The following is a 115,343-nucleotide window of genomic DNA, read 5'->3' on the forward strand; positions in this document are numbered from 1 at the left end:
TGCCAACTCTATTGGATGAAAAAGCATAATCGTAACTTAAACTAAGAGAATCAACTCGACCAAAATCTACCAATTCATTATTTCGTTCATGAACTAACCGCCTTGCATCAATTGAGGTGTAACTAAAGTCATAATTCAATTCTAATACTCCGCCCTTGTCCACTGGCTCTATAATAGATAGCGAACTTTTAATATCTTGATTTTTGTTTTCACTTTTCACAAATTGATTTAAGAAACTATCCTTAATTTGCACTTGATTAAACGCACTATCTATAATCTTATTCCGGTCAACTATATCCTCTTTTTTATCGACTGAATTATATCCCAGATGTAAATTGTACACTAATTTCCGTCCTGGCTTCTTAAAACTTTTGGCATATAAGATGTCTACTTCAGCATTTGGACTCGTACTACTGTTGTCAGAAGCATATTCCCCATCGTTTGTGATCTGTCTATTCTTAATATATCGATCTCTAGATTCATTACCTTTCGATTTATTCCATGAAAAAGTTGGAGATATTTTTAAAAGATCTGAATCAGATAATTTTATATCAAACCCCCAATTCATATGATGCGCATTATCAACAGTCTTTGTTACATAATCCTCTTGGTTGGTTATAATGTTATTACCATATACAGACTGTAGATAGGAATTCCCCCTCGTCGTATTCTTTGTATTTGTATAGCTGTAACGTCCAAAAGCACTAATTTTATCATTCAAATTAGTGGAAAAACTTGTTCCCAAGGACCCAATAGCATTAAAACCATCAGTAGGGTCGGCAAAGTCTGCCAATTCGCCCATTACACGATCCCTGGAACCTCCTCCATTTGGAGAACCGAAAGAAAAAAGATTCGTATTTGTATTATTAACAGATCCTACAAAAGATAGTTCCTGACCATCATTGAATTTATTGAGACCTGCACTCGCGAGGTATCGTTCTTGATCACCTAAACCACCTGTAACCTGTCCAAAACTTATTTTTTTCTTGTCATCTTTCAAAACAATATTTAGAATTTTCTCAGACTCACCAGTTTTTGTTCCCTTAGCACTTGCTTCATCTCCGAAAAAATCAATAACCTGAATATTTTTAATAAAATCCGCAGGAAGATTTCGAGTAGCGGTAAGCACATCTCCTCCAAAGAATTTTTTACCATCTACTTGTACAGAAGTAATCGGTTTACCAAAAGCATATACAGAGCCATCACGAGAAACCTGGAAGTTCGGTAACTGTTTAAGCGCATCCTCCAGCAGTGTGCGTCGATCAAACTGGAAAGCTCCCATATTAAATTGAACCGTATCCTCTTTGAAGACGATTGGTTTATATTTCTTAATAACAATTTCTTTGAGCACTGAAACCTGCGGTTTTAAAACAACAGTCTCCGCAATAACACGATCTGTTGTATTATACTGAGGGTAAGAACGATCAACAATCTGTAAGCCTAAAGAACTGTAGTTTAAACGGATATTACTTCCTTTAATTTGGTAAAATTTGTAGAAACCTGTTTTGGAAGAAATTGCCATGACGGTATCCAAAGAAGTTGTCAGACGCACATTGACGCCAGCAAGCGGTTGTCCATCGATATCCACAACAAATCCGTACACCTCCTTTTTCTGGAGTTGGGCTTGTGCATTACCCACAACAAAAAAGAAGACGATAAGAAAGATGACCCTATGAGTATTTCCTGATATTTCGAATTTATCCGACATCAAAACAACTTATTCTATTTGTATCTCAATATACATAATAATTTACACAACCATAACGCAAAATAATGAATAGTTGTATATAAAAAAGGCGGCTTATTTGAAATAAGTCGCCTTTCATTTTATTTATAAGAATAAATTAATTATTCACCAGCAAAAGTAACTTTAAGTAAGTGTTTATCAATTTCCCAACGTCCAGTACCATCTTCTCCAATTACATCAAATAATTCTAAGATTCTTCTCGCAACAAATTCCTCTTCAACTTGCTCTGCTAAGAACCATTGTAAAAAGTTAAATGTTACGTAATCTTTAGCTTTCATACATTTGTCTGCGATGTTGTTAAATTGTTCAGTAACGAACATCTCTTGTTCCAATGCTGATTCGAAAATCCCACGGAATGAATCAAAATCTGAAGGAATACCTGTTACTTCTGGTGAAATAGCACGACCGCCTCTATTGTTAATATAATTGAAGATTTTCAACATATGCTCACGCTCTTCATTGGACTGTTTTGCAAAAAAATCTGCTGCATTCTCCAAACCTTGATCATCACACCAAGATGACATCGCTAAGTATAGTGAAGAAGAATGTGCTTCAACTTTAATTTGAGCATTTAATATATTTTCGATCTCTTCTGTTAAAGAAGATTTTAATTTTAATAAATCTTTCATATCTGTAAGTTTTAATACTAATTATAATAATCAAGTTTCAAATACTTGACTTACTTGAACACTACAAATATAGGGGACATTACAGATTTTTGTATAAAAAATTTGCAATACGAATTCAGTCTAAATTAGCGGAAAAAAGGTTAAACTGTTTAGAATCAGTATAATTACAAAGAATGGAAAATTAAGCTAACACAGTAATCTGAGAACTACGTAAACAAGCCTTAACAATACTATTTAATTCGATCATAAATTTAGCTCCATCTAACAAATCTCTTAAATTCAAAACATCTTGAACTGCCAGGAGAAAGCAACGTTCTGTTCGAAAAGGCATTACCAATGTAAAATCCGCAGAACGTGCAGTGTCTGTTAGCATTTTCTCGACATCAATATTATCTATTGATTTCTTAAATTTAAAAAAGTCTGACACCGAAAAAGATGTCGTTGAACCCGCAAATTCCATCCAATAGCAGTTTTTACGACTACACTGATATATGGCACCAGTTTCAGTTTTAAAGACCTCTTCTACATTTGTTAATGGACAGATTTTGTTTGACATTTCTTAATTCATTATGATGAAGCAAAAATAATCATTATTTATAATCAATCCAAGTAAGTTTTAAATTATTTTGAACAATTATAAATAGTTGTCTTTAGCATAAAAAGAAGCCCAGATGCGCATTGTTAACTCCTTGTTTTACACAAAAAAAGACTAATCATAATGATTAGTCTTTCATTTATTAAACTATTATATACTAATATTCTTCTTCTTCAGTCGTCAAGATCTCTTTATGATTACTGGCCTGTGTTTTAGTTTTGGTCTTATGTTTATTAATCTGTCTCCTTAAGGATTCTACTGCAATATCAGTTGCTTCTTCAAAACTCTTAGCTTGTCCTTTTGCAAAAAGTTGACTCCCTGGTATATTTATTTTAATTTCCGATACCTTATTAGATTCATCATCTACATTCTCTAAACGTAAATAGCATTCTCCACCAATGATTGAGTCTAAAAACTGATTCAATTTACCTGTTTTTCTTTGGATAAACTCAATTAGCTTTTGATCAGCATTAAATTTAATTGATTGCACAGTAATGTTCATTTTTCCTCCTTTTTTTAAGCTTTTGGATGAGCTTGTTTATAAATAGACTTTAACCGCTCCGCAGAATTATGCGTGTAGACTTGTGTTGCCGCAAGCCCCGCATGCCCGAGGAGCTCCTTTATTGCATTAAGATCTGCACCATTGTCCAATAATGCTGTCGCGAAAGTATGTCGCAAAATATGCGGACTTCTCTTCTGTTGTGAAGAAACCATCGACAGACATTTATGCACAATTCTATAGATCAATTTCTCGTAGGCCGGTTTTCCCTCTTTAGTAACGATTAAGAAACTTGATTTATTATTTTCAATGTATAAACTTTTAGCGTGTAAATAAAGCTGTAGCTCTTTTATTAATGTCCCATTAATAGGAACTAACCTTTCCTTACTCCTTTTACCGAATATAAGAATATTTTTGTTATAATAATCAATATCTCTATCCTGAATTTGTAATAATTCTGCAAGTCGAATACCTGTACCAAATAAAAGTTCCATCACCAATTTATTTCGACGACTTTCAAAATCATGCACGTTCTCTTCTAAGTGGTCCAGCAACAACATCAATTTATCCTTCTCAACTACCACTGGTAACTTCTTAGGCATTTTCAGAGCTTTCACTTGTATCGGATTATCTTTCACAATATCCTCTCGCTGTAAGAACTTATAATAAGTCCGTAATGCCGAGATGCTTCGATTCACTGTCGTAGCCGATTTATTCGCTTCTGTCATCATGGCGAAATAATGACGCATATCACGATGGCCAACCTCTTCGAATGGAAGATGTTCATTCTCTAGAAACACTAAAAACAGACTAATTTCATGTAAATAAGCTATTAAAGTGTGTTTAGAGTAGCGCCTTTCATATTGAAGATACCGTTCAAACTCTTTTATATACATAATCCATTCTATTTGTAACTAATTTACCGAATTAAAGCGCATAAAAAAAGGGAAAAGTAAACTTTTCCCTATTTTATATCTTTTTAGAAACCTTAGATTGAAACCTCTTGGTTTAATCCTTGTTTGTAGATCGCTTTCTTAACTTGAATACGACGAGTTACAGATCTCTTTTCATAAGCTTGACGAGAACGTAGTTCTCTTAAAACTCCTGTTTTTTCGAATTTCTTCTTGAAACGTTTTAATGCTCTATCTAAAGATTCTCCTTCTTTTACATTTACGATAATCATGCTCTGTATATACCTCCTTTCGTAGCCTTTTAATTTTTAAAGTGATGCAAAGGTACAATTATGATTGAGATATACAAAAAGAATCTCACTATTTTTTCAATAAGCCTTCACGATAAATTAAATCATATAAGGTATCAGGTTTAGTGAGCAAATAAGTTTTTAATCCCAATTCACTCGCAGTCTTTAAATGCTGTGGACTGTCATCTATAAAAACCGTCTCATCGGGGACCAAACCATTTTCCTTTAATACAAATTGGAAAATCTCAACATTAGGTTTACGCATACCCATTAAATGTGAATAATAGTCTTTTTCAAAAAAAGCTGTATTATCATCGAGGTCAAAATTATTTTTTAAATAATCCATAATCCAACCATAATGAATTTCGTTATTATTGCTCAATAAAAATAAGCGATATTCATTTTTAAGATCGAGCAATAATTCATGATTTCCATCCGTCACACCAATTAACATAGCATTCCATGCAGCATCTATTTGTGTATCCGTCAAAGAATATATACCGGAAATTTCACGAATTCCATCTCGAAATGCTTTTGCGGGAATTTTTCCTTGTTCAAAATCATCAAAAAGTTTTGTTTGTGCTCGGTGACCATAATAATCTCGTACATTTTTGATTCCCAACTCACTAAAGGCAGACTCCATCCTCAAAAAGTCGATCATAAAGACCACATCTCCATAATCGAGGATAATATTTTTAATTTTTTTCATCTTTTTATTTTGAAATATCAATACAAATATCAATATTTGCATCGTCAAAACGCGGTAAACGTTACATTTTGACAAAATATAATAACCGCTCCTATAGCTCAGTTGGTTAGAGTAGAAGACTCATAATCTTTTGGTCACTGGTTCGAGCCCAGTTGGGAGCACTGTTTAGAAAGCCTTACTTTTAGTGAGGCTTTTTTGTTTATGGCGGAAGAAACACGATATTGATTAAAATTAAAACTGTAATGTTGTAACAACTATTTGGAGTTTATTTGAAGCAGCTTTAAATTTCAAGATCTCCATTTAAATCCTTCCACTCCGCCTCTTGCAAAGCTATTCATCTCATTTCTCTAAAAGCAAATATACAGGACTAATAGTGTTATCAAAAAAATATTGAGTAAAATTAGATATGTTGAATAAACAATTTTCAAAACTATTGATAAATAAACATGCGCTTATTATTTATAACAAATCTATCGATGGAAATAAAAAAAGGTCGTGTTAGACTTAACGCGACCTTTTCATCTACCTATGAAAAACATGCCCTTTTGGGATGGGCTTCACAAAGCTAAAATTTTTTTTTCACAAATAAGGGAAAATACCAAAAATAATGCGCAAACTACTGATTTTCAGATCATTTTTTTTCACAACAAACAATTCAAATGTATTATTTTTTAAAATATTAATCCATTAAAAGATGAATCAGGCACTGTTGTAATAATAAATTATTGGAGACAAAAAAAATGGTTAAGCACTTATTGTACTTAACCATTTTTTATGCTATATAAAACTAAAATTTACTATTTCAATTTATCTAACCAATCTTCTACCTCTTCCTTAGTTTTTCCGGTTTTCTTTTGAAGTTTACCTAATAATTCATCTTCTTTTCCCTCGGCGTACAATAGATCGTCATCCGTTAGATCTGCATATTGTTGTTTCACTTTACCTTTTAGTTCGTTCCAACGACCTTTCCATGTTAATTCGCTCATAATAAAATCTCCTTTTTTAAAGTAAATACTATAGATATAACACTTAGGAAGTGAAATTGTTTTCATGCGCTGGATAATTTGATTCGATTAACAAATATTTAACAGTACGGTAAAAAGAAATTTCTATTGTTGATTTAAAAAGAAGTACCTTCAACAATTCAAAAACATTCAACTTTTCTAATTTCTAATTGTTTAGTATGTTGAATATGGGCAATTCACTAATATTTATTCAGAACCTATACTTTCAATAGCTCTCAAGCCAAGCACAACAGCCATGAAAAGCTATCGCGCCTAGCTTGAGGATCAAATACATATATAAATAATTTTTTTAACACCATGTACATTCCTTAAAAAATAAATACGATCATTCTTAATAAACTCATTAAAAATAACAATGATCACCGAATACCATTATATCAACCTGTTTCAGTCATGAAACATAAATAAGGTAAATTCATCAAAAACAGCTGAACTAAAAAATCAGGCATATCAAATCATTTAATTATTTAAAAAATTTAAGAATTCAACATGAAAATAGCCTACATCAGTACTTATTTGCCAAAACAATGTGGAATAGCAACTTTTACCAATGATTTACTACAATCCATAGACCATCAGGATTCAACTATTACCCAACATATTATTGCTCTTTCAGACCGATCTTATTCTTATAATGAGGAAGTTGTTTTCGAAATTAACCCCCAACAGCAATTAGATTATATCCAAGCAGCCAATTTTATTAACGAGAATAAATATGATTGTGTAGTGCTGGAACATGAATATGGTATTTTTGGAGGTAATAGCGGTGTTTACATACTCTCTTTGATCAATTTACTTCATATGCCCTTATTGGTCAACTTACATACTATATTAGAAAAACCAAATATTGATGAAAGAGCAATATTGATTGAAATTGCAAAAAGAGCTTCTATCATAGTAGTCATGAGTTCCTATGCAATTGGACTTCTCCAAAAAATATATCATGTACATGAAAACAAAATACGTTTAATACCTCATGGAGTTCCAGCCTTTGATTACCAACAGAACGATGCAAAAGAAAAACTACAGTTGACAGATAGACGCATCATCCTTACTTTTGGCTTTATAGCTCGTAACAAAGGAATTGAAACAGTTATACATGCACTTCCAAAGGTCGTACAAGAATATCCTAATACTGTTTACCTTATTGTAGGAAAAACGCATCCAAACGTTTTATTGGAATCTGGCGAAGAATATCGGGAGTATCTAACTGCCTTAATAAAACAAATGGGCTTGGAAAACAACATCATTTTTGTCAATGATTTTGTCAGTAACGAAACCCTAACCACCTACTTAACGGCATGTGATATCTATATTACTCCCTATATTAATGAAGCTCAGATTACGAGTGGAACATTATCATTTGCTGTAGGGGCTGGAGCGGCTGTATTATCTACTCCCTATTGGCATGCGAAAGATTTATTGGCAGATGGAAGAGGCATTTTATTTGATTTTAAAAATCATAAAGAATTAAAGAATATTCTCATTGACCTATTTGATAACCCTAAAAAACTAGAAGAACTTAGAAGTAGGGCTCGCCATCATGGTGAAAAAATGACCTGGAACAAATTAGGCGGATCATATGTCAAGTTACTCCAAAAGCTCTCCTCTACACAAGTAAATCTCGACACCGATATAAAAATAACGATGTTAGAGCGTTTTCCAAAATTCAGATGGGATCATCTTGATCGATTGACAAATTATGTAGGAATTATTCAACATGCCACATTTGCAACACCTAACTATCGAGAAGGATACTGTTTGGATGACAACGCGAGAGCACTTTTGGTTAGCCTCATGCAATATGAAGCCTTTGGAGAAAAGGATACTAGAAAGAGAATCTCGACCTATCTTAATTACATTTACTATGCTCAAAGAGAGGACGGACTATTTCATAACTTCATGAATTTTCAGAATGAATTTTTAGAAGAAGTCGGATCTGAAGATTCTTTTGGTAGGGCTATATGGGCATTGGGATATCTATTTAATACAGCACCTTTTGTTGACTTCTATCAGTTAGGATCAAATATGTTTTTTAAAGCTATGCCACACTTTGAGAATTTAAAATCTATACGTGCTATCGCTTATACGATGATGGGTATTGCTGAATATCTAAAACAACAGCCAAATGATGAAAGAGTCACAGAGTTACTCCGTAAACTGGCTTTTAAATTAGTACATGAATATGATTCCAGTGCTGATGATGAGTGGAAATGGTTTGAACCCGTTCTGGCATATGACAATGCGATTATCCCACTGGCAATACTCATGTCAACCAAATATTTAAATGATGATAAGCTTAGAAAAATAGGATTTTCAAGCTTTTATTTTCTCGAAAATATCATTATGCAAAATGGGTTTTTATCTATTATTGGCAACCAAAAATGGGCAAAACAAAATCAGAATATAAGCAAATTCGGGCAACAGCCCATTGATGTTACAGCCACAGTACTTTTATTTAGGGAGGTATTTGAAATCACTAAAAATGAAGAATATTTTGAAAAAATGATTCGATCTTTTGAATGGTTTTTAGGCGAAAATGACCTTAAGCTCCCGCTATATGATCACAGCACCAAAGGATGCTGTGATGGGTTAGAAACTTATGGCATTAACCGCAATCAAGGAGCAGAAAGTACGTTATGTTATTTTATAGCCTACTTAACTGTTTATAAGTCTTTAAAAATCAAATTTCAGGTTGAAGAATAGCCTGAATCAACTCATTCAAGTTAATGGTCGCATAAGTCGAGGCATAGTCCGACATGGCGTAAGGCATAATTAACTGATCATTATGAACTATAGCACCACATGAATAGACAACATTTGGGACATACCCTTCTCTTTCCATATCATTAGGGGTTAAAATGGGGAGACTAAGGCGTCCAATTTCTATATGTGGATTTTCCAAATCTAATAATGAAGCCCCAATTGAATACTCGCGCATAGGGCCAACAGAGTGTGTAATAATTAACCATCCGGCTGCGGTTTCAATTGGGGAACCGCAGTTTCCGATCTGTATAAACTCATATGGACTTTCAGGTTCTTGCACTAAATGAATAGCTTCATTCCAAATGTTGATATAATCGGAATAGGCGATATAATTATTTTCACCATCAATACGACATAGCATAGCATATTTCCCTTTGATCTTTCGCGGAAAAATCGCGGCACCTTTATTTGCAATTTCTCCATGGATGGGCTTGACTGTAAAATGATAAAAATCCTTAGTTGTCAATAGTTTTGGTAAAATACTAAATCCGTCATATGCAGTATAAGTTGCATAATAGATAACCTCTCCCTTCGGTGTTATAAAACGAACAAATCTCGCATCTTCAATCCCCCTTTTTTCAGTATCAGAAATTGGAAAAATAACCCTTTCAGATATTGAAGTATCCAAAGAGAAAGTCATCTCATAATGCGATGAAGCGAGCCATATCGCTTGTTTCAATATACTATCATTATCCTCTGTATGCTCTATTTCAGCACGTATTCCCTCCACATATCTCTTCAGCTCCTCATATGTAAATGTTTCTGTTAGATTTTCGCTAAGCTTTTGCATAGCCGTCGCATCTTTTGGATGCAACTCAACCAATTTAGAAATGAAGCTATTTTTATTATACCGATGATTCTTAATATTGATAGGCTTGTCCAACAATGTTCCCACAACATCTAGATGAATATTATTTTCCGTATCAATATAACCAGAGCGGAATACGATCGAAGATACATGCCCCTCACCGGTTGCTCTAAAACTGATAATAACCCTCTTCTCCCCTTTATAAAGCTCGCTCTGATCTGGATGCTCAACAATAGATGGATTAAACAAAGCTGCCGATTCTATGGAATATTCCATCGTAAAATAAGAACCAATTAATAATTTGGCTGTCATCGATATTTTATCCGTCGGCATTTCTAATCTTTCCAATAGATGTCTTATGCGATCAAAATTACGCTCAAACACCTTCACAATACTGCGGTGTCGCTGAGAATAACTTCGCAAAACCTGTCCAAAAACTTCCTTTTGTTTTTCATCCGATAATTGTAGTACCCGACGAATTACTTTAATGGAACGTTCATCACCTAGTGAAAAAAAACGAGCAAGGACACGTTTGGTATCAGGCCTAAAATAAATATCTTTCCGATTAACTTGAACGGGTTTATACATACATATCAACAATAAAAGTGACTAATAAATTCTTTTTATAAAACACATCAATGATCACATTGTTATACAATTTAAGCACAAAAGATTATTAACAGTAATAAAAATCTTATTTTTAATTATTTAGAAGTACCTTCTACAGAGAAATATCATTCAAATTATAACGATTGTATGGTAAGTATAAAACACGTATTCGCTAAAAAACGGACCATTTATAAGCAATTTCGCAAAAAATTAATCCAGTTCAAATGTGCTATTTTATCTAAAGCATCCTCACTATATCCCCTTTGTGACAATATATCAAAAACCAACTGCATATCAGCAATAGTTTTCAGGTCATATGGACATTGTTCTTTACCAAAAGCGCCGTCAAGATCACTTCCTACACCGACATGATTTGTATTACCGGCCAATTGACAGATATGGTCAATATGATTGGCCATTACCTCTAATGAACAATTCATTGTCTTAGGGTCAGATACGCCTCTTACCCATCTGGGAACCATCATCCAGGCATCTAAAGCCACCCCAATTACTGCTTTTTTCGAAATCAAGATTTTGATCATATCATCGCTAAATTGTCTGTTATGGTCGACAAGTGCGCGACAATTGTTGTGACTAGCCCATATTGGACCATTAAATCTATCCATAGCATCCCAAAAAGCATCATCATTAAGATGAGTTGCATCTAAAATTACATTAAGGCGTTCCATCTCCCTTAATAACGCTATTCCCTTTGCATTTAGTCTCCCATTTGAGTCCGTACCATTCGCATACCTTCCTGGCCCATAATGAGCTGGCCCAACCGCACGTAATCCCTGCTCATAAGCATATTCGAGATAAGATAAATCAATTAAAGAATCAGCTCCCTCTAAACTTAGCAGAAAACCGATTGGTTTATTTGATTTATTGGTCTCATCATTCCAAAGAATGATATGCTCTTCTAAATCCGTTTTAGTTTTGATCATGCGCATATGCCCATCCTTTTCCATTGCTCTATACCAAGCTAATTGCCCTTGTGTTTGTGCCCAAGCTTGTTCTGGAGAATACCAACCAGGCAAAGAACTTCCCTTCTCCACGTATCTTGCAATTTGAGTAGCGACAACTAGGCCAATATTCCCCCTTTTCAGTTCACCAAAAGAGACTGTTGCATTTCCACGATCAGGTTTATCGTTCATCCCCTGCTCTCTACTATTTAGTTCAGCAATCGGAAGTCTTAAATCCCGATTCCATTCCATTGCATTCATACTAAGATCTAAATGCGCATCAAAAATCAATCTTTGTTTTTTCATCCTTTAGAAATTAATCTTTCTATCTCTAGCGGTTACATACCAATAATTATCGACCTCTCCATCAGTGATGACCACTAATTTTTCGTACAATGCCACAGTTGGACATATATGCTTTGGTACAGCATAGAAAGCTGCACCTATTTCGTATACTTGTGCATTTGGAACCTTTACGACCATATGTTCTTCACTTTGGCTTACGACTTCAAGATCGGGTTGATCTAAAAATTTGACACGCGGTAAAGCTGATTCACTTGCGACAGCTTTATATCCCAAATCCAAACAAATATGATGCTGATCAACAATACTTATAACACGGGTTAACAGTAATGCCGCATAATCAAAAGGTTGCTCTTTTAGCGTTTCTCCATAACCATAGTCCCAAAATACAAACGTTCCTGGACTACAAATCACATCAGTTCTATCTGCGTGAAAAGTAAAAGAAGGTGAACCTCCGATAATCATCCTTGATATTGAGCTACATAATTGGTTTAATAATAAATGTGCTTTACTTAATAATGCATATGATATAGCACTTTGTTCTTCTCTGATTTTGAGATCAGGGTCATGGATATGACCATCATATCCATGTACCCCCATCAAACGAAGCCCTGGAAGTGACAGTATGGTCACGGCTAACTTCTCGACCTCTTCCAATGCTACCCCCGTCCTATTCATCCCAATATTTACATCAATATACACATCCATAGAGCAGTCTGCTAAAACACATGCCCTATTTAATGCCCGAGCGCTCTCATTATGATCGATTAAGCACGAATAATTGGTTTTACCATAATGTTTTTTGAGCTTAATCAGACGCTCAATCTTAGGACCTGTTGGCTGATAAGCCAATAGGACGTCTTTAGCTCCTACATCTCCCAAAATTTCAGCTTCAGCTATAGTAGCACATTTAAATTGATTTATACCAGCTTTCCTTAAAGCAATACAGACATCTGTCGATTTATTTGTTTTGACATGTGGACGAATCCGGCTACAATCGCCCCCGACCATCTCAATAGCTTTTTGAATATTATCGACAACCCGCTCTTCATAAACCAGGAGTGCGGGAGAGTCTACTTCAGAAACATCATTTAATTCATACCAATGCTTAATCATACTGTTTCATGTAATTCAAACAAAGCTTCTATTTCTACAGGAATATTATCCGGAAGTGATCCAAATCCAACCGCACTACGCGTTCCGATTCCATTCTCAGTTCCCCAAACAGCAGCAAACAATTCACTGCAACCATTAATAATAGCTGGATGTGCTTCAAAATCAGAAGTACAATTGACCATTCCCAACACCTTGATTACACGTTTTATACGATTAAGGCTACCTAGATTAGTTTTTATAGTAGAAAGCATTGTTAATCCGACCTGTCTTGCGGCAAGTTTACCTTCCTCAGGATTAATGTTTGCTCCTATTCGACCGATAATTAATGATGCATCATCTTGTACAGGCCCATGACCAGATAAATAGAGATATTTACCATCAATTACAAAAGGTTTATAAACACCCTTAGGTGCAGGTGCCGGAGGTAATGTTAAACCTAATTTTTCAAATTGTTCATCTGCGTTATAATTCATAATATGTTATATATTTTATGTTATTCAAATTATTATTTAAGGTAATTAAATTTTAAGTAATGATCATATCCAACGCTAGGACAGCAAGTAAACCGACAACAGACACTATAGCTTCCATGATTGACCATGATAGAAGCGTATCCTTAACACTCAACCCAAAGTATTCTTTAAATAGCCAAAAACCAGCATCGTTAACATGTGAAAACATCAAACTGCCTGCTCCAATTGCGAGAACCATCAAACTTGGGTGAATATGCCCACCTGTAGCTAGTGGCAATAACACACCAGCCGCTGTTAACGCAGCCACTGTTGCAGAACCGATACATCCTCGTATCACAGCAGTTATCAACCACGCTAAAACCAATGGATGAATGGGTAAGGTTTGTAAATAATTAGCGAGTGCCAAACTGACCCCACTATCTTCCATTACTTGTTTGAACACACCTGACCCTGCAATAATAAATAAAATCATTGCTATATCTCTCACAGCTCCATCAAAGATCTCCATAATTGACTTGATACTTCGCCCCTGTTTTATGCCCAAGCTATATCCTGCAAATAAAATAGCCAGTAACATAACGAGGGTTGGATTTGAAATGAATTTCACCCAAGACAATAATTTTTCATTATCCGTATCAATTACATAAGGAAGAACTGTACCTATAATCAATAAAAAAACTGGAAATAGCGAGGCCAAAAAACTAATCCATGCACTGGGCACACTATAATCACTACCTACTTCAGTACCAACCGGTTTAAAAAACAGCTCGTGCTTTGGTCTTATATTTCGTAGTGTCATTCCAAAAATAGGACCTCCTATAATTATTGCAGGAGTTGCAATTAGCAGCCCGTAAATCAATGTTACTCCCATATCGGCATGAAATAATGCCACTAGTGCCACAGGAGAAGGATGCGGGGGTATGAATCCATGTGTCACTGATAATGCGGCAAGCATAGGAAGACCAATATATACGGCAGGAAGTTTATAGCGATAGGATATTGAAAATATCAGTGGCACTAACAGGACAAATCCTACTCCATAAAAAAGAGGGATTCCGACTATAAAACCAGTCAACATCAAACCCCATTGGATATACTTCTCTCCCATTAATCGTACCATGACTGCCGCTATACGCTCGGCGGCTCCACTATCTGCAACAATTTTCCCAAGCATAGCACCTAGTACCAAAATTAACATGAGGCTTCCCATTACTGAGCCAATACCTTTTTCAATAGCGAGAATAAGACGCTCCAAAGGCATGCCTAGCAAAATTCCAGAAATAACAGAAACTATTAAAAAAGATAGAAAAGCATTTATTTTTGCCTGTGTAATAAGAACAATTAGCAAAAACAAGCTTAATACAATGACGGTCAAGATCATTAGAGCAAGTTTAGGTCTATCCCAAAAGCATGTTTGCTTCAGAATATTGGTTCAATAAATCATTTTTTTCAATAATGAAGTTAGTGAACTAAACTCATAACTCCTAAAAAATATAAAAATAAAATCCTTTCAAACCTCTTCCCCAGTACAATAATGAAAAACTATATCAATCGTAATTTATTACAAGAAACCATTAATTTAATATATGTTGATGATTATTTTTATATCATAAAATTTATGACAAAAAGAACAATAGCTATTTTAAAACGAATAAGAAGGATGAAAAATAATTATCCGACAAAATTGAATGACAAATATTAGTGATTGAAACGCTTATTTGCATATCCATCTACAATTATACGAAGTTCATCACCTAGACTTGGATGTATATGAAAATAACCAGAAGGTTTACCTTTAACACGATAACTATTTAGTTTTTCATTCACACGCTTACTTCTAATATTATGTAAATTTCGATCGATGGCGGGATTTAAAACAACATAATTATCTTCAAAGTTAAAAATATACACTTGATCTATCCTAAAATATAAAGCTATATTAATATGTAAAAAGTGACACTCTGCTAATACTATTTCCGGATTTTCATCACCAAAGATAAACGGAATATCCAATCCGGAATCTAACAAACAGTAATCAAAGCCATCACCGTAAACATAAATTACGATATTAAAATTAACATCTCCAATGGGTTCAACTTCCAACTCTTCTGTAGAATTAATTAACTTCTCAACCCTTTTAATCAATTCGTCATTTGGATTTTCCTCACACTTTGGCTCTTCATTTTCTTTTATTGGAAGCTTTCTAAAATCATCTAAACTAAACTGATCTCCAGCTTTACCATAACTTTGATTATAGGCAAAAACCATCGCATTTTTAAAAATAGACTGAAAACCTTTTATAAAATGTAAAACAATAACACCAGCAATCAATACAGTGACTCCAGACAATATTATATAAACAGTATCTATCAAACCCCACTTATCCTCACTAGTAAATTCATTATAGCCAGGTCCAAATAAAAGAAAATATATACAAAATACACTAACCATAGGCAAATAGGGTAACAATTTCACCAAAGCATAATCAACATTTTCATTTTGTAGATATTCAAAAAAGAATATGGGAGAAACAAAAAATGTCGTTACAAGAGTTAATGAACTTATTACAAGCAAAGAGTAAAGAATATAAGTCCCATTTATAGAAGCTTTATCTAAAGCATTTATAATTATGAGTTTATGATATTGAAGAAAAACAACACTGATAACGACAACGAGTATACATAGCAGAATGTACAATACTATAGATCTTAGTCCAAGATTATTTTGAAATAACTTTCGCATAAGCTTTGATTTTATTGGTTATATAAATTTATTAATTTTTTATTTAAAAATCAAATATTAAACATGAACACAGCAATCTTACATGATAGTCAAAAAAAACAAAATAAAAATTAACTACTTAAGAGATATTTTTTTGATCTGTAGTTTTTAAAAAGTAATGCTTAATGTTACAGGCTGCAAACCCTAATAAATTATCAATGTAAATAGTATATTCAATTCTTATTGAAAGTATTCAAGAATCTGCTACTAAATGTTAAAAGCTCAAAAAATCTATTTTTAAATGCAGTAGGATATCTCTATATTATAAATAAATTAATTTAATCTAACATTAAAACAATAAATAAAAACAACAACACCAAAGATTAACCACAAATCAAATGCATAAAAAAGGTCAGAACTAAAACTTCTGACCCACCTCTATACTGCAATACAAAGTAAAACAATTTACCTTTAAACATTATTACTAATTTTATAGATAAAAAAACTCGCTAATATTAATAACACCAGTCTTTCCATCAATACCAATTAAATAATTCTGAGGAATTGCTTTAATACCCTATAGTTTTGATGCCTCATTATTGCATCCTTTCAAATCCGACACTTGAAGAAAAATTAAAAGCGTTTTTTTTAAACTCCTCCCTTATAATTAAAGCCAATTCACCTCAAGTACTTTTTAAAAGCACCACCATAACAAATATGAATAAATAGCTATAACCATATGTAATACCCAATAACAAATCGCCATTTCTATTAAGATTTTGTGTTTACGACATTTGTACCATTCAAAAATACAAATAAGAGAAGGATTAGTAACGAAAGGATAAGGATGGAAATAAAAGACAAAATAGTACTTCGAAAGAATAATCGTCTCCAACAAATTATATTTGTAACAATAGCTATCTCTTGCTGTATACCAGCACTCATCTCACCTCCTATAGCGCTCCTACTAGGAATAATTATTGCCCAAACAGTTGGGCATCCTTACCTCCATCTCAATCAAAAAGTAACACATATTTTATTACAGGCTTCTGTGGTGGGCTTAGGTTTTGGTATGCAAGTAGACAAAACGCTAGAAACAGGAAAAACAAGTTTTCTATTTACGTTGACCTTCCTCTCATTCACATTAATTATTGGTTATCTCCTTGGTAAACTTTTGAAAATAGAAAATAAAACATCTTTCCTAATAGCTGTCGGCACAGCTATTTGTGGTGGAAGCGCAATAGCGGCTATTTCTCCTGTTATCAGAGTACAAGAGAAACAACTTTCTATTGCATTAGGGACTATATTTACCCTTAATGCTGCTGCACTGTTTATATTTCCTGCAGTTGGACATGCGCTTGATCTTTCGCAACTTCAATTCGGAATATGGAGTGCTATCGCTATTCATGACACCAGCTCGGTAGTCGGCGCAGCCAATAAATATGGTCCTGAGGCATTAGCAATAGCAACAACAGCTAAATTAGGTAGAGCATTATGGATCATACCTGTTGCTTTTTTAGCAGCTTATTTGTTTAAAACCAATGGTCCAAAAGTAAAAATTCCGTGGTTTATAGGACTTTTTGTAGTAGCCATGTTGGCAAATAGTTATATACCAAGTATCCATAACTATCAGCATATCATTACTTCTTTTGCAAAAACAGGTTTAACACTAACTCTTTTTCTAATAGGTTGTGGACTAAGCCGTAAACTCATTATCGAGATGGGTATCAAACCATTACTTCAAGGAATAATACTTTGGGTCATCATTTCCCTGCTTTCTTTAGGGGCTGTACTTTACTTTTTTTAATTTTTTCCATCATAAATGACGAGAACAGTAAATCTAAATTTCTTAAAAAGGAACGCAGAAGATTATGTACGGTATAAGCATTGTTCAACTCTTTTCATTTATCGAAACAGCCTAAACCGATTCTTATCGATTATGCTTTTACCTGCCATTCCATTATTCAGTCAGTTCCCTTATACTGCTCAAAATCTTCACATATACCCATCGATACTATACAAATTATTGTCTAGTATTTTCGCGACATTTAGAAGATAAATAATTGTAAATTTTTATAAATACCATCTTTAGTTTAGTAAAACTTTTACATCAAAATAATCCGTAAAACAATTTAAAAATAACATGTTAAATTAAAACCATTTACAGATCAATATGTTATATATTTAAAGGATAGCAGTTATCATTTATTTAAAGCTATACCAAATCAGTCAACAACGAAAAACATCAATATTTAATTTTAAAGCTATGAGCAACACTGACTTAGATTCTGTACAAATGCCAGAGGGTTATCTTGAAAAAGTATACCTTTCGGCGCTAGAAATTGCACGAAGAGAAGGATTTATAGAAGGCGAACGACACCTAAGAGAAGCCTTAACGCAATTTCCGGAATACATCGATCAAGTATTAAGGAGGCTAAAACAGACTTGCTCCCTATAAACTGGAGATAAACTTTTAAAGAATTTAATTCCTAGTTGTAAACAGTAAAAATCATTCACTATGCGCGCTATTTGGACGGGAGCTATAGGATTTGGGCTCGTTAATATTCCAGTAAAATTATACAGTGCTACGGAAAGTAGCAGTCTAGATCTGGATATGCTCGATCGTAAAGACCAAGCTAATATTAAATTTAAAAGAGTAAACGAAAAAACCGGAAAAGAAGTTGTTTGGGAAAACATTGTGAAAGGATATTTTCTTAAAGATCATTATGTCATCTTAGAAGATGCTGACTTTGAAGAAGCGAGTCCAGAAAAAACAAAGATTATTGGCTTACATGCTTTTGTACAACTCAACGAAGTTGATAGCATCTATTTTGACACTCCTTATTACCTTGAACCTCAAAAAGGTGGCGAAAAAGCGTATCAATTACTCACAAAAGCACTTGAAAAGAGTAAAACTGCTGGACTTGGATCATTCGTCATGCGCAATGTTGAACACCTTGCCATAGTCAGACCCTACAAGGGCACATTATTGCTTAATAAGATCCGATATGAGCAAGAGATTAGGGCTATTTCTGAGTTAAAGTTGCCCACTACAATCAAAATTCAGAAGAATGAAATGGATATGGCTCTTCAACTCATAAAACAACATAGCAAACCATTTGACATCAGCAAATACAAGAATGAATATACTGAAGATCTGCTAAAAATAATCAAACAAAAAGATAAGGGAAAAAGAGCAACAATCAGAAAAATTAGTATAGACAATACGAAGGCCAGCGATCTACTCGCCAAGCTAAAAGCAAGTCTCGCATAAATGACCATATTTTACGAAAAGAACTTTTGAATAAAAAATACAGGTTATCTCAGCGTAAGAAACGTCTTATCAATAAATCATAATTTCACAAGCATTCTCAATCATCTATAAAAGACAATTTCTAGAATTAGGTAAAAAAGACTTATCTTACATCTGTTTATTGTTTGTGAATCAATAGGCCATAATTTTGGATTAAAGATCAAGCATCAAGCATTTTAAATAGATATTTTTAGGATTTACCCCAATTGATTTATTAAACATGATACATCTTGAATCTAGTTTTCATGAGATTACAGATACCATAGGCGGTACACATGACATCTTTAAAACTCTTTACTTCCCCACGGAAAAAAAAGTCAAAGCAACAATACTCATATTGCACGGCATGCAGGAACATAGTGGACGTTATGATGATTTTGCAAGATTTCTCGCAACAAACGGCTTTTTAGTAATGACCTATGATCATCTGGGACATGGTCGCTCCGTTAAAAATAAAGATGCATTAGGATTTATACAACGCGAAAATCCGGGAGTTAGATTAGTAGACGATGGTATTGAGATGGCAAAATTAATTGCAAAACAGTATCCCGATTTACCACATTTTATTATAGGACATTCTATGGGTTCTTTTATTACCCGTTGTGTTTTACAAGAAATTGGTGATCTATTCCATGGAGCCGTACTCATCGGTACAGGTACAATGGATAAATCAGCTGTTGTAGGAGAAAGACTACTCGCTTTATTGAACAAAATGTTTCCTAAAACCAGATCAAGTTTTATTAACTATTCATTTGGTGCATTTAATAATAAAAAATTTAAAAATGAACCTAACCAAAAAAATAGCAACTGGTTGAGTTTAGCAAAAGAAAACCGTGACCATTTTTTAGCTGATACACTATGTGGAATTCCATTTTCCAACAACGCTTTTTATGCGACTGCATATGTTGCCAATCGTGGTTCCGGTCCAAACTGGACGGATGGCATTCCAAATCAACTTCCATTTCTCTTAGAAAGCGGTGAAGAAGATCCTATAGGTAATTTTGGAAAAGGTGTTATTAAGACCGCTGAAGACCTTATTGATCACGGCAATCTGGATGTAAAATACCATCTGCATCCGATGATGCGTCATGAACTTCTCAATGAATCGATCAAAGAAAAGGTATACATCGAAATCTTACAATGGCTTGAAAGTAAATTGCCAAATAATATCAAGGATTAAGTATTAATGATCATTATTCCAAAAATAGAAAAGATTCAAAATTTCTACAGAATTAAAGTTTAAGATTACATGATTTAAAGTAATAGTACTTGCGATTTCAAACTAAATTAAAGTGCAATTCAAAAACGGATTTGCTCTTTTGACAATAGTAGATCACATATTTTCCAAGTTACTAGACATACTTTTCGTCCATTTTATACAAAATGTTACTGTTTAAATATTTGATATTTTAAGAGAATGCACTTGATACTTAATATATGAAAATTCTGATTATAGAAGATGAAAACGAACTGGCCGAAAGCATTGCAACATACTTATCTCATGAACAATATTTATGTGAATTTGCCTCTTCTTGTTCTGAAGCTTTGGATAAAATCCAATTGTATGATTATGCGTGTATATTATTAGATATAGGCCTACCCGATGGCAGTGGATTAACTGTATTAGAAAAACTTAAATTTCAGAACAAACAAGATGGTGTCATCATCATCTCGGCAAAAAACTCCGTAGATGACAAAATTAAAGGGCTTCAAATCGGTGCTGATGACTATTTGACAAAGCCCTTCCATCTGTCTGAATTAACTGCTCGTATATACTCTATCATTAGGAGAAAACAGTTCAACAACTCAAATATTATCAAGCAAAATGAATTAGAAATAGATCTTTTAGCCAAAACAGTTACTGTCAGTAAAGATCAAATTTTACTTACAAAAAAAGAATTTGATCTTCTTATGTATTTTGTTGGCAATAAAAATCGAGTGATTTCTAAAAGTACATTGGCAGAAAACCTTTCCGGCGATATTGCCGATATGCTTGACAATCATGATTTTATATATGCTCATGTGAAAAATTTAAAAAAGAAATTAACTGAAGCCGGTTGTGGATCTTATATTAAAACCGTTTATGGAACAGGCTATAAATGGGAAAATAATGATCAAAATATATCATGAAAGCACTATTGACTAAAACGACTAGACCATTTCTTATTTACGTATTGATTGTACTTGGTATAAGTGTTCCCGTTTATTATGTGATTATCGACAATATATGGAAAAGTGAACTGGATGAACATAATCAAATTATTACCGACCAAACAGCTTTTGAGCTAAACAGACTTAACCTTTCTGATAAAGAACTTTCAACTGGTATTGACCTATGGAACAAGATCCAACCAGGTACTAATATACAGCGTCCAAGACATGATGATGCATTAGATAACCGCATCTATACAATCGACAAACAAAAATCTTATGATAGGAAAGTTAACATAGATCGATTCAGATGTCTCTCAACGATCATCTACATAAAAAATAAGCCATATCGATTTACAATTGAAACCAATATTGAAGAATCACAAGAAACAATTGCTGCTATTGCGGCAACAACGCTATTTTTCTTTCTTATATTAGTAATAGGTCTTATCTATTTAACCAGAAAACTATCTCGCACCGTTTGGAGACCTTTTCAAGATTCAGTTGAAAAGCTTAAAACATTTAATCTTAACCATCAAACAAACATTACGTTTGCACCAACAGATACAGTTGAATTTTATGAATTGAATCAATCATTAAATAAATTGATTTCACAAAATATATCAGTTTACAAAAATCAAAAAGAATTTACCGAAAATGCTTCACATGAATTGCAAACACCTCTCGCAATTCTAAAAAATAAATTAGACATTTTATTACAAAATAAGGATTTGACGATAGATCAGTATGAAATAGCTGAAGATATGCATCGTGCACTCAGCAGAAGTGCACGGATTAATAGAAATCTTCTTTTACTTGCTAAAATTGACAACAGTCAATTTGATAATTCGGAGTATTTGATCTTAGACACTTTAGTGTTACAAACTATCGCAGCGCTACAAGAGCATGTTGAACAGAAAGATATAAATCTTGAATTGAATATACACGAGAATGTGCACGTCAATGGTAACAAAAGCCTAACAGAAATTTTAATTAACAACCTACTATTGAATGCTATACGCCACACTCCTACAAAAGGAATTATCGTAGTTACGTTAACTGACTCTCGATTTGAAATCGCAAATACAGGAGTTAAGCCACTGGACAGTGACAGTCTGTTTAAACGTTTCTCAAAACTCTCCAAAGAAACTAATGGCAGTGGATTAGGCTTAGCGATTGTTTCAGAGATCTGTCGACACCAAAACTGGGCAGTCCGTTATTTTTTTGAAAATAACATGCATATTTTTTCGCTTCACTTCTAAAATTCTAAAAGTCTTCTAAATTCATTAACAGCTTTGCTTATAAACTACTATAAGCGATGCAAATACGACGAAATTATATCATTATCTTATTTCTATTCTTGGTAAATTATACCGTGACATTTGCTCAGGTTACAAAAGTATCCTTATCAGGTATCATCAAAAATCACGGGGATAAAACAGTTCTTTCATATGTCAATATCCAGTTGCTAGACGAATCCGACAGCACTTTTATCGTAGGTACTGTCAGCAACCATGAAGGCCGATATATAATTGCCTCCATACCTCCGGGGCATTATATATTAAAATACTCTTATCTTGGCTATGATGATCTAAAAAAGGTACTTTTTGTTGGAAGCCTATCCCCTAATCTTGAAATTCCAATTGTAGAACTCACCGAAAAAAGTACCATACTGGAGGGTGTGCTTGTAACCGGAAGCAAAGCTGAAATCAGTAATAAATTAGAGAAGAAAATATATTCAGTTGCTAGCAACATTACACAAAGTGGGGGTTCAATCCTACAAAGTCTACAAAATTTACCAGGAATCACTGTTCAGGATAACAAAGTACAATTGCGAGGAAGTGATAAAATTACAATCTTAATCGATGGCAAACAAACAGCTCTAACGGGTTTTGGCAATCAATCTGGGTTGGACAATATACCTGCATCTGCTATTGAAAAAATAGAAATCATTAATAACCCTTCTTCAAAACACGATGCCAATGGACATGCTGGTATCATCAATATCATGATGAAAAAAAATGATCAATCGGGTTTTAATGGTAAAATTGGTTTCACAACTGGGATTGGATCTCTGTGGGAGAAAAAGAAAAACTTACCTGACATCAGACCACAATACACTTGGACTCCCAAAATTAATCCATCACTTTCTCTCAATTTTAAAAAAAATAAAGTTAACCTTTTTCTACAGGCAGACAACCTCTACACTAAAACGCTTAATAAAAATGAATTTGTCTCCAGAACCTACAATAACGCCACAGAGATCAACTCTCAACTCAAGCGTAATCGAAACACTAACTTTCTGAGTACAAAAACAGGACTTGATTGGTATATCAGCGATCGGCAGACACTAACCTTTTCAGGAATGTTTGGGAGTGAAAAAATTATTGACCATGGAGACCAACCATTCTTTAATAGCGCAACCAAGGAAAGATATCGTTTATGGCAATTTTTAGAAGATGAACTCAAAACAACTGTAATGGCGACTGCACAATATCAGTTCAAATTTAAAGAAGTCGGTCATTTACTCAATACCGATTTCAACTACACCTTTCATCGGGAGAATGAAAAATATTTTTATGACAACATCTTATCGACATCAAAAGGTACAGATGCCTTTAAATTATTATCAGACGAACAGGTATATGACTTCAATCTTGATTACATCAAACCTCTTAAGTATGGCCGTATTGAGACCGGTATAAAATTACGGCATAGAAGCATCCCTACCAATATGAAATTTATGCCTGGTATCTATTCCGTTATTGATAGTAATGCAGGCGGTTGGGCTAATTATAAAGAATTCATACCAGCAGTATATGGTAATTATGTTTTTGAGAATGAAAAATGGGAAGCAGAACTAGGACTTCGTATAGAATACGTCGATATAAATTATGATGTAAATCCTAATCACAACACTTATCAAAGTAGTGGCTACAATTACACACAGCCCTTTCCAAATGTTCGTTTGGCCTATAAATTAAATGCAACTAGTAAATTTTCCCTATTTTACAACCGCAGAGTTGACCGACCAAATGAAGTAGATATCCGAATATTTCCGAAATATGACGATGCGGAGATCATTAAGGTCGGTAATCCAGCGTTACGGCCACAATTTACCAATTCAATTGAATTGGGCTATAAGCACAATTGGATTAATAGTTATTTTTATAGTGCGCTTTATCATCGTTTTGCAACAGGGACGATTAGTCGTATTTCAAGTACAGCATCAGGTAATAATTGGATTTATGCTGTATTTCAAAATGCTGGAAGAAGTTATAATACAGGATTGGAAGCGATCTGGAATCAAAAAGTGTCAGAGTACTTTTCTTACAACATCAATGGTAACCTGTATCGAAATCAGTTCAATGCCTTTACCGTACAAAACCTGTACCCCATTCCAACAGTATTTAGTGCGGACAAGCAAATTGCGCTATCCGGTAACTTAAAATTGAACAACAACTTTAATTTTTCTTCTGGTTTTATTGTACAACTGAGCGCAGTATATTTAGGTCCAGATCTCGTCCCTCAAGGAAAAATTGCCTCTCGATTTTCTATCGATGCAGGATTAAAAAAAGCCATACAAAAAAGTAAAGGAGAAGTATTTTTTAATACGACCGATCTACTCAACACTTTAAAAAATAAAAGAACTATACAAGGCACTGATTTTCATTACACAAGTACTGACTATTACGAAACACAGGTTATTAGACTGGGTTACAGTTATAAATTTTAATTTTCATTTTGAATTGGACTCATGGCATCTAAATCATTTTTTCTTTTTTTATTATTACCGCTCTATACCTATTCTCAAACAACAATTGAACAATACAGTAGCAGTAATAAGATAGAAATTTCATATTCTAATCAAGATTCCATTCCTCTTGAATATCATATGTCAGATAAGCTCCATTATAAAAATTTTATTGTGCCAGCTGTATTTATCGGGTATGGTATAGCTAGCTTACATTTCGATGGATTAAAAAAAATCAATAGCTCTACAAGAGATGAAATTTTTGAACATCAGCCTCAAAATATGACTTTAGATAATTATGCGCAATATGCACCTGCAGTTATCGTTTATGGACTTAATACATTAGGAATAAAAGGTAAACATAACTTCAAAGACCGGACTATGATTTATTTTACATCTCAATTGATAGCTGCAGCTCTTGTTACACCTATCAAACACTTTGTCAAAGAAGAACGCCCAGATGGTTCTAATTCCCTCTCCTTTCCATCAGGCCACACCACTACAGCCTTCTCTTCAGCACAGTTTATGTATAGAGAATATCGAGACACAAATTTCTGGTTAAGTATTTCAGGATACCCTTTTGCAGTATTTACAGGAGTATATCGAACGATCAATGATAAACATTGGGTAGGTGATGTCGTTGCAGGAGCGGGATTTGGAATCTTATCAACAGAACTTGCTTATTGGTTACATCCTAAAATCAACAACTTGCTATTTGGAAGTAAAACCGCCCCATCGACTATGGTTATGCCCTACTATCAGGGTAAGAAAATTGGAATAAGCTATGTCAAGCAATTCTAAATTTTAGGAAAAAACAAAGATCGCTGTATATATAGCGATCCTTATTTGATTAGAGCTTTACTTATTTTTGATTTCTCACAAATGCTGTGAATTTATCTTTGTAATCCAAGAAAGTAAACTCTTCTAACAAGGTTGCATAATTACGTTTATCTATACAATTCGGATACAGCTTTTGTGCTGCAGATAGCTTTCCCTGATCCCAACTTAGTTCTTTGAGAATTCTTTTAATCGAAGCAACAGGAAAAGCGACCTTTCCACTTACAGTTCCGAGTACTTTAAGTTTATCGTCATCAAATCCATTCTGTCTCATTGCTTTAATCAGATCATTCAGCTCAACCTCAGTCATTCTCTCCAGATAATCACGATCGACAGGTTGATTTTTTATAAAATCCATCAATTTATTTTTACTATCTCCAAAAGCAAGTTGATCAGTTAAGGTCATATAGTTTCTTTTTTCCGGGCAATTAGGATAGGCCATTTTTGCAAAAGCAATCTTACCCTCATCCCAAGAAAACTTCTTAAGTACCTCTCTGATTTGATTCACCGAAAATGCAACCTGAGGAGCAGTCATACCAGCTATTTTCAATTTGTCATTATCGAATCCAGCTTGATCTATCGTTTTCAAAAAAGCATTAAACTCTGCATTCGTCATGTGTTCTCCATAATAATCATCACCACCAGATCCTGGATCAAACTCTCCCTCAATCATTTGCTTAGGGCGACCGTAAATAAATACATGTGCTGTACGCGAGTCAGGCATATCCTCTTCTGCAGGAAATAAAGCATACAAAGTCAAACTACGAGTTCTGTTACTTCTGGAAGCATTAGCCAAATAAGTCAAATCCAAAAAAGAACCTTCTTCATTAACCATTGAAATACCCCTTTTTAAAAGTGTCGATTTTTCTCTTCCGACAAAATCAACCTGAATATCGTAGCTATGGTCTTTCATGCGCTCCACTCTGATTTGTTTCGTGGGCCGTTCGTTATACTGAATTCCATTGATGTATAAGTAGAATGCTTCCCGATCCGAAAATACAGTTACATTTCCTCCTCGACTACTTCGATTTTGACCGTGAACAAGGCAAAAGCAAAACAAAAAAACAGCAATTAAATAAGATTTCTTTAACATAAAAAAGGATTGATGGTGTCTATATTCGACAGACATAAATATAAAAGGATTAACGCAAGTAACAATTTATTTTAATAAAGACGTTTTACTGAAATTCTACTAATTTTATAATAAAATCTCTCTCACAACTTTAAGGACATTCTAAAAATTATATTTAAGAAAACTCATCAATATTTCAAAATACTGATCAGTCATAGTTAAGAGCTATTAAAAAAATGCTTCCATCTTTTCTTTTTTATAATTTCATTTTTAATGAAATAAAACACTTTGTTTCACTATATTTGACATAAAGTAATAAAAATCATTTAGCATGAAACACTTTATATTGATGAGCGATGTGATTGGAAGCGGTCAAAAAAATCAAGCATTGCTGATGCAAAACTTTAAAGAAACAGTAAGTAAAATCAATCATGATTATGAAAACAATCTATTATCTCCGCTTACCATCACCCTAGGCGATGAATTTCAAGGTCTAACAAAGGATTTAGAAACAGCATTAAACATCATTATAGCGCTAGAAGAACAAATTATCATACAAGGATTTGATTTTCAATTGCGCTATGTGCTTATTTACGGTGATATTGAAACCAACATTAATAAGAGAATCGCCTATGAAATGTTAGGTGAAGGATTACGCGATGCACGTTACAAACTCAACAGTATGAAGTCCAATTCTCAAAGATTTTACATACAGATTGAAGATATTAATCTAGACTCTCTTCTAAACAATACATTTCTCATCTTCGAAAATATCATTGACAAATGGAATCCCGAGAAAGATTATGATTTAATCTCTGCATTTATTAAATTTAAAGATTATAAGATTGTTGCAGAAAAAATAAATAAAACAAGATCTCAGATTTGGAAACGTGAGAAAACTTTAAATATTTCATCTTATGAAGCAACTAAAACAATTTTAAAATCCATAAGTAAACTACCCCATGCCCTTCGTTTATAAAACAATAATTATCCTTTTTTCAGAAGTCATACTTAGTTTATTATTTTGGCTTTTCACACCTAAATCGGTCAATAACAAAAAGTTTGACCCTAAATCAACAGTAAAAGGTATTTTGGAACGTCTATTTATGACTTATAGTTTATGTCAAGGTTTTCCACATGTACTCACGCTCTTTGGTGCTTTAAAATTAGGAACGAGGCTTAAACGCGCGGATAAAGAAGACACTCCTGAAAACATCAAAAAAGAAGCGGCTTATAATGACTATTATTTGATCGGAAATTTAATTTCCGTAGCCCTAAGCATATTCTATTATACACTATTTAAGTAAAATGGATCATTGCACTGCCATCCAAATCTAAATAGAAAAAGAAAAAAATCACACAGTCGCCAGAGAACTTACTTTGCTAACATGAAGATAGGCATTTATATAAGCTTTTGGTGATTGCCCAACCACACTTTTGAAAGCCCGGTTAAAATTTGTCAAGCTATTAAATCCCACTTGATATGCAACGCCAGATATACGGTCCTTATGTTTCCCTGTCAGTAAGCTTTTGCAGGCATCATTAATTCTGATTTCATTAAGAAAGGTAACAAAAGTATTTCCGGTATGTTTTTTAAAATAACGGCAGAAAGCCTGAGGTGTCATATGTGCCTCATTTGCAACATCCTCTAAAGTAATCTGACTATTAAAATTTTGCATGATATAATTGATAATAGCATCAAACCGAACTCCTTCATTCGCATTAAGATCAGACGAATACACATCGGTACTTAATGGTAACAAATGAGGTGACATTTCTTTCAATTGGTTCAATAAGCTTAGTAACTGTAACAGCACATCCACACCGCTAGCATTGTGAAGTTGTAGCATTAGATTTGCAATTTCGACCGTATACCTGCCCGGTATCTGAAAGCCTTGTTTATTCTGATTTAAGAAAGAACGTAACACATGCATCTCTGGCAATTGGAATAAACCCGATAATATACCCGAAAGGTTAAAATATAATGAACATGCTTTCACTTTTAACCGATCTTTCATTGTGAAATATTCCGGATTGGATTTAAATACATGAGGGACATTTGCTCCAATTAGAAAAATATCTCCTGAACGAAAACTATGCATATTATTTCCAACCAGTAAAGTTCCTTCACCTTGTTCTACCCAAATAATTTCGTATTCATTATGATGATGCATATGCTGATAGAAATGTGGCAATTCAACTCTTTCCGATAGCATACTCTTACCATCAGGTATAAGCAAAGTAAATGGAAGTACTTTCATATTAATTGATCTTATTGGTGGTTTAGTTGGTGATTAAATTCCCTATTTACAATCACATGTTGCACATTATTCCTCTTTATAATTTCTATCGACTTATCACGTCACTAAACTAAAGAATAAAAAAAATGTATTGACAATGCTAAAAATAGCACTAAAAAACATGCAACATGTTTAATATATACCGTTGTTGAATAATGAACATATTTCCATTCTTCAAAACCACCATTTCGCTTTCACAAAAAGAAATCAGAATTTAAGCAGTCTTTCCCACATATCCATTTCTAAATCTGCTGCGGTATTCGCTCGGGCTGCATTTATATCTTTTTTTAAAGGCAGTAGCAAAATATTGAGAACTAGTAAAACCACAAGAATAACCAAGGTTGGTTACGTGTTCTTCCTCCTGATCAATCAGCATTTTTGCCGCAGTTTCCAATCTGATATTAATTAAATAATTGACAGGAGTCATATTTGTTAAATGCTTACAATATTTAGAAAGACTCGTTTTTCCAAGTCCACAGTGTTCTGCCATATCTTCAAGTGTCCATGATTTTTCAAAATCGGTACGCAAATGGTTTAAAAAGATTTCAACAGTTCTTAGATTATGTGTTAACGATTGGTCAAACTCAATATCACCCTTTTTAAAAAGACTTAATATTTCCAGCAGTAAGCTGTTGATTAAGATATTAAGCCTAGACTGCGGAATTTCTATTTCCGCATGATCCAGGCACTTCCCTATCTCAATAAAACATTCTTGTATTTTCTTATCCGATTGCCAAACCCTAACATCATTCTCACGTAAGATTTTTGTCAGATATTCTAAATCTTCTTTTGAAAGAATGATCCAGTCAGGCCACTTCCATTCTTGATGAGGCTGTCTCACACCAACATCAATAATAATCCAGTATTGTTTACCTATCGTTACGATCGGATTACCGACCTTATGCAATTGCCACGGTTTAGTTATGGTTAAGCTACCGGGGTGAAGATGAACAGTTTCATTTTCAGTAGAAAAATATAAACTACCAGACTCCATAAACGAAAATTCTATTCCTTCATTCCTATGCCAGTCCAATCCCCAGTTCTGATCAGTTTTAGCATCCCAATAACCCATACTATAAATTCCCGGCAAAATAGCATCTGGTAATTCCAGTCCTGGATAATCATATCGACTAAGACCTTTCATCTGCACAACCCCGTTCTTCGAAGCATGAATTAAAGGTTCACAACGATCAGGCTGATAGTAATCATAAAAATTCTTTACTTGCTTTTTTCTCATAAATTAATTCAATTGGCGTCGATCTTCTAATTTAATGATCATTTGACCATCATTCCAAAAATGCGACGATAATTTTACACATCGTCACTTAAAAAACAATTAAAGGAATATAAATTAAGGGGTGTCTATTAAAAATAATAGACACCCCTTATTAAACATTTATATAAGAAAATATACTAATCCAATCCAATCAATTTTCTATTGTATGCTTCATCACTCCCTGTTGAAGCAAAATCGTCAAAAGCTTTATCCGTTACGTGAATAATGTGATCGGCAATAAATTTAGCACCTTCTATTGCACCATCCTCAGGATGTTTAAGTGCACATTCCCACTCCATCACAGCCCATCCTTTGTAATCATAAGCTGCTAGTTTACTGAATATCGATTTAAAATCCACCTGTCCATCACCAAGCGAACGAAAACGACCTGCACGATCTATCCAGTTGGAATATCCGCCGTATACACCCTGCTTACCTGTAGGATTAAACTCAGCATCTTTGACATGAAACATCTTAATACGCTCATGATAATGATCGATATAAGACAGGTAATCCATTGCTTGTAAAACAAAGTGTGAAGGATCATACAATAAACAGGCCCTCGCATGGTTACTTACCTTTTCAAGAAAACGCTCATAACTTACACCATCATGTAAATCTTCTCCAGGATGGATTTCATAACAAAGATCAATCCCGTGATCCTCGTAAACATTTAAGATTGGAAGCCAACGCTTTGCCAATTCATTAAAACCGGTTTCAACTAATCCCGTAGGACGCTGAGGCCAGGGATAAACTGTATGCCATAACAAAGCACCACTGAAGGTCGCAACGGCATCTAAACCCATATGCTGAGAAGCCTTAGCGGCATATTTCACCTGCTCTACTGCCCATTCTGTTCTTGCCTTAGGATTTTTATGATACTTTTCCGGAGCAAAACCATCAAACTGATCATCATATACCGGATGTACTGCAACCAATTGTCCTTGGAGATGTGTACTCAACTCTGTTACTTCGAGTCCATAGCTATTGACAATACCTTTTATCTCTTGTGCATAATCCTTACTTTCAGCTGCAAGTTGTAAGTCAAAATAAGAAGTTGCCCAAGTTGGTATCTGCACGCCTCTAAATCCAATCTTTTGCGCCCACTGACAAATGGATTCTAAATTATCAAATGGAGGATTTTCTCCCAAAAATTGGGCTAAAAATATACCAGGTCCTTTAAGTGTTTGCATTTTTTAATTATTTATTTCAAAAACAGTCCATTTTTCATTACTATCACCACTTTTAATAACGGTATCAATAAAAGCCATTCCTCTGATGCCATCATCGACTGAAGGAAAATCCCATAAATCAGAAGAACTCTCACCATCCAATCGCGCCGATAAAGTTAAAGAGAAACTACGATACAAATTTGCGAACGCCTCAAGATACCCCTCTGGATGTCCGGCAGGTGTTCTGCAATTAAACTTCGCAATATCAGACAGAAAACCATTTGTTCCTGCCCGATACGTTTGGGCAGGTTCAGCATGCCATTTTACAAGTAAAGTATTTGGCTCCATCTGGGCCCATTCAATCCCGCCTTTTTCACCATATATACGAATCTTTAATGCATTCTCTTCTCCAGCAGCTACCTGCGAAGCCATAAGTACACCAGCGGCACCATTGTCAAATTTCAATAAAACATTTCCATCATCTTCCAATCTTCGTCCTTCTACCATCGTGTTCAGATCTGCACAAAGGTGTGATATTTTCAAACCAGAAATATACTCTGCTAAATGTGCTGCATGGGTACCGATATCACCCATCGCTCCGCTTTTTCCTGATTTTGCAGGGTCAGTTCGCCAAGCGGCACCCGCATTACCTTCACGTTCGGTCAACGTACTCAGCCATCCTTGCGGATATTCCACATAGATTTTACGGATTTTACCAAAAGCACCATCTGTCACCATCTGCTTAGCCTGCTTAACCATAGGGTATCCAGAATAAGTATGTGTCAACATCAGAAGCAATCCCGTTTCTTCTACTTTCTTTTTCAATTGTAGAGCTTCTTCTAGATTAAAGGCTATCGGTTTTTCAATAACGACATGGAAGCCATTATCCAATGCTAACATAGCAGGCGCGAAATGCGCAAAATTAGGTGTCACGATCGTCACAAAATCCATACGTTCATCAGCAGGTAGTTGCCGCTCCTTCTCAATCATTTCTTCAAAATTGAGATAAGTTCGGTTTTCAGGAAGAAATAACACTTTTCCACTCTCCTTTGCTATTTCAGGATTAATACTTAAAGCTCCGCACACCACCTCCACTAGTCCGTCCATATGAGCCGCAATTCGATGTATTGCACCAATGAAAGCATCCTTGCCTCCACCGACCATTCCCATTCGTAATTTTCTATTCATTTTATTGGTTTATTGGTTTAATATTTTTTGATATATTGATCCTATTTATACTCTTAATCTTCAACAGATCTTATTTTTACCACAGGTTTAGTCTCATTTCTGAAAGACTATTTTTCACAGCCTCTACAAAATAAATGATGGTTTTGATTGATTAAACAAACTATAAAAATAAAGATACCGCTAAACAGCATGCAATTAATTCATTATTTTAATAGAAAACAGGCAAATATTAACCTAAATAAATTTCAACAAATAAGTTACAAACCTAAACATGGGCTTTAAATAAGTTTCAACCCACTATTGCAACACGATCTCCCAAGTATGTTCATATAACATTAGTTTGGGGTAATATTGAGTCAGATTCTCCAATTTCATCTGATTAAATTTGATTAAACCAGTGATTTATAAAGGTCACCAATTATAAACTAGCAAACGAAATGCGTATCACACGCACGTACTAACAACTCGTAAATATGTATCGAAGACCTATTTATTCTATCCTTGTGATCTTCGCTTGTATATATATGATACAGGCATGCCATAGACCGCCCTCAAATCAGATGAGTGAAGACCCTATACCTGACAGTATCAGCTATAATTTTCATGTTAGACCTATTCTTTCCGATAAATGTTTTGCATGCCATGGGCCCGATGCAAATAAACGCGATGCAGATTTACGTCTCGATATACCTGAAGAAGCCTACAAAGCATTAAAGAGTAATGCCACAGCGCATGGTATTGTACCCTTTAAGCCTAAAAATTCTGAAGTTTTTTTGAGAATATCATCAAAAGACACATCCTATATCATGCCTCCTATTGCAACCAACCTCACTTTAACTGCAACAGAGATTGCTATTATTGAAAAGTGGATCAAGCAGGGGGCGAAATATGAAAAGCATTGGGCTTTCACTGCACCCAAAACTCCCACCATTCCCAAAGTAAAAGATACCAAATGGATAAAAAATGAAATTGATTATTTCGTACTTGATAAACTAGAACATAAAAAAATAGCACCAAATCCTGAAGCTGAAAAGGAACGGCTACTGAGAAGGGTTAGTTTGGATATCACGGGATTGCCTCCCTCATTACAGATGATGGATAAATTTATGGCAGATAACAGCCCTAATGCCTACGAAAAGGTAGTAGAAAGTTTAATGGGAAGCCCAGCGTATGGTGAACGGATGGCCTTACATTGGATGGATGTTTCCAGATATGCAGATTCACATGGCTATCAGGACGACAATTACCGCAGCCAGTGGCCATGGAGAGATTGGGTCATTCATGCTTTTAACAACAATACTCCTTACAATCAATTTATAAGCTGGCAACTCGCAGGTGACCTGATGCCTCATTCTTCTAAAGAACAGCTTTTAGCAACAGCTTTCAACCGAAATCATAAAATAACAGAAGAAGGTGGTGTAATCGATGAAGAATACCGTGTAGAATATGTAAAAGATCGAACAAATACCCTGGGAAAAGCAATTTTAGGAATAACCCTGGAGTGTGCACAGTGTCATGATCATAAATATGACCCATTCTCACAAAAAGAATATTTTCAAATGACCGCTTTCTTCAATAATGTCAAAGAAGTTGGACTCGAATCAACTGTTGGTGGACCAGAGACATTCGCTAAAAAACCATTAATGGAAATCAGTAATGCTGATGTCCAAGATATTCTAAAGTTTGTCAACAAACAGGACACGAATAAGTTAATCGTATCAGTTATGGGCGATCAAGATACCCTCCGTAAAACCTATGTACTCAACAGAGGTGTCTATGATGCGCACGGAGAAGTCGTGCAGGCAAGCACCCCAAAGTCAGTATTGGGATTTAGCGAAAAATATCCTAAAAATAGGCTTGGTTTAACGCAATGGTTATTTGACAAACAAAACCCTCTCACCTCGCGTGTATTTGTTAATCAAGTATGGCAGGAATATTTTGGTAGAGGTCTGGTTAAAACATCAGGCGATTTTGGAATGCAGGGAGAATTACCTTCACATCCAGAATTATTAGATTGGCTAGCAGTTGATTTTATGAATCACGGCTGGGACATCAAGCGACTAGTCAAACAGATCGTCCTCTCAGCAACATATAGACAATCTGCGGTGATAGATTCTGATAAATTCAGCGTTGACCCGGACAATATATTTCTCGCTCGTGCTCCTCGTTACCGTATTCCGGCGGAACATGTTCGCGATGTCGTGTTATCCAGTAGCGGATTGTTGGTTCCAACCATCGGTGGTCCAAGTGTCAAACCCTATCAACCAGCAGGGTTATGGGAAGCAGCCACATCAGGTCGTGGATTATTAGCCTCATACCGACAAGACCACCAGGCGAGTTTATACAGAAGAGGTTTATATACATTCATAAAAAGAACGGTACCACCTCCAGTGATGGCCATTTTCGATGCCAGTAATAGAGATCAATGTGAAGTTAAGCGACTGAATACCAACACTCCACTTCAAGCACTTGCGATGTTGAACGATCCTACCGTGCTGGAAGCTTCTCGAGTTCTGGCCGCTCGCTTACTACAAGATAAAACAACTCCTGAAGCCAAAATAACAACCGCATTCCGTCGCATTGTCAGTCGTAAACCTAAGGTACAAGAAGTAAAACAATTAACAGCCTATTATGCCGACCAGCTAAAGGCATTCAAACAAAATGCAAATGCTGATAAAGTCTTAACAGTCGGAGAGTTTCCTATAGATCAGAAAATCAATAAGACGCAACTTGCCGCATTAATGGGCGTAATTACCATTATATACAATTTAGAAGAAACCATTACAAAATCCTAAATTATGGACAAAAATATTTTAGAACATGGTCTTAATTTCAATAGACGTCGATTCCTTTCTAAACTAAGTTTAGGCTTAGGCAGCGTAGCATTAGGGTCTTTGCTCATTCCCGATCTATTTGAAGGTGGATTTGAACAAACAGGACTTCCTTCTGGTATTCCAGATTTTGCTCCTAAGGCAAAGCGGGTGATTTACCTCTTTCAAAATGGAGCTCCATCACAACTCGAATCTTTCGATTATAAACCCAAACTCAGAGAAATGATGGGGCAAGAGCTTCCTGAATCCATACGGGGAGCACAAAGGCTTACCGGTATGACTGCCAATCAGGCGTCCTTCCCTTTAGTAGGTTCTTATTATGATTTCAAGCAATATGGAGAATCGCGTGCATGGATCAGCGATTTATTCCCACATACAGCAAAAGTCGTTGATGATATCTGCATCATTAAATCTATGTTCACAGAAGCGATCAATCATGATCCCGCATTGACATTTTTTCAAAGTGGCGCGCAACAAGGAAACAGACCCAGTATGGGTGCTTGGCTTAGTTATGGTCTAGGAAGTGAAAATAAAAACCTCCCAGCGTACACCGTATTATTATCACGGGGAAAAGGTAATGGTCAGGGTGTTTATTCCAAATTATGGAGCAACGGTTTTCTAGATTCGACCCATCAGGGTGTTCAGTTCAGCAGTGGTGAAGATCCCGTTCTTTACCTAAAAGACCCTGATGGCTTAAATCGTTTTGAACGCAGAAAAATGCTTGATCAATTAGCCGAAATGAATGAGCTTTCCTATCAGGAATTTGGCGATCCTGAGATCAATGCCAAGGTACAACAATATGAAATGGCCTATCGGATGCAGACCGCAGTTCCTGAAGTCACGGATCTTTCTAAAGAACCCGATGATATCATCAAAATGTATGGCGCAGATTGTCTTAATCCCGGTACTTTTGCGGCCAATTGCTTACTCGCAAGAAAACTGAGTGAAAACGGAGTTCGCTTTGTTCAGCTTTATCATCAAGGGTGGGATCAACATGGTAACCTCCCATCAGAAATGGCTGGTCAGGCAAAAGATGTAGACCAAGCATCGGCGGCGTTAATTACAGATCTCAAACAAAGAGGTTTATTGGATGAAACACTCGTCATCTGGGGAGGAGAATTTGGACGGACCAATTATAGTCAAGGCGCGATGACCAAAGATAATTATGGCCGTGATCACCATCCCCGCTGTTTCAGTATCTGGATGGCAGGTGGAGGAGTTAAACCAGGAATTGTATACGGTGAATCTGATGAATTAGGGTACAACATCATCAAAGACCCTGTCCATGTGCATGATTTTCATGCCACAATCCTGCATCAACTTGGATTAAACCATGAAAAACTCACCTATAAACACCTCGGTAGACGGTACAGATTAACCGATGTAGCAGGAAAAGTAATCAATGACATATTAGTATAACCTTATTTTTTATGGAAAGAAGATCATTTATTAAAAATACAGCAACTTTATCTGCAAGTTTTTTCATTATGAAAGACCTAATGGCTAAACCAAAGGGTCCAATATACGGACATCATCACATGCGTTACACCCTTGATAACAAATGGGGACAATTAAATCCGCTCAAAAACCCCGTAAATGACTGCCATGAAATGGTCCAAGATAAAAAAGGGCGTATTATACTATTAACCAATGAAACTAAAAACAATATATTAATTTATAACAAATCGGGTAAATTATTGAGCTCCTGGGGGCATGATTTTCCAGGCGCACATGGATTGACCATCGCCAATGAAGGCAAACAAGAATCGTTATTTATTACTGACACTGATAGACATCAGGTTTTTAAAACCACTTTAGATGGCAACATATTAAAAACCATCGATTGTCCTATGGAAACTGGGTTATATAAAAAAAAGGAAGAGTTTGTTCCAACTGAAGTCGCTGTTGCAGACAATGGCGATTTCTACATTGCCGATGGTTATGGCTTGCAGTATGTCTTACACTATAATGCTGACGGTAAGCTACAGGGCTATTTTGGAGGAAGAGGAAAAGATTTAAAACATTTGGACAATGCTCATGGGGTTTGCGTGGATAAAAGAAGTGGAAATCCGACCTTACTGGTTACTGACCGCACACGCAACTGCTTTAAACGTTTTGATATGAACGGCAATCTCCTAGAAGTCATCGCATTGCCAGGAGCATGCATCTGTCGCGCAGTCATTAAAAATGAAAACCTTTATGCTGCTGTTTTAAGATCCCCCGATCTCAATAAAGCAGACAGTGGTTTCGTCACGATTCTAGACAAAAACAATAAAGTAATATCCAATATTGGAGGTACTGTCCCAGTATACACCGATGACACTTTACAGCCTATGGCTCAAGAAACACCAATATTACATAACCCACATGATGTTTGCATCGATAACGACGAAAATATCTATGTAGCACAATGGGCATCAGGAAAAGTATATCCCTATAAATTTACTCGAGTCTAATTTTTATATGAAAATTACCTTCAAAGGATTTACAGAACATGCATTGTTTGCGCTAAATATCTTTATTATCTTTATATTAATATTTGGAAAGCAGATCTCGGTACCACTATGGCTCCAATCATTTGGAAGATTGCATCCCATGTTACTACATTTTCCAATCGTGCTATTGCTATTAGTGATGATACTTGAAATTTTTCGTTTCAATAAATCATATGCTACTTTAACTATCTATCACAAATTTACATCGGGACTACTACTGGGCGGTATTTTCTTGGCAACTGTAACTGTTATTATGGGTTTATTACTATCACAAGAAGATGGTTACAGCGGAAGTACTTTACAGTGGCATAAATGGACCGGAGTAAGTCTTGTCTTTATATCTTCTTTCATTTATTGCATACGCGAAAAATCGTGGTACAATTCTCCACTTTCAAAAACGTTTGCCGTGCTCACCATTATTTCACTCCTTCTCACTGGTCATTATGGTGCCATATTGACCCATGGTGAAAATTTCGTACTAGCTCCTGTCACACCTGCTCCAGAGAAAGTTTCATTAGAGCAGGCGCTGATCTATCAAGATGTGGTTTTACCTATTTTTACAGCCAAATGCGCCAGTTGCCATAATATGGAAAAGGCAAAAGGAAGTTTAAACCTTACCGATGCGTCATCTATGTTAAAAGGTGGAAAAAACGGAAAACTATTTGTGCCCGGCAATCCCCAAATCAGTCTATTATTGCAACGCCTGCATCTTCCAATTGAAGATGAAAAACGGATGCCCCCAAAAGGAAAGCCCGAGCTTACTGCCACAGAAATAGCGATACTTACACTCTGGATAAAAGGAAATGCGCAATTGGATAAAAAAGTAATCGATTTACCACAGCAAGATTCTTTACGTATTCTGGCTTCTACAACTTTAGCTCCATCAACTTCAATAGCTCAACAATATGATTTTGATGCGGCATCAGAGGCAACGGTCAAAAAACTTAATAATGATTATCGGGTTATTTCCATCTTAGATAAAGGCTCCCCTGCTCTATCAGTTAATATTTATAACAAAACCATTTACAAACCAGAAGCACTAAAAGAATTGACAGAAATAAAAAAACAGATCGTGTTTCTCAACTTAAACGGATTACCTGTCCAAGACGAAGACTTAAAAACGATTAGCTCATTTGAAAATTTACGCAAACTGAATCTCAACTTCACTGCTATCAAAGGAGACGGACTGAAGCATTTATTTATATTAAAAAAGTTAAATAGTCTATCACTATCTGGTACATCTGTAAATTTTAATACCGTAAAGCAGCTTGTTACCATGAAAAACCTAAAAGAGTTAGCATTATGGCGAACGGGCATAAAGGAAAATGAAATTGCGAAATTGAAGCAATTAGCGAAAGATATTCATATTATTACAGGCTTTCAAGACGACGGAAAAAGTCCTATAAAGCTAAACCAGCCACGTTTAAGCACAACTATTTCTATTTTCAAAAATTCATTACCATTACAAATCAAACATCCCATCAACGGTGTAGAAATCAGATATACAACAGATGGAACCGAACCCGATAGTTTAAAGTCACCTCTATATGACAAAGGAATTGAAATCAAAGAGTCTATCACATTAAAAACTAGAGCTTATAAAACTGGCTGGTACGGTAGTGATGTCTTAAGTTTTAACTTTTTTCAAAGTCGCTACAGTCCCGATAGTATTGCATTTGTAGTAGCTCCAAGTGAAAAATATAAAGGTGACGGACCGAAGACATTGACAGATTTACAACTCGGTACCTTTGACATTCAGAATGGCAAATGGATCGGTTACAATGAAAACATGGCAATAATGCTATTTTTCAAAGAGCAGTTACCGCTCAAGTCTGTATCGATCAACTTGATGAGAAAAATTCCAACACATATCCTTCCGCCACAGGAACTTGAAATATGGGGCGGTACTAACGAAAAAAACATGCACTTATTGCAACGTATAAAAAATCCAATGCCCCAAAAAGATGAAGCGGACGCTTTTATTAAGATGGAATTGAAATTTAAATCGCAGCCAATCTCCTGTCTGAAAATTGTTGGTAAAAATTTCAAAAAACTTCCAGAATGGCACGCCGGAAAAGGACAACCAGCTTGGATATTTATGGATGAAATACTTTTAAACTAATCAATTTAAACTAAAAAAAATGCATAAAATTCAAACAGCTAAACTATTTTGGGCAAGTTGTCTAGCTCTTCTAGTCACTTCGCTTTCTTTCGGTATCCGTGCGGGTATGATGGATCAACTCGGCATTGATTTTCAATTAAATGCGACACAGTTGGGTACTATCACAGCAACAGCTTTCTGGGGATTTCCACTTGCCATCGTTATCGGTGGGTTTATTGTTGACATCATCGGAATGAAACGTCTTTTAGTGATGGCTTTCCTTTTTCATTTGATCGGAATTATGTTGACCATCTTCGCTCAGGGATATTGGAGTCTTTTCTTCTCCACATTATTAATTGGCATTGCAAATGGTACCGTAGAAGCCGCCTGTAATCCATTAGTGGCCACACTATATCCGCAAGAAAAAACAACTAGGCTCAACTATTTCCATCTTTGGTTTCCAGGAGGTGTTGTTATCGGTACTTTATTGGTCACGCTATTTATCTATCTGGGTATCGGATGGCAATTCCAAGTTGGGATCATGTTAATTCCAACGGTTATTTATGGTTATATTTTCTCAAAGCTTAATTTCCCCGTTACAGAACGTGTATCCTCAGGATATTCCACTGCAGACATGTACAAGGCAGTAGGCTCCCCTTTATTTCTATTCCTATTTCTATGTATGTTTATGACCGCTATTACTGAACTATTTACCGGGCAATGGATTAGTTTATTGCTTAAAAATGTAACCGATAACGCCATTTTACTACTTACGATCACCACTGGAATTATGGTAATAGGCCGTGCATTCGCAAAACCAATTGTTCAAAAACTTGCACCCCAAGGTGTACTCCTTTTTTCAGCAATCTTTGCCGCTGCAGGTCTATATATGCTTGGTAGCTTTACAGGTAACGCTGTTTTCTTTGCTGCAATTATTTTTGGTATCGGTGTGTGTTACTTCTGGCCTACTATGATCGGTTTTGTTGCTGAGAATATTCCACAGTCTGGAGCTTTGGGTTTAAATCTTATCGGTGGGGCTGGTATGTTTGCTGTTTCCATCTATACAATGATTATGGGTAGCTATTATGATGGTCTAATAGTCAAACATTTACCTATTGGATCCAATATCAATCTGTATAGCACTGCAACAGAGGGAACAGCGGAAGCTTTAGCATACGCAACCGCTAAAAATCTGGCCGGTCCGGAAGTATTGAAGATCACATTAATCCTTCCTATCATATTGATTTTTGCTTTTGGAGGATTATATCTTTATATGAAAAAAAAGAAAGAAGTGGTTCCTCTAAGCAGTGTGGTGAATTAAATATTGAATAAAACGCAAGGACTATAGTTGATCATAAATAACCGTATTTTAATCTACAACATTTCAGGTCGTATCATCTTGTTTTACATTTATTTTATATATATTTGAGTTAAACCGAACGGCATAACAAACTGGTTTCTAAAGCACTCTTTGTTCCTCGTTTATACAATTAAACCTAATTATAAAACCATAATGAAGCATCTAAAAAGCATTATATGTTTAATTACAATAGGCATACTGCTATCAAATGTATTCCCATCTGCTGGGCAAAGTAAAAATAACACAGTCAAAAAAACCCTAGTTGTATTTGTAACGGGCGACCACGAATACAGTGGCGAAGAAACCCTTCCTATTATAGCTGCCGAACTGGAGAAAAACTATGGCATGCGAACTTTGGTATTAAAAGCAAGTCCTGACTATAATTCGGAAGAAAATATCCCAGGATTAGAAGCGCTAAAAAATGCCGATCTAGCTATTTTCTACCTCCGTTGGAGAAGATTGCCAGCTGATCAGGTTAAACATATCGACGATTATTTAAAATCTGGCAAGCCGGTTATTGGTTTCCGAACAAGCACACACGCCTTTAATTATCCTACTGGACATCCCCTAGAAAATTGGAATGCTTTCGGTGAATTTGCTTTAGGAGGCCCTCCGGGATGGGGCAAAGGTGGTCATACGCATTACGGTCATAATTCCAGTACCGATGTATCCATTATTCCCACACAAAAAAATAACCCGATCTTGACAGGAGTAGATCCAAACTTTCATGTACGCTCTTGGCTGTACCATATTGTACCCGATTATCCATCAAAAGGATCAACTTGGTTATTAATGGGAAAAGCTGTAGATCCAGATAAAAAAGCAGTTGAAAATCCTGTGGCTTGGACTTGGAAAACCGCTGCTGGAGGAAAGGTTTTTACAACAACACTCGGTCATCCCGATGATTTTAATGTAGCAAGTTTTCAGAGGTTACTGATCAATGCCATCCATTGGACTGTAGGAAAACCTATCCCTAAGAAATGGGCAGGAAAAATAGATATTAATGTTCCGTACAGACAACAATAGCTTTAATACTCACGATATACTATATCCGAAACATTATATACCCTATGGAATTATCGATACATAACTGGATGCGAGCCGAAACAATAGAAACAACAATTCGCAGAGCCTCCAGTTTAGGCTATACTAAAATTGAAATTGCTGGTAGTCCAGAACATTATGACACGAAAGAGGTCAGAAAACTCTTAAAACAATATGGATTATCATGTTGGGGCTCTGTCACATTGATGTTAGGAGACCGGAATTTACTGGCTAAAGATGAAGCTCAGCGCTCTAAATCCATACAATATGTCAAAGATGTAGCTCGTATGGTTAAAGAACTCGATGGCCACATGATCTCTGTTGTACCGGGTACAGTCGGTAAGATCATACCCGACGGCAGACCCGAAGAAGAATGGCAGTGGGCCGTTGACTCGCTACAGGACGTATATCACTACACAGAGTCATCAGGCATATTGATTGGTATTGAACCCATCAATAGATTTGAAACTTATTTCGTTAACAGGGGTGATCAAGCGCTAGCACTTGCTGCGGCCGTAGGTCCCGACTGCGGTGTATGTCTAGATACGTTTCATATGAACATCGAAGAAGATGATCTCTATGAAGCGATCAAAAGAGCCAAAGGAAAACTTGTTGGATTCCATGTTGCCGACAACAATAGGATGGCCCCAGGAATGGGCATGCTGAATTGGAGTAAAATACTTGAAACACTCGATCAGATTGGTTACAACGAAGTGCTTTCTGTGGAATTTTGTTCACCTTTGGACCGTACTCCGGCTAACCCCTATCCTAATTCTATTGATGAGCATCCCGAAAACCTCTCTCCAGAGCAAAAGAAATTTCTTGAAGACCATGGCAGTGCATCAGTTTCGGAAGAGTTTTATACAATGCTCACTCAGAAATCATTCGAGACTTTATCCAAACTTATTAAGTAGCTGTTAGAAAATCTGTTATACACTATTTTCAGCATGCGAACATGAGTCAGCAGTATAAAAATGAGCTTTTCTCAGAAAAATGCAATTGAATAATTCATGGGACTTGATACCATATACATGGAGTAACCAATATTAAAATTCGGTAAAATAGCTTTACCATATTATAAACACTAATAACAATGAAGATAACAAACGTAGAAGCATTCTGGCTTCGATGTCCTATACCAAAAGAAAAACAGCATTTTTCAGATTATGGTCTGCTAACTAATTTCGACATGACGCTCGTAGTCGTTACCACTGAAGATGGTCTTCAAGGTTTTGGGGAAGCAAAAGCCGCTGTCGGATCATCTGGAGTGTGCGCATCCATCGTAAGTTGTATTGAAAATGAATTAAAACCCATTCTAATTGGTAAAAATGTAAAAAATATAAACCGTCTTTGGGAAGAAATGTATAACGGTACACGTGATCATTATGCACTCACGAGAGGTCGAAGATTTCCCATCCTTGGTCGAAGAGGATTGACAGTAGCGGCAATGAGCGGTATCGACACTGCTTTGTGGGATTTAAAAGGTAAAGCTTTGGGAGTACCCGTTATGGATCTTCTTGGCGGAGCCTGTCGCGAACAGATGCCTGCATATGCCAGTGGTGGCTGGGCACCTGTTGATCATATAGGTGAACAGCTTAATGGTTATGTTGCTAAAGGATTTAATGCTGTAAAAATGCGTGTTGGTATTATGGATCAAACTGTCCAAAACAGTATTGACCGCGTCAAAGCAGCAAGAAAAGCACTGGGTCCTCACATTAAACTCATGACAGATGCACACGGTACTTTCAGTGTACCTGAAGCAAAACAGTTTTGTCGAGGAGTAGAAGATTGTAATTTGTACTGGTTTGAAGAACCAATTAGTCCCGACAATAGACATGGTACAGCAGAAGTCCGCGCTTCCACTACAATTCCCATCGCTGCAGGAGAAAGTGAATTTACAAGTTTTGATATCCGTGATTTGCTTGAAATCAGAGCACTAGATGTCATACAGCCCGATGCCGCGATTATTGGAGGTATTTCCGAAACCATGCGAGTTGGACACCTAGCAAATGTTTATCAATTAGAACTTGCTCCACACTGTTGGGGTTCTGCTTTCTCATTTATGGCCGGGCTGCATGTCGCATTTGCATCCCAGGCAGCGACCATTATTGAATTTTCACTTGGAGGAAATCCTATGATGTATGATCTGGTTCATGAGCAGATTACAGTTACCGATGGTGTCATCGCTGCGCCAGTGGCACCAGGACTGGGACTAACACCCAACTGGGATTTTATCCACGAGTTTAAACAGAAAATATAACCAACAAAATAAATTGAACTTATAAATCAATAGATATGGCACGTGCAATCAAAATCAACCACGTTACACTTATCGTAGACAATCTTGAAAAGGCAGCAGCATTTTATCAAAACGAATTGGGTCTGGAACCCCTTGCTGCCTTTAGATTCGATTACCCTGTGATGTTTTTTAAATTTAATGATGAGCAACAGCTTCATCTCTCGGAATGGGAAGATACGCCTTCATTTCGCGGACATATTTGCGTTCAAGTAGATGATTTTAACAAGATCTTTTTCCGTATGAAAGAACTCCAGGTGATCGATATTTCACCCTGGGGGAAAGTAAGAAAATTACCGGATGGTGCCATGCAGCTTTTTCTGCGTGACCCAGCAGGCAACCTCGTTGAAATATCATCAGCACCGGGCAGTGAAATCGATCCACTTATTCTAGAAGACGAACTCTATGAAGAAGGTATCTATGTTTCCAATAGAAATGATTTCAGAGGATACAAATCGGATAAAGCGACCTTATACCATAAATAAATTCCAATAAAGAGAACTGCGGGATCCCATCATATGGCTATCAATAAAAACGTTTTACTACTGGAAACTATAGCTGAAGAAGCCTTAGTAATGCTTCAAGATCAAGTTAATGTACGGACGGGATACGATCGTATTTCATTGCAGAAAGCAGTTGACAAATACCCCATCCATGCCATTATCACCCGAGGAAAAGGCCAGATCAACAAAGCGCTACTGGATGCCTGTCCTGCCCTACAGACGGTCGCTCGATGTGGTGTAGGCCTTGATAATGTTGATGTACATGAAGCGACAGCTCGCAATATCAGTGTCATACATGCTCCTGCATCCAATGCGGCAACAATTGCGGAACATACGCTAGCGCTCATGCTTATGCTCGCACGCAACCTGTACGAGTCCATGCAGCAGGTAAAAAACAACAACTGGAACTGGCGTAACCAATATAACGGCGATGAGCTCCATGGGAAGACCCTTGGAATTATCGGCATGGGCAATATAGGTCAACGTGTGGCTAAACTAGCTGATGCATTTGGTATGAACGTCATATATTCAAGCCGATCTGCCAAAGATGTTCCTTATTTGCAGGTTACACAAGCTGAACTCCTACAGCAGGCCGATATTGTCAGTCTCCACCTCCCTTACACTGCTGTTACCGGAGCCTTATTGGGTACAGCGGAACTGGCCTTGATGAAGCCTACTGCTTTACTCATTAACACTGCCCGCGGAGCATTAATCGATCATGAAGCGCTTGCAAAGGCGCTAAATACAAATACTCTTGCAGGTTTTGCCGCAGATGTATTACCAGAAGAGCCTCCAAAACATCCGGATGCAGTAGTCGATCATCCACATACACTCATTACTCCGCACTCCGGTAGCCTTACTGCTACGACCTATAGACAAATGTGCGAATATACCATCACTAATGTACTGGCGCTTTTACGGGACGAAAAACCAGAAAGTAGAAGTATCTATAATTTTAGTGCCCTGCAGAAACAAGCTTAAGGGTATCGGCGGTATAAAAAAGGTTAAGTAGCATAACACTACTTAACCTTTAGTATCAAGTAACTTCGTGACATTACTTTTCTAATGGAAACTCCTTCAATAATTCCGTTGGAGCATAAAAACCCTTTTTACTTTCTGAGGCTGCCCTGACTGCTTTTACTTTTTCTTTGGAAACTGCAGAAGCTTTGTTTCCAAAGGAATTGCGCACGTACGTTAATACTGCGGCTACCTCCTCATCACTTAACATACCTTCAAAAGGAGTCATCGGTACCTGACCCGGAAATTTTGTTCCATTGACTTCCATTGGACCATGTAAACCTTTAAGTACTATTTTAATTAAACGATCTTCACTACCTGTTACCCATTTCGTTCCATGAAGAGGTGGAAAACCTGACATCGGTAAACCATTACCATCAGCTTGATGACAGGTGATACAGAATCCTTCTTTTGCAAAAAGTGCCTTACCCTTAATAAACTGATCACGTTCTTTGCCGGTAAGAGAAGTTTTGACTTTATCTGGACTATCCTTCAATTCCTCCCTCCCATTTAAATTGGCAACAGCCATCGTGTATGCAGGCTCAATCCAATCATCAACACCCTTTTTAGCGATTACCTGCATGATCTGCAAGCCTTTCTCCTTTGGCATCCAAGATGCAGCGGTAAGCACCTCAAGACGTACACGGCCATGCGGATCAGATGCGGCCTGCATCAGCAGCTTTTCCTGATCTTTTACCTGATGCCCCGTATAGCGCAATACCCGTACTGCAGCAGCCCGAGCATGATAATCATCTGATTTCAACACCTTACTCAGTAACTCTTGATCAACCTGATTTAAACCCCAACTTACCCATAATGCTTCAACCAGCTGATGCTCATATTTCGGATTACTTTTATCCAATTGCGCTACCCAGGCTTTTAATTGTGGTAGTACTTCTGAGGATTTCCGCCCCCTAAGTTCAGCACGAGTACGATAACGGGTACGATATTCTGGTAATTTCAAGTTATCTAGCAGTTGAGAAATAGAGGCTCCAGAAATTTGAGCCGGTTTTAAAAGTGGTCTTGACGGGTAAGTTATCCGATAAATACGTCCGTGCACATGATCGCGCAACGGATCACGGGCATTATGCTGCATATGCCCGATTAAGATATTGTGCCAATCCGCTATATATAGAGATCCATCCGGGGCAAATTCCAGATCCACAGGCCTAAAATTCTTATCTGAGCTCTGCAGTAAGTCCTGTCGATGTGTACTCTTATAACCTGTCCCATCATCGGTCAACCGATGTTCTTTCGTTCCTAAAAAGCCGATGGTATTATTGATTAAGAAATCTCCTTGCAGTGAATCTGGAAAATGGCGGCTTGAAACAAACTCAAGACCAGAAGTCGGACGCACACGATGTTCATCCTGTACCAGATTCCGCGATTTGGTTGTTGCTACACCATATTTAGGTTTTATAGTCACGGGCAACATCCAGCTGACATCAGGCCCTGAAGTTTCAGCATAAAAATTTTGCCCCCATTCATCAAAAGCTATACCCCATGGGTTGGGTACATTAGGTTGCGCCATCCGTTCCAAATAGCGACGTTGAGGGCTATAACGGTAAAAACCACCATTTGTACCACGAACGGGCCCATAAGAGGTTTCTATATTAGAATGTAAAAATACTCCTTCTCCCATTATGATCGCTCCCGACGGATCGACCGTAAAGGCATGAATATTATGATGGGTATCATGATCATCAAAACCACTCAATAAAATCTCTCTGACATCAGCTCGATCATCACCATCCGTATCTTTCAAAAGCATAAAATTAGTTCCTTGAGATAGATAAACACCATCAGCAGTAATTTCAAATCCTACCGGGAGATGTAGTCCGTCTGCAAAGACAGTCTGCTTATCTGCTTTACCATCTTGATCAGTATCTTCGAGTATGATTAACTTATCATTAGGTTTCGAGTCCCCTGGTTTATAATGTGGGTAACTCGGCATTGTAGCTACCCATAAACGACCTTTATTATCAAATGTAATTTGACAAGGATTAGCCAAATCTGGAAATTCCTTTTCTGAAGCAAAGAGATCAATCTTAAAACCTGGAGCGACCTTCATAGTTGCTAATGCATCATCTCCATATAAATAAGCTAAATTACCATTCTTCCCGGGGTCGTAGTTTGTTTTTATTTCAGGTACAGGGGTTGTCTTTTTATCCGCTGAAGCAATATCCATTTTCTCCCCATGCGCCGCCAACCAGATGGCCGTATCTCTGATAGCGGTCATCTCACGGATTTTCTTAATTTCAGCAGGGTAGTTATCAGGGCCAAATGGATCATATCTTCTACCATAAGCATGTACCCCATTCGGAATTTTTATATCATTGTGCCACATCCAATTTTTTTCAAGAACAGCATGACGTACAAGATCTCGGTTAGCTTCAACTTTACCATCGACCTTTCCAAAAATAAGATCTGCCAATAGAGGCGCAAAACGCGCATAACCAGCATCTGTCAATTGCGACCCATCGATCGTTAAGGGCTCTTTTGTCCAGAAATACCAACGTTTTGTAGGACTGTATACATCGACAAAATGTACCTTATTCTTCGCTGCGACATCTTTCATTGCAGATGCATATAATAACAAATTCTGATTTTCTTGCTTCCCGTCTGGCAGATCATATTGCTTAGAGAGGTTTTCAAAAGCAATAGGAGAAACTAATGCTAGTTTCACCGGAGATGTACCGTTATACTGCTGTTTAAGCGTATGTTTGATAAAAGCATCCAGTTCCAATTTATAATTTTCCAACCCCTCAGCACCTTGGAACGATTCATTATAGCCAAAGAAAGCGATGATGATATCAGCTTTTAAACGAGACAACCATTGATCTTCCGTTTCAAAAAAACCTTCACTTCCAGAAGATTGAACAAGATCTGTTTGAAAATTTTCTGCTCCAGGAAAAGCCCAGGGCGATTTCCTGCTCGCATGTGGCCTAAAGCCTGGAGTGTTGCCCCCATCGCACATGTTTCGGATATAGAGATTCGAGTCCGGATAACGTAATTGAAGCTCTGTTTCAAAATGCCCATAATTCATCATCCGAGATCCCAAATTATTCCCAATAAGCACAATGTGTGCTCCTTTTTTTAATGTTAAGATGGGTTGTTTTGATCGTACTAGAAAAAGAATTACGCCAACTGCCACGGCAGCCACGATAATAAAAAGAACCCACGTTCTTTTCGTTACAATTTTCATCATTTTGTCATTTAGGTTATCGCTCAATATTCATTAAGCTTGGTTGCGTCTATGTTGCAATATAACAAATTATCAAGCAATTACATTTCCAAAACAATACTCTTTTGTAAAAAAAACGTTTCAAAAAAAACTCGAGATCAGATAAAAATACACTCTTATTAGTACTGCATGCCGAAAAACATAGAAAATGTCACAAATTATTCTTTTGTATCATTATTGAAACATAAAAATATAGAGAGGTAAAAATAAAAGATATAATCATCCTAGATATTCTATCTGATTTTCATAAAAAGAATATAGATCAATAACCAAAATAGATCAAGGACTGCATTCCAGAATACTCTCTTTAAGATTTTGAATGACGACAATACGAAAAGACTTTTACACCGGAAGCATTTCCACACTGTAGTTTTGCGAAATCATTTTGCGTGCTGGCAATGAGACATTGCGTTATGGCCGAATGATTTCCCACTCTTGACAACTCCTATAGCAATATGGTCGAGTGTCTTCACGTTGTTACTTAATCATTTTACGCCATGGCGGATCAGCTATTCGCTACGGTCAATTGCTTCTTTACCATCGCCATAATAGATTGCTATGAGGCGATATATCTTTGTACTTCAGGTAGTTCATATGGTGATATGGTTTATTAACAATGCTGAATGGCCATTAACCATGGCTACGTAACATGCTTTAAAGGAAATAGTATTTCATTATTAAGAATAATTAATTACTTAACATGTAAAACAGAAGTGTTATCTCGTCTATTGTCAAGATCAAAAGAACTTCTCGCAGCCCCCCTATCCAGCTAGGGGAAGTCTAATTTTTAATTGAATCTGTTAGAAATCATCTCGGGGATCTTATTTTTCCTGCTGTCGTAACGAAAAACCCATAGGACAACTTTGCATTGCGGTACGGCGAAATAAAATAAGTATAAGGATTTGTGCATAGGCCATACCGCGACAAGATAAACCACATGCGCTCCCTGTTCATGTTACGTAGAAAATTAAGTAAATCTTAGTCTAGAACCAAAGAAACTATTTCGTGATTTTTATTTGGAAAAAGCACAATTATGAAGATCAACCTATCTAGTATCAACAATCTTTCTAAAATTGTTTTTAACAAGAAAGGCTGTCTCATCATAAATGTGACAGCCTTACAGTTATTGGCTCCAAGTTAATAATGCTACCTATTCTCCTTACGCTGGATGATTAGCGAAGTGTTTGCAAGCCATGGTGCTGAAAATTGAACAGAAACATTTCCTTGCCCAGGATTCAATTGAATGTAAGCAATCATTTTGCCATGATATACGCGATGTCTATTATCAGTATAGTCTGTCATATCACTGTTGTTTCCAGCCTCCAGTCCCAAAAGCCTAGCGGCACCTACGATCCTGCAGGTAACCTCATCATCTGCCAGCACAACAGGTCTGTTGTTTTTGTCAACCACCTGCAGTTCCACTTGAATCACGTCGCCAGTTCTTGCCGAAACAGAAGATTCTGAGATGATCTTTAAGGCATAAGAACGATCGGATGTTTCTAAAACTTGACGTACCAGCTCCTTTTGTTCCTTGTCAAATCCAATAACTTCCAATCTCCCTTCTGCATACGGGATATCCCAATAAACAATGCCCTGTTCTTCATTATACGATTTGATATCACCGACAACTTTACCATTTAGTTCTAATCTTGCAAAAGCTGTATTTGTGTAGCAGACAACACGTATCAATTGACCTTCCCGATAGTTCCATATAGGCCAAGCATCCATCGATGGAGCTTCATTTTTCCGTTGCCCCCTTTCAGTTTCGAGATCCGACCACACATCAGTTTTACCAACCTCACCTTTCAAGGCATAAGTTCCTAAGTAAGCCATTGGTTTTTCTGACCATAAGGCTTGACGAAAATATCCTCTCGGTTTAATAAATCCCGCAAAATCTAATAAGCCAGAATAAAAGCCTCTTGATGGCCAACGACCAGACTCGCCCAAATAATCAATTCCTGTCCAAAGAAACTGACCAAAAATATGGTTATTGTCCCGGACAGCTTTCCAGGCAGGCAGATCATGTCTATTCTCGCTACCAAATATCACCCGTTTAGGATAGTGGGTATGATCTTCTTGATAACGACTCTCCGTGTAATTGTATCCTGTCATATCCAGAGCATCTGGATATTCGGTTTCATTGGACATGGCAACTCCTGCTAATCCACCTGTAACAGGTCTGCTCCTATCATATTTCCGCACCACAGTGGCTAAACGCTTGGCAATATCACCCAATCTCATTGCATCTGGTGCATCTTTTTTAAAGCCACCAAAGATCGGTTGAGTAAAACCACTACTTTGTTTTCCATCAAGTATCGGATGAGAATAAGGATCATTTGGATAATCCACTTCATTCCCGATACTCCAGGCAAAAATAGAAATATGATTCCGGTCTCTCTTCACCATATCTGCAAGATCACGTTCGCCCCATTCTTTGAAGAATTTGTAGGATCCCTCAAATCCCGGTGTTCCCACATTCCAACCTGCCAGCCATTTACGCTTGGGGTATTCCCATTCATCATATGCTTCATTCATCACCATAAGACCTAGTTCATCACACAGATCATATAACGAGCTTGCTTGTGGATTGTGACTGGTACGGATCGCATTGACACCTAATAACTTTAAAGTCATCAATCTACGCCTCCATATTTCAGGATAAAATTCGGTTCCAAGTACACCAGCATCATGATGAATACAGACCCCCTTTACTTTTGTCCACTTACCATTTAACGCAAAACCTTGATCGGGGTCGAACCTTAGGCTTCGGAAGCCCGTTTTTATTTCGGATCGATCAATCTCCTGACCATCTTGTAACACTAAGGTTTTTAAAGTATAACGATTTGGTTGTTCCAAACTCCATAATTTTGGGTTTTTAACTCTCATTTTCATAGGAATTGTCAGATGGCCATTTGCAGTTATAATAATCTTCTTCGCATTCTTAGCCACCACATTTCCCGATTCATCGATCAACTGTTGCGTAACCGCTACAACAGTAGATCGACTTGTTTCATTAGCAAGTGCGACTTCAACATTTAAAGTTCCTTGATTTCCATCAATTTCAGGATAAGCATATACCCCCCATTGTTCTAAATGAATAGGACTCGCTTTGATAAACCAAACATCGCGATAAATCCCGGATCCAGTATACCATCTCGAATCAGCATTATGGCTATGATCCACTTTGACTGAAATGGTATTTTCCTGGCCAAAGTTGACGAAAGGTGAGATATCGTAAGAAAAAGAAATATACCCATTTGGACGCTTTCCAACCGATTTTCCATTGACAAATACCTCACTATAATTGTAAACACCCTCAAAATACAGGTATATTTTTTTTCCTTGATCTGCAGTCGGTATCAGCAATTTCTTTTGATACCAGCCGATTCCTCCCGGCAGATAACCGGTGGCACTAGCAAGATTTGGACTTAACGGATACTTCACACTCCAATCATGTGGAAGTTGCACCGATCGCCAATTTTGATCGGCCTGTGCATTGATCTTTGCACCATCTAGATCTCCCAGATGAAACAGCCAGTCTGTATTAATTTTTTCAGCGCTTCCAAATCCAGCCTGTGCAAATAAAGATTTTGATCCCAGCAATAAAATTGGGATAATTAAGCGGATAACTTTTAATATTTTCTGCATTTTAAACCAAACTACTTCAATATATATGCGTTACTCTCCAACGATCAAAAACCCACCATCGGGTTGAAGCGTCACTTTTACTAACTTATTTTTTCGGGCAGATACTTCCTTATATTGTGCTGTTCTATCCTTATTATCAGCATACAATTCCACCTTTTTTCCCGAAAGCATAGGTAAATGAATCGTTAACTCCTTTTCCTTTTTCTCTGCATTTATTCCTACGATGTACCAACGGGCAGCATGTCTCCGAGCTAACACCACATACTTTCCAGGATATCCATCTATCAAGACCGTTTCATCCCATGTAGTTGGTACTGCTTTCATAAAATCAATAACATGTTTAGGCATCTCCGTAAGATTGTTAGGTGTAATTCCAAAGTTCTGAACCGGTGTCTGAAACAGAACAGCTGTAGCCAACTGAAATGTTTCAGTTGTTTTTCTGATCATCCCACCGTCGTTTTCACGATTATGCTGTTTATTGAGTAGAACGGGGCCGAAATCCATTGATCCTACGGCATTCCGAATAAAGGGATGCAAACTCGCATTAAAAGCCTCATTATCATTCGCATGTTGTGTAAAGATCAAATTCTCTGAAGCCAGTACAGCCTCGCTCCCCACAAAATTGGGATACATACGTTCCCACCCCCTCGGCAAAGTACAGCCGTGAAAAATAACCGATAGACCATAATCATTCGCATCCGATAAAATATCTTCATAGAGTTTCATGGTCTCCTGTTTGTCGCCACCGAAAAAATCAACCTTTATACCTTTTATACCGACACTTTGCATCCAGGCCATTTCCTTTTTTCTTGCCGTGTTAGTATTCATCATATTTTTCGGAGTTTGTGGTGCATCATTCCAAAAACCATTGGAGTTGTACCATAAACAGATACCAACACCTTTGTCTTTTCCGTAGGCAATCAAGGTCTCCATTTTATCTCGTCCGATTTTACTATCCCACCAATTATCAACTAAAACAAACTCATAGCCCATAGCTGCCGAGAGATCTATAAATTTTTTCTGATCTTCAAAATTAATGCTTCCATCTTGCCACTCTAGCCAACTCCAAGTTGAGCGTCCATAAGAATACTGTTTCGATGCCTTATATACAGGCTCAACCACATCAAATGCGATCGTAGTTTCTACAATGGGCTTTAGCGTACTTCCAACAGTCAGTGTGCGCCAAGGTGTATTACCCGGCAACGCGATTGCTGGTTGCGCATTCCCTATCCCGTTATTTTCGCCGATATCTGGAAATGCAACCTTAAATTGACCGTCCTGGGTTCCTTCACTTAACTTAGACCCACAGTACAGTGCGCCAACACCAGTTTCAGAAACAAGTACCCAGCCACGATCACCAACACGAAATAATCCTGGAAAGGTATAGCCATAGCCATACTTCGAGGGAACTCCCAGTTGAGCATCCACCGTATACTCCTCTTCATAACTTGGTTTCGTTTTCATCCAACCAGACATGGGAGGTGCTTGAGGAGTCAGAAAGGTGGTTGTCAGATTCGGGAATTTAAATGCACTCAATTCCTCTTCAATATATAGATTGGCGGCTTCACCAACCTGTGGCACATGATACCGAAAAGCAATATCATGATCACTAACCCGAAACACCACATGTAAAGCTTTTTTATCGCTATTTTCTAATTTACAGATCAGTTCATTTGCCTGGTAATGTACCTGTTTACGTTTTATTTTGTGCTCCTCATACTGCACATCAACTTGGTTATATATCTGATCAACTAATTTCAAATTAGCAGATAGATCAACATGACGTCCTTTTAATCCGAGTGCAGATCTTTCAAGCATTACCTTTCCATCCAATTGGACATCATAATAAAGCTTCCCTTTTTCCAAAAAGATATTGACCACTAATCGTTTATCAGGCCCAGAAATAGTCAGATTTTGCGCAAAAATCAACAATGAGCTCAAGCTAAGAACAGTGACGATAAGTAAACGTTTCATTATAGTGTAAGTTTTTTGTATAAAAAATTATAAAGAAAGCAAACCTTACTCGTGTGTAGGAATTACTTTTTTAATAGTTCCATCCGTGTTAAATTCCAGCTTATCCATACATACTTCCCGATTGTAACCTGCTGCATTGCCCATATGTATACCATTAGGATAATTAAATCGGTGATAGACGATATACCATTCATCAGTACCCGGTATTTGCAATACAGAATTGTGTCCAGTACCATAAATTCCTTTTGCAGGATCTTTCTCAAGAACAATATTATTCTCTGGAATATGGATCTCTCCCATTGGTGATGATGAAGTACCATAACGTACCCGATAGTTCTCACTTCGGGTATCATCCTCAGACCAGAAGAAATAATAGGTTCCATTTCGGTAAATGACATAAACACCCTCACGAAATGTACCATCTATCTTTAATGTTTTCATTGTATTTTGTTTGATTGATACCATATCCTTGTTCAATTCTGCAACAGCGAGATAACCATTGCCCCAATACAAATAACTTTTACCAGATTTCGGATCGTTAAAAACTGCTGGATCAATTTCCTGTCCACCTTTAATACCATCAGGTTTAAAATCGATCAAGGGTTTTCCTGAATCTTTAAATGGACCTGTAGGCGTGTCAGCAACAGCAACGCCGATCTTTTGCGCTGCTGTGAAATAATAGTAGTATTTATAATCGCCTTTGATCTTTTTTTCCGTTATGGCAGGAGCCCAGGCGTTACGGGTACCCCAAGACACGTCTTTTTTCAAATCTAAAATAACGCCTTCATCTTTCCATGTTTTCAAATCATCTGAAGAAAAGGTCTTAAAATAATAACCACCCCAACCATCAAATCCATCACTCGTTGGATAGATATAATACTTTTTCGTTTTATGAGAATAAAGAACATCTGGGTCTGCATAGAACCCATCCAATACCGGATTTTTCCGATTTGGTATTGTAATGTCTTTTGGTATACCCCAACGTTCTGTCACTGCTTTTAATTCACTTCTTGACAAAGGAATAATAGAACCGTGTCGGGGATGAAAATCCATGTTAACCTCATGATCAATCACCTTGAAACGATCCAGATCATCCGATTCACAGAACTGATACTTACCTTTCCCATATACATCGTACATTAAAATGTATCGATCGGATTGATTAAGTTTAAACACACTGGATCCTTCAACAGCATCAGTAGTTTGTTGTTTATAACCAGGCTGTTCGATCCATTTTCCAGAAGTAAGAGAGTCGGTTAAAGCCAATTTAAGACCGTTACCATGTCCTTCTGTTTTGTAAAACATATAGAATAACCCGTTCTTATTGATAATATCACCATCGATACAAGATTTACCATTTTTAGGAATAAACAGTACTTTAGGCTCAGATTCAAAGTCAGTAAAGTCGTTATTAGCATAAGCATAATAAATGATATCAGGACCATCACCATGCTTCATCGACCAATAAACCATATATTTATTAACAGCAGGGTCATATATGGTTTGTGGAGCCCAAACGCGCTTCAAATTTTCGTGACCTTTAAATCGATCTTGAATATTAATTACGCGATGTTTCCAATGAGTAAGATCATTCGATTTTAACAATATCAAAGCACGATTAGAATCCCAACCTTTCGATGAGGTCATATCGGTCAGCACCATCAAGAAAGACTGACCGTCCTCTCCTCTCAAAATATGCGGATCGCGTACTCCACCAGTTGTACTAATGAGCCTTGAGTCCAAGATAGGTTGATTGTTGTTTAACGCGCGATAGGTATAACCATCGGTGCTAACAGCAAAGCACACAGATTCATCAGCTACCGCATTACCTTTAAAATAAGCAAATAGGTAACCGATAAAGTCCTTTTCGGCAGGACCGTATTTATATTCTTGACCGATGGCCTTACCGATGATGTTAATAGCAAAAAAAATAATTAAGATTTTGGCTAACGGCCATTTTCTCTTCTTCATGTAAAGTTTAAGTTATGAGGTTTATAGAATAAGGTTGAGCATGTTTTTTACGAATTTACAAATAGAACCGCATAAATTACTTGAGGACTACCTTTTGTACAGGAGTATAAGTATACTCTTCCGATGAGGAAGATTTCACACCCACACGCGCAAAAATATAATCTTGGTCTTTCAATCCTGTAGACAACTGAGCAGAAATACGTGTTTCCGTTCCTATTACGATGTTGTTAAGATCAATTTTAATCTCCTGATCAAAGACAACATGATCGGTCAACATAGATTTACGTAAGAAAACCTTTACTTGATCCAGATTGGAAGACTCAGCGGTCTTTCTGATGGTAAAGTTTGCCGCTATTTGACCGTTTGTTGCCTGAAAACTTTCATTTCCCACAGAAAAATAAGGGATAACGGGTACATCAAGAACTGTATTTCCATCCACATTTACGAAGATTGTGTCAGTAGATTGCCGTAACCAAGGTGAATTTCCTTTTCGGACTAATTTATACTTGCCTTTAAATAAACTGGCAGAAAACTCCCCTGCTTGATTAATATATACCGGAATCAATGATTTTAAAGGATAACCGTCCTGCCATAACTCCAGTTCAGGACCATTATTACGTACACCGACAGCTTTACCCTCAAAAACTACTTTTCCGGTTAACGAATCTTTAGGTGCTTCAAAATTATCATATTCACAACCAACCACTAAAAGACCTAGTGTAGCGGTTAGTACTGTTAAAAATTTTATGTTCATAATTCATTAGATTATTGCAGTGGATTTCTAACAATCTTTGGATTATTGTCCAGTACCCTTTGCTCAATAGAAGAATAATAATTTGCTAAACGGAAAAAACGAGCTTTGCGGAAACGACTAGGTTTCATGCGTGCATAGATAAATTTACCATGGTCCACATGTCCTGGACGTACCACACGATAACCATACAGACCGCGCACCACAGCATTGCTGTCATTTTCAGCCCCATTCCATACTGTATGCGCTAAACGCCATCGTTTCAAGTCAAAAAAGCGGTGATCTTCAAAAGCGAGTTCTACCCTACGTTCATTACGAATGATGTTCATGGTTAATGTGCTGATACTATTGGCTGGAAACCCAGCACGTTCACGTAAAGTGTTGATGTATTGAGTCGCATCACCGATTTGTCCAAGTTCAAATGTTGCTTCAGCCGCATTGAGGTAGATTTCGCCAAGACGGAACCAGGGCCACCAATTAGCAGCAGATGTCCCTCTGGCACTAGCAGCAGGAGCATCACTCACAAATTTACGTATGTAAAATCCCGTATTACTCACATCCTGTGCATCATCCTTTGGCCCATCAAAACCAGTCCACAACCCACCTGCATTTACTTGCCCAAGTTGATTTCCTAATTGTTGTCCCAATTCTGGAGCTGTTGAAAGCTGGTACGTTCCGTTTTGCCATGTAGCAACACCTGCCTGTATACTCACACCACTATTTCGGAAAGAACTTCCTGGATAAACCACAGTACCATATAGACGAGCATCCTTATTCTTAAAAATATCATCAATACCAGTATAAGTGATGTAATTTCCATTCGCATCACGATCTTGAAGCGTACCTTTTCGTCCATCAATGTAGTCGAAACTCTCGACTAAGCTGAGTGAAGGAGAAATCGTAGATGAGGATTCGTTATCTTCTGTCAGGCTCTTGACAATATTATCATAGGTAAAGCGATGAGTTTTAAGACCAACTGCAAAATCCTTTGCAAAAATCACTTCAGATCCTGTTTTTTTATTCAACATTTCATAGAAATTAGCGCCCTTATCTGGATTTTCATTAAACAGACGATAAGGACCGCTCATCAACTCTTTTGAAGCAGCTAATGATTTACGATAATAATCATTGGCCATAGCCGCAGGGATTCCTACTTCACCACCCGCCGTAACAATAGGTTCTGTCATCAAACCATTGTATTTAGCTAAGGATGCCGCATACAACATTGCTCTACTTTCCAAAGCAAGAACAGTATATTTATTAGCCCTTGTCTTACTCGTACTATTACCTGCGAGATCCTCTTTTATTGCTTCCATTTCCTGGTATATAAAATCGTAAACCTCATGTTCTTTAGCCCGTGGCACTTGAAGCGGCGTTGGATCACCACTAAAATCATAGATGAGTTGCGTCGTCACCAAAGGAACTCCTCCCATACGTTTTACCATTTCAAAATAAACCAGTGCCCGAATAAATCGAAGCTCCGCCAAATATTGCTTCTTTGTTACTTCCGTTAATTTGATGCTTAATGTTTCTACGTTTTCTAATGAAAGGTTGATATCACGAATTAATCCATAATCCCAATAACGGCCGTAGTCATCACCAAATTGAAAATCATTACGCCAATTCTGATCACGGTGCCCGGACCACATCGCATCATCCAGCTCACTCATACCACCAGTGTTAAAAACACCATGAAGAGTTGGTAATCGGTTATAATAATTTGCCAATAGTGAAGTCAATAATTTTGGATCGTTCCAAAGCTGATCATCCGTGATCATACTTTTGGAATCCCGATCAAACCAATCGTCGTGTTTACAGCCTCCAATTCCAAGGCATACAAACAGAGCCAAACATGTATATAGCTTTTTCATTCTTGATTTTCTTTAAAATGTAACATTAAACCCAACCATAAATACACGCTGTTGCGGATATACTACGGCCGCTGCTGCTTCGATCTCTGGATCGATCTGAAATCTTTTCACATTATCAAAAGAAAACAGATTAGACCCATTGGCGTAGATACGGATTTTCTCTGCTTTGATTTTTTTTACTAAACCAGTAGAAAAGTTGTAACCAAGCTCTAGATTTCTGATTCTTAAATAACGAACATTGGTTAACCAAAAGTCACTATTTCTACTATTGGGACCAGAGTTTCCATTTCGAAGTGCCGGATAGTAACCTGCAATCCATTCGCTTTTTGGATCATAAGGATCGGCTCGGTGCCAGCGATCTTCCAGTAGATATGCAGGAGAATTACCACCTCCGTGAAAGGCATTACGCAGTTCATAATCCTGAAACCAAGACTGTACCGCCCCCCCAGAAAAATCAACATTCATATCGATGCCTTTCCAGTTCAATCCTACTCTTCCACCAAATGACATAATTGGAGCCCAACCTGTTGGATAACCAATAGGACGTTCGTCCATACCATTGATCACACCATCACCATTGACGTCTTTATAGATAAAATCTCCAGGCAGTTGCGTACGATTATTGGCGCCATCATTATTGATCGGATGGTTATTAATTTCCTCTTCTGACTGAAAACGACCAACAACTTGATAACCCCACCATACACCACCCCAACGGTCTTCGGCCGAACTCCGGTATTCATTCCACGAATTACTGAACCTTGGTTTATAAGACTCTAGATTCTTAAAGCGTGAATAAGTCAGATTAGCACTCACCACATAGTTCAATTCCCCGATCTTATCCGTATATGTAATGATACCTTCAGCACCGTAATATCCATTTTTACCCAGATTTTCATTAGGAAGATCATAGCCAATTTCTACAGGAAGTAGAACATCGTATTTCTTTCCTGGAAATCCGGTTCGGATTATCTTAAAGGCGTCGGCCGTCATTGTCAATTTATTGTCCAACATGCCCACATCTACGCCAATGTTATAATTGGTGTTTTTCACCCAAGAAAGTTTCCTGACCGGCAAACCGCGAGGCTGTAAACCGGGTACGTAATCCCCGTCCAGTACTGCATCGCCTGAAGCCCAATTATAACCAGCTAGGTACCCGTGCATACCTACGCCTTCTTCCAGACCGGTCTGTCCAATAGAAGCGCGGATTTTAAAGTCATTAACAACACTTTTTAATGGTTTAAAGAAGTTTTCATCGGAAATCCGCCATCCTAGGGAAGCGCCAGGAAAAAATCCCCAGCGGCGATCTTTATAATACAAATACGAACCATCGTATCGGCCTAATAATTCAAGTAAATATTTTCCTTTATAATTATAATTCAACCGACCGATATACCCAGCACGAGCTTGATAATCCCAGTTATCCCCAAGCTCATTTAATTCAGAAAGACGCAACAAAGGGATATAATTATTAGACGGATTTGCGCCAAGCGTCTTCATCGTTCTCTCCCAATCGGAACGTTCGTACCCGAGTGTAGCGGCGAAAGAATGATCACCGATCTGCTTATTATAATCCACTAAGAACTGCGCAAAACGAGAAACAATATCCCTATTGGTATCATAGCGCCATCCTGAACGACTTCCTCCGGTAGCTTTATATTCATTATCTTCAAAACGGTATACATCATAGGTATATTGAAATCCATCGAACTTATTATTCGTATAATTATAAGAAACAGTTCCTTTAGCTGATAGACCGAACTTGGTTTTATAAGAAGCAAATAAATTTACATTTCCAGCTAAGTATCGATTGTCTTTGTAACCTGCAATATCACGGTCAAAAACAGCGGGATTATATGCAAAATCATTGGTGTGTGTTGGGTAATCTGGATTATCATTCACATATGGTGACACCGTAGGTCTGTTTTTAAACATGGCCAAAATCGAGGAAAAGTAGCCATCTCCCCCAGGCAAACCAACATCTTGTGTTCCTTCATGTCTTCCTGAAATTTGGGTACCTACTGTTAAACCTTCCAAAACTCGAGCTTCCATATTGGCCTGTAGATTGGTTCTTTTATAATTAAAATCTTTAATCATGGCATCTTGAGTAAGATGCCCTATCGAAAGAAAATAATTAGACTTATCAGTGCCTCCTGTCACGTTTGCACTGATATTACGTTGCGGAATATTCTTGCGAATAATCATATCGTAATAATCATAACTTTTATAACCAGGATCTGTCCCCATTTGCCACTTTGCAAGCTCATCGGGGGTGTAGACCGCATTCGGATCTTTTCCCTCATTTTGGGCAGCTTCCACTAACCCTCGTGTATATTGTGCAGCATTTGCCAGATCAGGAAAACGTGTTAAATTCTGCCATCCCTGATATCCATTGATATTAATTTTTGCCTTTTCACCTTTATTTCCTTTTTTAGTGGTGATTAAAACCACGCCACCAGATGCTCTGAATCCATATACAGCGGCGGCGGCATCCTTCAAAATGGATATACTTTCAATATCCTCTAGATTCAGGGCATTAAAGATATCCGCACCAGAACCATTTTGAGTTCCTACCCAGTCCGTACCTGTTTGACCACCATAAGCTACTCCATCGATGACATAAAGTGGATTACCCATATTACGAATCTCAAGAGCTGCGCCTCTTCCTGGACGAGCATCCTTACCACGTACAGAAATACCCTGCACCTTACCAGCTAATGCGCCGGCAGCAGTTGTTGAAGAAGAACGAACAATATCCTCCGATTTAATATTACTCACGGCTCCTGTAATATTACGTTTGGACTGGGTTCCATAACCTACCACCACTACCTCTTCCAGAGATTGATCACTCGTTTCCATAGTAATAGAAAATTTGGTTTCATTACCGATTGCAACACGCTGTGTTTTGTATCCAACATAGGTAATCAGTAGGAAACCTTTTCCATCATTTAATTGGAAACGACCATCATGATCTGTACTTGTTATTAAATTTGGCATTCCATCAACAAGCACGCTAGCACCAACGATCGGCTCTTTGTCCTTATTTATTACCTGCCCCGTAATTTTAGTTTGTGCATATGTCAATAAGGGTATAAACCACATAAAAACATATAAAAAAAGAATTTTTTTGTTTTTCATAATTTAGTCGTTTTTGATAAATGGTTTCAATTTTTTAAATTCCGTTCAGGTCAAAAGGGTCGCGAGCAAAATCAGATAACATAAGTATCTGAACTTATAAAAAAATTAAATATAAAAACCATTATTATTAAATGTTAAAAATACACTTAAAAAAATGTGACAATTTTTTTTATCCTTGATAAAAAATTCAAGCATAGTATTAGGAATCCATAGTCGCTAATTGAAGGTAAAAAAACTATATTGGTTATAATTGTAAAACAAATATAAAAAAATAAATGTAAAACAAACATTTATTTTTTTATATTCAATAAGGGCATTATCCACACAAAAAAAAACAACAAATCAAATACTTAAAAACCTGTAAAATAAACTCATATCCAAAAAAATCGTATTCATTTTTTTTGTATTTTTAACAATACGATTAAGTTATACCCTTTAAAATCCAGAAGGAATTCCAAATTTATCAGTCAGTTTTTGCAGCTCTCCACTGGTTATTGGCATGACCGAACCATGTCTGGGAGTAAACTTACCGAGCAATGGTGTATTTTGAACAAAAGTAAAATGCGATAAATCTGAACTTTTGCAAAACTGATAATAACCCTCCGTATAACAGTCATACATTAATATATACTCATCCGAATCAATCAGCTTGAACACACTGGAACCTTCAACTGGTTTATGCTGATCCGGATTGAGATGACGATATTCGGCGCGATAGGGTCCTGTTAAATTTTTACTTAGTGCCCGTATCACTCCACTCCTCGTCTGTAAACCATTATTGATCGTAGATAAACCTTCATCCTTAAAAAATAAGACATATTCCTTCTTTTTTTTATCAGACACAATATCACCATCAATAGCTGCCGTTCCAAAATCAAATAGCAGTTCAGGTGTACCGAGATCTGTAAAATCTGCATTCGCATACGAGTAGTAGATTTTAAAATAAGGCTGTTTTTTATCTCCTACCGCATACTCCCAGTCGTGTCTACCGATAGAATAATAGATCATGTATTGTTGCTTGTCATTGTCCCAAATGGTTTGCGGCGCCCAGACCGCATGTAAATTATCCTGATCAAATCCTTCCAGATCAGGAAACCGCGTTGGGAAATCAATCGCTTGATGTTCCCAATGGATTAGATCGGTACTTTTCATCAAGATAATACCATCATTGCTTTGCCAGCCCTCACTTGAACGCATATCTGTCAGCACCATATAGAACGTTTTTCCATCTTCAGAACGCATAATATGGGGATCGCGAACACCTTTTTTTAAAGCAATGCTATCAGATGCAATAACCGGTTTTCCCTCATTTAAGGGCTGATAATTTAAACCATCTTTGCTTATCGCATAACGAACCTGTTCGCCTTCTGGACTATTGTCAGAAAAATAAGCAAATAGATAAGCTACTGCTTCAGGTTTTGAAGCTATACTTTGTTGTCCGAATGCTGTGATTTCAATCAATAACGCCATCAATATCAATGGGCATCGGATTATAATTTGTATCTTTTTCATGTTACGACTTATTTTTGAGTAGGTATGCGAAAAACGGTGAACGAATAAGGTGGCAACTGGCAATGCTCTAATTGAAGCGTAGTTGGCATGGGTTTAGCTGTCCGATCTGTCGGTGCACCTGATATGACAGTACCACGTACTTGTTGCTGTGTAATACCAATTGCCGAAAGATCAAGTTCAAGATCAATTTCAACAGGCAACAAATTCACCAGTTTCACGATGATGTCACCCGATTTAGCGTCGCGTACGATTGATTTTCCAACTCGTTTGCGAACCGTTTCATCATGATTAGACAACTGTAAATCACTAAAAAGATAGGTATCGCCAGCATGTTGTCCAAATGCCTGTTGTATATAATAGCCCACGGTAGGCTTTACGGTTGTATTATCAAAATAAATCAGATCTGGAGACCACTGCGTATTACCTTCTTTTGCCAATAGTGGTGCATAAGAAGTCATCGTAACGACGTCGGCATTCCGCTCTACATTACACAAATGCAGTGCCTCTGCCAATGCTGTTTCAATTGTACTGGCTCGATCAGGAAGATGCGCGGCATACTCTCCAAGATATACTTTGGCCTTCTTACGATCATAACGATCGTAAAAGTCTTGATTATGGATGAACCATCCTGGAGGGTTGTAGTAATGCTCATCAATTAAAGGAACCTCCAATTTTGTTGCTAAATCCCATCCTTCCAAATAATCCGATCCTTCATAAAAAGGACCTGCTGTTCCAATAACCTCAACATCAGGATATTTCTCTTTTACTGCTTGATAGATCATAGTAAAGCGTTCTTTGAATATATCAGTAATCAAATCTTCATTACCAATACCTATATATTTCAAGTTAAAAGGAGCAACATGTCCCGCTTCAGCACGTTTCTTACCCCAAAAAGTTTTACTATCTCCATTAGCATATTCTATTAAATCCAAAATATCTTGAATATAATCGTCCATATCTTCCATTGGAATGCCACACTGCTGCCCGCCAAGTTCGTGACCGTGATGTCCTGAATTTTGGCATGGTACACCTGCCGCAACAACAGGCACTGGTGCTGCACCTAAATCTTCACAAAATTGAAAATATTCAAAATATCCTAAGCCAAATGACTGATGATACCCCCAAAGATTGCGTTGTGGCTTTCGTTGTTCCAATGGACCGATCGTATTTTTCCAGTGATAGATATTATCTATTCCATCACCATGAGCTACACAACCACCTGGAAAACGGACAAAACGAGGCTTCATATCTGCAATAGTCGTAGCAAGATCTGCTCTAAGTCCGTTATCTCTATTCCGGAAAGTATTTTTAGGAAATAACGAGACCATGTCCATATCGATTACACCATCGTTTGAGTAAGCAATCACCAATCGAGCATCTGAAACGGTTGCGTTGCCGATCATTTCCAATTTGTACTGTTCCCATTTTTTAGATATTTTTTTTGTTTTCGTTTCACCAATAGTATTCCCCTTCACATCTACTAACCGAATGATCAATTGCCCAAATTGCCCAGATTTTGTTCGAGCATATATCGAAAACTTATAATGTTCACCTTTCTGTATAGAAATACCACCAAATCCTTCATTAACAATTCCTCCTCCATTTTTAGCATGCATGCTCACATAGTGGCGGTTATTTTTGTGTATCGGAGATAACGTATCAATCGAAAGAATCGTTTCACTATTCGTCGTACTCCAGGCAGTCATACTGTTCCATTCTTTTCGGTCCATAGAAGAGTATTCAAATCCCCTATTCTGGATCAATTCTGCATATAATCCGCCATCAGCGGCATAATTGATATCTTCAAAAAATGCTCCAATAAGCAAATCACTAATCTTACGTTCAGCATTATGTTCATCTAATGTTAGTTTTCCTTTCAGAGCCGGCAATTTAGCAAAGCGATACCCATCATCGGCCATACGTTCACTGTTCAACTTCCCTTTGTAAGTATCCAATTGCTGTTTTTTGAGCAAATTTTCAAGTGTTTGCCACGCAACTTTATGAATTGTCCCCTTATGGATTCCATCCACTAGACGTACCTCAACTTTGCTGTTTTCCGTAACCGTTACTTTCTTAGTTGGTGAAAATATTTTAAAATCCTTTGTTTCTACAGCATAGAATCCTTCAACATTACGATCCGTTTTCCAGACGACTTGGTAAATACCTGTCGTTTTGTTGTAATCAATTACAGGACTGAGACAATTTCCTCCAGCAAATACCAAAGGATAAGACTGACTTTCCCATTGAATCAAATCGCGCGAGGCACTGTGTGCAAAGGCACCATCTTCTTTATTCAAACTCCAGACACAATGCCAGGTTCCCGTTGGAGATAAAAACAAGAAAGGATCAATCATCTTTTTTTCCGATCCCCATCGACCATAATCGGAGCGTAAGAAACTTGCTTCAGGGCCAATGGTATTCCATTTCTTATTGTCTAGGCTCCATGCAAAATGCAAACCATTATGGTTATCATTCTTTCCTGAGCTATAGGCAAAAATATATGCCGAATCCGGTTCATTGGCATACAATATTGAATGTTGTATAAGAAAGAAAAGCAATAAGCATATGTAAATAAGCTGTTTTTTCATCAAAATAAAAAATTAATATGAGTTATTTATTTGCAATAACACAACTCAATTATGATATCTTTTATCAATCAATAATTGAGTCATGAATATAAACAATGGAGGTGTACACCTTTTATTTTTATCATAAAATGAAGAGTCCTAGATGGTGCCAAATAGAAATTAAAGTTACATTAGTTTAACAGTCTGCACCCTATCAAGACTGACTGCTTCACCTCCGCCTTTAAGCCCATATTTACACCGTAAATACCTTGAAATAATCCGAAGTAGATAACTTACATCAACCTAAAAGCGCCAACACAACCATATGCCCGCTTCACCTTTCGGTTTAAAGGCTATTTTGATGTAATACCTTTTCTAGATCGCATCGATTTCAAATGATGTCTGCCTACAGTACCAACAAAACCAAGATGGACTGTTTCGCATGGCTTTAAAGACCTTAGTGATGTACTCAATTTTCCAAATGGCACCAAGTAGAACTTCAGATCATATCCCCCTCCTGACTATCTGCATCATGTTCATCACACATCTCCGCAGACAAAAAATATTGGGGTCAAGACATTGATGCGATCACGAGCTTATCGATAAACTGACACCCAGGTGAAGAGGTCAGCTTTTATGATTTAACAGCGTTGTCAAAAACAAAGCTTCGTTTAGTTCATGGTGATTTTGCACTGCACTGCGCCCCATGATCGTATCATTGTAAAATTCATATTATTGAACAGCCAGCTTGATGACCGTTAAGGAATAAGGTGCAAACGTATCTGCTATCTTTTTTCCATTATAATTAACTTGTTCCACTTTGGGCTGTATTTTCAATGGTTCTTCAAAACTTGTTGATATACTCAAGTCCCCATTTGCCAATGTCGTTTTCACAGCAACTTGTTTAAGTTTTTTCTTCGAGTTGATATCAAAGTTAACCTGTACCGGTTTACTATTATAATTCACAAATTTGATGATCAATTCCTTCGTGATACTATTGTAAACAGACGATGCGAATAAACTATCTTTACCTGCTACAGCAGCTCCATTCCATTTAATGGGTACGATATCCGTTCCAGTATTCGTGGAATACAATTTCTGCACCTGATAACTTGGTGTTCCATATGCATTCAAATTATCCACCCAGATCAAATCTGGAGTCCATTGCCAACCATCCACATGTCCAAATAATGGTGCATACGATGCCATGTGTACGACATCGGCATTTCGTTCGAGTCCAGTTAGGAATGCTGCCTCTGATAGTGCTGCTTCCCAAGTACTCCGACCAGGACCATTTGGTCGCGTAGTGTGTGAAGCATATTCACCGGCAAACACTTTAGGACCGTTACGGTCGTAATCATCATAACGAGATACGCTTGACAAAAACCATGATGGCGGTCTATAATAATGTTCATCAATAATATCAATTTTCATCTCCCGTAATTGTTCATCCAAATAAGTAAAACGCTCGCCATCGGGATCTGTTCCTGAACTTGCTATAATGGCGATTTCAGGATGCTTTTCATTTAAAATCTTTTTAAATGCCGCTAAACGCTCTACATACTGAGGTCCCCAATTTTCATTACCTACACCTAACATTTCCAGATGGAAAGGAGCCGGATGCCCCATATCTGCACGAAGTTTACCCCAGGTAGTCGTCACAGCACCATTGGCAAATTCAATCAGATCCAAAGCATCCTGAATATACGTATCCAACTCATCCATCGGAACAAGTTCTGCCGTATTGAATTGGCAAGCCATCCCACAGTTTAAGATGGGAACTGCCTTAGCGCCAATATCTTCAGCCATTAAGAAATATTCATAAAATCCCAATCCAAAAGTTTGAAAATAATCGGGTGCCGGTCTGTGCTTAAATTCAGTATTCCAACGGTTAATGATCAATTCACGTTCCTCGATTGGTCCTACTGTTTTTTTCCATTGGAACCGACTCGCTAGATCCCTCCCTTCCACAATACAACCTCCTGGAAAACGGATAAATCCAGGTTTCATATCTGCCAATAGCTGCACCATATCCTTACGTAAACCTTTAGGTCTATTTTTCCAGGTGTCCGTTGGGAAAAGAGAAATCATATCCACTTCCGCATCGCCCGCTCCTTCGATCCAGACATTCAACTTACCTTTAGCAACAGTCTCTGAAGCCGTAAACTTTGTTGCCCCAGTTTGCCAATCACTTCCACTAGACAACATTAACTCACTTGATCCAATCACTTTATCCTCTTCATTCAACAATTCGACACGAATGCGCATTCCTCCAGAAGCTTCTTTAAAAAGCAGTGAAAATTCATACTGCTCCCCTTTCTTAATTCCCATACCACGGAACCCTTCATTTTGCACACCAAGCTGGAGACCCTTTGGATTACGAATCTTCAATGAGCGTGGATTTCCTTTTCGTTTACTATTGTTTATAATCAGAAAAGTGCCTTCTGGTTCTTTAGTCAGTTTTTTCCATCCCATCCAAGGTTCGTTAAACTCAAAAGATCGGTTTTTAACCAGTTCAGCATATATTCCACCATCGGCACCCATATTAATATCTTCAAAAAATACACCCCACATGCCTTGTGACATCTTTCCTGCAGATTGGTCAAGGTCTACTTTAAAACTTAGAGGAGTTTGTGCAAATAATGACGTAGATCCAACCATCATAGCTGCTAATAATAGCTCAATTTTTTTCATCCTATATTATCTTATGGTAAATCTATATTCAGATTTCGTGCTATAAGTCTGTTCTGGTTTCAACACGGTAGAAGCAAATGCTGGATGGTTAGGTGCATCCGGATAATGCTGTGTTTCTAAACAAAAAGCAGAGCGGAAGGGATATGCCAAACCACTTTTACCTTTTGGATCAGTGTCCTTCATGAAATTGCCACTATAAAACTGTAAACCCGGTTCAGTGGTCAATACTTGCATTTCTATTCCCGTTTTCGGTGCATAAACAGATGCAACCTTTCTAAAACCAGACGCTTTAGACAATTCAAAGTTATGATCATAACCCTTTCCAATTTTTAATTGGGCATCCTCTGTTTCAATGCGATCACCGATGACAAATGCTTGACGAAAATCAAATGGTGTTCCCCCCACTTGAATACTTTTTCCTGTTGGTATCAAAGTGTCATCAACTTCTGTAATTGCCTCGGCATCGATTTGCAGTTCGTGATCCAGTATCGTTGCAGATCCTGCACCACTTAAATTGAAATAAGCATGGTTCGTTAGGTTTAATACGGTTTCTTTATCCGTAGTCGCGTGATAATCCATTACCAGTCCGCCTGTATGACTTAACGTATAAGTTACCTGCATTTTCACTTCTCCAGGATAACCAGCCTCTCCATCAGGAGAAATATAAGTGAATGTGATGGATGTATCCGAACTATTCGCGACATCCCATACCTGATTGTACACACCATGTGTACCGCCATGCAGGGAGTTTTTACCATCATTCTTCTCTAGTTCATATTTGGACCCCTGCAAAGTGAAAGTAGCATCCCCGATTCTATTTCCATAACGACCTACGATAGCCCCATAAAAATTACTCGCATTAGATTTATACGCCGCAGCACTGTCATAACCAAGGATCACATCAGTCAAGTTTCCCGCCTTATTCGGCACCTGTAAATTCACTAATCGTGCACCATAATTAGTAAGTGCAGCTTTAAGCTTTCCATTCATTAATGTATACAATTTAACATCCTTACTATCAATAACCGTATCAAAAGACAAGTCCAAGGAGTCGCGCATGTCAGTCGTATGTTGTTTACTCGAATTCTGTTGACAACCGTAGGCCAATACCGTAGTCAATAAAATACCATTTATAATTTTTATACTCATATTATTATGATTTACAACTAATTAAACAATTTAACGTCTACCAAAAACGTACGTATATGGCTGTTACTAATAAGAGTGTTACCACGATCAATACCAAAATCGATGGCTCCACTTTGAACATCTTTTTGTCCAGTACAAATGCTTTTGGATTCTCTTTTGGTCCAAATAAGCTGACACCGACCATCAAGGCTAAGGTAAAAGCAAAAGCTAGTCCCATACAAATCTGAAATGGAATTTCGTAGTTGCCGCTTTTATTGATGTAGGCTGTGTACAGCCAAGTTTCAGGACCAAATACCTTTGTTGCAAACTCATTGAAAAAGATCGATAAACCAAATCCCGAAATCAATCCCGTGATTGCAGCAGGACCTGTGGTACGTTTCCAGAACATTCCCAATAAGAACATTGCAAATACACCAGGACTAATAAAGCCCGTGTATTTTTGGATGAAAGTGAATCCTCCAGCACCACCAATTCCTAATGTATCATTCCAGGTAAATAGGACAGCCACAAGGATAGAAATGACGATCGTGATTTTACCTACCCACACCATTTTCGATTCCGAAGCGCCCGCATTGATGTATTTTTTGTAGATATCCAACGTATAAATAGTCGCGATACTATTTGCTTTACCTGCTAAACCTGCAACAATAGCAGCCGTTAATGCCGCGAGAGCCAGCCCCTTCATGCCATTTGGCAGATGTCCAAGAATGGCAGAATAGGCATTATCAGCATGAAATACCCCGCCCGGAGCCATCTCTTCTTGCAATGCTCCATTTTTATAAAGTACATAAGCTGCTATACCAGGCAACATCACGATTAGCGGCATTAACAGTTTTAATAGGCCTGCAAATAAAATACCCATACGCGCAGTTTTTAGATCCGCCCCCAATGCACGTTGGGTGATGTATTGATTACACCCCCAGTAATTCAAATTCACAATCCAGATACCTGCCAGGTACATGCCTATTCCAGGCAACATCAAATATTTATTGATCTCCTCTTGTGTCGCGCCGACTCCAGGTTTATCCACGATCATTTCAAAGTGCTTAGGCGAATCTTCCATTAGCTTGTTGAAACCAGCCAATACGTCCTTGCCTAGACCAAAGTGTTCACTCACCAATGTTAATGCAACATAAGTAGTAGCGATACCGCCGATAATCAAGACTACTACCTGGATGACATCGGTAAAACCGATGACACGCATACCTCCTAATGTAATAATCACAGCAAATACAGCAAGTGCCACCATGATCAAGTGAAAACTATCGCCCCCACCGGCCATACTTGATATAGCGATTGCGCCGAGGTATAAAATCGAAGTTAGGTTGACAAACACATATAAGAAAAGCCAGAAAACAGCCATAATCAGACTGGTTGTTTCATTGTATCGATTGTTTAAGAACTGTGGCATCGTAAAGATTTTATTCTTCAGATAAACAGGTATAAACCACACGGCTACAATGATTAATGCTACAGCAGCAATAAGCTCGTAAGCCGCAACGGCAATACCGACCTCAAATCCGTTACCACTCATGCCTATAAATTGTTCGGCAGATATATTGGATGCAATCAATGATGCCCCAATAGCCCACCAGGTCAATGAACCCTCTGCCAAGAAATAGTCTTTACTGCTATTATTAGCTGCTGTTTTTCTGCTGTAAATCCAGAAGCCATATCCGGCTACAATAATGAAGTAGACGACAAAGATGATGTAATCTACCGTTGCAAATTTATCCATAGTTTTGCGACTTGCTTATGATGAAGTCCCTCTGCTAAAAAAAAGAAGGACAATTTCTGTTTATTTCTTCATTAAAAAATAGAGTTCATTCCACTTCAATTGATTTTCCAGATGCGTCAACGTCGTGTTTTCATCAATAACGACGTACTCCAATCCAGCAATCCGCGCAAAATCTTCCAAATATTCTGGCGTCAAACTTAAACTATAAGCGGTATGGTGAGCCCCACCAGCATAAATCCAAGCACTACAGGCAGTTTTCATATCCGGAAGAGGCTTCCATAGTACCCGTGCCACTGGCAATTTAGGCAACTCCTCTTTCACATCGACCCCCACCACTTTATTGACGATCAAACGAAAACGTGTTCCTAAATCAATCAATGAAGCATTCAAAGCAGGACCACTTAAACCATCAAATACCAAACGTGCAGGATCGGCTTTGCCACCAATTCCCAACGGATGTACTTCTATTCGAGGCTTATCAGCTGCTAAAGCAGGATCCACCTCAAGCATGTGCGAACCTAGTACCATTTCATTCGCAGGATCAAAATGATACGTATAATCTTCCATAAAAGCCGTAGTACCCGGCAAACCAGCCCCCATTACTTTACATGCACGAACTAAAGCTGGTGTTTTCCAATCACCTTCACCAGCAAATCCATATCCTTCTGCCATCAATCGCTGTACTGCTAATCCCGGTAGCTGTACAAGCCCATGCAGATCTTCAAAAGTATCAGTAAAACCTTTGTAGTTTCCCGATACTAAAAACTTCCTTAACCCAAGTTCAATACGGGCAGCTTCCACTAAACTTTGACGCTGCTCCCCACCTTCCACTACATTTGGCGCTAAATCGTAAGTCGCCTCGTAATCCGCTAATAGCGTATTGATTTCAGATTCCGTTACTGCATCGACGATCGCAACAAGATCACCAACGGCATAAGTATTCACTGAAAATCCAAATTGTCCTTCTGCAGACACTTTATCACCATCAGTAACCGCGACGTAACGCATATTGTCACCAAAACGAACAAATTTTGCTCCTTGCCAGTCATGCCAAGCAGCAGCAGCACGTACCCATACCATAATTCTTCCTATTACTTCCTCATCCTGCCAGTGACCAGTAACTACTTTTCTACCAATATTCAAACGAGTCACAATATGACCAAACTCACGATCACCATGTGCACTTTGGTTTAGATTCATAAAATCCATGTCCATCGAACTCCAAGGGATATCACGGTTATACTGAGTATGCAAGTGAAGTAAAGGTTTCTGTAAAGCCTGCAATCCTCTAATCCACATTTTGGCAGGTGAAAAAGTATGCATCCATGTAATCACACCTATACAGTTTGCGGCGGTATTAGCAGCAGTTAAAGTACTGTATATTTCTTCACTATTTTTTACAATGGGTTTGTATACTACCTGTACAGGGATATCCCTATGTGCCGAAAAGTATTGTGCCACTTCTTCAGCATGTACCGCCACTTGTTTTAGGGTTTCTTCACCATATAAATCCTGGCTCCCAGTAACGAACCAAACTTCCAATTTATTTAAATCGATATTCATAGTTAATAATTTTTGATTGGCTTTAGATCCAATCTCCTTTCAATTTTATTCGTTTATTTTTGATTATTAGGTATTTTTATTCTTGACCATAATACGCAGCACCACCATGCTTACGTTCATAATGTTTTTTGATCAATGCATCCTTTAGACGTGGGGCCTTCGGATTGATCTGCTCCGTAAGCAAAGCCATTTTTGCTACTGTTTCCAAAACAGCGCTGTTGTATACAGATTTATCTCCCGTTTTCCCCCATGTAAAAGGTGCATGGTTACCAACTAAAATCATCTCCACTTCCTTATAATCGAGCTTATGTTCATTAAAATGATTGATTATCTGAAATCCAGTTTCGTATTCATAATTACCAGCTATCATATCATCTTCCATAGGTGCTGCACAGGGAATATCAGAAGTTAAGTGATCGGCGTGAGTCGTTCCAAAAATGGGAATATCACGCTGGCTCTGTGCCCAAGCAGTGGCATAAGTTGAATGCGTATGTGTAATACCACCCACACCTTCCCAATGCTTATAAAGTACAGCATGTGTTTTCGTATCTGATGATGGCCTCAGCTTACCTTCAACCACACGACCCTCAAAATCAACAATAACCATATGATCCGGTGTTAATTGATCATAAGGCACTCCACTGGGTTTAATGGCAAATACAGCCTTGTCACGATCCGCAACACTTACATTGCCAAAAGTAAAAAGTACCAGTCCCAATTGAGGCAACTGCATATTACATTGATAAGCTTCTTCTTTTATAGATGTATATATCATTATTTTAAATTAAAAAAAATTAAAAAATCCTGAATAACGGTTACAATTAGTAAGGCGTTACGACACTTCGCTTAGTGTTTAGTTTCTTCGATAAATGTACCGAGCTTAAGATACTGTTGGTATCGTTTGGCATAGATGGCGACCATCTCAGCACGGGGTTCGTAAGTTTTTTCAAAACCCTGCCCCATCGCTTCCATGGCATCTTCAACCTTAGCATAAATACCAGCCGCAGTAGCAGCAAACATAGCCGCCCCTATAGCACAAGTCTGTTCAGATTTATGAATACGGATAGGCATATTCATTACATCCGCCATGGTCTGCATGATGTATGGAGATTTTTTTGCTACTCCACCCAAACCAATTAATCCCTTGACTGGAATCCCTTGTTCTACAAAACGATCTGCAATACTTTTTGCTCCGAAACAAGTAGCTTCAACAATTGATCGGAAGATACGTACCGCATCTGTACCAAGATGAAGCCCCAATAAAGCGCCTTTTAAAGTTTGATCAGCATCAGGTGTACGACGGCCATTAAACCAATCTATTGCCAATTCAGAAGATTCTGTGACCGGTAATGCTTCAGCCTTTCGACTTAAGTCCGGAATTAATTGTGTATCAATAAGGTTCGCGATTTTCGATTTATCGGTGTCCGAAATATCATTTGATTGCGCTATTAAATTAGCAACTGGCCATGATAGTACTTGTCTAAACCAGGCATAAGCATCACCAAAGGCCGACTGGCCAGCTTCCATACCAATCATACCCGGGATAATCGAACCATTGACCTGTCCACAGATACCCTTTACCAATGTGTTGCCCACCTCATTTTGCGGAGCTACCAACATGTCACAGGTAGAAGTTCCCATCACTTTACTTAAATAATACGGTTCGATCTGTCCACCTACAGCACCCATATGACAATCGAAAGCACCAACACCAACAACTACATCCGTAGAAAGTCCCAGTCGGTTTGCCCATTCTTCCGAGAGCGTTCCAGCAGGTTCGGCGGCAGTATACGTTTCGGTAAATAAATGATCAACTATACCATCTAAATACGGATCCAGTTCTGCAAAAAAATGATTCGGCGGAAGACCACCAAAATCAGCAGCCCATAAAGATTTATGCCCTGCTGCACAAACACTACGTTTGATATCCTGAGCACGTTTTCCTCCTGTCAATAAGAACGGAATATAATCACAGTGCTCCACCCATGTATATAGTGCCTCGCGAACATCTTGATCATCACGCAGTATATGAAGCAATTTTGCCCAGAACCATTCTGACGAATAAATTCCACCAACATATTTTAAGTAATCCTTATCGCATTTTTGTGCATGCACATTAATTTCCTTCGCTTCCTGAACTGCCGTATGGTCTTTCCAAAGCACAAACATCGCGTTGGGATTGTCTGCAAAACGATCGGATAAAGCGAGTGGTATTCCCTGTTTATCAACAGCTACCGGAGTAGAGCCAGTTGTATCGACAGAAATTGCTTTTACCGCTTTGACAATCTCATCATTATCGGCCTTTTGAAGGCATTCTCGTATCGTTGATTCCAGTCCCTCTATATAGTCTAACGGATGCTGACGAAACTGATTCGTCAGCGGATCACAAAATTTACCGTTGCTCCATCTTGGGTAGTAGAATACAGCACTAGATACTTCTTCGCCATTTGTCGCATCTACTAAAACCGATCGAACGGAATCACTCCCGTAATCTAAGCCGATCACATAAGCTTTACTCATTTATTGATTGATTTGGTTTATAATATTGATTTATAATCAATTACTTTTTAAAACACATTCACGAATCCATCATACGATTCGGCGTCTTTAGTAATTAATGTCAAATTAACATTTATTTTTTTAAATAATGAAATTTTAATTTTTTTTTTCGTTGATTTGTATTGCGGTAGAAATAAAATATGACCTTTTTTATAACGTAATCGCATAAAAATGGTCGAAAATATATTTTTTTCTTAAATATGTTAGATATTATAACAGATACGATACATTTTGTATCTTTAATTAATTATAAAACGAGATTAATCAATTATGGATTTTTACAAGAACGAACCAAGCTTATTATTAGCTGTGGACTGTATTATTTTTGGCTTTAATGGCGAATCACTTGAAATTTTGCTGATAAAACGCGGTTTCGAGCCTGAAAGAAATAAATGGAGCTTAATGGGAGGATTTGTTCAACCTGATGAAAATCCACAGCAGGCAGCTTCCCGTATCTTAAAAAAACTGACAGGTTTAGAAGATGTATATATGGAAGATTGCGGTATCTTTGGAGATCCTGATCGTGAAAAATATGGCCGAGTTGTCAGCATTGCACATTTCGCATTGATTGATACCCACCAATATCAGCATATTATCAGTGAGGAGTTTGAAGCGCGTTGGTTTCCGCTCAAAGAACAACCGCAATTGATTTTTGACCACCCGCAGATGATCGAGAAAGCCAAACAAAAATTGCGCATGAAAGCTGCCCTTTACCCTATTCTGTTTGAGCTCTTACCTGAAAAATTCACCATTCCACAAATTGTTGCACTTTATGAAGGTGTGTACGATACCGAACTGGATACCCGCAATTTTAGTCGTAAGCTCCTGTCTTCAGAACTGATCATTAAACTGAAGGAAAAAGACAAAGAAAATTCAAAAAAAGGAGCCTTCTACTTCCGTTTAAACAAAGATATTTATAAAGAAAAGATCATGTCATTTTTAAGCTACTTACCGAGTTGGTCCTTAAATGGTTAATCAAATGCGCTCACATACATGAGCCATTTTTTTTGCCCAGCTAAATAAATGTATAAATAACATTTAACAATCTATTACAAAAAAGCATTCGTCAACCTGAACTTTTATGAAGCTAAAACATATCCTTTTCTATGCAACTTACGCAGTTATCTGTACGAGCACATTAGTTGCCCAAACGAAACCGCAAATAAGCTATTTTGAACTGAAAGATGTCCGTTTACTTCCGGGTAAATTCAAACATGCTGAGGATCTGGATTTAACATATTTATTAACACTTGATGCAGATCGTTTACTCGCTCCGTTTCTTCGCGAAGCAGGTTTACCTCAAAAAAAAGAATCCTATACCAATTGGGAAAACACAGGATTAGATGGTCATATAGGTGGCCATTACCTCTCCGCTCTAGCACATATGTATGCTTCAACAGGTAACATACAAATCAAAAAAAGATTGGATTATATGCTGTCAAATTTGAAAAACTGTCAAGATGCCAATGGTAATGGATACATCGGTGGTGTTCCCGGTGGAAAAACCATCTGGGAGGAAATCAAAAAGGGGAATATCCAAGCCGGCGGATTCACGTTGAATGGTAAGTGGGTTCCTTTATATAATATTCATAAAACCTATGCTGGTTTACGAGATGTCTACCTCCTTACAGGCAATTCACAAGCTAAGGACATGTTGATCAAAATGACCGATTGGGCTATTGCTCTTGTGCAACAATTGTCTGAGAAGGAGATTCAGGATATGTTGCGCAGTGAACATGGGGGTCTCAATGAAATCTTTGCCGATGTTGCTGCCATCACACAAAACCCTGCCTATCTAACACTTGCGCGTCAGTTTAGCCATCAGGATGTATTAGATCCATTGATCAAACACCAAGATAAACTGACAGGTCAACATGCCAACACACAAATCCCAAAAGTACTAGGATTTAAAAGAATCGCTGATCTTGCGCAGGATGAAACATGGGAAGATGCTGTTCGCTATTTCTGGGAAAGTGTTGTGACGCAACGTTCGATCTCCTTTGGCGGTAATAGTGTTAGTGAACATTTTAATCCTACAGATGATTTCTCAAAGATGGTACATAGTATTGAAGGACCTGAAACCTGTAATACTTATAATATGCTCCGTTTAACAAAAATGTTATATCAGACCGATCCGCAAGGCCGATATCTGGATTATTACGAACGCAGTTTATATAACCATATCCTGTCCAGTCAACATCCTGAACATGGAGGCTTTGTCTATTTTACACAAATTCGCCCTGGTCATTACCGGGTCTATTCACAGCCCCATACCAGCATGTGGTGCTGCGTTGGATCGGGAATGGAAAATCATGCCAAATATGGAGAGATGATCTATGCGTACAACGAGACTGAGCTTTTTGTCAACCTCTTTATTCCTTCTCGTTTAAACTGGCAAGAACAAGGAGTCGAAATTGTTCAGGAAAATAATTTTCCTGAACAAGCAAATACCACATTACGTATTCATCCGAAAAACCACGCAGCGAACTTTACGTTGCATATCCGCAAACCAGCGTGGTTAAAGAAAGAACCAGTGGTCAGGATCAATGGAAAAGTACAAAAGACCAGTCCTAGAGAAACGGACTTTATCACCATCAAGCGGACATGGAAAAAAGCTGATCACGTCGAAATTGAGCTCCCGATCGGTATCCATACCGAACAATTGCCTGATCACAGTAACTATTACAGCATACTCTATGGTCCAATTGTCTTAGGGGCACGTACTGCGACTGAGCCATTACCCGATTTACTGGCCGACGACAGCCGTATGGGGCACGTGGCAAAAGGGATGCAGATACCTTTACGTGATTTACCGATACTGAGCAGTGAAGCAAATGCGATCCCTAATTTAGTGAAGCCCATCGCATCAAAACCTTTACACTTTTCGTTATCCGGACTTCGACTAGGAGAAGAAGAACTAACGATGGAGCTAGAACCATTTTACAAGATTCACGACAGCCGCTATATCATCTATTGGCCTCAAGCGACGGAACAACAGCTTGCTGGTACACAGGAAAAAATGCAACGTGATGAACAAGAGAGTCTCCGTTTAAACACTCTAACTATGGATAAAGTTGTCTGCGGGGAGCAACAACCGGAATCTGATCATTTTATTCAACAGCTGAATAGTCATGCAGGTGTATTTGACGATACCCGTTGGCGTGAAGCCGACGGTTGGTTCAGTTATATCTTAAAAAAGCAAGATGCCAAAAATGCAGACATCTATATCAAATATCTAATGGAAGAAGGTCCAAGAACGACAGAAATCATAGTAAACGATGTTATCGTTGGAAAGTTAGTGCCAGAAACAGCAACATCTGAAATCAAAACAGCACGTTTTACATTGACACAGAGTCTAGAAGCAGAAAAACAATTAAACATAAAAATAAAAGGAGCAGACCAAAATAGAAGTCACAAAATTCTCGAAATTCGTATACTCAAAAATCAATAAAAATTTGAGCCAATTATGTCTATAACTGGCAACAATCTACATTGGATCAGGATATCCTGAGACTCAATACCCAGTCTCAGGGTTCATATTTTTACAGCACTTCGTCGCCTTCAAATCAATGATTTTTTCCATAAGCAATTTCAGTATGGAATCAGCGGCAATTAGATTAAAATTCCATATATCGTCCGTAATAAATACATAATTACCTTCAAAACTGTAAATATAATCCCCACCTTCCATAGCGATAATCCAAACTTCTTTATTCAAGTCTGGAAATCCACGCAAAACCTTCCAACAATATTCCCGAATTTCCTCTTCTTCGTCAAAATCTCCAAAAAAACCAAAAATAGATTCCGCATCTTCCAGCCTGTAAGATAAGCGCATTTCATCGATTTTATTCATCATCATATGAAGTGTTTTATGATATTCAATTCCTTCAACACTTTTATACAGCACATTAATAATATTGTTATTAAATAAGCTTGAGCATCTCGCATACATCTGGATACCATGACCTATTACAATATAAAGTTCATGTCATTAGGTAACACCAACAATCATCATAACAGTTTGTTTTTACCTTATCGGATATAAATGCTCCAATTTTTAAAAATAAAAAAGCTCCAAGAATTTCTTCTGGGAGCCTTCCAATTATAAAGATAATCATCTTACTTCTTTACTTGCTCGGCAGACAAACCTGTTAAGCGGTCACCGACAATTTCAATCTCATTTAGCTTTGCCGTCAAACTAGTCAAATCTGAATCGGAAAATGCATAACCAGCAGTCCAAAGATTCTCCTGCAAATGGGCTAATTTAGTTGTCCCTGGAATTGGTACTATAAAAGATTTCTGTGCTAAGAGCCATGACAGTGCCACCTGTGCAACGGTTAATCCACGGAGATCTCCAAATTCTTTAAGAGTGTCAATCAATTTCCAATTCGCAATTACATTTTCAGGCTGATACCGTGGCAATGAAGGCCTGTTATCATTATTAGGATCGTATATTGAACGCTCATTTAAGTATCCCGTTATCATCCCACGACTTAGCGGACTATAAGGTACAAAACCAATCCCCAATTCTTCACATAGCGGAATCACATCCTTTTCCGGTTCACGTGTAAATAAAGAGTATTCACTCTGCAAAGCTGTTAGCGGTTGCACCGCATGGGCTTTTCTTATATTGTCCACATTCGCCTCACTCATTCCAAAATGCCTCACCTTACCTGTTGCTATGAGATCTTTCACTGCACCAGCGACTTCTTCAATAGGGATATTGGGATCAACACGATGTTGGTACAATAAATCGATGTAATCTGTTTTTAAGCTTTTCAACGAATGCTCGACAACTGCTTTAATACGATCTGGATGACTATCGAGACCTTCAGACGGTTTACCATTTTTAAAACCAAATTTAGTGGCTATAATGATATCCTTACGAAACGGAGCCAATGCCTCCCCAACCAGTTCCTCATTAAACAGGGGACCATAAGCTTCTGCTGTATCGTAAAAATTCAAACCCAATTCTGAAGAACGTCTCAATAGGTCAATCATTTCCTTTCGATCGGGAATAAAACTCCGATGATAACTCATACCCATGCAGCCTAATCCCAAAGCAGATACTTCAAGACGTTGCTTCCCTTTGCCCAAAGCCCTTTTTTCTGATGGAAGATTCAATTTACTTTTGGCACTATTGTTTTCTTTTTCGGATGAATGATTACATCCTACAAGTCCTAAAGAAGAAGTTGCCAGTAAGCTTGTTCCGATAAACGCTCCCTTTTTTAAGAAGTCTCTTCGATTATTCTGTTCCATATCATTTAAGTTTATTCTTTACTATTTAAAAAATCCCAAAAGTCGATTCAAGCTCCAAAGAATCCACGTTCTTGCGCTTATTCAAAAATCGGCACAAATATGTAGCGTTTTAGGATACGAATTACTGTTTAACTTACCATTATTACAGATTACATGCTTTAAGACTCCCATCAGACACACAACATGTTCTTCGATTGCAGAAATCATTATCCTATTCTTCCGATATCGCGAGCAACTCCGCAGATAGGCGTTCACCTTGAATGGATATCCTAGTAAGAGCAACCTCTATTTCGATCAGATCTTCGGCAGTCAACATGACGTTGGGCGCCTGAATATTATCATCAATGTAGTCGAGCTTATCCATTCCCGGGATGGGAACAATAAGACGGTTTTTACTAAGCAACCAAGCTAATGCGAGCTGCACCGTGGATATTCCTTTTTTTAGGGCAAATGCATTTAACATTTTGATTAAAGGCATATTCGCTTGCATCGCTCCTTTGGTAAATCTTGGAAAGCTTGAGCGCAGATCAGTTTCAGGATCAAAGGTAGTTTCTGCTGTTATCGTACCGGTCAAAAAACCAGTACCCAAAGGGCCCCACGGCACAAAACCAATTCCCAGTTCCTCACAAAGCGGTAGCACATATTGTTCCGGCTCACGTGTCCAAATCGAGTACTGGTTTTGAACAGCAGTGACAGGTTGAACAACATGCGCCTTTCTGATAGTAGATGCACCCACCTCAGAAAGTCCGAAATGTTTTACCTTCCCCTCCGCAATTAAATCTCCCACCGTACCCGCGACATCTTCAATCGGAACATTCGGATCAACCCGATGCTGATAAAATAAATCAAGATAATCTGTCCTTAACCGCTTAAGCGAAGCTTCTGCAACCTTACGTATGTGTTCAGGTCGGCTGTTCAAGCCACCTTCTTCCGAGATCATCCCAAATTTAGTTGCGATAACAACCTCCTTGCGAATGGGGATCAACGCCTCACCCACCAATTCTTCATTTGTAAAAGGTCCATAAGCCTCCGCTGTATCAAAAAATGTAATTCCTTTCTCAAAAGCTCCACGTATCACACGAACACCTTCCCGTGTGCTAACTGCCTTTCCAGTACCAAAACTCAGATTCATACAACCCATCCCTATTGCCGACACTTCAAGTCCGCTATTTCCTAAAACTCGCTTTTTCATTTTCTTTACCCATTTAATTTGTTTAAATTCATTAGCCAATCATCATTTGCTAAATGACAGGACAAAATTCCCTAGATTCAGTTGATTCTTGCTTATACAGATTACGGCAATGCTTACCATTATTCCTGTTAACAACCTTAGCCTATCCCGACCTGTGCTATAATTGCTTAATATTGACTTATAAAAAAAAAGAGTTATGGAAGAAATCATCAAAATAGACAGTATTGATGCGTACAATAAAATGCGTGGCATAGAAACCTTGCATCCCTTAATTACAGTAATCGACTTATCGAAAACTAAACCGATGCCTGCACAGACTTTTAACTTTGGCCTTTATGCCATCTTTCTGAAAGAATTAAAATGTGGCGAATTGAAATACGGTCGAAACACTTATGATTTTCAGGAAGGCACATTGGTTTTCATTGCTCCGGGACAAGTGTTGGGCGTACAGCCAAATATAACAACCTTTCAACCCTCAGGATGGGCCCTCTTGTTTCATCCTGACCTGATTAAAGGAACTTCATTGGGAAAGAAAATCCATGAATATAGCTTCTTCTCATATGATGTAAACGAGGCTTTACATCTTTCCGAAAAAGAGCGGCATATTGTTCTAGATTGCTTTACCAAAATTCAATATGAAATGGAACAAAGCATCGACAAGCACAGCAGAACATTGATTACATCCAATATTGAATTGTTCTTAAATTACTGTACCCGATTCTATGACAGACAGTTTGTAACCAGAGACCATTCCACCAAAGGTATACTGGAAAAATTCGAAGATATATTAAACGCTTATTTTACCGAAGATAAATCGCAAACGATCGGACTACCTACAGTCGCTTACTGTGCTTCAGAATTGAACCTATCTCCAAACTACTTCGGCGATATCATCAAGAGCGAAACTGGTATTACTGCTCAGGAATATATCCAAACTAAGGTTATCGATTTCGCTAAAGAAAGAATTTTTGATCACGAAAAATCAATCAGTGAAATTGCCTATGAGTTAGGTTTCAATTATCCCCAGCATTTCACTCGTCTGTTCAAGCAAAAAGTAGGCATGTCTCCCTCCGAATACCGATCATTAAACTAATTATATAATAGTCTTAATCCACAAGTTTCTCCTCAGGACTGTCTTAAAATGTTATTAAGTAAGAAGAAATACCAAAGGAAGTCTATCCAGTTCTTGATCAACCTTGTCGATTTGTTTTAAAGAAGACCGTCTACGATTTATATGCATGATGATAAAATTATTTAGCCAGTTCAATCTCAAACAAATTTCATTAACTTTATAGCTTATTAAGATCGACCATATTACATAAAACAATCTATTGGAAATGAATAAATTTGTTTATTTATCGCTTTGCTTATTTGGATTTCCGTTTGCTTCCTTTGGCCAGGAAACAACGCTGACTGCCGATGAACTTTTTGTTAAAGCACGAACAGAGGCTTTTGATCAAAAAAATTATGCGGAAGCGATAAAAATCAGTAAACAGGCTTTGAAACAGGCTCCCGAATATACGGATATCAGTATCTTTTTAGGACGTCTATACACTTGGTCTGATAAAATAGATAGTGCCCGTACCATATTTTCCAAATTAGAAAGTCAAAATGTACAAGATGAAGATTTGTACATAGCCTATGCTTCTTTAGAGTACTGGAACGATCAAACGGCGAAAGCAATAAACTTGGTGGATAAAGGTCTTTCTTTTCACCCGACCTCAGAAGATCTTCTCCTTTTAAGGACAAAAATAGATTACAGTAATAATGCGTATGAAAGTGCTGAAAAATCAGTAAATAATCTACTAAAAATAAATCCTAAAAATGCTGAAGCAAGAGCTTTAGCCAAAAGTATACAGGAATATACAGCTAAAAATGCTATCGGGCTTAATTATAACTTTGTTCACTTTGACAAACAATTTGACGATAACTGGCATATTGTAGCACTCAGTTATAAAAGAGCAACACCACTAGGATCCGTGATTTTCAGAACAAACTATGCGAATAAATTTGCTGACAATGGACTACAGTTTGAAGTAGAGGCTTACCCAAGATTATCGAAAATGTTTTATCTCTATGTGGCTGGGGGCTATTCCAATAATGTAGGTATATTTCCTCAATACAGAACGGGGGTATCTTTATATGCAAATTTACCGCACAGTTTTGAAGGTGAAGTCGGATACAGACAGCTATATTTCAGTGACAATATCTGGATGTATACCGCATCAATAGGCAAATATTATCAGAATTTCTGGTTCAACCTAAAAACGTATCTGACCCCAAGCAATGAAAATATATCACAATCATACGCTGGTACAGTCCGCTACTATACCAAAGGAGCAAATGATTATTTAGGATTTTTAATTGGTACAGGAATTAGTCCTGAAGAAAACCGGAATAATCTCCTGGATCAGTCCATTTATAAGCTTAAAACATTCAAGGTCGGAGCAGAATATAACTTTTCAATTAACCGTACAAATCTGTTTTCTATTTCTTCTACGTACTTCAATCAAGAGTTTAAACCTAATGAGAAGGGTAATCAGATCGATATCACAGTGGGCTATATCAAAACCTTTTAGGGTTTTGATATCGTTTGCTTAAAATAATTAGTGAAAATACTGTCAGGCAGTAGCTGTTTCTTTGTATGGAATTGCTTATTCTGACGCTTAAACAGGTCGAAACGCTTCATGAGCAGATCACGCTCCGAGCCTTCAGAAAGAGGTTCTTCATTAAGTGTTGCATCTAATTTATACAACTGGCCATCCGAAATATGGAAATCACCATAGACAAAGTCAATCAACTGATTTTTACTTTGCATCATCGCTGCCCCATTTCCTTTAGCAGAAGATCCGATCTCCAGACCACGGCCTATCCATGTTACCTGTCCTGGGGTATTCACCTGATAATTATCACGATAAAAAGCAAGCAGAGAAGGTGTCACATCAAAGTGGCTTACCTTATTACGAAAAGTATGTGCCGTCTTTAGTAATGGTGAATAAATCATTAATGGAACATGATACCGATCAATTTTACTTTCTAAAGGAATCTCAGGCATAGCGTGATCACCGGTTATAATAAAGATCGTATTAGCGAAATCTGCCCGCTTTTGATAATCCCTGAAAAACTGTTGCAATGCATCGTCGAGGTTCAATACAGACACCAGTTGCTTCCGGTTTTGCAAAGCCCATTTTTTGCGATCAGGCGTCAGATCGCCCAGAGCTAACCGCTTATCAAAAAGTTTTTCATAAAAAGCAGCATTATTGATTAGAAAAGGATTGTGGGTAGAGAGCGTTAACAAAAGATGAAAGTAAGGTGTCTGCTGCACTTTCTGTACCTCCAACATTTTTGCGAATACCGCTTGATCCTCATACCCCCAACTTTCTCCCCCTTTTTCGGGAAGCTTTTTATATGGTTCGGCATAAGACCACTGATCGACCAAAGTATCCACTTTACTGTAAGTCATGAATTTTTCCATGAAATCAAACTTTGAATTACCGCCATAGAAAAAACCTGTATTGAATCCATTTGCTTTTAAGATATTGAACAGGTTAAAATGTGCAGGTAGAGTGTCCTGTTCTAAGAAACCATGCGAAGCAAAGGGCAACGATCCTGTCAATGTCGGCAATACAGAAAAAGTTCTGCCTGAAGAACTTAAATTATTCTCCCAATACAAGGACTTCTTCGATAAAGAATCTATAAAAGGTGTAAAATTTCCGATATACCCTGAAGGAGAACTATAGGCATGCCCTAATCCTTCGACCACAATAATGACCAAATTTGGGACAGATGAACTTTTTTGAAAGTAGGTACCTAACATGTCCTTTGTATCTTCATTTCGAAGAAAAGGATAGCTTTGGTTTCCCCCTGATGGCTCTTTTTCTGCTCCAAATGCCAACATTCCCGGATGTTCTTCGATATAATTGGTGACATTAGAATTTAGAAAATAACGCCATTTACTACGGGCAGCATTTTGAGCAAACTCATCACCAGATATCTTAAAAATCTTAAAGCGGTCTACAGGAATAAAACTTACCATAACGCCTAAAAATAGCATACTTAGGCCTACATAGATGCTCTTAATCGTTTTTTTCGACGCTATCCAAAAAGGAATATAGGCACATGCGACGAGCAAGATTAATAAAGCGATATTGGTAAAACTCAGCATACCACTCGCTTCCAAAATTTGCATCATCTCGGCAGTATTATAATAAAACATATCCGCTCCCAACAAATTGCGTGATTCTGCAAAATATAAAAATAAAATATATTGCATCACCACGACAAAAGACAATAACACGATGGATAATATCCTTGCTAAAGAAAGATGAACAAGCTGTACTATCAGATACACAAGACCGCAACCACTTAGTATCTGAAAAGCGAAAATGAGATTATTCAAAAGAAGTGGTATTACACCATTTGATTGACCTAATTGCGGAAATTGCCTGCTATACCACCACCATTCTACAGCGACAGAAAGCATATACAACACTAAAAATACAAGGCTTACAGCTCCATAATTTTTCAATCCTATACGCAACTGTAGACCAATCCGTTTAAAAAATGGTATATCTTCAGCCCCTTGTTGAAAACCCTGACGTTTCATATCGCCCCAGCTGTGCTGTTTACGAAAATAATCCACCACACCTCTTACACCTGCACCGACTACAATTGGATGGAAATAAAAAGGTTCCAAAATAGCTGTAACAATCAATTTGGAAAGATCTTGCTTCTTGGTGTACACCTGGTGACTCACCAAATCGACCAAAATAGCGTAAATAGAATATAAGATCCCCGATGAAATAACCAGCGCAAAGAGTGCAAAGAAAAATGGCCAGTTTATAATACCAAGAAAAAGAAAAATCAGAAAAATAATATATCCAGAAAATTCAATTACAGGACCAAGGAATTCAAAGAAAAACCAATATGGCATACTGATCATTCCTAACCGTCCGTACTTCGGGTTGAACATAAGTTTGCGGTGCTTCCATAGTGTTTCCATGGTACCTCTCATCCAGCGATTCCGCTGCTTTTTCAAAATCTCCTTAGACTCAGGAACTTCTGTCCAACATAATGGATCCGGTATGTTGACCACTTCATAAGCAAGTTTCTGTTCTTCCATATAACGGCGCATGCGTACCACCAGTTCCATATCTTCACCTACAGTTTTACTGTCATATCCACCACAAGCTAGTACAATCTGCTTATCAAAAGCCCCAAAAGCCCCTGAAATCAAGATAAGACCAGAAGCTCGGGACCAAGCCATTCTTCCCAATACAAAAGCACGAATATATTCCAAAGCCTGTGTACGTCCAAGCCAAGATTTAGGAAGGTTAACGTCAACTACTTTACCATTTTCTATACGGCAGTTATTAGCCAAACGGATGACGCCACCACAAGCAATGACCCTTTTATCAGTTTGCTCTAGGAAAGGTTTTGCAAGTTTTAAAAGTGCATCCTGCTCTAGTATACAGTCCACATCAATACAGACGATATAATCGCCCGAAGATATATTTACCCCCACGTTGAGCGCATCTGCCTTCCCGCCATTCTCTTTATCAACGACAATTAGCTTTTTGAAAGCGGCATTTTTACTTTTATAAATACCGCGGATCTCTTTGGTTTCTAGATCACCTTGTATAAAAAACGGAACAGATTCTAATGCATAAGCTTCAATAAGCTTTTCCATAGAATCATCACGACTTCCATCATTAACAATAATAATTTCTAGATTATGGTAGTAGAGAGATAATAACGATCGCACATTTTCGACGACGGTCAAACCTTCATTATAGGCCGGGGCGATTAAGCTAAAACGAGGCGCATTGACATTGGTTGCAATGAGATTATAATCGGTATAGGAATTATCATGCTTATAACGTATTACTGCACCATAGGCATAGATACCCACCCACGCAGAGATCAAAAATATAGCGGCCGAATATAAAAGAAATATCCAGATCACTACTTCGTAAACAATATGTGAAAATTCTAGCATACTTTTTCCTGCAATGCGTGGTTAATAATATGTTTAAACTCATCCGGTGTGTTCTCATCCAAAGCCATATCCCGTAAATACTGACGCTCCCCTAAAGTAACCAACACTTCCGCGGACCAGATTTTGATCGCAACTGCTGGATGCTCCCACAACTGTTTTTTCAAAAACCCATCACATTCCAGACTCTTGGACACCTTCATTGCTTTTAGGATCTCAATCTGAACGGCTAATGTTTCTTCTGGAAAAGCGCTCACCAATTGCTCCATCGTATTATTATTTTCAAAAGCCTCCAGTGTACGCACTACCTGTAGCTTTACAGCAGTATCATTATGCGCTAGTAATTCTAGCACTTCACTATAATAAGACAACATCTGGAATTTCCGCATTAAACGTAGAGTAAAAATAACCACAGATGTATTTTCACTTCGCAACCATAAAGTAATATTGACAATTTGCGGATCGGGAATATCAATAATAGAATTTAGTAAACGAAGCTGTTGCCACTCAGAAAGAGGATGCTTCAGGTTGTCTAAAAAACTTAAACCTTCAGCTCCTTTAAAACTGACTATTCCATACTGTGCTTCTACATATACCTGTTTCTCCCGGTGCTCCAGCAAGGATGTAAATTTAGGTAATGCACGTAAAACACGCATTGCGGTCAGCTCCTGAATCCCTCCTGCTATGTGATATGCTTTCTTTTTAATCAGATTACGCCAGGCCTCATCCTCAAGACTAAACTTATAAAATAAATGTGTAATCTCTTCTCGGGCAACACCAGAGAATTTGCGTTCTGAAGCCACTAAAAGATCTAAAAAAACACTTCTGAACGCTGGTTCCCGCAGATGCATATCAAAGGATTCATCGTTTTCAACAAAATTCTGTCCCATCACTATAGATTCAGTAATCTTATTTTCAATGATCTGTGTCCAGACCTGTCTATTAGATAAAACACGGTATTTATAAAAACTATAAAACAATACCGCAATAATCAATAGCAATACCAGCACAAATACAATGATTATGGCCAATACCAGTTCGTGAAGTGTTATTTTTTGAAACATAGTAATCTTTATTTACCTGTCAGACGTTTGATCCGCAACAGCAGTTCATTTGGACTAAAAGGTTTGACCATAAAATCTGATGCTCCTAAATCAAATGCATCTGTCACAACTTCCTCCTGTCCCATGCTAGAGAGCACAATGACCGGTATTTTTTTTCCTATTGTGTGCATGGCCGACAAAATCTCAATTCCCGATGCAAACGGCATCATGATATCGGTCACAACCAGATCAAGATCCAATTCACTGATCTTTTCAATAGCTTCCTTTCCATTGCGTGTTAAAATGACAGTATGCCCCTCTTTAATTAATTTATGTTCTATTGTTCGTAAAATCAATTCGTCGTCTTCCGCTATTAAAATCAACATGTTACTTTTCGTTTAAAAGGTTTGTGATTAACTGTAATCCTATTTCAATTTCTTGCTTTATATCATCCAGCAAATCCAATCCGGGGTTACTGGACGATAGTTCTTTTTCCAGATTAGATGTCAGCATGCTCAGTTTCTTAAGCCCCGCAGTAGATGCTGTTCCCCGCAATTTATGGAGGATCACTTTCATTCGTTCAATATCTTCCGACTCCCTAACATTTTCCAATTGAAACCATGCTTGCTTAATCTCTTTGATCACAAGATCTAAGAAAAAAGATTTAAAACTAACGTCATCTCCAATCTGTTCCTGAAGTGCATCCATATCTAGATGATCATCAATCACAGCCTCTTCTTTTTGTTCAAGCACCTGTTTCTGAATAAACTGCTGCAATACCGTGTACAGATCATGTTGCCTTATCGGCTTAGGAAGAAACTCAGACATACCGGCCTCTAAACATTTTTCTCTTTCTCCACGGACATTTCCAGCAGTAATACCAATAATAGGTATAGCAGCATAACCTGTTAATAGCCTTATTTGTTTGGTCGCTTCGATACCATCTACACCAGGCATCTGCACATCCATTAAGATAAGGTCAAACTTTGACTGCAGGCATTTTTCGATTGCATCCCCTCCATTAGTAACCTCTATCAGTTCAGCATTAGGCATAATAGTGGCCATCATACGCAGATTGAGTGCCATATTTACAGAATTGTCATCGGCTAAAAGAACCCTAGCCTGTTGTTGATAAACCGTTGTTCCACTATCACTATCCTGTCCCAAATGATTAACATCAGCTTTACTTTGCTGTATAGCTTTACGTAAAGTAAGATAAAGTTCGTCCGATCGAATAGGCTTAAGCAAACAATATGAGCGTTCCTGTTGCCTGAAAGCAGAAATGACCTCATGCTCCTCCGACGATGTATGCAATACAATGAGTGGAATACTTTCCTCCTGTTTATAAAACAATTCCTTTATTTTTTCGATCGTCTCCAATCCGGAGAGAATAGGCATGTGATAATCCATTAAAATAACATCAAACCTTTCACCGCTCATCAGTAATTGTAAAGCCGCCAGACCATTCTCTGCAAGTACTGAATCAACTCCTCTATAAGTCAACATATGCTGTATAATCGTGCGGTTATTGGCATTGTCATCTACAATAAGAACGCGTTTTAAAGGCAGTTCCTCATCCTCTTCGATGCCACCTTCTTCATAAGCGATTTCCAGATCAAAGTAAAAATCAGATCCTTTATTCAGTTCACTTTCCAGACAAAGTTTACTTCCCATGTATTTCAATAAATTATTGGAAATGGTGAGTCCTAAACCGGTGCCTCCATAACGTTTGCTCACAGAGCTGTCTTCCTGGGTAAAGGCATCAAAAATACGTTGCTGTTTTTCTACCGGAATACCGATACCAGTATCACGAACAGAAAAACGTAACTTAATTTTGCTGTCATCACTGGTTCGTTTTTCGATCTTAAGCTCGATCTCTCCCTTTTCCGTAAATTTAACGGCATTTCCTAATAGATTGATCAAGATCTGCTTGATACGAGCCTCATCTACCCAGATAGAAGCAGGTAATCCCTGTTCAATATTTAATAAGAGTTCGACATCTTTGCGCTGAGCTTGGTAAAGTACAACATTGATTACCTGATGCGCCAAATCATATACATTGAATTTATCGATGTACAGTTCCAATTTTCCAGATTCAATTTTTGAAAAATCAAGGATGTCATTGATAATATTCAATAAACTGCTTCCCGACTCGTTAATATAATTGAGGTATTGCTTCTGTACATCGTTCAACGGTGTTTTGAGCAGCAGATCCGAAAATCCGATCACACCATTCAAAGGGGTACGGATCTCATGGCTCATATTAGCTAAAAATTCAGATTTTGCTTTACTCGCTAAGTCCGCAAGTTCTTTTGCTTTCTTCAATTCTAAATTTACAGCGACAGATTCGGTGATATTTTGAGTAAAAATAATAATACCGCCAACACTACCATCAGACAAATTCCAAGGTCTTACTTCCCAATTAAAGTGCTGTGGTTCCACATAGTCATCAACATCAATCAATTCATCGACATTTTTATAAGATTTACCCTCAAGAGCATCATAGTAAATATTTTTTCTATTTTCCGGTATATTAGGAAAGACATCAAACAGATTCTGATCTAGGATATTATCCATATCTTTATGGAAGTCTTCCATCCATTGATGACTGACGGATACATAACGAAAATCCCGATCAAACATCGCTACAGAAGCCGGAACATAATCCACAAATGCTCTGAGCATCGCTTCTTTACGTTCCAATTCCAGGTAAAGGTTTTTACTCGTATCAATATTTTGTATAATACCGAAAACACGCTTACATGTTCCGTTATCGAACTCGGGAATTCCTTTAACACGTACCCAAATGATTTCACCTTCTTGCTGTCTCAATCGCAATTCAACATCAAAAGAACAACCATGCTGAGTTGCTTCCTCAAAAATACCGGTTAGTTTAACCTGACTGTCTTCATCAAAAAATCCGACGGCATGATCAAAGTTAGGAACAAAATCTTTACCCACTCCATGGATCAATTTTGTTGAATCGGACCAAAAAACCTGATGCAGATCCAGATTAACCTCCCATCCACCGACTTGTGCAACAGTATTCGTCTGCTCCAAAATCTGTTTCGTATGCAGGAGGTCATTTTCAAGCTGTATCCGTTCCGTCATATTAAGTGCAGTACTAACCACATAAGGTTTCCCTTCTGGATCCAGCTCGAGCATGTTATGATAAAGCCAATAGATCTTTTCACCATCCTTCGACTTTAGAATCATCATACCTGAATCCTCTCCATTTTGAAGTATACGCTTGAGATAATCATCGAAAGCCTGCAGGTGATGTGTAGGTACAAGTTGCTTTAGATTGAGATGCTTTGCTTCCTCCTCAGAATACTTCAAAAGATTACGGCCTTTCTCATTTACAGCAAGAATATTACCTTCCATGTCATGCATACTCATTAAACCAATAGCATTCTCGAAAAAATTGCGAAACTTGCGTTCAGAAACAGCTAACTTTAATTGCTCCTCCCGTTCACTGGTAACATTTCTCCCAAATCCGAAAATTTCTGACGTTGCCGCATCATACTTGAAGTACCATTCAATCACGACATCACTACCTTCGTCCTGCGATGTAACTGTTGTATATTGTATCCCTCCAGTAATATTTGCGAGATTTTTCAGACGCTCCTGAAAACCTTCATCATGATTATCCAATAAAGTAAAAAAAGAAGCTCCTAAAACCTTAGACTTTTCAATTTTCAGCGCCTCAGAAAAAGCAGGATTTAGTTCTTTTATGCGATATTGGTCGTCCAATACGCAGATCATATTATTGGTAATATGAAATACTTCTTCAAAATATCCCGCTTGAACCTTTCTCTTTTTTCCTAAGAGAATTTTGGCGACAGCTTTTCCAAGCTGTCCTAAAGAATCCACTTGCTTAGCAGATAAAGACTTAGGCTCAAACCCGATGACACAGATCGTACCGAGTGCATTCCCTTCGTCATCCAATAAAGGTACTCCCGCATAAAACCGGATATTTCCCTCTCTGATCAAAGGATTGGTGGCTGATCTTGGATCCTCAAAAGTATCTTCGATGACAAGTACATCTTTACTCATAATCGTATACTGACATACCGTATTACGTCTTTCAACAGTATCCAACTCCATACCGACACAGCTCTGGATCCGTTGCGTGTCTTCCTCCATCATGGCAATAAGTGCCGCCGGACAATCTGTTATAAGACAGGCTGCCTGCGCAAACACATCAAGATCAGGGTCTTTCCCCAATCCCAATAGCTCATAAGATTTTAATTGGCGGATACGCTCCAATTCATTTTCCGGGACCGGGTATTGCTCCATGCCTTTAAATTATATAGTAAATAGATGTGTTCATTGAGATTGTGAAAATAACAAAAATAGTTCTCCTTTTAAATAAATAACAACCGAAAATCGGCAATAATCTTAAATTACAATATCATAAGCATTTATTCCCTAAATTTTCAGATTTTATGCTTTGTACAACTCTTAGATAGCAAAGTTATAAGGTACAATTACACCATTAAAGCTGTGGAAATTGTATTATTCATGAATGATGGGAGAATTACAATTTTGAGTAAAATCTTGCCAATTGACAACTTGATATCAATTGTATAATCTTATTTTTGAAGAATGGAAGACTTGATCAATTATCTGCTCAAATTTGGACATCTCAACGAGGATCAATGTGCTTTAATATTAGCTAAAGCGCAGCATAGGATGGTCAGTAAGGGAGATTTCTTTTCTGAGGCGGGCAAGGTGGCAAGAAATATAGGCTACGTCACCCAAGGAGTCTTCAGAATCTGTTATTACAATAAAGCAGGAGATAGCTTCACTCGTTATTTCGTTTACGAAAATCGATTCGTTGCCGATACGATCAGTTTCATTGATGAGTTGCCTTCAGCAGAATATATCGAAGCCGTAACCGACTGTAAACTGCTCGTTTTCTCTAAAAAAGATTTTATGGAGCTAGCCGCCACCATTCCCGGCTGGTCAGACATCTTTTCCAAAATCACCTCTTATGTCCTCGAAAATAAAATGAGGGCAAGCAGTAATATGTTGGTGCAGAATGCACAGACACGCTATTTACATTTCTTAGCGCATTACCCTGGATTAGCCAACAGGATTCCACAACTGATGCTCGCTTCCTATTTAGGCATTACAGCAACATCGCTTAGCCGCATCAGAAAAACCATTAGCTAAAGGTTTTATTGCCAATTGGCAATTGTAGCCTGCTCCTTTTCCCCGAACTTTGTCGTATTAAATATTTGAACATAGGATTATGCAAGTTGATGTATTATTAGGCCTCCAATGGGGCGACGAAGGTAAAGGTAAAATTGTTGATGTGTTAAGTGCAGATTATGATCTCATAGCGCGTTTTCAGGGTGGCCCCAATGCAGGTCATACGTTAGAATTTGACGGTAAAAAATTTGTATTAAATACCATTCCTTCCGGCATATTTTTCGATCGTACCATGAACCTGATCGGAAATGGAGTTGTTCTGGACCCGATCAGTTTAATCAAAGAACTGGATATGCTAAAAAAAGCCGGCCACGACTTATTGAAAAAAGGTAATCTACTGATTTCAAAAAAAGCACATCTAATCTTGCCATCACATCTTTTGCTTGATGCGGCATCAGAACAAAATCTAAACACAGACAAAATAGGATCTACTTTAAAGGGTATATGTCCAGTGTATATGGACAAAATAGGACGTAATGGGCTCCGAATGGGCGATATTTTGCTCCCAGATTTTAAAGAACGTTATCAAAAATTGTTAACAAAGCATAAAGCAATGCTTGCTTCATTTTATCAAATGGAAGTGAATATAATGGAACAGGAAGCTGCTTTTTTTGATGCAATTGAACACTTGAAGCAATACCCTTTGGTCGATTCCGAACACCTGGTCAATCAGTATCTTCAGGAAGGGAAAAGGGTTTTAGCCGAAGGTGCACAGGGAAGCTTGCTTGATATTGATTTCGGATCCTACCCTTTTGTTACCTCGTCCAATACTACAACAGCAGGTGCTTGCACTGGTTTAGGGATTGCTCCAAACAAAATCGGGGAGGTAATCGGTATCTTTAAAGCATATAGCACCCGTGTTGGCGGCGGTCCCTTCCCGACAGAATTAGCCGATGAAACAGGAACGCAGATCCGTCAAATTGGTAAAGAATTTGGTGCAGTTAGCGGTCGTCCACGTCGTACCGGATGGATCGATCTACCTGCACTAAAATATGCCTTAATGCTAAATGGCGTGACCCAATTGGTGATGACAAAAGCAGATGTTCTAAGTGGTTTAGATCACATCTTTGCTTGCACCCACTATCGCCTTCATGATAAAGTGATCGATTATATGCCTTATGAGCTAATTAATCAAAAAGCAACTCCTATATTGAAGAAAATAGACGGGTGGCATAAAGATATCAGCACAGTCACCGATGTTTCGGATATTCCACTAAAGCTTAAAGCATATATTAATTTCTTGGAAAAAGAGCTGCAAGTTCCCATTAAATTTTTATCTGTAGGCCCAGATCGAAAGCAGACTCTACGGCTTTATTAAGGTTGAAAATACCTATAAAAAATATGTTTTGAATGGTTAAAAGCGGGTTTCCAACAATTTAGGAAACCCATTTTTTCAAATCAGAGCGATTTGAGAACCCAAAGACATCTTTAAATAGTGTATTTCAAATCGATCGTATTTATAAATCAAGCTTGGACAAAAACGATTAATAATAACAAAAGCAGATATCGTATGTTGTAGATATATGAAGATTGCAATGCTTGCGCCAATCGCTTGGCGGACACCTCCTGTTCACTATGGTCCATGGGAACAGATTACCTCATTACTTACTGAAGAACTTGTAAAATTAGGTATCGAAGTCACATTATTTGCGACCGGTAATTCAATTACCACGGCACGTTTACAGGCAGTCTGTCCTTTAGGATATGAAGAAGATCGCGATATCAATGCCAAAGTGTGGGAATCGTTGCATATTTCGGAGTGCTTCGAAAATGCACGCGACTTTGATATTATACATAATCAATTTGATTTCCTCCCACTTTCCTATTCCAGATTGGTGAAGACACCAGTGGTTAGTACGATCCATGGTTTTTCGTCCCGAAGTATCTTACCTGTTTATAAAAAACACAATAAAGACGGACATTATGTATCCATCAGCAACGCCGATCGTGCGGAAGAATTGGACTATATTGCTACCGTTTACCACGGGATTGACCTTGGACAGTTTACGTTTAACGATAAACCTCATGATTATTTATTGTTTTACGGCAGAATCCATCATGATAAGGGAGCTAAAGAAGCTATTGCAATAGCCCAAGCCTTGGGAAAACGTCTAATCATAGCTGGTATTATTCAAGATGAAAATTACTTCAGACAGCATATCCAGCCCCATTTAAAACCCGGTAAAATTGAGTATATTGGTTCCGTCGGACCGGAAAGGCGCAATGAATTACTCTCGAACGCCAGTGTACTATTACATCCCATAAATTTTAGGGAACCTTTTGGTTTATCGGTCGTCGAATCGATGGCTTCCGGCACACCGGTTGTTGCTTTTAACAAAGGCAGTATGCCCGAACTGATCGATCATGGTCAAGATGGATTTCTCGCAGAAAACATCGACGAAGCAATTGAAATGGTTAAAAATATCGGTTTCATCAACCGAAAAGTATGTCGAAAAAAAGTGGAGGATCACTTTTCCAAGGAAAGAATGTGTCAGAATTATTTAGCAGTATATAGACAAATTTTGAATAAATAAATGCTATTGTAAATAAACTCCAGCTTCCACTTTAATTTCATATAGTGAAAGCTGGAGGGATATCTTATTGATTGGAAACACTTATTTTGACCTCGATATTTCCTCTTGTTGCGTTAGAATAAGGACATACTTGATGAGCTTTTTCTGTTAAAACTTCTGCTTCTTCCAATGAGACTCCCGGGATGTTGGCTTGAAGTTCAGCTGCTAATCCGAAACCACCGTTTTCCAGTTGTCCTATACTCACTTTTGCCGTAACAGTGGTCTCCCCTGTCTGCACTTTTGACTGTTTGATCACTAAATTCAGTGCACTGTCAAAACACGCTGCATATCCTGCTGCAAACAGCATTTCAGGATTAGCATAATCGTCATTAGCTCCTCCTAAGGCTTTCGGCATACGCACCTCAAGATCCAACACATTATTTTCACTTTTAACATGCCCATTTCTACCGCCAGTAGCTTTAGCACCTATTGTATACAAATTTTTCATTACTATATATTTAAATTTTTACTCTTTTTTCAATTCGACCAATTCCCTGACTATAAACTTTAAACGCTATATCAGCAAAGATTTTTTGACCCTACTATTTGTATAGTACAAACTTAAAGAAATTATATTGTGCACAATATAATTTTCAGCAAGGCAAACAGATTTTACTCAACATTGACAAATCTTTATTTATATAAAACTGTTATTTGATCGGCATTTTGAAAAAATGTCCTTGCACTTTCAATGTATAATTTGAATCTTGGAAGCTAGCGGATTTTTCGTTCACCACTAGTTGAACTATCTCAAAATTCAACATCTTACTCTGTTTGTAACAAGTGAAGGCTAATACATCCGACTTTTGAATATAATCCAGCGACCTCGATTATTTTGAAAATCTCGTGAGATAATATCGTTTGTAGATCACAAGTGTACAACATATAGCATACTTATAGGTAATAGGACATTTATATCGTAAAAAGGATAAAAACAGCAAAGCCCCCAGGCATGGAGGCTTTGAAGCACAACAAGTTAACTGTGTGCAATTTTATGAAAGGTTATGTGAATATAAACATAAACATCTGATAACAAAAAAAAAGTTTAAAATTTTCCATTATGATTTATACACGATTAATTCCCTATGATGATCTGAAGAACCTAGTGAGTAACGAGAATTAAAAATGATATTTACTCGTTTTGTGGATAATTATTTTAGGAATGATCCATTGCTAAAAAATGTCCTTGTTAAGTTTAAATTGTAAAAATTTGCTTAAAGTACGTGCGAAATCTATTTGGAGTCATTATCGATTATTTATAGTATTCAAATTCCTATTTCAACAAAAATATTTATGATCAAAATGGACAAACGATGGATAAAACTGGAGTTTAAGGACAAACTTTATCACAATATGACATTCCAAAAAGCATATTAGTAAGTCCCAAATTCCAACTATTTCATGATTATATCTGGTAAATTAAAAATCAATATAATCTTGCCATTTAATGCGGTATTATATTTTAAAAACAATATTAAAACAGAATAAAAACGCAATAAAATTCTTATATTAATATTTTAAACCTATATTAGTATTTGTTTATGCATGTTTAGTAATGAACCAAATATTTAAACATGCACAACTAACCAAAAAAAGTACTAACCTATTTTAATTTAATATACCAATTATGAGAAAATCGCTATTGTTCTCAGTTGCTGCAGGCTTAATTAGTTATCCCGACGCTCATGCGATTAGTGTAGCTAAAAATGCCAACCTAACAGTTACTGCCTTCGAATTTTCAGATCGAATCTTTCAAAGTACGGTACAGGGTAAAATTTTGGGACCATCAGGCCCTATTGCCGGAGCCACTGTCACTCTTGCTGGCACAAAGAATTCTACGATGACGGATGCCGAAGGAAATTTTAAAATCATTGCACCTATAGGTGCTACCCTCCACATTTCTATTATCGGTTTCAGGTCTATGGATGTTAAGATAACAGCAAATACCTTATCCGCTACATTAGAAACTAATGAAAGTACGCTCGATGAAGTGGTGATTGTAGGCTACGGTTCTCAAAAAAAATCGAACCTGACTGGAGCAGTATCCACTGTTAATGTTGAAAAAGTTCTGGGCAGTCGGCCAATTCCTGACGCGGCAAGAGGTTTGCAGGGAACCATTCCAGGTTTATCTATTGTAGTGCCATCAGGAGAAGTCGGTTCTGATCCTATAATGAAAATCCGTGGCCAGATTGCTTCGATAAATGGATCTAGTAATCCGCTGATTTTAGTAGACAATGTCGAAATCCCCAGTATTAATCTGATCAATCCGAATGATATTGAATCTGTCACCGTACTTAAAGATGCGGCTTCAAGTTCTATTTACGGAGCAAAAGCTGCTTTTGGTGTTGTATTGATCACAACAAAAAAAGGTGCCAGCACAGATTCTAATGTGGTCACTTACTCGAACAATCTTTCGCTACAGTCCCCGTTCAAACCCATCGAAATTGCCGGAATCGACGGTCTGGAATATACCTTAGAGGCACATGAAAACATGAAAGCAAGCGGACCTGCAGGTGGATTTTGGAGGGTTAATAGAGAAAGCTTTGAAAGAGTGAAAGAATGGCAACAGAAATATGGAGGTACCGTGGGCAACTACGATCCTGTACTTTATGGCCGTGACTGGTACTACGAAAGTGGAGAGAAATACGGACTACGGCTCTATGATCCAGCTGCTGTAATGATCAAAGACAATGCTTTTTCTCAAATTCATAACCTGAGTCTAAATGGAAAAAGTAATAAAACCACGTATAATTTAAGCGCTGGCTACCTTGGACAGCAAGGAATGATGAAGCCTGCCCCACACGATGACTACAGCCGTTTTAATGCCACTTTAAATGTATCCACAAAAGTCAGCGAATTTTTAACGGTGCGGGGTGGAGCCATGTATGCTGATGGAACCAAAAGATACCCTAATTCTGCTACAGGATTCACATCGGATCCATGGCTTTATCTATATCGGTGGAGTCGCTTATTTCCGATCGCAGCCCAACAGGACGGTGTTGATGTCAGAGACCCTTATTTCGATACTAAAAATGCACATGATGCGTTTAAAATCAATCGCTACCTTAATCTAAACTTGGGTTCGACCTTAAATGTCACAAAAAATTGGGACATTCAATTGGACTATGCCTACAGCACGCAGAATAATACTGATAAATCTTCGATGCCTACCGCCAAGGGCGCATGGCATTGGTATGCGCCGATAGCAAGTGTTGATGCTGACGGCTGGCCGATTTACGTAGATGAAAATGGTGTTGCGACCGATACTGGAGGCATTCCTGCTTATCAGTTTCCAATAGAACAATACATCGGAAAAGATCAAACCTATATCTCGAGATCAAATTATTTTTCAAAAAAACATACTTTCAATGCATTTTCAACTTACACCCTAAACATAGCTGATAAGCACGACTTTAAGTTTATGGCCGGGACAAATATTGTCGCAAATTTATGGGAAAGCAATTATGCAAAACGGACTAATTTAATAAATGAGAAAAATCCGCAGTTTAATTTTGCAACAGGTATTGAGACTTCTGGGGGCGATAAATATTGGGAATCTCAGGCCGGATTTTTTGGCCGTTTAAATTATGCATATGATAATAAATATTTGCTTGAAGCAAATTTGAGGTATGATGGCGCTTCAAAATTCCCTACACATTTACGCTGGCGATGGTTCCCTTCATTTTCTGCCGGCTGGGTAATTTCAAATGAACGCTTTATGGAACCATTAAAGCCCGTATTAAGCTTTGCAAAATTCCGGGGTTCCTGGGGAAGTATCGGTGACCAGTCTATCAGCAACTCGATGTATGTGCCGACTATGGCCATAGGGAAAAATAGTTGGCTCAGCAGTGCTGGCAATCAGTTTTACCAACTTGGAACACCTTTAGCCGTTTCCGATGCAATCATGTGGCAGGATATTGAGCATATTAATTTAGGTGCCGATCTTCGTTTTTTTAATAATAAATTGGGTCTGGTTGTCGAACTCTATGAGCGAAGCACTAAAAATATGATAGTAGGCGGAGACGCTTTGCCAGCAACATTTGGTGCCGGCGCTCCACAGGGCAATTATGGAAATTTAAGAACAAGGGGTTGGGAATTAGCATTGGATTATAGCCACAAATTTCAAAATGGCCTGCGATTAAATTTTAATGCAAACATCGCTGATGCAATCTCTGTAGTGACCAAAGGAATCGATTGGCAGGATAAATGGGAGGATAGGAAATTGGCTACTAGTTATTCAACAGGAAGAAGATATGGAGACATTTATGGTTTTGTAACAGACCGTTTATATCAAAGAGAAGATTTTGTCTATGATGATCAAGGGAAGTTTATGCAAACCACCATTGTTCGAGACGGATCTGCTAAAGTCACAAATATGCTGACAGGCAATAATCCTGTTTACCAGACTTATTTTGAAGACGGCAATCAGATCTTACTGATGAGTCCGGGAGATGTGAAATTTGTGGATGTTAATGGCGACGGATACATTGATGCAGGCAAAGGTGTAAATGGCGACATGGGTGACATGGTGGTGATCGGAAATTCGACTCCTAGATATGATTTTGGTTTTCGCTTGGGTGCAGAATATAAGGGTTTTGATCTGTCTTTATTCTTCCAGGGAATCGGTAAAAGAAGTATCTGGGGTGATGGTCAACTGGCAATTCCGGGCTATCATGTTAAAGATGGCGCCATGCCCCAAGCTATCGCAGAAGATTTTTGGAAAGCGGACCGTACCGATGCCTTTTATCCACGCGCATGGAATCTTAATGGGTCAAATTCGGGCTACGTCATGAGACCACAAACACGCTATATGCTGGATATGTCCTATTTCAAAATTAAAAATATAACTTTTGGATACGCCTTATCTCCTTCCGTACTCAAAACGATCCACTTAAAAAATGCCCGTATTTATGTCTCTCTGGAGAATTTTTTCACTTTTGATAATTTAAAAGGCCTGCCGATCGATCCGGAAACAATCTCGGGCAACTCGATGCTGCAATCCGGTGGAAATTATAATCTAGGACGTACCGGAGCTGGAAATCCTTCCTTTAAATCCGCATCGATGGGCATTCAGATTGGTTTGTAATAAAAAAACGTAAAACATCATGAAAAACAACTATAATTTTATTTTAATCATATTGACGCTATCCTTTTCGGGATGTGCAAAATTTCTGGATAGACCTCAGTTAACCAATGAAAATGATGAAACTGCCTGGAATTCGGAAGATAATGTTCGTTTATATGCGAATAAGTATTATACCGATTTCTTTACCGGATATGGCGTAGGCTTTGATAATGCTGGAGCTTTACTCGCCGGTTATACATTTAGCGATGATGTGCTGTTTCAAGGTAATCAATCCAACTTTACCCGGTCAGTGCCCAATAGTCAGATCTGGAGTTACGCTACCGTTCGATCGGTCAATATTATGCTCAATCGAATTGAAAATAGGATGTCTAAAATTTTAAGTATGGAAGCTTATAATCATTGGAAAGGTATCGGGAAATTCTTCCGGGCAATGCGCTACTCGGAGCTGGTCGGTACGTATGGCGATGTTCCCTATTATGGTGACATCGTTAGCGATGTAGACTTCGATAATCTATATAAAACTCGTACACCAAGAAATGAAGTGATGGATGCCGTTTATGAGGATCTAAAATTTGCTCTGGCAAACGTCCGATTGAATGATGGTGATCAGTTCGTAAATCGTTATGTGGTGGCCGGATTTATCTCCCGCCTAGCACTAACCGAGGGCTCCTGGCAAAAGTACTACTATAAGAATCAGGATCGTGCTAAGAAATTTTATGAACTAGCCTTGGAAGCTGCAGAATTTGTTATTTCAAGCGGAAGGTACGATATCGTCACAGATTATAGGTCAATCTTTACGTCCAATGATCTGAAGGGAAATAAAGATGTCATCTTATACAGACATTATGATGCTGCAGTCAATATCAGACATTCTATTGTTTCTATCCATAATTTATCAGAGTCGGTTACCTACGGTCCCACAACCTCTTTAATTAAATCATATGTCTGTAGTAAAGATGGTCTGCCATGGCAGCAATCGGCTGAAAAAAATGCCACCAATTTCTCATTGGACAGTTTAATCGCCAAACGGGATTCTCGATTTGAAGCGACCTTTCATTATAAAAATACTATAAAAAACAAAGCATCATTTCTGTATATAACAAAGTTTTTGCCCCGTCCGGTACAAGCAACTGTAGCCACTGGCGGTGCCCCTGGCATTGATTATTCGGGATCAAATAATGTTACTGACGCTCCAGTCCTTCGCTATGCTGAGGTTTTGTTGAATTGGATTGAAACAAAAGCTGAGCTGGCATCGTTGGGAGGTGTAGCAGTGGACCAATCTGATATTGACAGATCCATTAATAAACTGAGAAACCGACCTTTAGCCACCGAAGCTGAATCAAGAGGTGTAAAGAAAACTGCTCGTTTACAACTGACCAGTTTACCTGTCGATCCTTCTCGAGACGTTCAGGTTTCAAGCCTGCTATGGGAAATTAGAAGGGAACGTAGAATGGAACTGACATTCGAAGAATCCCGTTTATCAGATCTAAAACGCTGGTCAAAATTAGAATATATGGACACAGATCTGAACAAAGATCTTCTTTCGGGTGGATGGGTTAATTTTCCTCAAGAAGCACCTGCAGAAATCAAAGCTGGTATTTCTGTCGTTAAATTGGACGGTCAAGTGGTGGTATTTAATTCTTCTGATGCATCAAGCAGTGCAAAGATGACCGGTTTTTATCGTTACACCCTGAACAGTGGCAGGCAACCATTTCTAAATTTGTCTAATATTAACCCCTATTTAGCCCCTATTGGACGCGTTCAGATAGATGAATATGCTGCAAAGGGCTATGTATTGAAACAAACCGAAGGTTGGCCTCAGAATTAAGATGGATTTTACTTGTAGTTTATAAAAAAAAGAGATGAAAGATATATATAATATTTCAAAAATAGGATTCTGTGCAATATGTATCTGTTGCGCTTCCCTGAGCACCTTATATTCATGTAAAGATGATTTCCCTGTAAATGTTGAATCGGATAAAATCACTGTTTTAAAATCGATAAAGATTGTAAATGCTGGAAAAGCAGGTAATGAAATTATAGAGGGAGTCGTAAATGAAGCTTCTAAAACCGTTTCATTTCCACGGATTGATCCAGAAACAGACTTGTCTGCTATTAAATTTGAAGCAGGGACATCGGATGGCGCTATTTTAGAGCAGGACACTTATGCCATTCCATTCAAAGAAGGTGAAAGTGAAAGTACAGTAGTTATTAAAATAACCAATAGTCCTAGGTATCGGGAATATCTGGTCAAAATACGCTTAAAAATACCCGTTTATGGTGCCGATTTTACAAAATCAGCAGTTTATGATTACACGAACAATGAACTGGGAAATCCGATTTATGAAACTTTTACAGGTGCTTTTACGCGGGGAACTGGTTTTGACGGTGAGCATGTGCTAATTGTCTCCAGGCATGCGGCCGGCTCTCATTTATTAAAAGTAAGTGACCTTAAAAAAAATGTCATCAACAGAATACCCTTGAATATGACAGGAGTGGCTCTGGGTACTTTCACCGTTAACGTCGGCGATATCGTTAATGGCCATACTTACATTGCAAATCTATCAGGTGCCAGTGCTGCAAGTCCTATAAAGATCTACCATTGGACAGATCCTTCCGTACCACCTCAAACGGTAGCAAATATTGATGTCAGTAAAATAACCGGTGCCGGTGTTCGTCATGGTGACAATATGTCGGTTAACCTGGACAAGAACGGTAATGGGTATATTTTTCTTGGGGACAATGCGGGCACTAAAGTATTAAGATTGAAAGTTTCCAATTACACCACTGTTGGCGATCCGTTTGTCATTACTGCCGCTGTCAATGTCGGATCATGGAGTTCATTTAATCAGATCGGTGAAACTGATGATTATCTATTTACCGGTCACGATGCACCTATCATGGCCGTAAACAGCGGTGGTTCTGTTTCGTATACCCTGTCCCGTACCGCAATTCCGGTCAGAAGCTCAGACAGCAGAGTAGTTGAATTTAATGGCGAAAGATATTTACTTACAACCACAGCTGCACGTACAGGTTCTGAACCCACTGCCCTCTCCTTGTATAATATCACAAAAGGAAACAATATTGTGGATGCACTGACTGCTTTCGAACAATCTGATCGAAAGCCCATCTACGATTATCCTTTACTGGGGCCTGTTAATACTTCTCCTGCTACACAAACAGGTTGGTCCGTACTGAAAGATGAAGCGGGTAAGGATAAATCTTTACTAATCTACACTGCGGCCAGTGATGCAGGCTTTGTAATTGTAGAAGTACCGAAAAAAGAACTTGAAGATTAGTTTAAAAGGGACTGCGAATCGATTCTGTTTAGGTGTCGGTTCGCATTAATTGATAATTTTAAATTCCAATATAATCTATTAAATGATGATGAAAAGAAATGCTACATACGCTATCCTACTGCTGTGCTTTACAGCATTGCTGTTTAGCTGTTCCAAAGATTCAGACATAACGGCTGAACCGATAGATCCCCCTATTGAGGAAGGCCCGCTATTTCCCCGGAAAGAAATGAGAGCCGTCTGGATGACGACAGCCTGGGGCCTGGACTGGCCTCAGAGTGTTTACTCGGAGAATGCTCAAAAAGCCCAATATATTGCTTATCTCGATAAATTTAAAACCCTAAATATCAACACCATTTACTTTCAAGTAAAAGGAATGGGAGATGCGTTTTTCAATTCTGCATACGAACCCTGGAGCGCTGCTATCACCGGAACAAGAGGAAAAGATCCGGGTTACGATGTACTCAAATTTTTAATTGACGAAGCGCATGCGCGGGATATTGAATTCCATGCCTGGATGAACCCTTACCGGATAGGTACGAGAGCTGGTGCAGCACAGCCCTACCCTGCACTACATCCTACTATTGATCCGGACTGGGTAATCAGTCATGAAAAGATTCAGATCTATAATCCAGCACTACCCGAAGTACGCCAGCGTTTATCGGATATTGTCAAGGAGATCATTTCAAAATATGATGTTGATGGAATTCACTTTGATGATTACTTTTATCCAGACCCATCTAGTGCTGGAACAATGATTTCTGATGAACAAGATTTTGCTTTATACGGACTCGGAGAGAAAACGATTGGTGATTTCAGAAGAACCAATGTAGACAAAGCGATCAAAGCGGTCTATGATGTAATTGTTTTGACAAAACCAGGTGTAGCGTTTTCTGTATCACCTGCACCAAGTAATGCGTATAATATGAATACACTCTACGCAAATGTAACCAAATGGTGTCAAGAAGGGTGGGTTGATATTGTTATTCCACAGCTCTATCAGGAAATAGGAAATACCACTAACGACTTTAAAACTAATCTAGGCTTTTGGCATCAGTATAATTACAAAGCGGCACTGGTCATAGGACACGGATTCTATAAGTTTGGCGATGCAACAAATCCAATTGCTTTTCAGTCAACCGCAGAATTGCAAAAACAAATTGACCTGACGAAAACTCGGAAAAAAGTCGTTGGCAATGCCATGTACAGTGCAAAGTATATGATAGACAATCGTATTGGGATAACAGATAAATTGGCTGAAATATATAAATATCCTGCTGTTCGCCCATTTGTTGGCAGAGCGGTGACTGCTTTACCCACTGAAGCACAAAACGTAAAAATTGAAGACGGTGTACTGAAATGGACCATATCTGGAGATGTAAAATCTGTTGTTTATTATTTCGAAAATTTAAAAACAGCAGGAGAAGTTGTAGCGATAACAAAAGAAAACAATCAATTGATTTCTAAAAATGGTTTTTACAGTGTAGCAACTTTTAATCAAGATAACCAAGAGAGCAAGCCCTCTCCTTTTGTCGAGAAAAAATAAAGCAATATTAAAATTATGTAAAAAATCCCAAAACACATTTTTCATCATGTGATTTTGGGATTTTTTGTTAACATAATAGGGCCTTCAATCTAACATCATTAATTAACCATCCAATGAGTTGAATTCTTAGTTTTTTTAATGAAAGTATTGACCCTATAAGAAGGTCATAAATCCCCCTCTACATATTATTTTTCTATTCAATTGCATCTTTATATTTAATATTTCTGCTGGAATTAAAAGATTTTGAAATCTATCGTGTCTGTTCAGGACAACCTTGTACATCGATACCAATATGACCTGCTGATCAAATTTTCAAACAGATGAAAATTTATTGATAAAATAAGTAATTACCCGTGTAAGATGTTCATAATTTAAACATTTCCACGAGTGATATTGTGATGTACTAATTTGAGATTAAATTATCTTTCTTTAACTGCTTGGCCATTGCCTTTTTATATCCCGCTAAAAAACTATCCAAAGAACCTGGATTATAACTCTCAGATTGAGTTGACCAGACGAGTTTCCCTGTGCTCACATCGTATAAATTTGTTTCGATGTAATAAGTTTTCTCTGTAGTATAGTAGCCATTGTTATAAAGGTTACCGTACCAAAAATCATAATAACCACCAAACGTTCTATAATAGCCAAAAGTGTTCACAGGATAAACAGAAACATTTGGAATGTATCTGGATTCTGACTTAGAATCAATTAAAGCAATGGTCAATATGGCATCACTATTTGTTCCGGCTACTTTCTGCATAGCTAGATCTGAACGCTTGGGTTCCATACTTGCAAGATTAGGCGGAAAAACATCAATACTCTTTACACTCGTTAAACCGAGTGAAGTGAGTGATGAAGCAATTTCATCTTCCACTTTCTGACGAGCAGGAACATTATCTGTCATAACTGCCACAAATATTCTACTATACTTCTTCAGATCGACAGCGGGATCACGCCAAGACCCTGTAATCATACTGCTGGTTGCACAGCTGGAAAAAATAAGCACTATGGTGCAAATTTGTAAAATGAACTTTTTCATAATTATAAAATTTATTATTTCTTTTGTAACACTAATTCTCAAACTTGATTTCTAACTCATAAATTGGGACAATAGATTAATAATCGACAAACTTCTTTAAGATAAATGCATTATTCAACACTTTTCGACTATTATATTTCAATCTAAGAACATAATTTAAGCCTATTTTGTTTAATAATTTTCATTACTGTTATTAAAATGAAAAAATATCCGTTTCAAAAATGGTATCATGACCCTTTAATTTACTGAGTTTTCTAATAATAGATTTTGTGAAAAATTATATTTGTGTTTGAGTATCACCCTAGAGAAGCTAAATTTACTATAGAAATACCTCTATCTTTTCTTACTGATAAAGTACGGTACCCACTAAACATACTCTTTTAAGGATTTGTTCTATTGGGTACTATTTTTTTTGCATTATCTTAACTCAAAAAAACAGCATTGATACGCTGTACTGAGAACTCTATCCTTACAAAATGGAAGACTAACTAATCGTAAATCATTAATAGAAAAATTAAGTTTTAGGTTGTTTAAGAAAGACAAAGCCTTGTTCCATTTTATTGAAACAAGGCTTTATTTATGATATAATCACAGCTAGAATTATTTTTGATATGTTTTCTTTACAAATGGCGCTTTAAGTAAATAATCTATACTTTGTTTTAGTCCAACTTCTAGATCTGCAGTTGTCTCTTCAAGCTCAACAAATATATTCTCAACACCTGCAATATCGGTATTGGCAAATATCGCATCAAAACCTACCATACCACTCTGACCAATCTCACGGTGATCTTTAATATGCAAAGTAGCATATCTTCCAGGATATTTTTTAAAATAATCTACAGGACTTGCTTTTCCAATAATAGTCCAATATACATCCATTTCAAAAAAGACATTTTCAGGTTTAGTATGTTCAATCATGTAATCAAGCATAACCACTTTTCCTTCTACCTTTTCAAACTCATGGGCATGATTATGATATCCGTACTTGATACCATATTCACGGCAAAGCTGACCAATTTCATTGAGATACTGACATTCAGTATCAAGATCTTTTATTGTCTTTGGTAAATCTAACCATGGGGTAACGATATATTTAATTCCTGCTGCTTTGTGTGCAATGATAGTCTCTTTCCACCATGTTAAGGCTTTGGAAAAATCGCCTGAAGCTAATTCCTCTTGGGTTAAAGTTCTTGACGCATGTGAAGAAAGAACTTTCATGCCTGCTTTTTCCACATTATTTTTGAATACTTGCGGTGTGGTATTATAAAACATACCGTCCTTATATCCTGCAGACTCAACGGATGTATAACCCATTTTAGCAAGTTTTTGTAAAACTGAGAAATAATCAGCATTATACGTATCTGGCTGTACATGACTTCCAATCATACTTCTAACTGAATATAACTGTAACCCAATTTCTTTTTTTAATAATTGTTCCTGCGCCTGTACTGTATTAAAAATGGACCCCATCCCCGCCACTACAAAAAGAAGTGAACAGGTTAAAAATTTAAGTTTCATATATAAGTTTTAATTTCTAATTTTTAAACCAATGTTATCGGTTGTTGCCTGAATTCGTCTAAGCTCTTATCTGTAGTGGCTAAATTGGTTATCAGCACATCGATTTGTTCTACATCACATACTTTAAAAGACTCTGTAACTCTTAAACGATCCTGATTTGCAAGAGCTACTACTTTCTTCGCTGATGCCAGCATCGCCAATTTAACCTCCGCATCTTCTTTAACCACAGCAGATATGCCAAATTTCGAATCAACCCCACATGTACCCATGAAATAAAGATCTGCAATGTAACTTCTTGCCTCATTACAGGTTGTCTGGCCTACCGTGCTTGCTGTTTGTTTATGGTATTTCCCGCCCAACAAAATCAGTTCAATATTGGGATAATTTTCTAGAATCGGAATAAGCATGGCATTGCTTGTTATAATTCTAAGATGAATATCCGCAGGCAGGTAATTAACAATAGCACATATTGTTGTGCCTCCATCCATAAAAAGAGTCATTTCTTCTTTTATAAACTGCTGTGCCTTGAGAGCAATAACATCCTTCTCTCTCTTTAAATAGCTGTTTCGATCTTCGAAAGTAAGCGGGTTTTTAGAACGTTGAATTGCACCACCACGCACTTTAGATAAAAGGCCTATTTTATACAAATGATCAATATCTCTTCTAACAGTATCTTCGGAAACATCGAGCTTTTCTGCTAATGATTCATAGCTGACCATCTCCTCACTTTCTAGTTGATTTAATATAAATTCAAATCGTTTTTCTTTTAACATAGCTACTTACTGATATAAAGATTTGCCTACAGGATTTTCTATTATTTCTAATACAACTTGATTTGCAATATTATGCATTTAAATTTTAATTCGCAAAAAATTGCAATTAATATATTATAAACTTAAACAAAGCCCTGAATCCTCACTTTTTGCAATTCCAACTTTAATGCTATTGAATTTGTAAAATGTATGGCAGCAAATCCAAGCTTTACTGAGGCCTTTACATTTTCAATGTTATCATCGATAAAAATGCATTCTGTAGCCAGTAAATTGTATTTTTGCAACAAAATTTTATAGAGCTTTTCATCTGGTTTAATAAACCCTTCTTCACCAGAAACAACAATGCCATCAAAATCTGCAATAAAGTCAAATCGATTTTTAACCAATGGGAACGTTTCGGAAGACCAGTTCGTTAAAGCATAGACTTCATAGTGTTTTTTTAACTCCTGTAGAATAGCAATAGTACCATTAATTTCACCTTTTAGCATCTCCGGCCATCTTTTCCAAAATACATCGATTTCATTTTCAAATTGGGGATACTGCTTTTTCAGCTTATACATTCCTTCGTCAAATGATCTTCCTTTATCTTGTTGCAAATTCCAATCTGTAGAACAGACATTTTCTAAGAACCACTCCATTTGATCACTTTGAGAAAATATATCCCGATATACATACCGAGGATTCCAATCTAAAAGAACACCTCCGATATCAAAAATTACAGCTTTTATCATTATTTCTATCTTTAAGCCGAAATTTCTAAATAATTCCCCTCCGGATCCAGCACAACACTCTCATAATATCCGTCACCTGTAATACGCGGCTCACTTGCAATTGTAAAACCATCATTTCGAAACCTTTCTGTCAACAGATCAACAGCCTCAGTTCCCCCTATTGAAATAGCAAAATGCGCAATTCCTTTGCTAAAACCTCTTTTTGAAGGTTCATCTACAATATCAGGTCTGTTCATAAGTTCTAAGCGCGTAACGCAAGTACCAAACTTAAGAAAATATGATGTGAAGCCATTTTTTAAATTCTTATATTTCTCACTACATTCTAAGTTGAAATAAGTCAGGTAAAAGTTGCGCATTTTTTCCAAGTCATCTACCCAAATTCCAATGTGTTCAATTTTCATGTTCATCTTATTATTGTTTAATTGTTTTGCAAACATATGCAAATTTATATAAATTTGCATATGTTTGCATAATAATATTAAGTATTAGAAAATTCATTTAGAAAAATAATAATGATAGAAAATCAAACAAAAAAAGCAAAAAGAGCAACCCAATTCATTTTTTTAGTCTGTGGATTAGCAATTTCAAACTGGGCACCAATGGTACCATATGTAAAGGAAAGATTGGATATTAACGAGGCCGAATTAGGATTATTACTTTTATTTCTTGGCTTGGGTGCCGTAATTATGATGCCAATAACAGGTCTTTTATCAAAACGCTATGGCAATAAAATTGTGATTCTATGTACAACAGCAATCATTGCTCTTACACTACCTCTATTACTGATTATTTCATCAGCTTCACTAATGGCATTGTGTATATTTATTTTTGGTGCCAGTATTGGCGCCATAGATGTTGCGATGAATTCGCATGGTATACTAGTTCAAAACAAATATAATCGTCCGATTATGTCTTCATTACATGGTCTTTTCAGTTTGGGAGGCCTATTTGGATCCCTTGGTTTAGGATTTTTAATTAAAATGGGATTGATTCCTCAAATAGCAGCAATTTCAATAGCACTCCTGTTGTGTTTAATTGTACTTAGTCAATTCAACTATTTATTTGATCATGCTACAGAACAAAAATCTCAGATTATACATAAACCAGAAAAACAGCTAGAACACAGTTCAAAAAAACTGATTTTTAATAGAACGGTACTTTTTTTTGGTCTACTATGTTTTGCCAGCTTTCTCTCAGAAGGCGCTATGCTAGACTGGAGTGCTGTATTTTTAAAAGATATCAAAGATATTGATGTCGAATTTACCGGAGCTGGATATGCCACTTTCTCTATTGCTATGGCTAGCATGCGATTAATGGGGGATCGTTTGGTTGAAAAATTAAATACAAAAACAATGGTCATTGGCGGTAGCCTACTAGCAGCTCTAGGGTTGATAATAGCTATTTATTCAATCTGGATGCCTTTCGTTCTTTTCGGCTTTCTATTGTTAGGAATAGGTTCTGCAAATCTTGTCCCCTTGTTTTTTAGTGAGGCTGGCAGAATATCGACAGTCCCTACATCTGTAAGTATTCCAGCAATAACAACCATGGGGTATGCAGGTCAACTTATGGGGCCTGCTATCTTAGGATTAATTGCTCATCAATTCAATCTTGAAGTCGCATTTTTATTTTCCGCTACATTAATGGTATTAATTGCAGTCTTATATTTCTTTCGTAAGTAAAAATGCAAATAGTAATACCTGAATGAATTTGACTTTGGGTTTGAAGTTATTTTAAGACAATCGTTAATTTCTAACCTAAATATTTAAAGAAATTATTTACTGACAATAAGCCCTATGACATTGAAATTAAAAGCTGCAAAAAACCATTGAAAAGAGTTTGTTTAAGAGCATTATCTTAACGTCAGCTTCGCTATTTTTCAAATTATGGGTAACTAAAAAAAGAACGATGAGAAACAAATAAATCACTATACTCTTAAACTGAGAGCATAAAGGGGCTAACGAAAGTTGGCCTTTTTAATTATTGATAATAACTCGCAAAATAATAACTGCAGAAGTAAAGATCCCGATTCGATATTAGATCACGCTATGATGAGACAAATCTCAAATTTTCCATCCGATCAAAGTTGGAAATGACATGAAATTGCCGGTTCAATTTTTGAAATAAAATTATAATGGATATATTCAAACTTAACTTACTCAAAATCAAAATACAATAAGAAACACATCCTCTAAACAAATTCAGCTCATTTATGAAAACACAAGAATTATTAGCAGTGACAACTATCCTCTCTGGTCTAATGTCGGGCTTCTTTTTTGCATATACATTTTCAGTAAATCTGGGACTTGCCAAACTAAATAACAAAGAATACCTCACAACGATGCAAAGTATTAACAAAGAAGTATTAAATCCAATTTTTTACATTAGTTTTTTTGGCACTTTGTTTTCACTTGTTATATCTTCGATCATATATTTCGATATTCATTCGCCTAAATTTTTTCTGATATTTATTTCATGTATAAGTTATATAATCGGTGTATTCGGCATTACAGCTATACGGAATGTGCCATTAAATAATCAAATAGAACTATTTGATATCTCAAAAGCATCGGAAGAATCAGTACAGAAAATGAGAGCTACCTTTGAAAAGCCCTGGTTGTTTTGAAATAATATTAGGACATTAGCTTCATTTGTAACTTTCGCTTGTCTCGTCATAGCTTTAGCTTGCCTAAACCACTGATTTAGATCCGTACAAAAGAGAAATGTACTATCAACAATCATATACTATTTATATGGGAATTAGTAAGATCCACTATTAATAGAAATAGCGACACGAAATATTTTATTTTAACGTATGACCTTATC

The 115,343-nt window shown here is 37.4% G+C and carries 81 protein-coding genes and 1 tRNA gene (1 of these 82 only partly in view); 35 read left to right on the forward strand and 47 right to left on the reverse strand.

All coding sequences use genetic code 11. From position 1 onward, the window contains the following. From JAZ75_RS00570 to JAZ75_RS00600, 7 genes are all read right to left on the reverse strand, one after another. Positions 1–1,708 carry the 5' portion of an outer membrane beta-barrel protein gene (locus JAZ75_RS00570; protein WP_132773530.1) on the reverse strand. 1,046 nt of this gene lie to the left of the window's left edge, so the window shows 1,708 of its 2,754 coding nt (coding positions 1–1,708); the start codon lies at positions 1,706–1,708; the stop codon falls past the left edge of the window. Between the two features lie 140 nt (positions 1,709–1,848). Then, on the reverse strand, positions 1,849–2,376 hold the full coding sequence (locus tag JAZ75_RS00575) for a ferritin (protein ID WP_021190395.1): 528 nt from the start codon (positions 2,374–2,376) through the stop codon (positions 1,849–1,851). Between the two features lie 181 nt (positions 2,377–2,557). After that, complete coding sequence (locus JAZ75_RS00580) at positions 2,558–2,932, reverse strand: DUF6686 family protein (RefSeq protein WP_021190396.1); 375 nt, start codon at positions 2,930–2,932, stop codon at positions 2,558–2,560. A 196-nt stretch (positions 2,933–3,128) separates the two neighbouring features. After that, positions 3,129–3,473, reverse strand: coding sequence for a ribosome hibernation-promoting factor, HPF/YfiA family (hpf, locus tag JAZ75_RS00585; RefSeq protein ID WP_132773528.1), 345 nt, complete (start codon positions 3,471–3,473; stop codon positions 3,129–3,131). A gap of 14 nt (positions 3,474–3,487) precedes the next feature. After that, a complete protein-coding gene (locus JAZ75_RS00590; protein WP_021190398.1) occupies positions 3,488–4,366 on the reverse strand; it encodes a tyrosine-type recombinase/integrase in 879 nt (292 codons plus the stop codon). Between the two features lie 92 nt (positions 4,367–4,458). Continuing rightward, the gene (gene rpsU / locus JAZ75_RS00595; protein ID WP_021190399.1) at positions 4,459–4,653 is read right to left on the reverse strand and encodes a 30S ribosomal protein S21; all 195 of its coding nucleotides are present in this window, start codon (positions 4,651–4,653) and stop codon (positions 4,459–4,461) included. Positions 4,654–4,741: 88 nt separating this feature from the next. Continuing rightward, positions 4,742–5,380 carry an HAD family hydrolase gene (locus JAZ75_RS00600; protein WP_207898588.1) on the reverse strand — a complete coding sequence of 213 codons (639 nt, stop codon included), beginning with the start codon at positions 5,378–5,380 and terminating at the stop codon, positions 4,742–4,744. Between the two features lie 87 nt (positions 5,381–5,467). On the opposite strand from JAZ75_RS00600, the gene JAZ75_RS00605 reads away from it, so the two are divergent. Continuing rightward, positions 5,468–5,541 (forward strand) — tRNA-Ile (locus JAZ75_RS00605). 636 nt (positions 5,542–6,177) lie between these two features. Here JAZ75_RS00605 and JAZ75_RS00610 read toward each other — a convergent pair. Beyond that, complete coding sequence (locus JAZ75_RS00610) at positions 6,178–6,366, reverse strand: CsbD family protein (protein WP_031289203.1); 189 nt, start codon at positions 6,364–6,366, stop codon at positions 6,178–6,180. Between the two features lie 528 nt (positions 6,367–6,894). On the opposite strand from JAZ75_RS00610, the gene JAZ75_RS00615 reads away from it, so the two are divergent. Next, positions 6,895–9,111, forward strand: a complete 2,217-nt coding sequence (locus tag JAZ75_RS00615; protein WP_132773523.1) for a glycosyltransferase family 4 protein — start codon at positions 6,895–6,897, stop codon at positions 9,109–9,111. Here JAZ75_RS00615 and JAZ75_RS00620 read toward each other — a convergent pair. From JAZ75_RS00620 to JAZ75_RS00645, 6 genes are all read right to left on the reverse strand, one after another. After that, on the reverse strand, positions 9,089–10,567 hold the full coding sequence (locus tag JAZ75_RS00620; protein WP_132842510.1) for a glycoside hydrolase family 130 protein: 1,479 nt from the start codon (positions 10,565–10,567) through the stop codon (positions 9,089–9,091). The genes JAZ75_RS00615 and JAZ75_RS00620 overlap by 23 nt on opposite strands. Positions 10,568–10,776: 209 nt before the next feature. Then, positions 10,777–11,856 (reverse strand): dipeptidase, encoded by a 1,080-nt coding sequence (locus tag JAZ75_RS00625; protein WP_208699661.1) that lies wholly within the window; start codon positions 11,854–11,856, stop codon positions 10,777–10,779. Between the two features lie 3 nt (positions 11,857–11,859). After that, positions 11,860–12,969 carry a D-TA family PLP-dependent enzyme gene (locus JAZ75_RS00630; RefSeq protein ID WP_207898586.1) on the reverse strand — a complete coding sequence of 370 codons (1,110 nt, stop codon included), beginning with the start codon at positions 12,967–12,969 and terminating at the stop codon, positions 11,860–11,862. Continuing rightward, positions 12,966–13,442 carry a RidA family protein gene (locus tag JAZ75_RS00635; protein ID WP_208699663.1) on the reverse strand — a complete coding sequence of 159 codons (477 nt, stop codon included), beginning with the start codon at positions 13,440–13,442 and terminating at the stop codon, positions 12,966–12,968. The genes JAZ75_RS00630 and JAZ75_RS00635 overlap by 4 nt, the downstream gene beginning before the upstream one ends. Before the next feature lie 52 nt (positions 13,443–13,494). Further along, entirely contained in the window at positions 13,495–14,823 is a 1,329-nt protein-coding gene (locus JAZ75_RS00640) for a gluconate:H+ symporter (protein ID WP_208699665.1), read from the reverse strand. Between the two features lie 317 nt (positions 14,824–15,140). Further along, on the reverse strand, positions 15,141–16,184 hold the full coding sequence (locus JAZ75_RS00645) for a hypothetical protein (RefSeq protein WP_208699667.1): 1,044 nt from the start codon (positions 16,182–16,184) through the stop codon (positions 15,141–15,143). An 826-nt stretch (positions 16,185–17,010) separates the two neighbouring features. On the opposite strand from JAZ75_RS00645, the gene JAZ75_RS00650 reads away from it, so the two are divergent. From JAZ75_RS00650 to JAZ75_RS00685, 8 genes are all read left to right on the forward strand, one after another. Beyond that, entirely contained in the window at positions 17,011–17,970 is a 960-nt protein-coding gene (locus tag JAZ75_RS00650; RefSeq protein WP_208699669.1) for a YeiH family protein, read from the forward strand. Between the two features lie 459 nt (positions 17,971–18,429). Further along, positions 18,430–18,621, forward strand: a complete 192-nt coding sequence (locus JAZ75_RS00655; protein WP_021190072.1) for a hypothetical protein — start codon at positions 18,430–18,432, stop codon at positions 18,619–18,621. A gap of 60 nt (positions 18,622–18,681) precedes the next feature. After that, complete coding sequence (locus JAZ75_RS00660) at positions 18,682–19,437, forward strand: Ku protein (RefSeq protein WP_021190073.1); 756 nt, start codon at positions 18,682–18,684, stop codon at positions 19,435–19,437. A gap of 259 nt (positions 19,438–19,696) precedes the next feature. Then, positions 19,697–20,656 (forward strand): alpha/beta fold hydrolase, encoded by a 960-nt coding sequence (locus JAZ75_RS00665; protein ID WP_208699671.1) that lies wholly within the window; start codon positions 19,697–19,699, stop codon positions 20,654–20,656. Between the two features lie 257 nt (positions 20,657–20,913). After that, positions 20,914–21,606, forward strand: a complete 693-nt coding sequence (locus JAZ75_RS00670) for a response regulator transcription factor (protein WP_208699673.1) — start codon at positions 20,914–20,916, stop codon at positions 21,604–21,606. Next, entirely contained in the window at positions 21,603–22,889 is a 1,287-nt protein-coding gene (locus JAZ75_RS00675) for a sensor histidine kinase (RefSeq protein ID WP_208699675.1), read from the forward strand. The genes JAZ75_RS00670 and JAZ75_RS00675 overlap by 4 nt, the downstream gene beginning before the upstream one ends. 56 nt (positions 22,890–22,945) lie before the next feature. Beyond that, complete coding sequence (locus JAZ75_RS00680) at positions 22,946–25,363, forward strand: outer membrane beta-barrel family protein (protein ID WP_208699677.1); 2,418 nt, start codon at positions 22,946–22,948, stop codon at positions 25,361–25,363. Positions 25,364–25,384: 21 nt separating this feature from the next. Beyond that, positions 25,385–26,182: a phosphatase PAP2 family protein gene (locus JAZ75_RS00685; RefSeq protein WP_208699679.1), complete on the forward strand. Its 798-nt coding sequence runs from the start codon at positions 25,385–25,387 to the stop codon at positions 26,180–26,182. Positions 26,183–26,243: 61 nt separating this feature from the next. On the opposite strand, the gene JAZ75_RS00690 is transcribed toward JAZ75_RS00685, so the two are convergent. Then, on the reverse strand, positions 26,244–27,311 hold the full coding sequence (locus JAZ75_RS00690) for a DUF4476 domain-containing protein (RefSeq protein WP_208699681.1): 1,068 nt from the start codon (positions 27,309–27,311) through the stop codon (positions 26,244–26,246). Positions 27,312–27,621: 310 nt separating this feature from the next. On the opposite strand from JAZ75_RS00690, the gene JAZ75_RS00695 reads away from it, so the two are divergent. Together JAZ75_RS00695 and JAZ75_RS00700 are read left to right on the forward strand one after the other, a co-directional pair. Beyond that, positions 27,622–28,269 carry a SatD family protein gene (locus JAZ75_RS00695; RefSeq protein ID WP_208699683.1) on the forward strand — a complete coding sequence of 216 codons (648 nt, stop codon included), beginning with the start codon at positions 27,622–27,624 and terminating at the stop codon, positions 28,267–28,269. Beyond that, entirely contained in the window at positions 28,253–28,597 is a 345-nt protein-coding gene (locus tag JAZ75_RS00700; protein WP_183912350.1) for a hypothetical protein, read from the forward strand. Before JAZ75_RS00695 ends, JAZ75_RS00700 begins: the two co-directional genes overlap by 17 nt. Before the next feature lie 48 nt (positions 28,598–28,645). On the opposite strand, the gene JAZ75_RS00705 is transcribed toward JAZ75_RS00700, so the two are convergent. The 4 genes from JAZ75_RS00705 to JAZ75_RS00720 form a co-directional block, all read right to left on the reverse strand. After that, positions 28,646–29,551, reverse strand: a complete 906-nt coding sequence (locus JAZ75_RS00705) for an AraC family transcriptional regulator (RefSeq protein ID WP_208699685.1) — start codon at positions 29,549–29,551, stop codon at positions 28,646–28,648. Between the two features lie 253 nt (positions 29,552–29,804). Next, positions 29,805–30,827, reverse strand: a complete 1,023-nt coding sequence (locus tag JAZ75_RS00710; RefSeq protein WP_183912346.1) for an AraC family transcriptional regulator — start codon at positions 30,825–30,827, stop codon at positions 29,805–29,807. Positions 30,828–31,003: 176 nt separating this feature from the next. Continuing rightward, the gene (locus JAZ75_RS00715) at positions 31,004–32,059 is read right to left on the reverse strand and encodes a sugar phosphate isomerase/epimerase family protein (RefSeq protein ID WP_183912344.1); all 1,056 of its coding nucleotides are present in this window, start codon (positions 32,057–32,059) and stop codon (positions 31,004–31,006) included. A gap of 3 nt (positions 32,060–32,062) precedes the next feature. Then, complete coding sequence (locus JAZ75_RS00720) at positions 32,063–33,226, reverse strand: Gfo/Idh/MocA family protein (protein WP_208699687.1); 1,164 nt, start codon at positions 33,224–33,226, stop codon at positions 32,063–32,065. A 560-nt stretch (positions 33,227–33,786) separates the two neighbouring features. Between JAZ75_RS00720 and JAZ75_RS00725 the strand changes: the two genes are divergently transcribed. The 10 genes from JAZ75_RS00725 (at position 33,787) to JAZ75_RS00770 (ending at position 46,837) form a co-directional block, all read left to right on the forward strand. Beyond that, complete coding sequence (locus tag JAZ75_RS00725; RefSeq protein WP_208699689.1) at positions 33,787–36,021, forward strand: PSD1 and planctomycete cytochrome C domain-containing protein; 2,235 nt, start codon at positions 33,787–33,789, stop codon at positions 36,019–36,021. 3 nt (positions 36,022–36,024) lie between these two features. Then, positions 36,025–37,476 carry a DUF1501 domain-containing protein gene (locus JAZ75_RS00730; RefSeq protein ID WP_208699691.1) on the forward strand — a complete coding sequence of 484 codons (1,452 nt, stop codon included), beginning with the start codon at positions 36,025–36,027 and terminating at the stop codon, positions 37,474–37,476. A gap of 11 nt (positions 37,477–37,487) precedes the next feature. Next, a complete protein-coding gene (locus JAZ75_RS00735; RefSeq protein WP_208699693.1) occupies positions 37,488–38,513 on the forward strand; it encodes a hypothetical protein in 1,026 nt (341 codons plus the stop codon). Positions 38,514–38,520: 7 nt separating this feature from the next. Beyond that, positions 38,521–40,674, forward strand: coding sequence for an FN3 associated domain-containing protein (locus JAZ75_RS00740; RefSeq protein ID WP_208699694.1), 2,154 nt, complete (start codon positions 38,521–38,523; stop codon positions 40,672–40,674). Between the two features lie 19 nt (positions 40,675–40,693). Beyond that, positions 40,694–41,974, forward strand: a complete 1,281-nt coding sequence (locus JAZ75_RS00745; protein ID WP_208699696.1) for an MFS transporter — start codon at positions 40,694–40,696, stop codon at positions 41,972–41,974. 192 nt (positions 41,975–42,166) lie between these two features. Further along, a complete protein-coding gene (locus JAZ75_RS00750; protein ID WP_208699698.1) occupies positions 42,167–43,039 on the forward strand; it encodes a ThuA domain-containing protein in 873 nt (290 codons plus the stop codon). Positions 43,040–43,083: 44 nt separating this feature from the next. After that, positions 43,084–43,971: a sugar phosphate isomerase/epimerase family protein gene (locus tag JAZ75_RS00755; protein WP_208699700.1), complete on the forward strand. Its 888-nt coding sequence runs from the start codon at positions 43,084–43,086 to the stop codon at positions 43,969–43,971. A gap of 179 nt (positions 43,972–44,150) precedes the next feature. Then, positions 44,151–45,317 (forward strand): mandelate racemase/muconate lactonizing enzyme family protein, encoded by a 1,167-nt coding sequence (locus tag JAZ75_RS00760; protein WP_208699702.1) that lies wholly within the window; start codon positions 44,151–44,153, stop codon positions 45,315–45,317. 35 nt (positions 45,318–45,352) lie between these two features. Next, positions 45,353–45,838: a VOC family protein gene (locus JAZ75_RS00765; protein ID WP_208699704.1), complete on the forward strand. Its 486-nt coding sequence runs from the start codon at positions 45,353–45,355 to the stop codon at positions 45,836–45,838. 33 nt (positions 45,839–45,871) lie between these two features. Further along, positions 45,872–46,837 carry a 2-hydroxyacid dehydrogenase gene (locus tag JAZ75_RS00770; protein ID WP_208699706.1) on the forward strand — a complete coding sequence of 322 codons (966 nt, stop codon included), beginning with the start codon at positions 45,872–45,874 and terminating at the stop codon, positions 46,835–46,837. A gap of 73 nt (positions 46,838–46,910) precedes the next feature. Here the strand turns inward: JAZ75_RS00770 and JAZ75_RS00775 are convergent, their stop codons facing one another. The 15 genes from JAZ75_RS00775 to JAZ75_RS00845 form a co-directional block, all read right to left on the reverse strand. Beyond that, entirely contained in the window at positions 46,911–50,081 is a 3,171-nt protein-coding gene (locus JAZ75_RS00775) for a PVC-type heme-binding CxxCH protein (protein WP_208699707.1), read from the reverse strand. A gap of 1,182 nt (positions 50,082–51,263) precedes the next feature. After that, positions 51,264–53,765, reverse strand: a complete 2,502-nt coding sequence (locus JAZ75_RS00780; RefSeq protein ID WP_208699708.1) for a sugar-binding domain-containing protein — start codon at positions 53,763–53,765, stop codon at positions 51,264–51,266. Positions 53,766–53,795: 30 nt separating this feature from the next. Further along, complete coding sequence (locus JAZ75_RS00785; RefSeq protein ID WP_208699709.1) at positions 53,796–55,739, reverse strand: glycoside hydrolase family 97 protein; 1,944 nt, start codon at positions 55,737–55,739, stop codon at positions 53,796–53,798. Positions 55,740–55,784: 45 nt separating this feature from the next. Further along, complete coding sequence (locus JAZ75_RS00790) at positions 55,785–57,710, reverse strand: family 43 glycosylhydrolase (RefSeq protein WP_208699710.1); 1,926 nt, start codon at positions 57,708–57,710, stop codon at positions 55,785–55,787. 76 nt (positions 57,711–57,786) lie between these two features. Further along, positions 57,787–58,464 (reverse strand): DUF3823 domain-containing protein, encoded by a 678-nt coding sequence (locus JAZ75_RS00795; protein ID WP_208699711.1) that lies wholly within the window; start codon positions 58,462–58,464, stop codon positions 57,787–57,789. An 11-nt stretch (positions 58,465–58,475) separates the two neighbouring features. After that, positions 58,476–60,332, reverse strand: a complete 1,857-nt coding sequence (locus tag JAZ75_RS00800; protein WP_208699712.1) for a RagB/SusD family nutrient uptake outer membrane protein — start codon at positions 60,330–60,332, stop codon at positions 58,476–58,478. A gap of 12 nt (positions 60,333–60,344) precedes the next feature. Next, the gene (locus tag JAZ75_RS00805) at positions 60,345–63,470 is read right to left on the reverse strand and encodes a SusC/RagA family TonB-linked outer membrane protein (protein ID WP_208699713.1); all 3,126 of its coding nucleotides are present in this window, start codon (positions 63,468–63,470) and stop codon (positions 60,345–60,347) included. Between the two features lie 435 nt (positions 63,471–63,905). After that, positions 63,906–64,982, reverse strand: coding sequence for a glycoside hydrolase family 43 protein (locus tag JAZ75_RS00810; RefSeq protein ID WP_208699714.1), 1,077 nt, complete (start codon positions 64,980–64,982; stop codon positions 63,906–63,908). An 8-nt stretch (positions 64,983–64,990) separates the two neighbouring features. Beyond that, positions 64,991–67,570: an alpha-L-arabinofuranosidase C-terminal domain-containing protein gene (locus tag JAZ75_RS00815; protein WP_208699715.1), complete on the reverse strand. Its 2,580-nt coding sequence runs from the start codon at positions 67,568–67,570 to the stop codon at positions 64,991–64,993. A gap of 711 nt (positions 67,571–68,281) precedes the next feature. Then, on the reverse strand, positions 68,282–70,243 hold the full coding sequence (locus JAZ75_RS00820; RefSeq protein WP_208699716.1) for an alpha-L-arabinofuranosidase C-terminal domain-containing protein: 1,962 nt from the start codon (positions 70,241–70,243) through the stop codon (positions 68,282–68,284). A gap of 6 nt (positions 70,244–70,249) precedes the next feature. After that, entirely contained in the window at positions 70,250–71,392 is a 1,143-nt protein-coding gene (locus tag JAZ75_RS00825; RefSeq protein WP_208699718.1) for an aldose epimerase family protein, read from the reverse strand. 37 nt (positions 71,393–71,429) lie between these two features. Next, on the reverse strand, positions 71,430–73,130 hold the full coding sequence (locus JAZ75_RS00830; RefSeq protein ID WP_208699720.1) for a sodium:solute symporter family transporter: 1,701 nt from the start codon (positions 73,128–73,130) through the stop codon (positions 71,430–71,432). A gap of 60 nt (positions 73,131–73,190) precedes the next feature. Beyond that, complete coding sequence (gene araA, locus JAZ75_RS00835; protein WP_208699722.1) at positions 73,191–74,693, reverse strand: L-arabinose isomerase; 1,503 nt, start codon at positions 74,691–74,693, stop codon at positions 73,191–73,193. A 76-nt stretch (positions 74,694–74,769) separates the two neighbouring features. Then, entirely contained in the window at positions 74,770–75,468 is a 699-nt protein-coding gene (locus JAZ75_RS00840) for an L-ribulose-5-phosphate 4-epimerase (protein WP_183912300.1), read from the reverse strand. Between the two features lie 71 nt (positions 75,469–75,539). Continuing rightward, the gene (locus JAZ75_RS00845; protein ID WP_208699724.1) at positions 75,540–77,213 is read right to left on the reverse strand and encodes a ribulokinase; all 1,674 of its coding nucleotides are present in this window, start codon (positions 77,211–77,213) and stop codon (positions 75,540–75,542) included. A 309-nt stretch (positions 77,214–77,522) separates the two neighbouring features. On the opposite strand from JAZ75_RS00845, the gene JAZ75_RS00850 reads away from it, so the two are divergent. Together JAZ75_RS00850 and JAZ75_RS00855 are read left to right on the forward strand one after the other, a co-directional pair. After that, positions 77,523–78,227, forward strand: a complete 705-nt coding sequence (locus tag JAZ75_RS00850) for an NUDIX hydrolase (protein WP_208699726.1) — start codon at positions 77,523–77,525, stop codon at positions 78,225–78,227. Between the two features lie 106 nt (positions 78,228–78,333). After that, positions 78,334–80,703 carry a glycoside hydrolase family 127 protein gene (locus tag JAZ75_RS00855; protein WP_208699729.1) on the forward strand — a complete coding sequence of 790 codons (2,370 nt, stop codon included), beginning with the start codon at positions 78,334–78,336 and terminating at the stop codon, positions 80,701–80,703. 63 nt (positions 80,704–80,766) lie between these two features. Here the strand turns inward: JAZ75_RS00855 and JAZ75_RS00860 are convergent, their stop codons facing one another. From JAZ75_RS00860 to JAZ75_RS00870, 3 genes are all read right to left on the reverse strand, one after another. Further along, positions 80,767–81,111 (reverse strand): hypothetical protein, encoded by a 345-nt coding sequence (locus JAZ75_RS00860; RefSeq protein WP_208699731.1) that lies wholly within the window; start codon positions 81,109–81,111, stop codon positions 80,767–80,769. A 260-nt stretch (positions 81,112–81,371) separates the two neighbouring features. Continuing rightward, a complete protein-coding gene (locus JAZ75_RS00865; protein WP_232789323.1) occupies positions 81,372–82,511 on the reverse strand; it encodes an aldo/keto reductase in 1,140 nt (379 codons plus the stop codon). A gap of 211 nt (positions 82,512–82,722) precedes the next feature. Next, a complete protein-coding gene (locus tag JAZ75_RS00870; RefSeq protein ID WP_208699733.1) occupies positions 82,723–83,703 on the reverse strand; it encodes an aldo/keto reductase in 981 nt (326 codons plus the stop codon). Between the two features lie 196 nt (positions 83,704–83,899). Between JAZ75_RS00870 and JAZ75_RS00875 the strand changes: the two genes are divergently transcribed. Continuing rightward, entirely contained in the window at positions 83,900–84,796 is an 897-nt protein-coding gene (locus JAZ75_RS00875) for a helix-turn-helix domain-containing protein (RefSeq protein WP_208699735.1), read from the forward strand. Positions 84,797–85,040: 244 nt separating this feature from the next. After that, positions 85,041–86,282 carry a YaiO family outer membrane beta-barrel protein gene (locus JAZ75_RS00880; RefSeq protein ID WP_208699737.1) on the forward strand — a complete coding sequence of 414 codons (1,242 nt, stop codon included), beginning with the start codon at positions 85,041–85,043 and terminating at the stop codon, positions 86,280–86,282. Here JAZ75_RS00880 and JAZ75_RS00885 read toward each other — a convergent pair. From JAZ75_RS00885 to JAZ75_RS00900, 4 genes are read right to left on the reverse strand one after another with little or no spacing between them, the layout of a single operon-like run. Then, positions 86,279–89,701: a sulfatase-like hydrolase/transferase gene (locus JAZ75_RS00885; protein WP_208699739.1), complete on the reverse strand. Its 3,423-nt coding sequence runs from the start codon at positions 89,699–89,701 to the stop codon at positions 86,279–86,281. The genes JAZ75_RS00880 and JAZ75_RS00885 overlap by 4 nt on opposite strands. Next, the gene (locus JAZ75_RS00890) at positions 89,695–90,762 is read right to left on the reverse strand and encodes a hypothetical protein (RefSeq protein WP_208699741.1); all 1,068 of its coding nucleotides are present in this window, start codon (positions 90,760–90,762) and stop codon (positions 89,695–89,697) included. The genes JAZ75_RS00885 and JAZ75_RS00890 overlap by 7 nt, the downstream gene beginning before the upstream one ends. An 8-nt stretch (positions 90,763–90,770) precedes the next feature. Beyond that, on the reverse strand, positions 90,771–91,127 hold the full coding sequence (locus JAZ75_RS00895) for a response regulator transcription factor (protein ID WP_132773900.1): 357 nt from the start codon (positions 91,125–91,127) through the stop codon (positions 90,771–90,773). Position 91,128: 1 nt separating this feature from the next. Then, complete coding sequence (locus JAZ75_RS00900) at positions 91,129–95,040, reverse strand: response regulator (RefSeq protein WP_208699743.1); 3,912 nt, start codon at positions 95,038–95,040, stop codon at positions 91,129–91,131. Positions 95,041–95,349: 309 nt separating this feature from the next. Here JAZ75_RS00900 and JAZ75_RS00905 point away from each other — a divergent pair, with 309 nt between their 5' ends. The 3 genes from JAZ75_RS00905 to JAZ75_RS00915 all read left to right on the forward strand — a co-directional run bounded on the left by JAZ75_RS00905 (position 95,350) and on the right by JAZ75_RS00915 (position 98,492). Further along, the gene (locus tag JAZ75_RS00905) at positions 95,350–95,919 is read left to right on the forward strand and encodes a Crp/Fnr family transcriptional regulator (RefSeq protein WP_208699745.1); all 570 of its coding nucleotides are present in this window, start codon (positions 95,350–95,352) and stop codon (positions 95,917–95,919) included. 79 nt (positions 95,920–95,998) lie between these two features. Beyond that, the gene (locus JAZ75_RS00910; protein ID WP_208699747.1) at positions 95,999–97,276 is read left to right on the forward strand and encodes an adenylosuccinate synthase; all 1,278 of its coding nucleotides are present in this window, start codon (positions 95,999–96,001) and stop codon (positions 97,274–97,276) included. Positions 97,277–97,481: 205 nt separating this feature from the next. Continuing rightward, positions 97,482–98,492 carry a glycosyltransferase family 4 protein gene (locus JAZ75_RS00915; RefSeq protein WP_208699749.1) on the forward strand — a complete coding sequence of 337 codons (1,011 nt, stop codon included), beginning with the start codon at positions 97,482–97,484 and terminating at the stop codon, positions 98,490–98,492. Between the two features lie 64 nt (positions 98,493–98,556). Here the strand turns inward: JAZ75_RS00915 and JAZ75_RS00920 are convergent, their stop codons facing one another. Continuing rightward, a complete protein-coding gene (locus JAZ75_RS00920; protein WP_208699750.1) occupies positions 98,557–98,979 on the reverse strand; it encodes an organic hydroperoxide resistance protein in 423 nt (140 codons plus the stop codon). Positions 98,980–100,158: 1,179 nt separating this feature from the next. Between JAZ75_RS00920 and JAZ75_RS00925 the strand changes: the two genes are divergently transcribed. From JAZ75_RS00925 to JAZ75_RS00940, 4 genes are all read left to right on the forward strand, one after another. Next, complete coding sequence (locus JAZ75_RS00925; RefSeq protein ID WP_208699752.1) at positions 100,159–103,617, forward strand: SusC/RagA family TonB-linked outer membrane protein; 3,459 nt, start codon at positions 100,159–100,161, stop codon at positions 103,615–103,617. A gap of 19 nt (positions 103,618–103,636) precedes the next feature. Further along, complete coding sequence (locus JAZ75_RS00930) at positions 103,637–105,445, forward strand: RagB/SusD family nutrient uptake outer membrane protein (RefSeq protein WP_208699754.1); 1,809 nt, start codon at positions 103,637–103,639, stop codon at positions 105,443–105,445. 34 nt (positions 105,446–105,479) lie between these two features. Further along, positions 105,480–106,916, forward strand: a complete 1,437-nt coding sequence (locus tag JAZ75_RS00935; RefSeq protein WP_208699756.1) for a DUF4623 domain-containing protein — start codon at positions 105,480–105,482, stop codon at positions 106,914–106,916. A gap of 82 nt (positions 106,917–106,998) precedes the next feature. After that, positions 106,999–108,459 (forward strand): glycoside hydrolase family 10 protein, encoded by a 1,461-nt coding sequence (locus JAZ75_RS00940; RefSeq protein ID WP_232789324.1) that lies wholly within the window; start codon positions 106,999–107,001, stop codon positions 108,457–108,459. A 403-nt stretch (positions 108,460–108,862) separates the two neighbouring features. Here JAZ75_RS00940 and JAZ75_RS00945 read toward each other — a convergent pair whose 3' ends face one another. The 5 genes from JAZ75_RS00945 to JAZ75_RS00965 all read right to left on the reverse strand — a co-directional run bounded on the left by JAZ75_RS00945 (position 108,863) and on the right by JAZ75_RS00965 (position 112,927). Continuing rightward, positions 108,863–109,498 (reverse strand): DUF4136 domain-containing protein, encoded by a 636-nt coding sequence (locus JAZ75_RS00945; protein WP_183912269.1) that lies wholly within the window; start codon positions 109,496–109,498, stop codon positions 108,863–108,865. 600 nt (positions 109,499–110,098) lie between these two features. After that, on the reverse strand, positions 110,099–111,016 hold the full coding sequence (locus JAZ75_RS00950) for a sugar phosphate isomerase/epimerase family protein (protein ID WP_208699758.1): 918 nt from the start codon (positions 111,014–111,016) through the stop codon (positions 110,099–110,101). 23 nt (positions 111,017–111,039) lie between these two features. After that, the gene (locus JAZ75_RS00955) at positions 111,040–111,789 is read right to left on the reverse strand and encodes a DeoR/GlpR family DNA-binding transcription regulator (protein ID WP_208699760.1); all 750 of its coding nucleotides are present in this window, start codon (positions 111,787–111,789) and stop codon (positions 111,040–111,042) included. A gap of 122 nt (positions 111,790–111,911) precedes the next feature. Then, positions 111,912–112,520, reverse strand: coding sequence for an HAD family hydrolase (locus JAZ75_RS00960; RefSeq protein ID WP_208699762.1), 609 nt, complete (start codon positions 112,518–112,520; stop codon positions 111,912–111,914). 11 nt (positions 112,521–112,531) lie between these two features. Next, a complete protein-coding gene (locus JAZ75_RS00965; protein ID WP_232789325.1) occupies positions 112,532–112,927 on the reverse strand; it encodes a VOC family protein in 396 nt (131 codons plus the stop codon). A gap of 105 nt (positions 112,928–113,032) precedes the next feature. Between JAZ75_RS00965 and JAZ75_RS00970 the strand changes: the two genes are divergently transcribed. Continuing rightward, the gene (locus JAZ75_RS00970; protein WP_208699764.1) at positions 113,033–114,199 is read left to right on the forward strand and encodes an MFS transporter; all 1,167 of its coding nucleotides are present in this window, start codon (positions 113,033–113,035) and stop codon (positions 114,197–114,199) included. Positions 114,200–114,729: 530 nt separating this feature from the next. Continuing rightward, positions 114,730–115,143, forward strand: a complete 414-nt coding sequence (locus tag JAZ75_RS00975; protein WP_208699766.1) for a DUF1772 domain-containing protein — start codon at positions 114,730–114,732, stop codon at positions 115,141–115,143. Positions 115,144–115,343 lie beyond the last annotated feature (200 nt).

Source organism: Sphingobacterium sp. UDSM-2020 (assembly GCF_016132525.1).
In the GTDB taxonomy this organism is placed as follows: domain Bacteria; phylum Bacteroidota; class Bacteroidia; order Sphingobacteriales; family Sphingobacteriaceae; genus Sphingobacterium; species Sphingobacterium anhuiense.

Coding starts and splice junctions, on each gene's coding strand:
- rpsU (WP_021190399.1), bottom strand. CDS start 4,653: ATGATTATCGTAAATGTAAAAGAAGGAGAATCTTTAGATAGAGCATTA.
- JAZ75_RS00805 (WP_208699713.1), bottom strand. CDS start 63,470: ATGAAAAACAAAAAAATTCTTTTTTTATATGTTTTTATGTGGTTTATA.
- JAZ75_RS00855 (WP_208699729.1), top strand. CDS start 78,334: ATGAAGCTAAAACATATCCTTTTCTATGCAACTTACGCAGTTATCTGT.
- JAZ75_RS00915 (WP_208699749.1), top strand. CDS start 97,482: ATGAAGATTGCAATGCTTGCGCCAATCGCTTGGCGGACACCTCCTGTT.
- JAZ75_RS00575 (WP_021190395.1), bottom strand. CDS start 2,376: ATGAAAGATTTATTAAAATTAAAATCTTCTTTAACAGAAGAGATCGAA.
- JAZ75_RS00625 (WP_208699661.1), bottom strand. CDS start 11,856: ATGAAAAAACAAAGATTGATTTTTGATGCGCATTTAGATCTTAGTATG.
- JAZ75_RS00720 (WP_208699687.1), bottom strand. CDS start 33,226: ATGAATAGAAAATTACGAATGGGAATGGTCGGTGGAGGCAAGGATGCT.
- JAZ75_RS00635 (WP_208699663.1), bottom strand. CDS start 13,442: ATGAATTATAACGCAGATGAACAATTTGAAAAATTAGGTTTAACATTA.
- JAZ75_RS00745 (WP_208699696.1), top strand. CDS start 40,694: ATGCATAAAATTCAAACAGCTAAACTATTTTGGGCAAGTTGTCTAGCT.
- JAZ75_RS00630 (WP_207898586.1), bottom strand. CDS start 12,969: ATGATTAAGCATTGGTATGAATTAAATGATGTTTCTGAAGTAGACTCT.
- JAZ75_RS00800 (WP_208699712.1), bottom strand. CDS start 60,332: ATGAAAAAGCTATATACATGTTTGGCTCTGTTTGTATGCCTTGGAATT.
- JAZ75_RS00610 (WP_031289203.1), bottom strand. CDS start 6,366: ATGAGCGAATTAACATGGAAAGGTCGTTGGAACGAACTAAAAGGTAAA.
- JAZ75_RS00755 (WP_208699700.1), top strand. CDS start 43,084: ATGGAATTATCGATACATAACTGGATGCGAGCCGAAACAATAGAAACA.
- JAZ75_RS00665 (WP_208699671.1), top strand. CDS start 19,697: ATGATACATCTTGAATCTAGTTTTCATGAGATTACAGATACCATAGGC.
- JAZ75_RS00710 (WP_183912346.1), bottom strand. CDS start 30,827: ATGAGAAAAAAGCAAGTAAAGAATTTTTATGATTACTATCAGCCTGAT.
- JAZ75_RS00910 (WP_208699747.1), top strand. CDS start 95,999: ATGCAAGTTGATGTATTATTAGGCCTCCAATGGGGCGACGAAGGTAAA.
- JAZ75_RS00670 (WP_208699673.1), top strand. CDS start 20,914: ATGAAAATTCTGATTATAGAAGATGAAAACGAACTGGCCGAAAGCATT.
- JAZ75_RS00960 (WP_208699762.1), bottom strand. CDS start 112,520: ATGATAAAAGCTGTAATTTTTGATATCGGAGGTGTTCTTTTAGATTGG.
- JAZ75_RS00940 (WP_232789324.1), top strand. CDS start 106,999: ATGATGATGAAAAGAAATGCTACATACGCTATCCTACTGCTGTGCTTT.
- JAZ75_RS00760 (WP_208699702.1), top strand. CDS start 44,151: ATGAAGATAACAAACGTAGAAGCATTCTGGCTTCGATGTCCTATACCA.
- JAZ75_RS00820 (WP_208699716.1), bottom strand. CDS start 70,243: ATGAAAAAAATTGAGCTATTATTAGCAGCTATGATGGTTGGATCTACG.
- JAZ75_RS00725 (WP_208699689.1), top strand. CDS start 33,787: ATGAGTGAAGACCCTATACCTGACAGTATCAGCTATAATTTTCATGTT.
- JAZ75_RS00885 (WP_208699739.1), bottom strand. CDS start 89,701: ATGCTAGAATTTTCACATATTGTTTACGAAGTAGTGATCTGGATATTT.
- JAZ75_RS00840 (WP_183912300.1), bottom strand. CDS start 75,468: ATGATATATACATCTATAAAAGAAGAAGCTTATCAATGTAATATGCAG.
- JAZ75_RS00675 (WP_208699675.1), top strand. CDS start 21,603: ATGAAAGCACTATTGACTAAAACGACTAGACCATTTCTTATTTACGTA.
- JAZ75_RS00810 (WP_208699714.1), bottom strand. CDS start 64,982: ATGAAAAAGATACAAATTATAATCCGATGCCCATTGATATTGATGGCG.
- JAZ75_RS00900 (WP_208699743.1), bottom strand. CDS start 95,040: ATGGAGCAATACCCGGTCCCGGAAAATGAATTGGAGCGTATCCGCCAA.
- araA (WP_208699722.1), bottom strand. CDS start 74,693: ATGAATATCGATTTAAATAAATTGGAAGTTTGGTTCGTTACTGGGAGC.
- JAZ75_RS00715 (WP_183912344.1), bottom strand. CDS start 32,059: ATGCAAACACTTAAAGGACCTGGTATATTTTTAGCCCAATTTTTGGGA.
- JAZ75_RS00865 (WP_232789323.1), bottom strand. CDS start 82,511: ATGGAACAGAATAATCGAAGAGACTTCTTAAAAAAGGGAGCGTTTATC.
- JAZ75_RS00735 (WP_208699693.1), top strand. CDS start 37,488: ATGGAAAGAAGATCATTTATTAAAAATACAGCAACTTTATCTGCAAGT.
- JAZ75_RS00680 (WP_208699677.1), top strand. CDS start 22,946: ATGCAAATACGACGAAATTATATCATTATCTTATTTCTATTCTTGGTA.
- JAZ75_RS00950 (WP_208699758.1), bottom strand. CDS start 111,016: ATGAAACTTAAATTTTTAACCTGTTCACTTCTTTTTGTAGTGGCGGGG.
- JAZ75_RS00970 (WP_208699764.1), top strand. CDS start 113,033: ATGATAGAAAATCAAACAAAAAAAGCAAAAAGAGCAACCCAATTCATT.
- JAZ75_RS00640 (WP_208699665.1), bottom strand. CDS start 14,823: ATGATCTTGACCGTCATTGTATTAAGCTTGTTTTTGCTAATTGTTCTT.
- JAZ75_RS00685 (WP_208699679.1), top strand. CDS start 25,385: ATGGCATCTAAATCATTTTTTCTTTTTTTATTATTACCGCTCTATACC.
- JAZ75_RS00850 (WP_208699726.1), top strand. CDS start 77,523: ATGGATTTTTACAAGAACGAACCAAGCTTATTATTAGCTGTGGACTGT.
- JAZ75_RS00965 (WP_232789325.1), bottom strand. CDS start 112,927: ATGAACATGAAAATTGAACACATTGGAATTTGGGTAGATGACTTGGAA.
- JAZ75_RS00870 (WP_208699733.1), bottom strand. CDS start 83,703: ATGAAAAAGCGAGTTTTAGGAAATAGCGGACTTGAAGTGTCGGCAATA.
- JAZ75_RS00785 (WP_208699709.1), bottom strand. CDS start 55,739: ATGAAACGTTTACTTATCGTCACTGTTCTTAGCTTGAGCTCATTGTTG.
- JAZ75_RS00925 (WP_208699752.1), top strand. CDS start 100,159: ATGAGAAAATCGCTATTGTTCTCAGTTGCTGCAGGCTTAATTAGTTAT.
- JAZ75_RS00700 (WP_183912350.1), top strand. CDS start 28,253: ATGCCCTTCGTTTATAAAACAATAATTATCCTTTTTTCAGAAGTCATA.
- JAZ75_RS00875 (WP_208699735.1), top strand. CDS start 83,900: ATGGAAGAAATCATCAAAATAGACAGTATTGATGCGTACAATAAAATG.
- JAZ75_RS00690 (WP_208699681.1), bottom strand. CDS start 27,311: ATGTTAAAGAAATCTTATTTAATTGCTGTTTTTTTGTTTTGCTTTTGC.
- JAZ75_RS00590 (WP_021190398.1), bottom strand. CDS start 4,366: ATGTATATAAAAGAGTTTGAACGGTATCTTCAATATGAAAGGCGCTAC.
- JAZ75_RS00600 (WP_207898588.1), bottom strand. CDS start 5,380: ATGAAAAAAATTAAAAATATTATCCTCGATTATGGAGATGTGGTCTTT.
- JAZ75_RS00750 (WP_208699698.1), top strand. CDS start 42,167: ATGAAGCATCTAAAAAGCATTATATGTTTAATTACAATAGGCATACTG.
- JAZ75_RS00650 (WP_208699669.1), top strand. CDS start 17,011: ATGGAAATAAAAGACAAAATAGTACTTCGAAAGAATAATCGTCTCCAA.
- JAZ75_RS00775 (WP_208699707.1), bottom strand. CDS start 50,081: ATGATGAAAATTGTAACGAAAAGAACGTGGGTTCTTTTTATTATCGTG.
- JAZ75_RS00790 (WP_208699710.1), bottom strand. CDS start 57,710: ATGAAGAAGAGAAAATGGCCGTTAGCCAAAATCTTAATTATTTTTTTT.
- JAZ75_RS00825 (WP_208699718.1), bottom strand. CDS start 71,392: ATGAGTATAAAAATTATAAATGGTATTTTATTGACTACGGTATTGGCC.
- JAZ75_RS00765 (WP_208699704.1), top strand. CDS start 45,353: ATGGCACGTGCAATCAAAATCAACCACGTTACACTTATCGTAGACAAT.
- JAZ75_RS00645 (WP_208699667.1), bottom strand. CDS start 16,184: ATGCGAAAGTTATTTCAAAATAATCTTGGACTAAGATCTATAGTATTG.
- JAZ75_RS00660 (WP_021190073.1), top strand. CDS start 18,682: ATGCGCGCTATTTGGACGGGAGCTATAGGATTTGGGCTCGTTAATATT.
- JAZ75_RS00905 (WP_208699745.1), top strand. CDS start 95,350: ATGGAAGACTTGATCAATTATCTGCTCAAATTTGGACATCTCAACGAG.
- JAZ75_RS00930 (WP_208699754.1), top strand. CDS start 103,637: ATGAAAAACAACTATAATTTTATTTTAATCATATTGACGCTATCCTTT.
- JAZ75_RS00890 (WP_208699741.1), bottom strand. CDS start 90,762: ATGTTTCAAAAAATAACACTTCACGAACTGGTATTGGCCATAATCATT.
- JAZ75_RS00860 (WP_208699731.1), bottom strand. CDS start 81,111: ATGATGATGAATAAAATCGATGAAATGCGCTTATCTTACAGGCTGGAA.
- JAZ75_RS00655 (WP_021190072.1), top strand. CDS start 18,430: ATGAGCAACACTGACTTAGATTCTGTACAAATGCCAGAGGGTTATCTT.
- JAZ75_RS00795 (WP_208699711.1), bottom strand. CDS start 58,464: ATGAACATAAAATTTTTAACAGTACTAACCGCTACACTAGGTCTTTTA.
- JAZ75_RS00955 (WP_208699760.1), bottom strand. CDS start 111,789: ATGTTAAAAGAAAAACGATTTGAATTTATATTAAATCAACTAGAAAGT.
- JAZ75_RS00895 (WP_132773900.1), bottom strand. CDS start 91,127: ATGTTGATTTTAATAGCGGAAGACGACGAATTGATTTTACGAACAATA.
- JAZ75_RS00935 (WP_208699756.1), top strand. CDS start 105,480: ATGAAAGATATATATAATATTTCAAAAATAGGATTCTGTGCAATATGT.
- hpf (WP_132773528.1), bottom strand. CDS start 3,473: ATGAACATTACTGTGCAATCAATTAAATTTAATGCTGATCAAAAGCTA.
- JAZ75_RS00580 (WP_021190396.1), bottom strand. CDS start 2,932: ATGTCAAACAAAATCTGTCCATTAACAAATGTAGAAGAGGTCTTTAAA.
- JAZ75_RS00620 (WP_132842510.1), bottom strand. CDS start 10,567: ATGTATAAACCCGTTCAAGTTAATCGGAAAGATATTTATTTTAGGCCT.
- JAZ75_RS00945 (WP_183912269.1), bottom strand. CDS start 109,498: ATGAAAAAGTTCATTTTACAAATTTGCACCATAGTGCTTATTTTTTCC.
- JAZ75_RS00830 (WP_208699720.1), bottom strand. CDS start 73,130: ATGGATAAATTTGCAACGGTAGATTACATCATCTTTGTCGTCTACTTC.
- JAZ75_RS00975 (WP_208699766.1), top strand. CDS start 114,730: ATGAAAACACAAGAATTATTAGCAGTGACAACTATCCTCTCTGGTCTA.
- JAZ75_RS00815 (WP_208699715.1), bottom strand. CDS start 67,570: ATGAAAAAACAGCTTATTTACATATGCTTATTGCTTTTCTTTCTTATA.
- JAZ75_RS00705 (WP_208699685.1), bottom strand. CDS start 29,551: ATGAAAGTACTTCCATTTACTTTGCTTATACCTGATGGTAAGAGTATG.
- JAZ75_RS00780 (WP_208699708.1), bottom strand. CDS start 53,765: ATGCAGAAAATATTAAAAGTTATCCGCTTAATTATCCCAATTTTATTG.
- JAZ75_RS00880 (WP_208699737.1), top strand. CDS start 85,041: ATGAATAAATTTGTTTATTTATCGCTTTGCTTATTTGGATTTCCGTTT.
- JAZ75_RS00695 (WP_208699683.1), top strand. CDS start 27,622: ATGAAACACTTTATATTGATGAGCGATGTGATTGGAAGCGGTCAAAAA.
- JAZ75_RS00740 (WP_208699694.1), top strand. CDS start 38,521: ATGAAAATTACCTTCAAAGGATTTACAGAACATGCATTGTTTGCGCTA.
- JAZ75_RS00730 (WP_208699691.1), top strand. CDS start 36,025: ATGGACAAAAATATTTTAGAACATGGTCTTAATTTCAATAGACGTCGA.
- JAZ75_RS00845 (WP_208699724.1), bottom strand. CDS start 77,213: ATGAGTAAAGCTTATGTGATCGGCTTAGATTACGGGAGTGATTCCGTT.
- JAZ75_RS00920 (WP_208699750.1), bottom strand. CDS start 98,979: ATGAAAAATTTGTATACAATAGGTGCTAAAGCTACTGGCGGTAGAAAT.
- JAZ75_RS00770 (WP_208699706.1), top strand. CDS start 45,872: ATGGCTATCAATAAAAACGTTTTACTACTGGAAACTATAGCTGAAGAA.
- JAZ75_RS00615 (WP_132773523.1), top strand. CDS start 6,895: ATGAAAATAGCCTACATCAGTACTTATTTGCCAAAACAATGTGGAATA.